General features: G+C 72.7%; 106 protein-coding genes and 1 pseudogene (1 of these 107 running past the window's edge). 44 read left to right on the forward strand and 63 right to left on the reverse strand.

The genetic code is table 11. The features are described 5' to 3' along the window. Window positions 1-239: 239 nt before the first annotated feature. Complete coding sequence (locus FHS37_RS05665) at window positions 240-1,124, forward strand: alpha/beta fold hydrolase (protein WP_184817928.1); 885 nt, start codon at window positions 240-242, stop codon at window positions 1,122-1,124. Between the two features lie 43 nt (window positions 1,125-1,167). On the opposite strand, the gene FHS37_RS05670 is transcribed toward FHS37_RS05665, so the two are convergent. Beyond that, complete coding sequence (locus tag FHS37_RS05670; protein WP_184818761.1) at window positions 1,168-2,070, reverse strand: NYN domain-containing protein; 903 nt, start codon at window positions 2,068-2,070, stop codon at window positions 1,168-1,170. 216 nt (window positions 2,071-2,286) lie between these two features. On the opposite strand from FHS37_RS05670, the gene FHS37_RS05675 reads away from it, so the two are divergent. Beyond that, on the forward strand, window positions 2,287-2,439 hold the full coding sequence (locus tag FHS37_RS05675) for a DUF8834 family protein (protein ID WP_129801357.1): 153 nt from the start codon (window positions 2,287-2,289) through the stop codon (window positions 2,437-2,439). A gap of 147 nt (window positions 2,440-2,586) precedes the next feature. Here FHS37_RS05675 and FHS37_RS05680 read toward each other — a convergent pair whose 3' ends face one another. From FHS37_RS05680 to FHS37_RS05690, 3 genes are all read right to left on the reverse strand, one after another. Beyond that, window positions 2,587-3,192: a MarC family protein gene (locus tag FHS37_RS05680; protein WP_184817929.1), complete on the reverse strand. Its 606-nt coding sequence runs from the start codon at window positions 3,190-3,192 to the stop codon at window positions 2,587-2,589. Window positions 3,193-3,306: 114 nt separating this feature from the next. After that, window positions 3,307-4,164, reverse strand: a complete 858-nt coding sequence (locus tag FHS37_RS05685) for a PHP domain-containing protein (RefSeq protein ID WP_184817930.1) — start codon at window positions 4,162-4,164, stop codon at window positions 3,307-3,309. A gap of 132 nt (window positions 4,165-4,296) precedes the next feature. Continuing rightward, entirely contained in the window at window positions 4,297-4,938 is a 642-nt protein-coding gene (locus FHS37_RS05690; protein ID WP_184817931.1) for a DUF6758 family protein, read from the reverse strand. A 185-nt stretch (window positions 4,939-5,123) separates the two neighbouring features. On the opposite strand from FHS37_RS05690, the gene FHS37_RS05695 reads away from it, so the two are divergent. Beyond that, window positions 5,124-6,383, forward strand: a complete 1,260-nt coding sequence (locus FHS37_RS05695) for an MFS transporter (protein WP_184817932.1) — start codon at window positions 5,124-5,126, stop codon at window positions 6,381-6,383. Window positions 6,384-6,413: 30 nt separating this feature from the next. Here FHS37_RS05695 and FHS37_RS05700 read toward each other — a convergent pair whose 3' ends face one another. Beyond that, window positions 6,414-6,998, reverse strand: coding sequence for a suppressor of fused domain protein (locus FHS37_RS05700; protein WP_184817933.1), 585 nt, complete (start codon window positions 6,996-6,998; stop codon window positions 6,414-6,416). A gap of 533 nt (window positions 6,999-7,531) precedes the next feature. Between FHS37_RS05700 and FHS37_RS05705 the strand changes: the two genes are divergently transcribed. Together FHS37_RS05705 and FHS37_RS05710 are read left to right on the forward strand one after the other, a co-directional pair. Further along, window positions 7,532-8,650: a magnesium and cobalt transport protein CorA gene (locus FHS37_RS05705; protein ID WP_184817934.1), complete on the forward strand. Its 1,119-nt coding sequence runs from the start codon at window positions 7,532-7,534 to the stop codon at window positions 8,648-8,650. Window positions 8,651-8,682: 32 nt separating this feature from the next. Further along, complete coding sequence (locus FHS37_RS05710; RefSeq protein WP_184817935.1) at window positions 8,683-9,195, forward strand: hypothetical protein; 513 nt, start codon at window positions 8,683-8,685, stop codon at window positions 9,193-9,195. Window positions 9,196-9,203: 8 nt separating this feature from the next. Here FHS37_RS05710 and FHS37_RS05715 read toward each other — a convergent pair whose 3' ends face one another. After that, window positions 9,204-9,956, reverse strand: coding sequence for a hypothetical protein (locus FHS37_RS05715; RefSeq protein WP_184817936.1), 753 nt, complete (start codon window positions 9,954-9,956; stop codon window positions 9,204-9,206). A 225-nt stretch (window positions 9,957-10,181) separates the two neighbouring features. Between FHS37_RS05715 and FHS37_RS05720 the strand changes: the two genes are divergently transcribed. The 3 genes from FHS37_RS05720 to FHS37_RS05730 are packed head-to-tail and all read left to right on the forward strand — an operon-like array spanning window position 10,182 to window position 13,243. Continuing rightward, window positions 10,182-11,465, forward strand: coding sequence for a magnesium transporter MgtE N-terminal domain-containing protein (locus tag FHS37_RS05720; protein WP_184817937.1), 1,284 nt, complete (start codon window positions 10,182-10,184; stop codon window positions 11,463-11,465). After that, complete coding sequence (locus FHS37_RS05725; RefSeq protein WP_184817938.1) at window positions 11,455-12,066, forward strand: DUF1003 domain-containing protein; 612 nt, start codon at window positions 11,455-11,457, stop codon at window positions 12,064-12,066. The genes FHS37_RS05720 and FHS37_RS05725 overlap by 11 nt, the downstream gene beginning before the upstream one ends. Window positions 12,067-12,109: 43 nt before the next feature. Next, a complete protein-coding gene (locus tag FHS37_RS05730; RefSeq protein ID WP_184817939.1) occupies window positions 12,110-13,243 on the forward strand; it encodes an Mrp/NBP35 family ATP-binding protein in 1,134 nt (377 codons plus the stop codon). Window positions 13,244-13,341: 98 nt separating this feature from the next. On the opposite strand, the gene FHS37_RS05735 is transcribed toward FHS37_RS05730, so the two are convergent. From FHS37_RS05735 to sigE, 5 genes are all read right to left on the reverse strand, one after another. Continuing rightward, window positions 13,342-14,016 (reverse strand): hypothetical protein, encoded by a 675-nt coding sequence (locus tag FHS37_RS05735; RefSeq protein ID WP_184817940.1) that lies wholly within the window; start codon window positions 14,014-14,016, stop codon window positions 13,342-13,344. Window positions 14,017-14,287: 271 nt separating this feature from the next. Continuing rightward, complete coding sequence (locus tag FHS37_RS05740; RefSeq protein WP_184817941.1) at window positions 14,288-14,740, reverse strand: sec-independent translocase; 453 nt, start codon at window positions 14,738-14,740, stop codon at window positions 14,288-14,290. Between the two features lie 183 nt (window positions 14,741-14,923). Next, window positions 14,924-16,924: a trypsin-like peptidase domain-containing protein gene (locus FHS37_RS05745; protein WP_221499398.1), complete on the reverse strand. Its 2,001-nt coding sequence runs from the start codon at window positions 16,922-16,924 to the stop codon at window positions 14,924-14,926. Between the two features lie 169 nt (window positions 16,925-17,093). Further along, window positions 17,094-18,086, reverse strand: a complete 993-nt coding sequence (locus FHS37_RS05750; RefSeq protein WP_184817942.1) for an anti-sigma factor family protein — start codon at window positions 18,084-18,086, stop codon at window positions 17,094-17,096. After that, entirely contained in the window at window positions 18,083-18,781 is a 699-nt protein-coding gene (gene sigE / locus FHS37_RS05755) for an RNA polymerase sigma factor SigE (RefSeq protein WP_159538966.1), read from the reverse strand. The genes FHS37_RS05750 and sigE overlap by 4 nt, the downstream gene beginning before the upstream one ends. A gap of 259 nt (window positions 18,782-19,040) precedes the next feature. On the opposite strand from sigE, the gene FHS37_RS05760 reads away from it, so the two are divergent. Then, the gene (locus FHS37_RS05760; protein ID WP_184818765.1) at window positions 19,041-19,715 is read left to right on the forward strand and encodes an O-methyltransferase; all 675 of its coding nucleotides are present in this window, start codon (window positions 19,041-19,043) and stop codon (window positions 19,713-19,715) included. A 127-nt stretch (window positions 19,716-19,842) separates the two neighbouring features. On the opposite strand, the gene FHS37_RS05765 is transcribed toward FHS37_RS05760, so the two are convergent. Next, window positions 19,843-20,010 (reverse strand): DUF3117 domain-containing protein, encoded by a 168-nt coding sequence (locus FHS37_RS05765; RefSeq protein WP_003966491.1) that lies wholly within the window; start codon window positions 20,008-20,010, stop codon window positions 19,843-19,845. 151 nt (window positions 20,011-20,161) lie between these two features. Further along, window positions 20,162-20,326 (reverse strand): hypothetical protein, encoded by a 165-nt coding sequence (locus FHS37_RS05770; protein ID WP_184817943.1) that lies wholly within the window; start codon window positions 20,324-20,326, stop codon window positions 20,162-20,164. Between the two features lie 67 nt (window positions 20,327-20,393). Here FHS37_RS05770 and chcB point away from each other — a divergent pair, with 67 nt between their 5' ends. Next, entirely contained in the window at window positions 20,394-21,197 is an 804-nt protein-coding gene (chcB, locus tag FHS37_RS05775; protein ID WP_184817944.1) for a 2-cyclohexenylcarbonyl CoA isomerase, read from the forward strand. A gap of 33 nt (window positions 21,198-21,230) precedes the next feature. Here the strand turns inward: chcB and FHS37_RS05780 are convergent, their stop codons facing one another. Beyond that, entirely contained in the window at window positions 21,231-21,815 is a 585-nt protein-coding gene (locus FHS37_RS05780; RefSeq protein WP_184817945.1) for a DNA-3-methyladenine glycosylase I, read from the reverse strand. Next, window positions 21,812-22,174 carry a DivIVA domain-containing protein gene (locus tag FHS37_RS05785; protein ID WP_184817946.1) on the reverse strand — a complete coding sequence of 121 codons (363 nt, stop codon included), beginning with the start codon at window positions 22,172-22,174 and terminating at the stop codon, window positions 21,812-21,814. The genes FHS37_RS05780 and FHS37_RS05785 overlap by 4 nt, the downstream gene beginning before the upstream one ends. 133 nt (window positions 22,175-22,307) lie before the next feature. Between FHS37_RS05785 and folP the strand changes: the two genes are divergently transcribed. After that, window positions 22,308-23,168: a dihydropteroate synthase gene (gene folP / locus FHS37_RS05790; protein WP_184817947.1), complete on the forward strand. Its 861-nt coding sequence runs from the start codon at window positions 22,308-22,310 to the stop codon at window positions 23,166-23,168. 107 nt (window positions 23,169-23,275) lie between these two features. Here folP and FHS37_RS05795 read toward each other — a convergent pair whose 3' ends face one another. Both FHS37_RS05795 and dapE read right to left on the reverse strand, forming a co-directional pair. Next, a complete protein-coding gene (locus FHS37_RS05795) occupies window positions 23,276-24,034 on the reverse strand; it encodes an LOG family protein (RefSeq protein WP_184817948.1) in 759 nt (252 codons plus the stop codon). Between the two features lie 119 nt (window positions 24,035-24,153). After that, on the reverse strand, window positions 24,154-25,233 hold the full coding sequence (gene dapE, locus FHS37_RS05800) for a succinyl-diaminopimelate desuccinylase (protein WP_184817949.1): 1,080 nt from the start codon (window positions 25,231-25,233) through the stop codon (window positions 24,154-24,156). Between the two features lie 85 nt (window positions 25,234-25,318). On the opposite strand from dapE, the gene FHS37_RS05805 reads away from it, so the two are divergent. Together FHS37_RS05805 and FHS37_RS05810 are read left to right on the forward strand one after the other, a co-directional pair. Further along, complete coding sequence (locus FHS37_RS05805) at window positions 25,319-26,311, forward strand: VldE C-terminal domain-containing protein (RefSeq protein ID WP_184817950.1); 993 nt, start codon at window positions 25,319-25,321, stop codon at window positions 26,309-26,311. 346 nt (window positions 26,312-26,657) lie between these two features. Next, on the forward strand, window positions 26,658-27,005 hold the full coding sequence (locus tag FHS37_RS05810; protein ID WP_184817951.1) for an ATP-binding protein: 348 nt from the start codon (window positions 26,658-26,660) through the stop codon (window positions 27,003-27,005). A 132-nt stretch (window positions 27,006-27,137) separates the two neighbouring features. On the opposite strand, the gene FHS37_RS05815 is transcribed toward FHS37_RS05810, so the two are convergent. Continuing rightward, window positions 27,138-28,235 (reverse strand): bifunctional succinyldiaminopimelate transaminase/glutamate-prephenate aminotransferase, encoded by a 1,098-nt coding sequence (locus tag FHS37_RS05815; RefSeq protein ID WP_184817952.1) that lies wholly within the window; start codon window positions 28,233-28,235, stop codon window positions 27,138-27,140. Window positions 28,236-28,359: 124 nt separating this feature from the next. Then, window positions 28,360-28,677 carry a ferredoxin gene (gene fdxA, locus FHS37_RS05820; RefSeq protein ID WP_004926152.1) on the reverse strand — a complete coding sequence of 106 codons (318 nt, stop codon included), beginning with the start codon at window positions 28,675-28,677 and terminating at the stop codon, window positions 28,360-28,362. Window positions 28,678-28,817: 140 nt separating this feature from the next. Here fdxA and FHS37_RS05825 point away from each other — a divergent pair, with 140 nt between their 5' ends. From FHS37_RS05825 to FHS37_RS05840, 4 genes are all read left to right on the forward strand, one after another. Next, window positions 28,818-29,906 carry a GNAT family N-acetyltransferase gene (locus tag FHS37_RS05825; RefSeq protein WP_184817953.1) on the forward strand — a complete coding sequence of 363 codons (1,089 nt, stop codon included), beginning with the start codon at window positions 28,818-28,820 and terminating at the stop codon, window positions 29,904-29,906. Between the two features lie 17 nt (window positions 29,907-29,923). Next, a complete protein-coding gene (locus FHS37_RS05830) occupies window positions 29,924-30,775 on the forward strand; it encodes a transglutaminase family protein (RefSeq protein ID WP_184817954.1) in 852 nt (283 codons plus the stop codon). A 75-nt stretch (window positions 30,776-30,850) separates the two neighbouring features. Continuing rightward, entirely contained in the window at window positions 30,851-31,324 is a 474-nt protein-coding gene (locus FHS37_RS05835) for a MarR family winged helix-turn-helix transcriptional regulator (protein ID WP_184817955.1), read from the forward strand. A 160-nt stretch (window positions 31,325-31,484) separates the two neighbouring features. After that, window positions 31,485-33,071 carry an MFS transporter gene (locus FHS37_RS05840; RefSeq protein ID WP_184817956.1) on the forward strand — a complete coding sequence of 529 codons (1,587 nt, stop codon included), beginning with the start codon at window positions 31,485-31,487 and terminating at the stop codon, window positions 33,069-33,071. Window positions 33,072-33,134: 63 nt separating this feature from the next. On the opposite strand, the gene FHS37_RS05845 is transcribed toward FHS37_RS05840, so the two are convergent. The 6 genes from FHS37_RS05845 to FHS37_RS05870 all read right to left on the reverse strand — a co-directional run bounded on the left by FHS37_RS05845 (window position 33,135) and on the right by FHS37_RS05870 (window position 38,897). Continuing rightward, window positions 33,135-35,405 (reverse strand): hypothetical protein, encoded by a 2,271-nt coding sequence (locus FHS37_RS05845; RefSeq protein ID WP_184817957.1) that lies wholly within the window; start codon window positions 35,403-35,405, stop codon window positions 33,135-33,137. Between the two features lie 193 nt (window positions 35,406-35,598). Then, window positions 35,599-35,988 (reverse strand): DUF6113 family protein, encoded by a 390-nt coding sequence (locus FHS37_RS05850; protein ID WP_184818767.1) that lies wholly within the window; start codon window positions 35,986-35,988, stop codon window positions 35,599-35,601. Window positions 35,989-36,008: 20 nt separating this feature from the next. Continuing rightward, window positions 36,009-36,872, reverse strand: a complete 864-nt coding sequence (gene mshB, locus FHS37_RS05855) for an N-acetyl-1-D-myo-inositol-2-amino-2-deoxy-alpha-D-glucopyranoside deacetylase (RefSeq protein ID WP_184817958.1) — start codon at window positions 36,870-36,872, stop codon at window positions 36,009-36,011. Then, window positions 36,869-37,177 (reverse strand): hypothetical protein, encoded by a 309-nt coding sequence (locus tag FHS37_RS05860; RefSeq protein WP_184817959.1) that lies wholly within the window; start codon window positions 37,175-37,177, stop codon window positions 36,869-36,871. Before FHS37_RS05860 ends, mshB begins: the two co-directional genes overlap by 4 nt. Window positions 37,178-37,227: 50 nt before the next feature. Continuing rightward, a complete protein-coding gene (locus FHS37_RS05865; protein ID WP_229890001.1) occupies window positions 37,228-38,184 on the reverse strand; it encodes a helix-turn-helix domain-containing protein in 957 nt (318 codons plus the stop codon). 230 nt (window positions 38,185-38,414) lie between these two features. Beyond that, the gene (locus FHS37_RS05870; protein ID WP_229890000.1) at window positions 38,415-38,897 is read right to left on the reverse strand and encodes an ATP-binding protein; all 483 of its coding nucleotides are present in this window, start codon (window positions 38,895-38,897) and stop codon (window positions 38,415-38,417) included. 154 nt (window positions 38,898-39,051) lie between these two features. Between FHS37_RS05870 and FHS37_RS05875 the strand changes: the two genes are divergently transcribed. Further along, window positions 39,052-39,936: a helix-turn-helix domain-containing protein gene (locus tag FHS37_RS05875; protein WP_184817960.1), complete on the forward strand. Its 885-nt coding sequence runs from the start codon at window positions 39,052-39,054 to the stop codon at window positions 39,934-39,936. Next, on the forward strand, window positions 39,933-40,142 hold the full coding sequence (locus FHS37_RS05880) for a DUF397 domain-containing protein (RefSeq protein WP_184817961.1): 210 nt from the start codon (window positions 39,933-39,935) through the stop codon (window positions 40,140-40,142). Before FHS37_RS05875 ends, FHS37_RS05880 begins: the two co-directional genes overlap by 4 nt. Window positions 40,143-40,155: 13 nt before the next feature. On the opposite strand, the gene FHS37_RS05885 is transcribed toward FHS37_RS05880, so the two are convergent. From FHS37_RS05885 to FHS37_RS05895, 3 genes are all read right to left on the reverse strand, one after another. Continuing rightward, a complete protein-coding gene (locus FHS37_RS05885; protein WP_184817962.1) occupies window positions 40,156-41,571 on the reverse strand; it encodes an amidase in 1,416 nt (471 codons plus the stop codon). Window positions 41,572-41,612: 41 nt separating this feature from the next. Then, complete coding sequence (locus FHS37_RS05890) at window positions 41,613-42,080, reverse strand: hypothetical protein (RefSeq protein WP_184817963.1); 468 nt, start codon at window positions 42,078-42,080, stop codon at window positions 41,613-41,615. A gap of 171 nt (window positions 42,081-42,251) precedes the next feature. Beyond that, window positions 42,252-42,446, reverse strand: coding sequence for a hypothetical protein (locus FHS37_RS05895; RefSeq protein WP_019755516.1), 195 nt, complete (start codon window positions 42,444-42,446; stop codon window positions 42,252-42,254). 176 nt (window positions 42,447-42,622) lie between these two features. Here FHS37_RS05895 and FHS37_RS05900 point away from each other — a divergent pair, with 176 nt between their 5' ends. After that, window positions 42,623-44,761: a S9 family peptidase gene (locus tag FHS37_RS05900; protein ID WP_184817964.1), complete on the forward strand. Its 2,139-nt coding sequence runs from the start codon at window positions 42,623-42,625 to the stop codon at window positions 44,759-44,761. Between the two features lie 101 nt (window positions 44,762-44,862). Here FHS37_RS05900 and FHS37_RS05905 read toward each other — a convergent pair whose 3' ends face one another. From FHS37_RS05905 to FHS37_RS05950, 10 genes are all read right to left on the reverse strand, one after another. Continuing rightward, complete coding sequence (locus FHS37_RS05905) at window positions 44,863-45,948, reverse strand: ABC transporter ATP-binding protein (protein ID WP_184817965.1); 1,086 nt, start codon at window positions 45,946-45,948, stop codon at window positions 44,863-44,865. After that, a complete protein-coding gene (locus FHS37_RS05910) occupies window positions 45,941-46,924 on the reverse strand; it encodes an ABC transporter ATP-binding protein (RefSeq protein ID WP_184817966.1) in 984 nt (327 codons plus the stop codon). The genes FHS37_RS05905 and FHS37_RS05910 overlap by 8 nt, the downstream gene beginning before the upstream one ends. Window positions 46,925-46,933: 9 nt before the next feature. Further along, window positions 46,934-47,923, reverse strand: coding sequence for an ABC transporter permease (locus tag FHS37_RS05915; RefSeq protein ID WP_184817967.1), 990 nt, complete (start codon window positions 47,921-47,923; stop codon window positions 46,934-46,936). Then, on the reverse strand, window positions 47,916-48,839 hold the full coding sequence (locus FHS37_RS05920) for an ABC transporter permease (RefSeq protein ID WP_184817968.1): 924 nt from the start codon (window positions 48,837-48,839) through the stop codon (window positions 47,916-47,918). Before FHS37_RS05920 ends, FHS37_RS05915 begins: the two co-directional genes overlap by 8 nt. Before the next feature lie 6 nt (window positions 48,840-48,845). Continuing rightward, window positions 48,846-50,471: a peptide ABC transporter substrate-binding protein gene (locus FHS37_RS05925; protein ID WP_184817969.1), complete on the reverse strand. Its 1,626-nt coding sequence runs from the start codon at window positions 50,469-50,471 to the stop codon at window positions 48,846-48,848. 193 nt (window positions 50,472-50,664) lie between these two features. Next, complete coding sequence (locus FHS37_RS05930) at window positions 50,665-51,789, reverse strand: ABC transporter ATP-binding protein (protein ID WP_184817970.1); 1,125 nt, start codon at window positions 51,787-51,789, stop codon at window positions 50,665-50,667. 14 nt (window positions 51,790-51,803) lie between these two features. Further along, entirely contained in the window at window positions 51,804-52,865 is a 1,062-nt protein-coding gene (locus FHS37_RS05935; protein WP_184817971.1) for an ABC transporter ATP-binding protein, read from the reverse strand. Between the two features lie 15 nt (window positions 52,866-52,880). Continuing rightward, window positions 52,881-53,858, reverse strand: coding sequence for an ABC transporter permease (locus tag FHS37_RS05940; RefSeq protein ID WP_184817972.1), 978 nt, complete (start codon window positions 53,856-53,858; stop codon window positions 52,881-52,883). A gap of 99 nt (window positions 53,859-53,957) precedes the next feature. Beyond that, entirely contained in the window at window positions 53,958-55,751 is a 1,794-nt protein-coding gene (locus FHS37_RS05945) for an ABC transporter substrate-binding protein (protein WP_184817973.1), read from the reverse strand. Between the two features lie 99 nt (window positions 55,752-55,850). Continuing rightward, window positions 55,851-56,897, reverse strand: coding sequence for an ABC transporter permease (locus tag FHS37_RS05950; RefSeq protein ID WP_184817974.1), 1,047 nt, complete (start codon window positions 56,895-56,897; stop codon window positions 55,851-55,853). A gap of 525 nt (window positions 56,898-57,422) precedes the next feature. Here FHS37_RS05950 and typA point away from each other — a divergent pair. Further along, entirely contained in the window at window positions 57,423-59,339 is a 1,917-nt protein-coding gene (gene typA, locus FHS37_RS05955) for a translational GTPase TypA (RefSeq protein WP_184817975.1), read from the forward strand. 67 nt (window positions 59,340-59,406) lie between these two features. Here typA and FHS37_RS05960 read toward each other — a convergent pair whose 3' ends face one another. Further along, window positions 59,407-61,647, reverse strand: a complete 2,241-nt coding sequence (locus FHS37_RS05960; RefSeq protein ID WP_184817976.1) for an ABC transporter family substrate-binding protein — start codon at window positions 61,645-61,647, stop codon at window positions 59,407-59,409. Between the two features lie 289 nt (window positions 61,648-61,936). Between FHS37_RS05960 and FHS37_RS05965 the strand changes: the two genes are divergently transcribed. From FHS37_RS05965 to FHS37_RS05980, 4 genes are read left to right on the forward strand one after another with little or no spacing between them, the layout of a single operon-like run. Continuing rightward, window positions 61,937-62,230: an Rv0250c family protein gene (locus FHS37_RS05965; protein ID WP_184817977.1), complete on the forward strand. Its 294-nt coding sequence runs from the start codon at window positions 61,937-61,939 to the stop codon at window positions 62,228-62,230. A gap of 36 nt (window positions 62,231-62,266) precedes the next feature. Then, complete coding sequence (gene sdhC / locus FHS37_RS05970) at window positions 62,267-63,103, forward strand: succinate dehydrogenase subunit SdhC (protein ID WP_184817978.1); 837 nt, start codon at window positions 62,267-62,269, stop codon at window positions 63,101-63,103. An 18-nt stretch (window positions 63,104-63,121) separates the two neighbouring features. Next, entirely contained in the window at window positions 63,122-65,086 is a 1,965-nt protein-coding gene (locus FHS37_RS05975) for a fumarate reductase/succinate dehydrogenase flavoprotein subunit (RefSeq protein WP_184817979.1), read from the forward strand. Then, window positions 65,083-65,847, forward strand: a complete 765-nt coding sequence (locus FHS37_RS05980) for a succinate dehydrogenase/fumarate reductase iron-sulfur subunit (protein ID WP_184817980.1) — start codon at window positions 65,083-65,085, stop codon at window positions 65,845-65,847. Before FHS37_RS05975 ends, FHS37_RS05980 begins: the two co-directional genes overlap by 4 nt. On the opposite strand, the gene FHS37_RS05985 is transcribed toward FHS37_RS05980, so the two are convergent. The 8 genes from FHS37_RS05985 to FHS37_RS06020 all read right to left on the reverse strand — a co-directional run bounded on the left by FHS37_RS05985 (window position 65,834) and on the right by FHS37_RS06020 (window position 74,606). Further along, window positions 65,834-67,198 (reverse strand): glycoside hydrolase family 18 protein, encoded by a 1,365-nt coding sequence (locus tag FHS37_RS05985; RefSeq protein WP_184817981.1) that lies wholly within the window; start codon window positions 67,196-67,198, stop codon window positions 65,834-65,836. The two genes, FHS37_RS05980 and FHS37_RS05985, sit on opposite strands and share 14 nt — an antisense overlap. 88 nt (window positions 67,199-67,286) lie before the next feature. Next, entirely contained in the window at window positions 67,287-67,847 is a 561-nt protein-coding gene (locus tag FHS37_RS05990; RefSeq protein WP_229889999.1) for a GNAT family N-acetyltransferase, read from the reverse strand. A 32-nt stretch (window positions 67,848-67,879) separates the two neighbouring features. Further along, entirely contained in the window at window positions 67,880-70,549 is a 2,670-nt protein-coding gene (locus FHS37_RS05995; RefSeq protein ID WP_184817982.1) for a SpoIIE family protein phosphatase, read from the reverse strand. Window positions 70,550-70,816: 267 nt separating this feature from the next. Further along, window positions 70,817-71,278 (reverse strand): ATP-binding protein, encoded by a 462-nt coding sequence (locus FHS37_RS06000; protein ID WP_221499402.1) that lies wholly within the window; start codon window positions 71,276-71,278, stop codon window positions 70,817-70,819. 129 nt (window positions 71,279-71,407) lie between these two features. Further along, window positions 71,408-71,824, reverse strand: coding sequence for a (deoxy)nucleoside triphosphate pyrophosphohydrolase (locus FHS37_RS06005; RefSeq protein ID WP_184817984.1), 417 nt, complete (start codon window positions 71,822-71,824; stop codon window positions 71,408-71,410). 49 nt (window positions 71,825-71,873) lie between these two features. Next, on the reverse strand, window positions 71,874-72,062 hold the full coding sequence (locus FHS37_RS06010; RefSeq protein ID WP_184817985.1) for an SPOR domain-containing protein: 189 nt from the start codon (window positions 72,060-72,062) through the stop codon (window positions 71,874-71,876). Window positions 72,063-72,499: 437 nt separating this feature from the next. Further along, a complete protein-coding gene (locus FHS37_RS06015) occupies window positions 72,500-73,252 on the reverse strand; it encodes a GntR family transcriptional regulator (protein ID WP_184817986.1) in 753 nt (250 codons plus the stop codon). A gap of 145 nt (window positions 73,253-73,397) precedes the next feature. After that, entirely contained in the window at window positions 73,398-74,606 is a 1,209-nt protein-coding gene (locus tag FHS37_RS06020; RefSeq protein WP_229889998.1) for a DUF4190 domain-containing protein, read from the reverse strand. A gap of 42 nt (window positions 74,607-74,648) precedes the next feature. Here FHS37_RS06020 and FHS37_RS06025 point away from each other — a divergent pair, with 42 nt between their 5' ends. Then, window positions 74,649-75,851 carry a serpin family protein gene (locus tag FHS37_RS06025; protein ID WP_308439489.1) on the forward strand — a complete coding sequence of 401 codons (1,203 nt, stop codon included), beginning with the start codon at window positions 74,649-74,651 and terminating at the stop codon, window positions 75,849-75,851. Window positions 75,852-75,880: 29 nt separating this feature from the next. Here the strand turns inward: FHS37_RS06025 and FHS37_RS06030 are convergent, their stop codons facing one another. Both FHS37_RS06030 and FHS37_RS06035 read right to left on the reverse strand, forming a co-directional pair. Next, window positions 75,881-77,473 (reverse strand): S8 family peptidase, encoded by a 1,593-nt coding sequence (locus FHS37_RS06030; RefSeq protein WP_184817989.1) that lies wholly within the window; start codon window positions 77,471-77,473, stop codon window positions 75,881-75,883. Window positions 77,474-77,795: 322 nt separating this feature from the next. Continuing rightward, complete coding sequence (locus tag FHS37_RS06035) at window positions 77,796-78,626, reverse strand: oxidoreductase (RefSeq protein ID WP_184817990.1); 831 nt, start codon at window positions 78,624-78,626, stop codon at window positions 77,796-77,798. 96 nt (window positions 78,627-78,722) lie between these two features. Between FHS37_RS06035 and FHS37_RS06040 the strand changes: the two genes are divergently transcribed. After that, window positions 78,723-79,664, forward strand: coding sequence for a LysR family transcriptional regulator (locus FHS37_RS06040; RefSeq protein WP_184817991.1), 942 nt, complete (start codon window positions 78,723-78,725; stop codon window positions 79,662-79,664). A gap of 45 nt (window positions 79,665-79,709) precedes the next feature. On the opposite strand, the gene FHS37_RS06045 is transcribed toward FHS37_RS06040, so the two are convergent. The 5 genes from FHS37_RS06045 to FHS37_RS06065 all read right to left on the reverse strand — a co-directional run bounded on the left by FHS37_RS06045 (window position 79,710) and on the right by FHS37_RS06065 (window position 83,929). Continuing rightward, window positions 79,710-80,333 (reverse strand): VOC family protein, encoded by a 624-nt coding sequence (locus tag FHS37_RS06045; RefSeq protein ID WP_184817992.1) that lies wholly within the window; start codon window positions 80,331-80,333, stop codon window positions 79,710-79,712. 5 nt (window positions 80,334-80,338) lie between these two features. Continuing rightward, a complete protein-coding gene (locus tag FHS37_RS06050; protein WP_184817993.1) occupies window positions 80,339-80,767 on the reverse strand; it encodes a helix-turn-helix transcriptional regulator in 429 nt (142 codons plus the stop codon). Window positions 80,768-80,859: 92 nt separating this feature from the next. Continuing rightward, entirely contained in the window at window positions 80,860-81,270 is a 411-nt protein-coding gene (locus tag FHS37_RS06055; RefSeq protein ID WP_184817994.1) for a VOC family protein, read from the reverse strand. 194 nt (window positions 81,271-81,464) lie between these two features. Then, window positions 81,465-82,709, reverse strand: a complete 1,245-nt coding sequence (locus tag FHS37_RS06060) for a hypothetical protein (RefSeq protein WP_184817995.1) — start codon at window positions 82,707-82,709, stop codon at window positions 81,465-81,467. Beyond that, a complete protein-coding gene (locus tag FHS37_RS06065) occupies window positions 82,706-83,929 on the reverse strand; it encodes a ThiF family adenylyltransferase (protein ID WP_184817996.1) in 1,224 nt (407 codons plus the stop codon). The genes FHS37_RS06060 and FHS37_RS06065 overlap by 4 nt, the downstream gene beginning before the upstream one ends. 221 nt (window positions 83,930-84,150) lie before the next feature. Between FHS37_RS06065 and FHS37_RS06070 the strand changes: the two genes are divergently transcribed. Continuing rightward, complete coding sequence (locus tag FHS37_RS06070) at window positions 84,151-85,461, forward strand: M14 family zinc carboxypeptidase (protein WP_184817997.1); 1,311 nt, start codon at window positions 84,151-84,153, stop codon at window positions 85,459-85,461. Between the two features lie 105 nt (window positions 85,462-85,566). Here FHS37_RS06070 and FHS37_RS06075 read toward each other — a convergent pair whose 3' ends face one another. Beyond that, the gene (locus tag FHS37_RS06075) at window positions 85,567-87,834 is read right to left on the reverse strand and encodes a DEAD/DEAH box helicase (protein ID WP_184817998.1); all 2,268 of its coding nucleotides are present in this window, start codon (window positions 87,832-87,834) and stop codon (window positions 85,567-85,569) included. A 112-nt stretch (window positions 87,835-87,946) separates the two neighbouring features. Between FHS37_RS06075 and FHS37_RS06080 the strand changes: the two genes are divergently transcribed. Beyond that, entirely contained in the window at window positions 87,947-88,219 is a 273-nt protein-coding gene (locus tag FHS37_RS06080) for a hypothetical protein (RefSeq protein WP_184817999.1), read from the forward strand. A gap of 222 nt (window positions 88,220-88,441) precedes the next feature. Here FHS37_RS06080 and ychF read toward each other — a convergent pair whose 3' ends face one another. Continuing rightward, window positions 88,442-89,530: a redox-regulated ATPase YchF gene (gene ychF / locus FHS37_RS06085; RefSeq protein WP_184818000.1), complete on the reverse strand. Its 1,089-nt coding sequence runs from the start codon at window positions 89,528-89,530 to the stop codon at window positions 88,442-88,444. A gap of 182 nt (window positions 89,531-89,712) precedes the next feature. On the opposite strand from ychF, the gene FHS37_RS06090 reads away from it, so the two are divergent. Then, a complete protein-coding gene (locus tag FHS37_RS06090) occupies window positions 89,713-90,372 on the forward strand; it encodes a DUF6542 domain-containing protein (RefSeq protein ID WP_184818001.1) in 660 nt (219 codons plus the stop codon). A 55-nt stretch (window positions 90,373-90,427) separates the two neighbouring features. Here FHS37_RS06090 and ppgK read toward each other — a convergent pair whose 3' ends face one another. Continuing rightward, a complete protein-coding gene (gene ppgK, locus FHS37_RS06095) occupies window positions 90,428-91,174 on the reverse strand; it encodes a polyphosphate--glucose phosphotransferase (RefSeq protein WP_184818002.1) in 747 nt (248 codons plus the stop codon). 59 nt (window positions 91,175-91,233) lie between these two features. Beyond that, window positions 91,234-92,259 carry a 4-hydroxy-3-methylbut-2-enyl diphosphate reductase gene (locus tag FHS37_RS06100; RefSeq protein WP_184818003.1) on the reverse strand — a complete coding sequence of 342 codons (1,026 nt, stop codon included), beginning with the start codon at window positions 92,257-92,259 and terminating at the stop codon, window positions 91,234-91,236. Between the two features lie 66 nt (window positions 92,260-92,325). Here FHS37_RS06100 and xseA point away from each other — a divergent pair, with 66 nt between their 5' ends. The 3 genes from xseA (at window position 92,326) to FHS37_RS06115 (ending at window position 94,563) form a co-directional block, all read left to right on the forward strand. Beyond that, window positions 92,326-93,540: an exodeoxyribonuclease VII large subunit gene (xseA, locus tag FHS37_RS06105; protein ID WP_184818004.1), complete on the forward strand. Its 1,215-nt coding sequence runs from the start codon at window positions 92,326-92,328 to the stop codon at window positions 93,538-93,540. A 49-nt stretch (window positions 93,541-93,589) separates the two neighbouring features. Then, window positions 93,590-93,838, forward strand: coding sequence for an exodeoxyribonuclease VII small subunit (locus FHS37_RS06110; RefSeq protein ID WP_184818005.1), 249 nt, complete (start codon window positions 93,590-93,592; stop codon window positions 93,836-93,838). A gap of 134 nt (window positions 93,839-93,972) precedes the next feature. Next, window positions 93,973-94,563 (forward strand): malonic semialdehyde reductase, encoded by a 591-nt coding sequence (locus tag FHS37_RS06115; protein ID WP_184818006.1) that lies wholly within the window; start codon window positions 93,973-93,975, stop codon window positions 94,561-94,563. A gap of 84 nt (window positions 94,564-94,647) precedes the next feature. Here FHS37_RS06115 and FHS37_RS06120 read toward each other — a convergent pair whose 3' ends face one another. Next, on the reverse strand, window positions 94,648-95,154 hold the full coding sequence (locus FHS37_RS06120) for a DUF4245 domain-containing protein (RefSeq protein WP_184818007.1): 507 nt from the start codon (window positions 95,152-95,154) through the stop codon (window positions 94,648-94,650). Window positions 95,155-95,298: 144 nt separating this feature from the next. Between FHS37_RS06120 and glpX the strand changes: the two genes are divergently transcribed. After that, a complete protein-coding gene (glpX, locus tag FHS37_RS06125) occupies window positions 95,299-96,333 on the forward strand; it encodes a class II fructose-bisphosphatase (protein ID WP_184818008.1) in 1,035 nt (344 codons plus the stop codon). Between the two features lie 170 nt (window positions 96,334-96,503). On the opposite strand, the gene FHS37_RS06130 is transcribed toward glpX, so the two are convergent. Both FHS37_RS06130 and FHS37_RS06135 read right to left on the reverse strand, forming a co-directional pair. Further along, window positions 96,504-96,881 carry a WhiB family transcriptional regulator gene (locus FHS37_RS06130; RefSeq protein WP_184818009.1) on the reverse strand — a complete coding sequence of 126 codons (378 nt, stop codon included), beginning with the start codon at window positions 96,879-96,881 and terminating at the stop codon, window positions 96,504-96,506. 173 nt (window positions 96,882-97,054) lie between these two features. After that, a complete protein-coding gene (locus FHS37_RS06135; RefSeq protein WP_184818010.1) occupies window positions 97,055-97,750 on the reverse strand; it encodes a DUF1707 SHOCT-like domain-containing protein in 696 nt (231 codons plus the stop codon). 187 nt (window positions 97,751-97,937) lie between these two features. On the opposite strand from FHS37_RS06135, the gene FHS37_RS06140 reads away from it, so the two are divergent. Next, window positions 97,938-99,614, forward strand: a complete 1,677-nt coding sequence (locus tag FHS37_RS06140; protein ID WP_184818011.1) for a fumarate hydratase — start codon at window positions 97,938-97,940, stop codon at window positions 99,612-99,614. A gap of 109 nt (window positions 99,615-99,723) precedes the next feature. On the opposite strand, the pseudogene FHS37_RS39125 reads toward FHS37_RS06140, so the two are convergent. Continuing rightward, window positions 99,724-100,179, reverse strand: a pseudogene (locus FHS37_RS39125) (NUDIX hydrolase); the annotation flags it as partial. Between the two features lie 211 nt (window positions 100,180-100,390). On the opposite strand from FHS37_RS39125, the gene FHS37_RS06150 reads away from it, so the two are divergent. The 4 genes from FHS37_RS06150 to FHS37_RS06165 all read left to right on the forward strand — a co-directional run bounded on the left by FHS37_RS06150 (window position 100,391) and on the right by FHS37_RS06165 (window position 106,605). After that, window positions 100,391-101,830, forward strand: coding sequence for a M20/M25/M40 family metallo-hydrolase (locus tag FHS37_RS06150; RefSeq protein WP_184818012.1), 1,440 nt, complete (start codon window positions 100,391-100,393; stop codon window positions 101,828-101,830). Window positions 101,831-101,982: 152 nt separating this feature from the next. After that, window positions 101,983-103,386, forward strand: a complete 1,404-nt coding sequence (locus tag FHS37_RS06155; RefSeq protein ID WP_184818013.1) for a class II fumarate hydratase — start codon at window positions 101,983-101,985, stop codon at window positions 103,384-103,386. 70 nt (window positions 103,387-103,456) lie between these two features. After that, entirely contained in the window at window positions 103,457-104,158 is a 702-nt protein-coding gene (fomD, locus tag FHS37_RS06160) for a cytidylyl-2-hydroxypropylphosphonate hydrolase (RefSeq protein ID WP_184818014.1), read from the forward strand. A 278-nt stretch (window positions 104,159-104,436) separates the two neighbouring features. After that, a complete protein-coding gene (locus FHS37_RS06165; protein WP_184818015.1) occupies window positions 104,437-106,605 on the forward strand; it encodes a SpoIIE family protein phosphatase in 2,169 nt (722 codons plus the stop codon). Between the two features lie 109 nt (window positions 106,606-106,714). Here FHS37_RS06165 and FHS37_RS06170 read toward each other — a convergent pair whose 3' ends face one another. Further along, window positions 106,715-109,009, reverse strand: a complete 2,295-nt coding sequence (locus FHS37_RS06170; RefSeq protein ID WP_184818016.1) for a transglycosylase domain-containing protein — start codon at window positions 109,007-109,009, stop codon at window positions 106,715-106,717. Between the two features lie 271 nt (window positions 109,010-109,280). Between FHS37_RS06170 and FHS37_RS06175 the strand changes: the two genes are divergently transcribed. The 5 genes from FHS37_RS06175 to FHS37_RS06195 all read left to right on the forward strand — a co-directional run. Further along, the gene (locus FHS37_RS06175; RefSeq protein WP_184818017.1) at window positions 109,281-110,216 is read left to right on the forward strand and encodes an SPFH domain-containing protein; all 936 of its coding nucleotides are present in this window, start codon (window positions 109,281-109,283) and stop codon (window positions 110,214-110,216) included. Continuing rightward, a complete protein-coding gene (locus FHS37_RS06180) occupies window positions 110,213-110,497 on the forward strand; it encodes a type II toxin-antitoxin system antitoxin (protein ID WP_184818018.1) in 285 nt (94 codons plus the stop codon). Before FHS37_RS06175 ends, FHS37_RS06180 begins: the two co-directional genes overlap by 4 nt. A 449-nt stretch (window positions 110,498-110,946) precedes the next feature. After that, window positions 110,947-111,471, forward strand: coding sequence for a PadR family transcriptional regulator (locus FHS37_RS06185; protein ID WP_004926339.1), 525 nt, complete (start codon window positions 110,947-110,949; stop codon window positions 111,469-111,471). After that, complete coding sequence (locus FHS37_RS06190) at window positions 111,468-112,187, forward strand: ABC transporter ATP-binding protein (RefSeq protein WP_184818019.1); 720 nt, start codon at window positions 111,468-111,470, stop codon at window positions 112,185-112,187. The genes FHS37_RS06185 and FHS37_RS06190 overlap by 4 nt, the downstream gene beginning before the upstream one ends. Continuing rightward, window positions 112,184-112,619: the 5' portion of an ABC transporter permease gene (locus FHS37_RS06195; RefSeq protein WP_184818020.1), read on the forward strand. Its footprint extends 1,898 nt past the window's final position; only the first 436 of its 2,334 coding nucleotides appear in the window; its start codon is at window positions 112,184-112,186; its stop codon lies off the right edge, out of view. Before FHS37_RS06190 ends, FHS37_RS06195 begins: the two co-directional genes overlap by 4 nt.

Consider the following 112,619-nt stretch of genomic DNA (forward strand, 5'->3'; position numbering starts at 1 on the left):
CCGCAAGACCGCCGAGGCCGCCGAGACCGCCGCGACCGTCGCCGAGATCCCGGCGCAGACCGCACAGGAACCGGAGACCACGGCCGAGGCCAAGCCCCGGGTCCGCCGCACCCGCAAGACCGCGGCCGCCGCGGAGTCCGCGGAGGGCTGACGCACCGCCCGACGGCCCGGCCCCCACACCTCCGTGGGAGCCGGGCCGTCGGCGTGTCCGCACCCGCCCCACCCGCTACCCTCACCCCGTGACCAGCCGTCCCACGCCCGCCCCCCTCCTGCCCCACGACGCCCGGGCCCACCGGCTCCGCACCTCGCGCGGGGAGTTCGCCGTCGTGGACGTGCCGTCGGCCGCCGGAACCGAGGAGAAGGGGACCGCGTTGCTGCTGCCCGGGTTCACCGGGAGCAAGGAGGACTTCACGCTGGTGCACGGACCGCTCGCCGCGCGCGGGTACCGCAGCGTCGCCGTGGACGGGCGGGGGCAGTACGAGTCGGACGGGCCCTCCGACGACGAAACCCCCTACGCGCAGGCCGAACTGGCGCGGGACGTGCTCGCGCAGGCGGAGGCGCTCGGCGGACCCGTGCACCTCGTCGGGCACTCGCTCGGCGGCCAGATCGCCCGTGCCGCCGTCCTCCTGGACCACTCCCCCTTCCGCTCGCTCACCCTCGTCTCCTCCGGCCCCGGACGGATCTCCGTCTCCCAGGAGCAGCGCGTGAAGCTGCTGCGGGACGCGCTCGCGGTGATGTCGATGGCGGAGTGCTGGGAGGCGATCCTGGCCATGGGGCCGCCCGAGGAGGTCGGCGGTCCGGCGCGCGGGATCGGCGGTCCGGAGCAGTTGCGCCGCCGCTGGCTGGGCACCAGGCCCGCACAGCTGCTCGCCACGGGGCGGCAGTTGTGCGCCGAGCCGGACCGGGTGGCCGAACTCGCCGCCGTGCCGCTGCCGTTCCACGTCCTGTCCGGCGAGCGCGACGACACCTGGCCGGTCGCGGACCTCGACGAGATGGCCGTGCGGCTGAAGGCGCACCGCACCGTCGTCGACGGGGCCGAGCACTCGCCCAACGTCGACGCGCCGGCACCGACCGCCCGCGCCCTCGCCGACTTCTGGGACGGGCTCCGCCCGGGCGGCCGTTAGGACGACGGCGGTACGACAGCGGTGCGGCCGCCGTACGGCGGCGTCAGTACTGCGCCTGCAGGTGGTCCCAGAAGCCGTCGCGCAGGGCGCGCCGCAGGTCCGCCTGGCCCCGCAGGGAGTACTGGAGCAGGCTCTCCGCCTCCACCAGCAGGTCCTGGTCGACCGAGCCGGGCAGGTAGGGGTGGCCGGGGAGCAGTTCCACCAGGGCGTCCCGACCGCGCGCGGCGAGCCACTTCGCGGCGATCTGCGCGCCGACGAAGCGGACGTCCTCGCGGACGGGCCGGCCCGTCATGGGCTCGTAGGCCGGGGTCGTGCGCCGGGAGACGTAGGGCTTGAAGAAGTCGAGGCCGAGGGTGCGCTGGCTGTCGACCTCCCAGAGCAGCGGCTCGGCCTGGTTGCGGCCCTCGGGCGCCTCGATGCCCCAGAGGTGGACCCGGGCGCCGTACCCCTGCGCCGCCTCGACCGCCGAGACGAGGTCCTCGTCGCCGCCGAGCAGGGCGGCGTCGCTGATGGCGCGGTGCCGGGCCAGTGACTCCAGGTCGGTGCGGATCAGGGAGTCGACGCCCTTCTGCTGGTTGTTGGCGTTGAGGTTGCCGAGGCGGACCTTGACGTCGGGGAGCTCGGCGATGGACTGCTGCTCGGCGGTGTGGATCCGGCGCCGGGCACCGTCGTACCAGTAGACCCGCAGCAGCCTGCTGTCCGCGAAGACGGTGCGGGCGCGGTCGATGAGCGCGTCGATGAGTCCCTCGGCGTCGACCTCGAAGGCCCGGCGGTCCTCGGTCCCGGCCACGAGGCGGCCCGCGGCGGCGTACAGGTAGCCGGCGTCGACGAAGATCGCGTGCGTCGAGGGCGTCTTCGCCACCTCGGCGAGCATGCGCTGGAGCAACTCGTTCGTGCGGTCGATGCGGGCGCTCAGGGCCGCGAGGTCTTCGTTCATCTCCTCCATTGTCCCGGCGGTCACGCTACGAACACAACTGGTACCGGTCGGTCTCCCTCGAAACTCTTACCAGTCAGTATTTAGTCGATCGAAAAATTTCTTTAGCGTAGGGAATGTTTGTACCGCACAGTGCGTTGTCACCCGTGGAGCCAGGGTCCGACCGGCCCGGGACCGTTCACCGAGTAGTTCTCCTTCAGGAGGATGACCAGACGAAGGGAGAAGCCCTTGCGCTTCGAAATCATGCGACTCGACGACGTCGACGGCACGCCCGTGGACACGACCGTCGTGGACGCCGCCTCCGTCAACCGCATCGTTCAGCAGGCCGCCGCCATCGGGCAGCGCCTGTGGATCCGCCCGGCCGACACGTCGGCCTCGTAACGCGCGACGCCGCCCCTCCCGGGGGGACCCGTCGATCCCTCCCCAGGGCCCGCCGCCCCCTTCCCAGGACCCGTCGGCACCTCCGTACGTTTCGAAAGCCCCCGTACCGCGATCGGTACGGGGGCTGCGCGCGTCCTGCGGGCGGGGTCAGCCGCCCTTGATCACCTGGGTGACGCCGTTGATGATCTGCTGCACGGCGATCGCGGAGAGCATCATGCCCGCGAGACGCGTCACCAGGACCACGCCGCCGTCCTTGATGACCCGGATGATCAGCAGCGAATACCGCATCGCCAGCCACAGCACGACGTGGATGGCGAGGATCGCCGACCACACCGAGACCTGCCCGGCGACGCCGTCGGCCTTCTGCACCGCGAGGATGACCGAGACGATCGCACCGGGCCCGGCCAGCAGCGGCATGCCCAGCGGGACCAGCGCGACGTTGACGTCCTTGGTCTGCTGGGGCTCGTCGGTCTTGCCGGTGAGCAGGTCGAGCGCGATCAGCAGGAGCAGCAGCCCGCCCGCGATCATCAACGCGGGCACCGACACGTGCAGGTAGTCGAGGATCTGGTGGCCGAGCAGCCCGAAGACGGTGATCACGCCACCGGCCACGCACACGGCCTGGAAGGCCATCCGCTTCTGCACCTTGGCGGGCCGGCCGGCGGTCAGGGCGAGGAAGATCGGAGTGATCCCGGGGGGATCCATGATGACAAAAAGGGTCAGGAAGAGAGAGCCGAAGACGGCGACGTCGAACATGACTGCCTTGCTGAGGAACGAACGCAGGGCATGACTGCCTCGCGCTGAAGGGCGAACGGAAGGACGAACGAGAAACGAGAGAGGGGGCGGGAAGGTGGGCGGGGAGGACGGGCCTCAGGCTCCGCCGGTCCCCGGCACCGGGAACGCCCCGGTCGCGCGCCGCGTGATCTCGCCGTACACCTCGGGGTCCGTCGTGAACTCGCCGAGGACGCAGGTCTTCCGGCTGCCGTGGTAGTCGCTGGACCCGGTCACCAGGAGCCCCAGCTCCCGCGCGAGGCCTCGCAGCCGCGCCCGCGTCTCGGGGTCGTGGTCCATGTGGTCGACCTCGATGCCGTCGAGGCCGGCCTCGGCCAGTTCGGCGATCGCGGACTCCGGCACGGTCCGGCCCCGCTTGCTCGCGGCCGGGTGCGCGAACACCGCGACCCCGCCCGCGCCCTTGATCAGCCGCAGCGCCTCGAAGGGGTCGGTCTCGTGCTTCCCCACGTGGGCCCGGCCGCCGTCGGCCAGCCACTCCTGGGTGAACGCGTCATTCACGGTCGGCACGACGCCCAGCTCGACGAGCGCGGTGGCGACGTGCGGACGCCCCACCGACCCGTCGCCGGCGATCCGCGCGACCTGCTCCCAGGTGACGGGCACGCCCAGCGCGTTCAGCTTGGCGATCATGCTCCGGGCCCGCGGCACCCGGTCGTCCCGGACCAGCTCGCGCTCGGCGAGCAGCGCGGGCTCCTCGGGGTCGAAGAGGTAGGCCAGCATGTGCATGCTGACCCCGTCGAGCCGGCAGGAGAGCTCCGCGCCGGTGACCAGCGTGAGCCCCGCGGGCAGCGCGGCGAGGGCCTCGGCGTGCCCGCGGGTGGTGTCGTGATCGGTCAGCGCGATGACGTCGAGACCGGTGGCGGCTGCCCGGCGGACCAGATCGGCCGGCGTGTCCGTGCCGTCGGACGCGGTGGAGTGGGTGTGCAGGTCGATACGCACGACGCGTTACTCCAAAGCGGTGACGGAACGGGGAGGGCGCTCCAGGATAACCGGATTTTCACCGTCCCCTGTCACACCCGAAACCGCTCCGCACCCCCTACCCTCCCGCACTCCCCCGCGTCCCCGCGTCCCCTACGTCCCCAGCAGGCGCGGCGACAGCGCCCCGCAGGGCACCAGTTCCACCTCGGCCCCGGCGTCCCGCAGGTCGGCGAGCACCAGTTCGTCGTACATCAGCAGCCCGGACTGCTCCGGCCACACCACCGCCCACAGCCACATCCCGAGCGCCTCGCCCGCGAACACGGCGCGGTCGTCCGGGGTCTTGGAGACGTGCCAGAGCGGGGTCGGGCGGCCGGCGGCCAGGACCTTGGCCTCGGCCGGCTTCTCGACGTCCAGGTACGGCCCCGGGTCCGGGCCGTCGACGCCCGCGTACCGCGCGCCGAGGCCGACGCCCAGCTCCTCGGCCACCAGGATGAGCTCGCCCATGCCGCCGAGCGGCCCGGGCCCGGTGCACGCGACGGCGGTCGCACGGCCCCCGCTGCGGTCGTCGCCCGCGCAGGCCACGCCCGTGAACAGCCAGCCCACCGGCAGCGGCCACGGCATCCACACCGGCACCTTCGTGCGGTGCACGACCACCTCGAGGGCCTCGACGCTGGGCGGTATCACGGGCTGCACCGGGTGTACGGCGCCGTGCACGGCGCACTGCCAGGCATCGGAGAAGAGGCCGGGAGCCCTGACCCGGCCACCGCACTTCGGGCAACTGGGTTCGCCCCTCATAGGGTCCCACGGTCCTACCCCTGCCGCGCCACGTCAAGGACGATCACCCGTCCGGACGGAACCGGCCGCGGCGGCACAACTAGATGTAACTTGCATTAATTAGCCTGGCTAACCTACCGTGTGCATATACCAACCATCTGCCGGGCGTCCGGCACCCCGCCGCGTCCCGGATTGGAGCACCATCCATGGATCCCTTCGACGCGGGAACGGGCGGCATCCTCAGGCAGCCGAAGGCCGTGTGGGCGACGGCCGGCGCGTCCGTCGTCGCCTTCATGGGGATCGGGCTCGTCGACCCGATCCTGCCCTCCATCGCGGAGGGCCTCGACGCCACCGCCGGCCAGGTCTCCCTGCTGTTCACCTCCTACTTCCTCATCACCGCGCTCGCGATGCTGGTGACCGGCTTCGTCTCCAGCCGCATCGGCGGCCGGAGGACCCTGCTGCTCGGCCTCGCGCTCGTCGTGGTCTTCGCCGGGCTCTCCGGCACCTCCGGATCGGTCGGCGATCTGGTCGGCTTCCGTGCCGGCTGGGGACTCGGCAACGCCCTCTTCGTCTCCACGGCCCTCGCGGTCATCGTCGGCGCGGCGGCCGGGGGCAGCGCCGCGGCGATCCTGCTCTACGAGTCCGCCCTCGGCCTCGGCATGGCCTGCGGACCGCTGCTGGGCGCGCTGCTCGGCGACGCGAGCTGGCGCTACCCCTTCTTCGGCACGGCCTTCCTCATGGCGGTCGGCTTCCTGTGCATCGCGGTGTTCCTGGAGGAACGGCCGAAGCCGGCCCGCAGGACCTCGCCGCTCGACCCGCTCAGGGCGCTGGGCCACGGCGGGCTGGCCTCGGTCGCGGTCTCGGCGTTCTTCTACAACTACACGTTCTTCACCGTGCTGGCCTTCACCCCCTTCGTGCTGGACATGACCCCGTACCGGTCCGGTGCGGTGTTCTTCGCCTGGGGCGTGCTGCTGGCCGTCTTCTCGGTGATCGTGGCGCCGCGGCTGCAGGGGCGCTTCGGCCCGTTGCGGGTGCTGGGCGGCTCGCTGGCGCTGCTCGCGGCCGACGTGCTCGTCCTGGGGTGCGGCGGCCACACCGTCGCCGTCGTCTGCACCGTCCTGTCCGGCGCCTTCATCGGCGTGAACAACACCGTGTACACCGAGCTGGCGCTCGGGGTGTCGGACGCGCCGCGCCCGGTGGCGAGCGCCGGCTACAACTTCGTGCGCTGGTTCGCGGCGGCGGCCGCGCCCTGGCTCGCACCGAAGATCGAGGAGTGGACCGACGTCCGCGTCCCGTTCGTGGTCGCGGCGGTCACGGCGGTGCTGGGCGCGCTGGTGGTCGCCGTGCGGCGCAGGGCGCTCGCACTCCCCCACTCCCGGCTCCGCCCGAGCGGGGGGACCCCCGTGGCGGAGGAGCGGGAGACCCGGCACGTGACCGGGGACGGGGTCGACGCCTTCACCAACTGACCGGCACCGCGGCGGCGTTGGTGAGGTCGCTCACTCCAGCGGCACGGACTTCCGGGCCGGGTCCCTGAGGTCCGTGCCCTGCGTCAGCCAGCGCTCCCGGAGGGCCTGGGCGCCGTGCACCCGCTTCCAGGCGGCCTCGTTCGGGGTCATGGGCAGCAGCGGCAGGAACCGCACGGGGTCCAGGGGCGCGTCGAGCTCCAGGTCCTCCACCAGCCCGCCCGGCTCGGCGACCAGGACCGAGGTGAACGGGGCGCCGGGCCACAGCGGCCCACCGACGTCCAGGGAGGCGCCGGGGGCCACGATCAGGCCCTCGACCTGCGGGGACGCGGCCAGCACGGCGAGCGGGCGGAGCACCTTGTCGGTGTCGGCGAGCCCGCCCCGGACGGACAGCACCAGCTCGGCGCGCGGCCCCTTGACCGGGTCCGCGACCACGGCGGTGGGATCGGTCATGGGCTGCGCGGACATGCCGAGGGTGGCGTAGCGCACGATGTCGCCCTCGTGGAAGCGCAGCACCTCGATGCGGTCCGTGCCCAGGAAGGTGACCGCCGCCCGCGCGTCCGGTTCGCCCAGTGCCGTACGCAACCGGGCCTCGACCAGAGGAAGAACATCAGCCATGCGGCGAGCATAGAACTCGTCAGCACCGGGCAAAGCAGCACCTTGACACACCGGTCGGCTGATACGCTTGGCCGGTGGCTCGGGGCAGCACGCAGACGGGGGCACCACCCAGGCCCTTGGGGCTCTGGAGGAGTCCGGTCAAGTCCCGAACGCCGATGTGACGCTCCCCGTCCAAGGGGGAATCCCCTCGGGGGATTGTGGATCGTCCCTCACGAGGGACCGGCCGGAGGAGGTGGGGCTGGCATGGACCGAAGTCGACCGTGCAGTATCACCCGCTCTTCCGCCCGCTGATGTAGCCGTTCCTCTCCTGGCTGCCGCCTCTCGCACTCGCGTCCGTAACGGAAGAGCACTTCGTTTCGTTCTGCCTGATCTGCCCCAGCAGCTGTATCAGCGACGAAGCTCGCCACCGCGACGGTGCGGTGCTCCCCGCTTTGTGGACGTGCCAAACATCCGCAGTTCAGGACGTCCTCATTCCGGGCTGCTCCACCCGTCGTACCGGCGCCTTTCGTTGCCCACCCGCGAAGGAGCCCGTCATGTCGATGATCCGCGACCTGCGTGCCGTGGTCCGCCCCTCCTCCCGTGTCTCGCTGAGCAAGGAGAGCGGCCCGTACGACACCACCCGCGATCACGCGACGACCACCGCCGTCGTCGACTGCGCCGTCTACCGCGACGGCCGGCGCCTGGTGGCCGAGGAGCCGCTCACCCCGCAGGAGGCGATGCGTCTGGTGCGCCGCGACGGGGGCTTCGCGTGGATCGGCCTGCACGAGCCGACCGAGGCCGAATTCGCCGGGATCGCCCGCGAGTTCGGGCTGCACCCGCTGGCCGTGGAGGACGCCGTCCAGGCCCACCAGCGGCCCAAGCTGGAGCGCTACGACGACTCGCTGTTCACCGTCTTCAAGACCATCCACTACGTCGACCACGACCGGATCACCTCCAGCAGCGAGGTCGTGGAGACCGGCGAGGTGATGTGCTTCACCGGCCGGGACTTCTTCATCACCGTCCGGCACGGCGGGCAGGGCTCCCTGCGAGCCCTCAGGCACCGCCTGCAGGACGACCCCGAGCTGCTGGCCAAGGGCCCCTCGGCGGTGCTGCACGCCATCGCCGACCACGTCGTGGACGGCTACATCGCGGTCGCCGACGCGGTGCAGGACGACATCGACGAGGTCGAGACGGAGGTGTTCTCGCCGGGCCGCAAGGGCACCCCGCGCGGTACGGACGCCGGCCGGATCTACCAACTCAAGCGTGAGGTGCTGGAGTTCAAGCGGGCCGTGTCGCCGCTGCTGCGGCCGATGCAGCTGCTGAGCGAGCGGCCGATGCGGCTGATCGACCCGGAGATCCAGAAGTACTTCCGGGACGTCGCCGACCACGTGGCGCGCGTGCAGGAGCAGGTCATCGGCTTCGACGAACTGCTGAACTCCATCCTCCAGGCCAACCTCGCCCAGGCCTCCGTGGCGCAGAACGAGGACATGCGCAAGATCACCTCCTGGGCCGCCATCATCGCCGTGCCGACGATGGTGTGCGGGGTGTACGGCATGAACTTCGACTACATGCCGGAGACCCACTGGAAGTACGGCTACCCGCTGGTCCTGGGCATCACGGTGGCCATCTGTCTGGGCATCCACCGCACGCTCAAGCGCAACGGCTGGCTCTGAGCACCCCGGAGGGACCCGGATAGGCTGGGCCCATGACAAGCCAGCTGCTCGAGCGGGCCCTCGTCGAGGAGGCCACGAAGAAGTCCGGCCTCATCTGGGTCGAGGGACCCGGCGCCGCGGCCCGTGCACTGTGGCACGTGTGGCACGAGGGCGGCGCGTGCGTGGTCGGCGACGGGCCCGGGGAGCAGCCGCTGCCGGGGCTGGCCGACGGGGTGCGGGCCCAGGTGACGGTCCGCAGCAAGGACAAGGGCGGCCGACTGGTCTCCTGGACCGCGCGGGTCGTGGAGCTGCCGTCCGGCTCGGAGGAGTGGGCGGCCGCCGTCGCCGAGCTCAAGGGCAAGCGCCTCAACGCGCCCGACGGCGAGGCGATGACGGAGCGCTGGTCGCGCGAGTGCCGGGTGCTGCGCCTGGAGCCGACCGGGGAGACGGCACCGCTGCCCGACGGCTCGCTGGCCGAGCCGCCGCTGCCGACGCCGGTGACGACCCGGAGGCCCGTCCCGGCGGGCCTGCCCCGGCTGCTGAGGAGGAAGCGCCGGCGGGGCTAGCCGCTCCGTCACGAGGTGGGCAGCTGCTTGCCGTAGTCCAGCGTCTCGCCCTTGGCCGGCTTCTCCAGGGGGAAGTCGGTGCCCCAGGCCGAGAACGTGAGGGTGCCCGCCTCGCCGGCCCGCGCCAGGCGCAGCGGATACGGCTCGCCCTCGAGCGAGACGTCCAGGGTTCCGCCGGAGCCCTTGTCGCCGGTGATGCGGATGGTGCGGACGCCCGCCTGCTCGTGGTGGCCGTCCGTGGCCAGCTCGCCGTGCAGGGTCAGCAGACCGCCGAGGAGGACGTCCTTGTCCGTGAAGCCGCTGAACTTCTTGTACGAGGGGTCGCCCTGCGGCACCTTCACGTACTTCTCGGCGAGCTTGCCGGCCGCCGCCGCGTCCGCCTCGCCACCGCCCTCGCCGTCCCCGTGGCCCCAGAACTCCGCACCGGCCTTCAGGAAGAGCTCGTCGCCGACCCGCAGCAGGCGGAACGTCTCCCCCTTGGTGGTGACCGATCCGATGCCGCCCTCGGACTTCAGCCGCATGTCGAGCGTGTAGCTGCGCCCGCTGGTGACCACGGTCCCGTGCAGCCGGACCGCGTCGACCGACTGCGCGGCCTTCTGGGTCCGGCTCTGGATCTCGTCGGCGGAGAGCCTGCCGACGCCGTTGGTGCCCTCGTTCGGATCCTCGGAGCATCCCGTGAGCGCCGTCCCCGTCACGAGCAGCGCGCACACGGCGCCCGCCAGCGCGGCCCTGCGGGAACGGTCCTGGGAGATCGGAGTCACAGGTGGGGCTGCCTCTCTGACGGGGGAGACGGGGACCTGAACGGCGTATCGCAGGGTACCGGGGTCGGGTGACCCCGACGGAGCCAGTCCGTCCGGACCGGCCGCGAGCGCACGGCCGATCGGGACGGGCTAGCCTGAAGCCCACCCGAGCGGGCAATTCGGAAAACAAACGCAGCAGGCAGTACCCCCGCAACGAAACACCCCGCACGCAAAGGAGCCTCGGCCATGGCAGCGGGCGCCCCCCGGTTCTTCGTCTCGCACCTCTCCGGTGTCGCCGTCTTCGATCCGGCCGGCGACCAGGTGGGGCGCGTGCGCGACCTGGTCGTCATCCTGCGGGTCGGCCGGCGTCCGCCGAGACTGCTCGGGCTGGTGGTCGAACTTCCCACCCGCCGCCGCATCTTCCTGCCCATGAACCGGGTGACGGCCGTGCAGTCCGGGCAGGTCATCACCACCGGCGTGCTCAACGTCCGGCGCTTCGAGCAGCGGCCCACCGAACGACTGGTCTTCGGCGAGCTCCTCGACCGGCGGGTGACGCTCGTGGAGGGCGGCGAGGAGGTCACCGTCCTGGACCTGTCGGTGCATCAGCTGCCGACCCGCCGCGAGTGGGAGATCGACCGCGTCTTCGTGCGCAAGGGGAGGAAGGGCGGCGCCTTCCGGCGCGCCAAGGGCGAGACGCTGACCGTCGAGTGGTCCGCGGTCACCGGTTTCTCCCTGGAGGAGCAGGGGCAGGGCGCCGAGAACCTGCTCGCCACCTTCGAACAGCTGCGCCCCGCCGACCTGGCCAACGTCCTGCACCACCTCTCCCCCAAGCGGCGGGCCGAGGTCGCCGCCGCCCTCGACGACGACCGGCTGGCCGACGTGCTGGAGGAGCTGCCGGAGGACGACCAGATCGAGATCCTCGGCAAGCTGAAGGAGGAGCGCGCCGCCGACGTCCTGGAGGCCATGGACCCCGACGACGCGGCCGACCTGCTCGGCGAACTGCCCGAGGCGGACAAGGAGCGACTGCTGAGCCTGATGCAGCCCGGCGACGCGGCCGACATGCGGCGCCTGATGTCGTACGAGGAGCACACGGCGGGCGGTCTGATGACGACCGAGCCGATCGTGCTGCGGCCCGACGCGACCGTCGCGGACGCGCTCGCCCGGATCCGCAACCCCGACCTCTCCCCGGCGCACGCCGCGCAGGTCTACGTCTGCCGCCCGCCCGAGGAGACCCCCACCGGCAAGTACCTGGGCACGGTCCACTTCCAGCGCCTGCTGCGCGACCCCCCGTACACCCTGGTCGGCTCCATCCTGGACGACGACCTGCAGCCCCTGGAACCGGACGCGGCGCTGCCCGTGGTCGCCGGGTTCTTCGCCACGTACGACATGGTGGCGGCGCCCGTGGTCGACGAGACGGGCTCGCTGCTGGGCGCGGTGACGGTGGACGACGTGCTGGACCACATGCTGCCCGAGGACTGGCGGGAGACCGAGTTCCACCTCGACGAGGGGGCGGTGTCCGATGGCTCCTGAGCGAGAGGGACCGCGCGAGCGGCTGCCGGCGGGCGCCACGGCCTCCGGCGGCCGGCCGCGTGCGCCCCGGCTGGACCAGCCGCGCCCGCCCCGGCGCCGGTTCCTGCCCGAGTGGGACCCGGACGCCTTCGGGCGGCTGTCGGAGCGGATCGCGCGCTTCATCGGCACCGGGCGGTTCCTCGTCTGGATGACGGTCGTCATCATCGTGTGGGTGCTGTGGAACGTGTCCGCGCCGCGCGAGCTGAGGTTCGACGAGTACCCGTTCATCTTCCTGACGCTGGCGCTGTCCCTCCAGGCCTCCTACGCGGCCCCGCTGATCCTGCTCGCGCAGAACCGGCAGGACGACCGCGACCGGGTCAACCTGGAGCAGGACCGCAAGCAGAACGAGCGGTCGATCGCGGACACCGAGTACCTGACCCGGGAGATCGCCGCCCTGCGGATCGGGCTCGGGGAGGTGGCGACGCGGGACTGGATCCGCTCGGAGCTGCAGGACCTGATGAAGGAGCTGGAGGAGCGGCAGAACGGGCACCGGGACCACCACGGGGCGTTCCCGGTGATGCGGACACAACACCCGCCGGGACGTGACGCAGACGACCACTGAGGAACTTACCGGCGGGTGTACCCGGAGCCGTACCATCGTCTCTATGGCTACGGAAGACGCGGTGCGCGAGGCACTGGCGACGGTGAACGACCCCGAGATCAACCGGCCCATCACCGAGCTCGGGATGGTCAAATCGGTGGAGATCGGCGCGGACGGGGCGGTCGCGGTCACCGTGTACCTGACGGTCTCCGGCTGCCCCATGCGGGACACCATCACGCAGCGCGTGACGGACGCGGTCTCCCGGGTCGAGGGCGTCACCCGTGTCGACGTCACGCTGGACGTCATGAGCGACGAGCAGCGCAAGGAGCTGGCCAGCGCCCTGCGCGGCGGCCAGACCGAGCGCGAGGTGCCGTTCGCCAAGCCGGGCAGCCTGACCCGGGTGTACGCGGTCGCCTCCGGCAAGGGCGGCGTCGGCAAGTCGTCGGTGACGGTGAACCTGGCGGCGGCGATGGCGGCCGACGGTCTGAAGGTCGGTGTCGTGGACGCCGACATCTACGGCCACTCGGTGCCGCGCATGCTGGGCGCCGACGGCCGCCCCACCCAGGTCGAGAACATGATCATGCCGCCGTCGGCGAACGGCGTGAAGGTCATCTCCATCGGCATGTTCACCCCGGGCAACGCGCCGGTGGTGTGGCGCGGCCCGATGCTGCACCGCGCGCTCCAGCAGTTCCTGGCGGACGTGTACTGGGGCGACCTGGACGTGCTGCTGCTGGACCTGCCGCCCGGCACCGGCGACATCGCGATCTCCGTCGCCCAGCTGGTCCCCAACGCCGAGATCCTGGTGGTCACCACGCCCCAGCAGGCGGCGGCCGAGGTGGCCGAGCGGGCGGGCTCCATCGCCGTGCAGACCCACCAGAAGATCGTCGGCGTGGTCGAGAACATGTCCGGCCTGCCCTGCCCGCACTGCGGCGAGATGGTCGACGTCTTCGGCACGGGCGGCGGCCAGCTGGTCGCCGACGGCCTGACCCGGACCACGGGCGCCACCGTCCCGGTCCTGGGCAGCATCCCGATCGACGTCCGCCTGCGCGAGGGCGGCGACGAGGGCAAGCCGGTCGTCCTGACCGATCCGGACTCCCCGGCCGGCTCGGCGCTCCGCTCGATCGCCGGGAAGCTGGGCGGCCGGCAGCGGGGCCTCGCGGGGCTGTCCCTGGGGATCACCCCGAAGAACAAGTTCTAGGCGGTCCGCGCGGTCCACGGGGCCGCCACGACGACGGAGGGCGCCACCCCCGCGGGGGTGGCGCCCTCCGTCGTACCGCCGTGCCCGGACGGCCGTGCTCAGGCCGCGTACGCGCCGATGTCCCGGACCACGGCGAAGCCGAGGCCGTACGCGCTCATGCCCCTGCCGTACGCGCCCACGTGCACGCCCGCCTGCGTGGTCCCGGCGAGCACCCAGCCGAACTCCGACTCCCGGTAGTGGAACGGCGTCGGCACCCCGTCCACGGGCAGCGACAGCGTCGACCAGTCGGATCCGTCGAGGTCGTCCGCGAGGACCCACGCGGTCTCCGTCTGCTGCTCCAGCCAGTCGTCGCGCAGGGAGTGGTCCATCTGGCCGGGCCAGGTGAAGGACAGCAGCCCCACACCGGCGAGCCAGGCGGCGGAGGAGACCGAGGTGGCCTCCAGCAGACCGGTGCCGTCGGGGCTGCGGCGGACCGGGTTGGCGGCCACGGTCACGACGACCGCGAACCTCTCCTTGGCGTCCTGGTCGGCCCCGGCCAGGTACTCGCTGCGCACCGAGGGCTCGTCACCGTGCCCGATCGACCCGTGCTCGACGGCCCCGTCGGCCGCCGTACCGACCTGCATCAGCCAGCGGGGTCCCGTGAAGGCCTCGTCGAGGCCGTACCAGGGGAAGGGCGCACGCAGGTAGCCGTCGACCGCGCGCCGGACGGAGGGGACCTGTGGTCCGTCCTCCGCGGCCGGCGCCTGCGCGACTGCCCGACTCGTCGTCTCCATGTGCCCGGACGCCTCCTCGCTCTCGTCGGACCGAGTGGCCCGCCCCCCTTCGGGCGTACTCGTCCGGTCCGCACAACAACTCGGCAGCATAGCCACCTTGTCGGCACGGTCCGGGAAAGTGTCCGGCGCGCGGGGCGCGCAGGCGTCCGGATCGGGCCGCGCACAGCCCGGGTGGAGTATGAAACGCGTCACGTGCGCGGGGCGCGCGCTCCCGCGCGCCGGCTCGGACGGCACCCGCGGACACGCGTCGGACGGTGTCCGCGGGCTCGGGTCAGGTGGCGTCCGCGTCGAAGGGCGGACGGTCGTCGGCCACCGGGCTCTCGGGCTTCTTCGTCATCTCCACACGGCCGCCGGAGGAGCCAGGGGACGAGGAGGGGGAAGAGGACGACGAGGAGTCGGAGTCGCGGCCGTGGACGGCGTCCGCGACCTCGGCCATCTCCTTCTTCAGGTCGAACGTGTTGCGGATCTCCTTGAGCCCCAGGTCGTCGTTGTCCAGTTGCTTGCGGATGAACGTCTTGGGATTGAGGTCCTCGAACTCGAAGTCCTTGAACTCCGGCCCCAGCTCCTGCCGGATGTCCTGCTTGGCGCTCTCCGAGAAGTCCCGGATCTTCCGGATCGTGCGCGACACGTCCTGGATGACCTTGGGGAGCTTGTCCGGACCGAAGACGAGCACGGCGAGGACGATGAGTGTCACCAACTCGAGTGCGCCTATGTCATTGAACACCTGAAGCTCCTCGCGATGCCTTCGGCTCTCGGCCCTCGGTGGTGGTCTGCGGTCTTCCGTGGTCCGGGCCGGGTCCACGGTACCCGGCCCTCCCGTACGTCCGGTACCGTCCCGAGGGTCACCGGTGTGCGGACGCGTGCGGTTTTCTCGGGTTGTTCGCCTTCTCGTGCCGTGCCGTACGCCTCAGTCGCCCTCCGAGGAACCGAGCACCAGGGAGACCTTCCGCTCCTCGCCGTCCCGCTCCAGGGTGAGCTCCAGGCGGTCGCCGGGGCGGTGGGCGCGGGTCTTGACGATGAGTTCCTCGCCGGAATGGACGCGCTGGCCGTCGACCTCCGTGATGACGTCGCCCGCCTCGATCCCGGCCTTGTCGCCGGGACCGCCGGTGGTGACCGGGGGCCCGCCGTCACTGCCCTCGGTGCCGACGCGGGCGCCGTCGCCGCTGTAGCCCATGTCGAGGGTGATGCCGATCACCGGATGGGTCGCCCGGCCGGTGTTGATCAGCTCCTCGGCGACGCGCTTGCCCTGGTTGATGGGGATGGCGAAGCCGAGTCCTATGGAGCCGGCCTGACCGCCGTCCGGGTCGGCCCCGCCGTCGGCGGAGCGGATGGCGGAGTTGATGCCGATCACGCGGGCCTCGGAGTCGAGCAGGGGGCCGCCGGAGTTGCCGGGGTTGATCGGCGCGTCGGTCTGCAGGGCGTCGACGTACGACACGTCGCTGCCGTCGCCCTTCTCGCCGCCCGCGGTGATGGGCCGCTCCTTGGCGCTGATGATGCCGGAGGTCACGGTGCCGGCCAGGTCGAAGGGGGCGCCGATGGCCACGACGGGGTCGCCGACCTGCACGTTGTCGGAGTTGCCGAGGGGCAGGGGGGTGAGCCCGCTGACCCCCTTCACCTTCACCACGGCGAGGTCGTAGCCGCTGTCCCGGCCGACGACGGTCGCCTCGGCGGTGTCGCCGCTGTGGAAGGTCACCGTGATCTCGCCGTCGTCTCCCGCGGGCTCCACGACGTGGTCGTTGGTGAGGATGTGCCCGCGCCCGTCGAGCACGAAGCCGGTGCCGGTGCCGCCCTCGCCGGAGCCGCTGACGTGCAGGGTGACGACGCCGGCCAGCGCCCGGGCGGCGATGCCGGCGACGCTGCCCGGGTCCCGCTCGGAGGACTCCTCGCCGGCCTGCGGCAACTCGACGGTGCCGATCCCGCCGTTGCGCTCCAGGTACGCGCCGACGATCCCGCCGGTGACCCCGCACACGAGCGCGAGCACCAGCGCGGCACCGAGGAGCGCCCTCCTGCCCCGCCTGCGCCGCTGCTTCTCGTGGGCCACCGGGGGCCCGGCCTGCTGCAGCGGCGCGGCGGCCGCGGCCGCCCAGGGGTCGTAGCGGCGCCACGGGTCGGGGGCCGGGCCGTCCGCGTAGGCGGAGGACGCCGGGGGCGCGTGGGGCGCCTGGGGCTCCGGGTGCGCCTGGGCGGAGACGAGCGGCGCCACGGGGGCCGGCGCGGGCGGTGCGCCGTGCGGCGCACCGCCCTGGGCGGGCGGCGGTGCCGTGATCGCCATGCCGTGCGCGGGAGTGGTCGCCGGGTGCTGCACCGGCGGTGCGGGCGCCCAGGGGCCCGGTTCGCCGTACGGCGGGGTGCTGTAGGGATCGGGGTCGTGCAGGGGCGTGAGCTGCTGTTCGCCCCCGGCGGCGGACGCCACCGGGGTGGCGGGAGCGGCCCGGGCGGTGGGACCGGCCGCGGGAGCGGGGGCGCCCGGTGCGACGGGGTCCGCCGGAACGGCCGGGCCGCCCGGGGCGTCCACCGGGGCGGTGGGACCGGCGGAGTCCTCGGGCTCGCCCGGGACGACGGCGTCGTCCGGGGCCGCCGGGGCCACGGAACGAGCCGGAGCGACGGGAGCGGCCGGAGCGACGGAAGCAGCCGCGGAGGCGGAAGCGTCCGAGATGGCGGAAGCGTCCGTCACTCGGGACACGTCCGGCGCGGGGGACACCTCCGGTGCGGGAGACGAGCCCGGCGCGGGAGGGGCGTCGTCGGTGGTCCCGGTGTGCAGAGGTCGGTCCAGCTCGTAGTCACCCTCGTGCTCGGCCTCGGCGTCGGTCCGTCCCCGGTCGGGCCGTGCCAGCTCGAAGTCCCCGTCGGGTCCCTCCTGACGCGCGGTCGGCCCTTCCCCCGGTGGGCCCGGCTTCCCCTCGTTCATGCTCTCCCCACAGCTGGACGCGGCACGGCTCGTCGGCGGTGGCCGCGGATCGTCGGCTCCGTGGCTCCGTCCGCCTCCGCGCCGGAACCTGGCTCGGCGCCCGGCTGCGTGGGCCTGGGCGCGCCACCTGGATTCAACCAGGTTCGCGCGCCCGTGCGCAGGGCACGGGTCAGCGGGCCGTGCCGGAGGAGGCCGTGGGCGAGGGAACCGACGGCGTGCCGGAAGCGGGGGCGGCGGTGAGGAGACCGGGGTTCTTGATCCCGGAGGAACCGGCCCACGCGGTCAGGGCGAGCGGCGGGGTCGAGCCGAGCGGTCGTATCAGCGGGGACACCGCGGCGGCACCGGCCGTCATCGGTGTGTCCAGGGCGTCCCGGTGGCCGGCGGGGGACGGGACGCCGGGCAGCAGCGGTGCGGAGACCGCGGTCGGGGCGATCGGGGTGTCCCCGAGGGCGCTCTGGCCCTGCAGCTGGCCGAGCAGCGGTCCGACGCCACGGCGCCGCTGCTCGGGCGCCGTCGCCGGGCCCGTGCCCTGGGTGCGCATCGGCGTCACGTTGCTGCCCTTGCCCGAGCCGCGCACCTCCGTGTCGGTGGGCGTGCTCGTGGTGACCCCGCCGAGCGCGATCGCGGCCAGGGACACCGCCCCGGCGGCGACGAACGCGAACCGCAGCCCGCGCGAGGACGCCCGGTCGGTCGTCTCGTGGCGGCCGACGTCGTGGACGCGGAAGCCCCGGTCCGCCCGGTCCGCCGGGGACGGCGCCAGTGCGGGGGCGTGCCGCCGCGCCGGCGCGTACGCGAACTCGAAGCGCTCGCCCCGCCCGGTCCCGAAGACCCCGGAGGCCGCGTCGGGCCGCCCGGACGTGCCGCCCGGCAGTCCCTCCCCGGCCGGCGGCGGGCCGCCGCCGAGGTCGCCGCCCGCCGGGAGCCCCTGGAGACGGGCCAGGAAGCTCTCGGAGGGGGGCGGGGGGGCCGCCTGTGCGAAGACGTCCTTCAGGCGGCGCTGTGCGTCCACCTCCGCCTTGCACTTCGCGCAGGTGGCCACGTGCGCCAGTACGCGCTCGCGCGCGTCATGACCGAGCTCCCCGTCCACCAGGGCGGAGAGTCGGTCTCCCAGGTGCTGCTCTGCGAGGTGTCCCTCGGAAGACTTCGGCCGTGAACCGCTCACGCGCTCGCGCCCCCTCCTCCCAGTGCGGGAACACGCGGCACGAAGGAGCGGCGCTCCGCGCGCGCCTGGGGCGAGCGGTGCGCGAGGGCCTTGCGCAGCTGGGAGCGGCCGCGGTGGATCCGGGACCGGACCGTGCCGAGCTTGACGCCGAGGGTCGCGGCGATCTCCTCGTACGACAGGCCCTCGATGTCGCACAGGACGACCGCGGCGCGGAACTCGGGGGCGAGGGTGTCGAGGGCCTGCTGGACGTCCGCGTCGAAGTGGGCGTCGTTGAACACCTGTTGGGGTGTGGGCTCCTTGCTGGCCAGCCGCTCGGCGGCGTCCTCGCCGAGCGCGTCGAAGCGGATGCGCTGCTTGCGGCGGACCATGTCCAGGAAGAGGTTGGTGGTGATGCGGTGCAGCCAGCCCTCGAAGGTGCCCGGCGTGTAGGTCGACAGGGAGCGGAAGACGCGCACGAAGACCTCCTGGGTGAGGTCCTCGGCGTCGTGCTGGTTGCCGGTGAGACGGTAGGCGAGCCGGTAGACACGGCCGCTGTGCATGCTGACGATCTCCTCCCACGTGGGCGGAGTCCACGCCTGCCCGTCCGCGTCGGTGGAGAAGGTCGCGGTCTGGGTCCGGTCGGCGGCGTGGGTGTGGTCAGCGGTGTCGTTCACGGATTTCGGCCTGCCCGCCGATCCGAGGAAGCGCCGCAGCACTCCTCCGCGATCCACAGGCGCAGCCGCACCTCCCCTATCGGCTCTGGTGGTGTCCAGTGGAGCCCCTACCATAGCCACCTCGCCCGTTAGCTCCGGATAAGCGGTTTTACGAGAATTTGATCTGGGCTGCCACGGGTCGTACGACTGCGTCAGCACTTGCTCGGCGTCCTCGTCCACCGCCCACCCCCCGTCACGGCACACATCACTTGGTCACCCCTTCAAACGACCGGTCCCATCTGCGGGTTCCCGACGCCAACGGATACAGTCACGCAGCAGGCAACCATGGGGACAGGAGAGGGTCATTACCGCCAACCGGCAGACGAGCTGGGCGTTCGCCGACGCCTATGTCGCCGAGGACGAAGCGCTGCACTGGGCCCGGGACCGGGCCCGTGAGGCGGGGCTGCGCTCGGTGTCGCCCGGCACGGGCGCGGCCCTGCGGTTGCTCGCCGCCAGCGTGGACGCCAAGGCGGTCGCGGAGATCGGGACCGGCTGCGGCGTCTCCGGGATCCACCTGCTGCACGGGATGCGGCCGGACGGGGTGCTGACCACGGTCGACCAGGAGCCGGAGCACCAGCAGTCCGCCCGTCAGGCCTTCCGCGACGCCGGTTTCGCCGGCAACCGGGCCCGCTTCATCCCGGGCCGCGCCCTGGACGTCCTGCCCCGTCTCGCGGACGCCGGCTACGACCTGGTCTTCTGCGACGGCGACCGGCTGGAGTACCAGGACTACCTCGCTGAATCGTTGCGCCTGCTGCGCCCCGGAGGCCTGGTCGCCTTCGAGGGCGTCTTCGCGAACGGACGCACGGTGGACTCCGGCCCGCAGCCGACGGAGGTGCTGCGGCTGCGGGAGCTGGTGCGGGCCGTGCGCGAGAGCCAGGATCTGGTGTCGTCGCTGCTGCCCGTGGGGGACGGACTCCTCTGCGCGGTGAAGCGGTAGCGGGACGGAGAGCGCGGTGACGGCGGAGCGGCGGCGGCGGGAAGGGGCCGACCCCCGTCCGCGCAAACAGCCGCCCCGGCACCGCGTGCGGCACCGGGGCGGCTGGAAGGATATGGTCGCTTGCGCGTCAGCCGACGACCTTCTTGAGGGCGTCGCCGAGCGCGTCGGCCTCGTCCGGGGTCAGCTCGACGACGAGTCGACCGCCGCCTTCGAGCGGAACGCGCATGACGATGCCCCGCCCCTCCTTGGTCACCTCGAGCGGGCCATCACCCGTCCGCGGCTTCATGGCCGCCATGCTCGTTCCCCTTCCTGAAACCCAGCTCAACCGTCTCAGCCGACGGCCCACGAAGGGCACCCTGCGGTCCTTGAAGCAGGACACACGCCACCGGCATCGAACACATTGCTTCCAGGCCATTATCCCGCATTGCAGGACCCGATGACCAACATCAGTCGGCATCGCTTGGGCAACGCACGCGAGCAAAACCACCCAATTCGGCGATGCGGCTGCGATACTTCGTCGCCGCACGGAGTTCCGTCGAACGAAAACGGACGGGAATTCTTTGACGCAGGTCACACGTCGCCCGCGCTCCGCCGCCGGTGATCTCCGTCATGCTGTCCTGCAGACAGGAACGTACTCGCCGGTACGTCCCGATTTCCGCCACACGGAGGGGAAACGCCATGGCCGACACCGTGCTCTACGAGGTGAGCGACGGACTCGCGACGATCACGCTGAACCGCCCGGAGGCGATGAACGCGCTGAACGTCGCGGCGAAGGTCGCCCTCCGCGACGCGGTCCGTTCCGCCGCGGACGACGACGCCGTGCGGGCCGTGCTGCTGACCGCGGCCGGTGACCGGGCGTTCTGCGTCGGACAGGACCTCAAGGAGCACATCGGGCTGCTGGCCGCCGACCGGGAGAACGGTTCGGAGCAGACCATGAGCACGGTGCGCGAGCACTACAACCCGATCGTGAAGGCGATCGCCGGGGCCCCGAAGCCGGTGGTCGCGGCGGTGAACGGGGTCGCGGCGGGCGCGGGCTTCGGCTTCGCGCTGGCGGCGGACTACCGGATCGTCGCGGACACGGCGGCCTTCAACACCTCGTTCGCCGGGGTCGCGCTGACCGCCGACTCCGGGGTCTCCTGGACGCTGCCGCGGGTGATCGGCCCCGGGCGCGCCACCGACCTGCTGCTCTTCCCGCGCAGCATCCCGGCCCAGGAGGCGTACGAGCTGGGGATCGCGAACCGGCTGGTCCCGGCGGCGGAGCTGCGTGCGGAGGCGGAGAAGGTGGCGCGGGCCCTGGCCGAGGGGCCGACGGTGGCGTACGCGGCGCTGAAGGAGTCCGTGGCGTACGGGCTGAGCCACTCGCTGGAGGAGGCGCTGGAGAAGGAGGACGAGCTGCAGACCCGGGCGGGCTCCTCGGAGGACCACGCGATCGCGGTGCGGGCGTTCGTGAACAAGGAGAAGCCGAAGTACCTGGGCCGCTGAGCGCCCGTCGGCGGCCGGGGCGGGCCGTGCGGCTCAGCCCCGTCTCGCCGCGCAGTTCTCCAGGTGGTCGTCGACCAGTCCGCAGGCCTGCATCAGGGCGTACGCCGTGATCGGGCCGACGAAGCGCAGGCCCCGCTTCTTCAGGGCCTTGGACAGGGCCGTCGACTCCGGGGTCACCGCGGGCACGTCGGCCAGGGTCTTCGGCGCCGGGCGGGCGGCCGGGTCGGGGGCGTGGGACCAGATCAGGGCGTCGAGGTCGCCGGGCGCCCACCCGGCCAGCACGCGCGCGTTGGCGAGGGTCGCGTCGATCTTGGCGCGATTGCGGATGATGCCGGTGTCGGCCAGCAGGCGCTCCCGGTCCGTGCCGGTGAACTCCGCGACCGCGGCGATCTCGAAGCCGGCGAAGGCGGTGCGGAAGCCGGGGCGGCGGCGCAGGATGGTGATCCAGGACAGGCCGGACTGGAACGCCTCCAGGCTGAGGCGTTCGAAGAGGGCGTCGTCGCCGTGGACCGGGCGGCCCCACTCCTCGTCGTGGTACGCGACGTAGTCCGGCGTGGACAGGGCCCAGGGGCAGCGCGGGACGCCGTCCGGGCCGGCGAGCGCGGCGCCGTCGCTCACAGCTGCTCGTCCTCCTCGCGCGGGGCGGGCTTGCTCATGGAGACGTGGGCCGCGGCGGCGCGGGCGCCGGCCAGCGCGGACTCCAGGTCGGCGATGCGGGCGTCGCGCTCGGCGAGCTCGGCGCCGAGGCGGCCGAGGGCGTCGTCCACGTCCGCCATCCGGTAGCCGCGCGCGGCGAGCGGGAAGCGCAGGCCCTCCACGTCCGCGCGGTTGACCGGGCGGTCCGGCGGCAGGGAGTCCAGGAGCCGTTCGGGTGCCGCCTCGGGCAGCGGGCCGCTCTCGCCGCCGCCCACCACGGCGAGGGTCACCGCGGCGACCACCACGGCGAGCGCGACGACCAGGAACAGGAACATAACCATCGCCGGGGCCCCCACGGTCGGATGAGTCGGAGTCGGATGTGTGGCTCCGATCGTGCCATGCGAGTCTGGCAGTCAGGGTCGCAGGCGGTCACGGGCCGCCGCAGACGGGACGCACGAGGAGAGGTCACAGGGGATGCTCAGGCTGGGCAGGCGGGAATTCGAGCCGCACGAGCCGGTGATCATGGCGATCGTGAACCGGACCCCGGACTCCTTCTACGACCAGGGCGCGACGTTCCGCGACGAACCCGCCCTCGCGCGCGTGGAGCAGGCCGTGGCGGAGGGTGCCGCGATCATCGACGTCGGCGGGGTGAAGGCCGGGCCGGGCGAGGAGGTCACGGCCGAGGAGGAGGCGCGGCGGACCGTCGGCTTCGTCGCCGAGGTGCGGCGGCGGTTCCCGGACGTCGTGATCAGCGTGGACACCTGGCGGCACGAGGTCGGCGAGGCCGTGTGCGAGGCGGGCGCGGACCTGCTGAACGACGCCTGGGGCGGGGTCGATCCGCGGCTCGCGGAGGTCGCCGCGCGGTACGGCGCCGGGCTGGTGTGCACCCACGCGGGCGGCGCCGAGCCGCGGACCCGGCCGCACCGGGTGGCGTACGAGGACGTCATGGCCGACATCCTCGACGTGACCGTGGGGCTGGCGGAGCGTGCGGTGGCCCTGGGGGTGCCGAGGGAGTCGGTGCTGATCGACCCCGGGCACGACTTCGGGAAGAACACGCGGCACAGCCTGGAGGCGACGCGGCGGCTGGGCGAGATGGTCGCCACCGGGTGGCCGGTGCTGGTGTCGCTGTCCAACAAGGACTTCGTCGGGGAGACGCTGGACAAGCCGGTGAAGGAGCGGGTGCTGGGCACCTTGGCGACGACGGCCGTGTCGGCGTGGCTGGGGGCGCAGGTGTACCGGGTGCACGAGGTGGCGGAGACGCGGCAGGTGCTGGACATGGTGGCGTCCATCGCGGGGCACCGTCCGCCGGCGGTCGCGCGGAGGGGGCTGGCGTAGCGTTCCCCGCCCCGCCGCCCCTTCCCCGGCCCGTCCCCGGGGGCTCCGTCCCCGGCCCCCCGGCCTCCGCCCGCCCACCGCCCGGTCCGGCGGGGAGGGGTCCCGCGCTAGCGGCCCGCCTCCTTCGACACCAGGGCGACCGCCTCGTCCACGTCGTCCGTGACGTGGAACAGCAGCAGGTCCTTCTCCGCCGCCTTGCCCTGGGCGATGACCGTGTGGCGGAGCCAGTCGACCAGCCCGCCCCAGTAGTCCGTGCCGAACAGGACGATGGGGAAGCGGGTGACCTTCTGGGTCTGGACGAGGGTCAGCGCCTCGAAGAGCTCGTCGAGGGTGCCGAGGCCGCCGGGCAGGACCACGAACCCCTGCGCGTACTTCACGAACATCATCTTCCTGACGAAGAAGTAGCGGAAGTTCAGGCCGATGTCGACGTAGGGGTTGAGCCCCTGCTCGAAGGGCAGTTCGATGCCCAGGCCGACCGACGTGCCCCTCGCCTCGCACGCGCCCTTGTTGGCCGCCTCCATGGCCCCGGGCCCGCCACCGGTGATGACCGCGAAGCCCGCCTCGACCAGGCCCCGGCCCAGGCGGACGCCGGCCTCGTACTCCGGTGAGTCCACGGGTGTGCGGGCCGAGCCGAAGACGCTGATGGCGGCCGGGAGTTCGGCGAGCGTGCCGAAGCCCTCGATGAACTCCGACTGGATGCGCAGCACCCGCCAGGGATCGGTGTGGACCCAGTCGCTGGGGGCACGCTCGTCCAGCAGCCGCTGGTCGGTGGTGCTCGCCTGCACCTGGTCCCGCCTGCGGAGGACCGGACCCAGGCGCTTCTCCTCCGGCGGCTGCTGCTTCCCCTCGGGGTTGCCGGTAGCCATGTGCGCTCCCTCCGTCGTACCAGTCGTTCCACCTCAGCGTAGATCTACGCGGGTTACGTCCGAGGGACGTGAGCATGTCCGCGGGGCAGCGCCCTAAACGCCCCGGAACCCCGACGGCCTCACGCCGTCAGCCAGGAGCGCAGACGCTCCTCCCCCGCGAGGATCTTCGCGGTGTCCACGCGTTCGTCCCGCTTGTGCGCCAAGTGGGGGTTGCCGGGTCCGTAGTTGACCGCCGGGACGCCCAGCGCCGAGAAGCGGGAGACGTCCGTCCAGCCGAACTTGGGCTGGGGCGTGCCGCCCACCGCCTCGATGAAGGCCGCCGCGGCCGGGTGGGACAGGCCGGGCAGCGCCGCGCCGCTGTGGTCGTCGACGACGAACTCCGCCACCCCGCAGTCGGCGAAGACCTCGCGGACGTGCGCCAGCGCCTCCTCCTCGCTGCGGTCGGGCGCGTAGCGGAAGTTGACGGTGACGACGCACTCGTCGGGGATGACGTTGCCGGCCACTCCCCCGGAGATGCCGACCGCGTTCAGGCCCTCGCGGTACTCCAGCCCGTCGATGACCGGGCGGCGGGGCTCGTAGGCGGCCAGGCGGGCGAGGATCGGGGCGGCCGCGTGGACGGCGTTGGAGCCCATCCAGGAGCGCGCCGAGTGGGCCCGCTCGCCCGTGGTCTTCAGCAGCACCCGCAGCGTGCCCTGGCAGCCGCCCTCCACCTGGCCGTCGGAGGGCTCCAGCAGCACCGCGAAGTCGCCCTCCAGCCACTCGGGGCGGACCTCGGCCACGTGCTTCAGGCCGTTGAGGTCCGCGGCGACCTCCTCGTTGTCGTAGAAGACGAAGGTCAGGTCGCGGTTGGGGGCGGGGACGGTGGCGGCGATGCGCAGCTGGACGGCCACGCCGGACTTCATGTCGCAGGTGCCGCAGCCCCACAGCGTGCCGTCCGCGTCGAGCCGGGAGGGGACGTTGTCCGCGATCGGGACCGTGTCGATGTGGCCGGCGAGGATCACCCGCTCCGGCCGCCCCAGGTGCGTACGGGCCACGACGTTGTTGCCGTACCGGTCGACCGTGAGGTGCGGCAGTGCGCGCAGCGCGCTCTCGATCGCGTCCGCGAGCGGCTTCTCGGTGCCGCTCTCGGAGGGGAAGTCGACGAGCTGCGCGGTCAGGCGCGCGGCGTCCAGCGTGAGGTCAAGCGGGGTGTCGGCCATGCCGTCGACCTTAACCCCCGGGGGGGCCGGGCCCACTGTCCACACCCGGCTCACGGACCCCCGTACTCTCCAGTACCTTGTACGCGTGCCAGAGCCGTCCCTTCCTTCCAAGCGTCGCGGCCGCCTCTTCCGCTTCGGGGCCGCCTTCGTGGTGCTGCTCGCGGTCGCCGGGTACCTCGTGGTGCAGTACGTCACCGGGGGAACGGGCGCACCGGGCTGCCGGGTGGTGTCCGGCAAGGACGACGGGGCGACGTACGAGTTCACGCCCGAGCAGGCGGCGAACGCGGCGACGATCACCGCCGTGGGCACCGCGCGCGACCTGCCCGAACGAGCCGTGACGATCGCGCTGGCGACCGCGCTGCAGGAGTCCGCGCTGCGCAACATCGACTACGGCGACCGCGACTCGCTGGGCCTGTTCCAGCAGCGGCCCTCGCAGGGCTGGGGCACGCCGAAGGAGATCATGGACCCGGCGTACGCGGCGGAGAAGTTCTACGAGCACCTGGAGAAGGTGCCGGGCTACACCCGGCTGCCGCTCACCGTCGCCGCGCAGAAGGTGCAGCGCAGCGGTTTCCCGCAGGCGTACGCCAAGCACGAGCCGGACGCCGCGCTGCTGGCCGCCGCCCTCACCGGGCGCTCGGCGGCCACGCTGACCTGCGACGGCCGCCCGGACGCGACGCGGGCGGCGGCGGGCGCGGACGCGGTGCGCGCCGCGCTGGTCCGGGACTTCGGGCGGGACGTGCTGGAGCCGGCCGGCGCGGAGGTGGGCGGGGCGGCCACGCCCCCGCCCGCCCCGGACGGCGGGTCCGCCGGCGGGGACACCGTGACGCTGCCGGTCACCGCCGGGCCCGACGGCGCCTCGCGGGACGCCGAGGCCCGCGGCTGGCAGCTGGCGCACTGGGCCGTGGCCAACGCCTCCGAACTGCGCATAAAGCGGGTGTCGTACGGCGGGCGCGAATGGACCGCCGGGAACACCGAGAGCCGGTGGCGGCCGGTCGGCACGGCCGACACGGCCGACGGCAAGGGCTCCGCGGGCGCGGGGGACGGCGTGGGCGCGGTCCGGATCACGACCGCGCAGTAGTACGGGACCTCACCCGCAGGCGTCATGCGCGGGGCGGGCCGACGGCGCCGTGCGAAGGGTTCTCCCCCGGTTCCCTCGCACCGGCGAAGCCCCTTGGCACCAAAGGGCTACGGCCGTGCCGTGCGCCTGCTGCGGGCCGTCCGGACCGGTCCCGTCTGCCGCCTTTTGTCCGCAGCCCGCCCCCGGCCGACCGTACGGCGCATTACCAACTCTTTACGTCGTCCCGCCGCAACCTTCCCGGCCGTCGGACGGTAGTCACTGCGTCCGGGCCCGGAGACCGCCGGCCGGTCGACCGGCTCCGGGCCCCGCCGAACACGTCACCGTTCCCTCCCGTCGAAGGAGCACCATGTCCCTCCCCCTGACCCGCCGGATCGCCCGTGCCGCGCTGCTCGTCGCTGCGGGAGCGGCCGCCGGGGTCGGTGCGGCCGGTTCCGCCAGCGCGGCCCCCGAGCTGCCGACCGCCTTGGACCTCGGCGGGCTGACCGCCCTGGACGGGGTGACCGGCAACACCGTGAGCAGCACGGCGCAGAGCGCCACCGAGACCGTGCGGGACGCCGACCAGGTGGTGCCGGCCGTCGACACGACCGTCGAGAAGACCGCGCCGGTGGTGAAGAAGCTGCCGACCAAGTCCCTCACCGGGGGCGGCGTGCCGTCGGCGAGGACCCTGCCGGTCCAGGGCCTGCCGCTCGGCTGACCGGTCCGGCTCGACACGCCGACGGGGCCCGGGGATCGTTCCCCGGGCCCCGTCGGCCGTCGTGTGCCGGGCGCGTCCCCCCGGGGCGCGTCCCCCGGGGCGCGCCATCCGGGCTGTGCCACCCGGGCCGCGTCACACGGACAGGCGCTCCACCGCCGCCCGCACCCGCTCGTCCGTGGCGGTCAGGGCGACGCGCACGAAGCGCTGGCCGGCCGGGCCGTAGAAGTCGCCCGGTGCGACCAGGATGCCGCGTTCGGCGAGGTGGGCGACCGTGTCCCAGCAGGACTCGTCGCGGGTCGCCCACAGGTAGAGGCTGGCCTCGCTGTGCTCGATGCGGAAGCCGTGGCCGAGCAGCGCCTCGCGCAGGGCCGTGCGCCGGGCCGCGTAACGCTCGCGCTGGACGCGGACGTGCTCGTCGTCGCCCAGGGCCGCCACCACGGCCGCCTGCGTCGGCGCGGAGGTCATCATGCCGCCGTGCTTGCGGATCTGGAGCAGCGGACCGAGCACCGCCGGGTCGCCGGCCAGGAAGGCGGCGCGGTAGCCGGCCAGGTTGGAGCGCTTGGACAGGGAGTGCACGGAGACGATGCCGTCGTACGAGCCGCCGTTGACGTCCGGGTGCAGCACCGAGACCGGGTCGGCCTCCCAGCCCAGCTCGATGTAGCACTCGTCGGAGAGGACGAGGACGCCGTGCTCGCGGGCCCAGGCGACGGTCCGGGTCAGCTCCTCCCGGGACAGCACCCGGCCCGTGGGGTTGGACGGGGAGTTCAGCCAGAGCAGCTTCAGGCCCGCCGGGTCCAGTTCGGTCGGATCGTCGTAGGCCACGTGCTCCGCGCGGGCCAGGCGGGCGCCGACCTCGTACGTCGGGTAGGCCAGCCGCGGAAAGGCGACCTTGTCGCCGGGGCCGAGGCCCAGCTGGGTGGGGAGCCAGGCGACCAGCTCCTTGGAGCCGACGACCGGCAGGACGTGGTGGTGGGTGATCCCGCGGGCGCCCAGGCGGCGCTCCGCCCAGCGGGTGATCGCGTCCCGCAGCTCCGGGGTGCCCCAGACCGTGGGGTAGCCCGGGGAGTCCGCCGCGGCGATCAGGGCCTTCTGGATCGGCTCGGGGACCGGGTCGACGGGGGTGCCGACCGAGAGGTCGACGATGCCGTCGGGGTGCGCGGCGGCCGTCTTCTTGTAGGGCTCCAGCTTGTCCCAGGGGAAGGTGGGCAGCCGGTCGGAGACTGCGGACACGGGTACGGGCTCACTTTCTGGTGCGGCCTGGCGCGGCAAACGCCTCGGTCCCGTGCGGCGATCGGGCTGATCGGGCCGTACGGGACCGAGGCGGCACGGAGTGTGCGGGCCGCTCGCGGGGTGACTAGGCCTGCGGCGGAAGCGCGGCGATGAAGGGGTGGTCGCGCTCGATCAGCCCCAGCTTGCTGGCGCCGCCGGGTGAGCCGAGCTCGTCGAAGAACTCGACGTTCGCCTTGTAGTAGTCCTTCCACTCCTCCGGAGTGTCGTCCTCGTAGAAGATGGCCTCGACCGGGCAGACCGGCTCACAGGCCCCGCAGTCGACGCATTCGTCCGGGTGGATGTACAAGGACCGCTGGCCCTCGTAGATGCAGTCGACCGGGCACTCCTCGATGCACGCCTTGTCCTTGACGTCGACACAAGGCTGCGCGATGACGTAGGTCACGCTGTCGTTCCTCCTCGATAGGGCGCTGGCGGGCCTCCTCAGGCTCCGCCGCCTGGCGCGCGGGAGCGCGGCGTCGTCGATGCCCGCCCCTAGTATCTCCGTTCTTGGGCATGATCCGAACAGGAGGGGTGAACTGACCTGTGGAAATCTCTGCCGCCGGGCGCCTCGAGGTCCGTGTCACCACTGCTGACGTGGGAAAACGGGTCTCGGTACGGAGCCTGATCGAAGACGGTCCCTCGGGTGAGAGGTTCACCGACACGGTCGGTGTTCTCACATCATGGGACAACGGTGTGCTGCGTATCACACGCAGGAACGGGGAGGGCGTGCTGATCCCGGAGTCCGCGCTGGTCGCGGGCAAGGTCGTGCCGTCCGCCCCGGCGCGTCGGCGCGGTCCGGCGGCCTCGTACGAGGAGCTGGCGCGGGTCGCCGCGCGGGCCTGGCAGCCCCTGGAGAGCGAGCGGCTGGGCGGGTGGGAGCTGCGGGCCGCGGCCGGGGAGGTGGCCGGGCGACGGGTGGGCTTCACCCGGCGGGCCAACTCGGTGCTGCCGCTCGGCGACCCGGGCGTGTCGCTCGACGAGGCGCTGACGGCCGTGCGCCGCTGGTACGCCGCGCGGGGGCTGCCCGCCTACGTCCAGACCGCGACCGGCGCCGAGGGCACGCAGGAGCTGCTGTGCGCGGAGCTGGAGCGGCGGGGCTGGGTGCGGGAGGTGACCGCCGAACTGTGGGTCGGCGGGCTGGCGCCGGTCGCCGACCTGGGCGCGGAGCCGTCCGGGGTCGTGCTGTCGCGGGAGGCCGACGAGGCGTGGCTGGCGCGGTACCGGCGCAGGGGGATGAGCGAGGTCGCCCTGGAGGTGCTGGGGAGCGGCCCCTCGGTGTGGTTCGCGACGGTGCCCGGTGCGGACGCCTCGGACGCCCCCGCCGCCATCGGGCGGTGCGTCGTGGACGGGCGGTGGGCCGGGTTCGCGGCGGTCGAGGTGGATCCGGCGCGGCGGCGACGGGGCCTCGCGACCGCCGTGATGGCCGCGCTGGCCCGGCGGGCGCTGGACGAGGGCGCGTCGGCGGCCTGGCTCCAGGTCGAGGACGACAACGCGGGGGCCCGCGCGCTGTACGACCGGATGGGCTTCGCCGCGCACCACGCCTACCACCACTACCGCGACCGGGACGACCGCGGCGGCCACGACGACCGCGCGCCGGAATCGTCGGCTCCTGCCGGTGACGGATCGCCGTGAGCGGGCACGAACCGGTTATGCGTTCCCCTCATCCCCCGCCGCCCGAGCGCTCCGCCGAGCTGCGGCGGCGGTTCGCCGAGGAGGCCCGCTGCGAGCGGCCGGACCTGTCCACGCTGTGCCTGCTGATCGGCGCGGAGGCGGACGGCGCCCTGGACGAGGCGGGCCTGGACAGCGCGCAGGTCGAGCTGGACCGGCTGACCGGGGAACTCCCCTACCGGCCCGGCTCCCCCCGGGCCTGGGCGCTCGCGCTGCGCGAGCTGCTGGGCGAGCGGTACGGCTTCCACGGCACCCCGGCCGACTACCGGCGGCTGGAGTCCTCGCTGCTGCACGAGGTGCTGCGGCGGCGGCGCGGGCTGCCGATCCTGCTGTCGGTGGTGTGGCTGGAGGTGGCCCGGCGGGCGGGGGCGCCGGTGTACGGGGTGGCGCTGCCCGGTCACTTCGTCATCGGCTTCGGGGAGGCGGAGCAGCAGGTGCTCGCCGACCCCTTCGACGGGGGCCGGGTGCTGACCGGCGCCGACGCGGAACTGCTGGTCGCCGGAGCCACGGGGGCGCCGCTGGAGGCGTCGATGCTGACGCCCGCCGCCCCCCTGGACGTCGTGCTGCGCGTCCTGAACAACATCCGGGCGTGGGCGGACGCCCGTCCGGAGCGCTCCGACGTGGCCCTGTGGGCGGTGGACCTGTCCCTGCTGCTCCCCTCGCATCCGGCCCGGCTGCGGTACGAGCGGGCCCAGGTGCTGATCCGGCGCGGGGACTTCCTCGACGGCGCGGACGAGCTGGAGGCGTACGCCGAGGTGGTGGCCGCGGTGGACGGGCCGACGGCGGAACGCGTCCGCGACCAGGCCCGGGCGACGCGGGCCCTGCTCAACTAGGGGCCCTTCCCCGGCTCCTCCGCCTCGGGCCTTCCCCTTTGACACAGGTATGACGAGATACCTATGCTGCTGTACATGTCCGACGGCAGTGCCTCCGAGCAGCGCATCGCGCACGTGGCCTCCGAGCTCGCGGCGTGCCTGCCCGCGCTGCACCGGGCACTGGAGCGGCGGGTCGGGAGCGAGTACCCCCACCCGAAGCCGCCCGAGGGACAGCTGGCGCTGCTGCGGTTCGTCGCGCGGCACGAAGGCGCCACGGTGGGCGAGGCGGCCACGGCGCTGCTGATGAAGCCCAACAACGTCAGCGCGCTCGTCTCCCAGCTCACGGAGCGGGGCGAGCTGGAACGCCGCCAGGACGCCGCCGACAAGCGCATCGCCCACCTCCACCTCACCGCGACCTCGCGCCGGCGGATCGCCGAGGTGCGCGCCCTCGAGGAGCGCCTCCTCGGCCAGGCGCTGCGATCCGTCACCGACGGCGAGATGGACGCCCTCGGCTCGGCCCTCGGCGCGCTGAAAGCGCTGACCGGGCACCTCCACGCCGCGACCCGCTGACCGACCCCGTCGTCGGGCGGCCCACCGCTCACGCGTGTTCCCGGTGCGGTGACCCCACGGGCACTCCCCTGCCCGCGGTCCCCCGTGCCCGCCGCGGCCCCTCTCCCCGGCACTCCGGTGCCGTCCCGTTCATCCCCCTCGAGAAAGAAACGGCTTCCCCATGTCGTCGTCCACTTCCGTGGATCACTCCGCCGCGCGCCGGGGCAACCCCTGGCTCGCCCTGATCGCCGTGTCGTTCGGCCTGCTCATGGTGCAGCTCGACGGTTCCGTCGTCGCCATCGCCAACCCGGCGATCGGCAAGGACCTCCGGGCCGGCACCGCGGAACTGCAGTGGGTCACCAACTCCTACCTGCTCGCGCTCGCCGCCTCGATGATCCTCGGCGGCAAGCTCGGCGACCGGTTCGGCCGGCGCCGCTACTACCTCGTCGGCGTCGGCGGTTTCGCCGTCACCTCGGTCGCCATCGGCCTGGCCGGCAGCATCGAGGGCGTCATCGCCTTCCGCGCCCTGCAGGGCCTGTGCGGCGGCATCCTGATGCCCAACACCCTGGGCATCCTGCGCGCCGTGTTCCCCCCGGGGAAGTTCGGGCTCGCGGTGGGCATCTGGGGCATGGTCTCGGCCGTCTCGACCTCGCTGGGCCCGATCATCGGCGGCCTGCTCGTCGAGCACGTCGACTGGACCTGGGTCTTCTACCTGAACGCGCCGATCGGCATCGTCGCCCTGCTGTTCAGCGCGGCGGTCCTCGCCGAGTCCAGGAACTCCGGCGACGAGCAGCGCTTCGACGTCGTCGGCGTCGTCGTGCTCGCCGCGGGTCTGCTCGCGCTCGTCTTCGGCATCGTCAAGGGCGAGACCTGGGGCTGGACCTCCGCCGGCACCCTCGGCTCCATCGCCGCCGGCCTGGTGCTGCTGGTCCTCTTCGGCCGGTACGAGACCCGGCAGGCGCACCCTCTGCTGCCGATGCGCCTGTTCCGCGACCGGTCGCTGACCACCGGTGCCGTCATGACCGGGCTGAACTTCTTCGTCATGCTCGGCGGCATCTTCTTCGTCATGCTGTACCTGCAGAACGTACGCGGCTACACGCCCGTCGAGGCCGGTGTCAGCACGCTGCCGATGTCGCTCGCCTCGCTGTTCGCCTCTCCGATCGGCTCCTGGCTGACCGCCCGGTTCGGCCCGCGCGTCACGATCCCGCTGGGCCTGGTCCTCTCGGCCGCCGCCATGTTCGGCATGCTCACCTGGACCACCGACTCGTCGTACGCCACCATGTGGCCGCCGTACGTCGCGCTCGGCCTCGGCGTCGGCGTCGTGCTGCCCGCCACGGCCGCCGCGATCATCGGCAACGCGCCGGTCAGGGACGGCGGCGTGGCGTCCGGTCTGCAGTCCACGATGCTGCAGATAGGCGGCGCGCTGGGCACCTCCGTGCTGGTCACCGTGATCGCCGGCAAGGTCGGCTCCTCGCTGTTCGGCGAGCTCACCGGGGCGGGTGTCCCGGCGTCCCTGGCCCATGACCTGGAGAAGGCCGGGGACGCCGTCGCGATGGGGATCGCGCCGGTCTCCGCCGACATGCCGGCGCAGCTCAGGGCGGCGGTCGTCGAGGGCAGCGGCCAGGCGTTCGTGGGCGGTCTGCACTCCGCCGTCGTCGTCACCGGGATCCTGTGCCTGATCGGTGCCGTGGCCGCCGTCGCCGGCATCAGGAGCCGCGCCCAGGAGGCGCGGGACGGCGAGGAGGCGCGGGTGGTCGCCGCCCACTGAGCGCACGCCGCACGCGAGGAGGGCGCCCGGTGGGTCACCGGGCGCCCTCCTCGCGTCGGTCGGTCAGCTGGGGTCGGTCTCGATCACGGCGACGCGGTCGGTGGTGCTCTTGAGCGCCGGGCGCAGAGCGCCGATCACGTCCTCGACGGTGACCGGGGTCTTCTTCCCGGTGCCGCGGGTGATCAGCACCCCGTCGAAGACGTCGCCGTAGAGCTCCTGCAGCGCGGCCCGGTCGTAGTACTCGACCAGCTTGCCGTTCTGCGCCTTGACGCCGAGGAACTTCCACAGCGACTTCTCGGGGCTGAAGGAGATGCTGTGCGCGGCGTCGGTCTGGACCGTGACCAGGCCGGACATGGCCGGCTCGGCGAACTCCTTCATCATCCGGTCGACCTCGGCCTTGGAGACCGAGGGCTGCCGGGGGGCCGTCGGGACGTTCACCGGGGTGGAGGCGCCGCTCTCCACCTGGGTGCGGTACGCCTCCTTCACCACGTCGACCGCCTCGGCGACGTCGATTCCCTCGCCGCCCCCCTTGGGGTAGACGGGGACGGCCTTGCCGGACACGAACTTGATCGTGCCGTCACCGCCCGAACCGGAGGCGCCCGCCGCGTCCTCGAGGGCGGCCTGCAGTTTCTCCTCGTCCACGGGCATGACCGGTTCGACGACGCGGTGGTTGCCGAAGAGAGAGCCGATCACGGAGACGGGGTTGTAGTCGCTCCGGGCGGCCTCGCCGACGGTGGCGTCGGCGTCGAGCTGAAGCCCCGCGTTGTCCGGCTGCAGTTCGACGGTCCTGCCGCCGACCGACAGCTTCAGCGGCTTGTTCAGCCGGTCGTCGAGGGCCTGGTCGAGCTTCTTCACGGCCTCGTCGCGGGTGCCGCCGCCGATGTCGACGCCGAGCACGGTGGTGCCCTTGGGCACGTCCGAGTGGTTCATCAGCAGACCGGCGCCGTAGGCGACACCGGCGAGGACGACCACGACGCCGCCGAGCAGGACGAGCTTGCTGCGCCCCTTCTTCTTCGGCGGCTTCGAGGAACTCGCCGGGGGCGGGGAGACCGGCTCGGGCAGCTTCGGGGGCGTGGGCCGCCCCGGGCCGCCGGCACCGGGGCCGGTACCGAAGGACACGCCCGGCGGCACGATCGGGATGCCGCTGGTGACGGTGTGCCCGGAGACGTTGTCGTGGCGCGCGCCGTAGCCCGGGGTGCCCGGTTCGGGGGCCGGCTGCTGCGGGGTGAGGATCGCGGTGTCGTCGCTCAGGCCGCCACCGGGGGCACCGGGCCGGCCCTGCTCGCCGAAGGCCGCACCCGGGTGGGGCCGCCCACCGCCGGCACCGGGACCGCCCGCGGCACCGGGGCCCGCCGGGCCACCGGGACCGGCCGGGCCACCGCCGGCCGGCGGGGCCATCGGGCCGTCGCCGGTCACCGGACCGGCCGTGGGGCCCGCCGGGCCCTGCTGCGGGCCGCCCGGGCGCCGCTGGCCGCCGCGGTCGAGCCGGCCGGGCCGTTCCGGCTGCCCGGCCTGCCCCGGACCGCTCGCGCCGGGCCGGCCGTCGTGGCCGGCGGGGCCGTCCTCCGGGAAGTACGCCAGGTCGTCCGGGCGCGGTCCGTCGGTGCCGCTCGCGCCCGGACGCGCACCGCTGCCCGCGGACCCGCCGGTCAGCGCCTCGGTCACGTCGAACGAGCCGGTGCCGCCACCGTGTCCGGGGGCCACGGGCCCGCCGGTCGCGCCGGGGAGTCCGGCGCCGTTGGTGCCGCCGGGGCGGGTGCCGCCCGGCGCGTTCATGGAGCCGACCACGCCACCGGGACGTCCGCCGCCCGGCCGCGCACCGGTGCCGGGGGCACCCGCGGGGGCGGAACCGGCCGCCGGGCCGCCTGCCGCGGCGGGGCCCGAACCGCTCGGCGCGGCCGACCCGTTGGCGGAGCCGCCGCCCGGACCGCCCTTGCCCGCCGTCGACTTGCGCGGCGCGAACCAGTCGCTGGCCTGCTTCTCCTCGGCCGGCTGCCGGTCGGTGCCGGCGGACCGAGCGGGCTCGGCGGACGTCTCGGCCGAGGACGCGGACGACGCCGGTGCCTCGGCGTCGTCGGTGCCCTTGCCCTCCGTGTCCGCGACGGGCTTGCGCACGACGACCGGCGGAATGGGCCGCGATCCGGGGATGTTGATCCGGATCCGGGTCGTCAGCGTGGTCTCGGTCTTGCGTTCCTCCGGTCGCGCGGCCGGACGGCCCGCGCCCGTGCCCTCGTCCGGAATCGCCGGAATCCCGTAGGGCGGGGTGCCCGACGGGTAGGCGGCTCCGCCGCGCCCGTCGGGCCCGGAGGACGGAGTGTCAGTTTCACGACTCAAGGCAGGTTCTCCCGGTTGGCTCCGCCGCCCGTCACGACCTCACGGTGGGGGTCCCCCGGCTCGGGCGAAGCCGAGAGTGCGGGGGAGGCTCGGCGGCGCGCACCACCTTACTGGCCGCATCCGGCCGGTATTCCAGGACCGCTGAGGAAACCCACACCGGACCCGCACGCCCGTGACCCCGCGAAGTGGTATGTCACTTGGCAAGTCGGACGGGGTCGCCGTCAGGTTGCCGCCCGGGAGCAAGCGTGGTGCAGATCACAGCCACGGCGATGCCGCCGAGCAGGAAGAGGTAGGAACCGGCGCCCGCGGCGAACAGGAAGTCGCCTTCCGGACGGCTGGTGGTGAGCAGGACGACGGCGAGCACCCATCCGACGGCCGCGGCGGCGGCTCCGGCCCGGCTGCGCAGCGCGCGGGCCGCCCCCAGGCACAGCCCGGCCTCGCCCGCGAGGGCCAGCAGGAGCCCGCCCGGGAACCACGCGGGCTGCACCAGCGCCCCGGCCGCACCGACCACGGCACCGAGCAGGCACAGCCCCAGGAGGGCGGCGAACCGCGCGGCGGAGGGCGGGCGCAGCGGCTGGGCCATCAGGGGGCTCCGGTCGCCGCTCACGACGCCTCCTCCGCACCGACTCCGGCGAACAGGTCGCTCTCGCGCTCCGCGGGGCGCCCGCCCCGCACCAACTCGTAGTACTCGGTCGTGAACAGGGGCTGCGCCAGTTCGTTGGAGAGCACGAAGTACGGCTCGGCCACCGTGATCTGGGTCGCGTGGGCGCGCATCGCGGCGGCCTTGGCGGCGGCGTGGGCGCCCCCGTCGACCGCGGTGGTGACGCGCCCGTCGTCGACGACGCCCGGCAGGTCGTCCACGGTGGCCGCCTTGTCGAAGGGCAGGCCGGGCAGGTCGTCGTGGAGGCGCGCGAAGGACTGCTCGGCGACGGAGCGGGGCACGCGGTTCCAGTAGACCTTGGGGACGCTCCAGCCCGCGTCGGCGGCGAGCTCGACGGCCCGCATGGCGACGCGGTGCGCCTGGATGTGGTCGGGATGGCCGTAGCCGCCGTTCTCGTCGTACGTGACGAGCACCTGGGGCCGGACCTCGAGGACCACCTCGGCGAGCAGCCCGGCGGCCTGGTCGACGTCGGCCTGCCAGAAGCAGCCGGGGTCGTCGTTGTCGGGCAGGCCCATCATCCCGGAGTCGCTGTACCGCCCGGCCCCGCCGAGCAGCCGGACGTCCTCGACCCCGAGCGCGCGCGTCGCCTCCTTCAGCTCACCGAGCCGGTGCTGGCCGAGGGCGGCCCCGCTCAGGTGCCGCAGCTCGGGCGGGATGACCTCGCCGCGCTCGCCGAGGGTGCAGGTGACCAGCGTCACGCGGGCGCCCTCGGCGGCGTACCGGGCCATGGTCGCGCCGTTGTTGATCGACTCGTCGTCCGGATGGGCGTGCACCAGCATCAGGCGCCGCTCGGGCAGTTCCGTCATGGAGTCCACCCTATGAGGGCGATGAGCGTACGGGCGTCGAAGGGTCCCTCGACGTCCATGTCCTCTTCGGTGATCACCATGATGTCGGGGCGGCGCGTGACGCCCTCGGATTCGTCCTCCACGTCGGACGCACCCGCATGGGCCACGAGCCCTTCCGGCGTCACCTCCTCCAGGCGTTTCCGGAGCCGCGACGTGGTCAGCTCGTGCGGGCCGTCGGGTGCCAGCAGGTCGTGGACGATCCCTTCCCTGGTGATCTCGAACTTGCCCGGCAGCGTGTCGTCCGCGGACCGGAGAAAGGCGCGCATGACCCGGTACCGGCGGGAGGCGCCCCGGTGTGTCCCGTCGGGTCCGGTGATCACGGCGTTCGCTCCGCGTCGTCCGTGAGGAGGGGAAGAACCGTCACTCTCACGTCAGGGCCCTCCCCGGGGGTGGTGCGGCAGTCACGGCAGCGGGTTCCCGGATCAGGTGAGCGGAAGGCGCGGTCGCAGCCGTCGCAGTTCCGCAGCGGGTACCGGGGCGGCTGCGGGTCGGCCGACGCCCGGAACGGGGGCGGGGGCGGGAGCCGGGCGGTGAGGCGGTGGGCCAGGAGGGCGGCGGGGCGGCGTACGCCCTCGGGCGGCAGGTCGGCGGTCAGCGCGCCGCGTACGGCGGCGGGGCTGACGTCCCGCTCCAGCCAGGCGGCGACGCCGGGGGCCAGGCGGGCCGTGTCGCAGGCGGAGAGGAGCAGCCGGGGATCGTGGCGGCGGAGGTCCGCGAGGAGGCCGGTGGCGGCCTCCAGGAGCGCGGGGGCCGCGTACGCGGGGCTCGGCACGGCGGGGAGCGGCCCGCGGGGGGCTCGTTCCCCGCGCGGCGGCCTGCTCGTCGTGTTCTCCCCGCAGGCCGCCGGTCGCCGAGGTTCCGCCCCGGCCGCGGAGGCGCGGTGACGGGCCACCGCCGGCTGGTTGCAGGAGATCGTGCGGGTGACGATGCGGCCGGAGGGGGTGCGGACGCGTTCGCGGCGCAGGTAGCCGTGGGCCTCCAGTTCGCGCAGGGCGGCGGCGATCCGGGTGGCCCCCTCGGGGAACCGTGCGGCGAGGGTCTTGATGTCGGCGGGGGCGCCCTTCGGCAGCGACTGGAGGTGCGTGCCGAGCCCGATGGCGAGGAGCGAGAGTTCCCCGTGCTGGGCCAGGTGGTTGCCGATCACCGTGAAGCGGGTGGTGTGGCGGGTGTTGTCGTGCTGGAGCCCGCCGGTGCGGTGGCCCCGGTTCGGGTGCTTGTCGCCCGCAACGCGGGCCTGGGCGCGCGGGGGCGCGCTAGGGTTCTGGGTACCCATCGGGAAGGCCTCTTCTTCCTCGGTGGTCAGGCCCTCGCACTGGGATTGCCGTCCCGGCGGGGGCCGTTTCCTGTCTGCGGTTGTGGTGGTGCGTTCGTTGCGCTGAGCGTCGGGCCTGGAGGGCTGCGAAATCCAGCCGGTTCGGGGATGTTCACCCGCCCGAGTGAGCGTGGCCACGGGCGGGAGGGGTGGGGCTTGGTCGGGTGCTTTCCCCCGGAGTTCTTCGTCCTTCAGCCGCCGAGGTCACCGGAGCGCGAGGAGTCGCGTTCCGGTGGCGAGAGGTCGATCTCCGCCCAGACGGTCTTGCGCGGGAAGCGTCCCTCGCCGACCCCCCAGCGGTCGGCGAGCGCGTCCACGAGGAGCAGCCCCCGGCCCGACTCGGCGCCGGCGCCGGGCTCCCGCAGCACGGGACTCCGGTCACCGCGCGTGTCGGTGACCTCGACGCGGAGCGTGCTGCCGACCACGTAGAGCGTCAGCCGGAAGCCGCGCCCGGGGACGCGGCCGTGCGTGGCGGCATTGGCGGCCAGCTCGGCGACGACGTGGCCCGCCCGCTCCTCCGGGAGTCCCCAGCTCCGGAGCGTGTCCACCGCGAGCAGGCGGGCGAGGCGCGCACCGCGCGGGGTGGACGACAGCAGCATCGTGAAGGTGCGGACCTCGCCGCTGGGTTCGGGGCGGGTCCCGGGCTCGGCGATCTCCTGAGTTTCCTGATTCACATCACCCAGCGTGTCCGTCCGGACGTACCGTGAATCGTGATTGCCCCACTACGTAGAGCTACCGTCCGAGGTTCGTCCGGCGCTGTCCGGACTGTCGGCACGGCTCCCGCGGGCGGGGCGTGACGGTACGGCACGGCACTACGGAGGGGCGCGCATGTCGGTGAACGGTGAGGCGGTGCGGGTCAGGACCGAGGCGGACCAGACGGACGAGCCGGGGTGGGAGGTGGACCCGGACGACGACTGGGCGCTCGCCGTGGTCGCCACGGTGGGACGGCAGTTGAGGCTCCGCCGGGAGGCGTCGGGGATGCGGGTCGGCGAGTTCGCGGCGGCGGTCGGGTACGGGGAGGACCTCGTCTACAAGATCGAGTCCGGCAAGCGGATCCCCCGGCCCGAGTACCTGGACACGGCGGACGAGGTGCTGGGCGCCGAGGGCCTCGTCGCCGCGATGAAGGAGGACGTGAAGAAGGTCCGGTACCCGAAGAAGGTGCGGGACCTGGCGCAGATGGAGGCGCGGGCGGTCGAGCTCCAGCTCTACGATCCCGTGAACATCCACGGTCTCCTGCAGACACCGGAGTACGCACAAGCCCTGTTCCGGATGCGACGGCCCCGGTACACCACAGAAGAGATCGAACGGGGCGTGGCCGCTCGCACGGCCCGCAAGACGGTGTTCGATCGCGATTCGGCACCCGAGCTCAGCTTCGTTCAGGACGAGTGGACGCTTCGTCGGCGCCTCGGAGGGACGGAGGTGGTGCGTCGGCAACTCGAACACCTGCTGGTGATCGGGCAGTTGCCGAACGTCGAGATCCAGGTGATGCCGATGGACCGCGAGGAGCACGCCGGCGTGGACGGAGGGATCGAAGTGCTGAAGTTCGAGGACGGAACGGCGGTGGGCCGCTCACCGGGAGTCGCCAACGGTCGGCCGGTCACCGACCCGAGGCAGCTCCGTATCCTTGAGCTGCGGTATGGAATCATCCGGGCGCAGGCCCTCACGCCACGCGAGTCGGCCGCGTTCATCGAGCAACTGCTGGGGGAGACATGAGCCGCACCACCTCGTCCGGGAACGCCTCCGACCTGGCGTGGTTCAAGAGCAGCTACAGCAGCGGCGCGGAGACCGACTCCTGCGTCGAGGTCGCCACCGAACCCGGCACCGTCCACGTCCGCGACTCGAAGGTCGCCGAAGGCCCCCGGCTGGCCTTCGCCCCCGCCGCGTGGGCCGACTTCGTGCCGTACGCGGTCGGGGGCTGACCCCCGGCGCCCGTCAGGCGTCCCGGAGGCTCGGGAAGGGCCGGTCGGCCTCCAGCTCGAACGCGAGCTCCAGCAGGGTCCGTTCGGCGCCCGGGCGGCCGGAGAACATGACGCCGACGGGGAGTCCGTCCGGTGTCGTGCGCGCGGCCGGCACCGAGATCGACGGCGTCCCGACGACGTTGTTGACCGGGGTGAACGCGACGTAGGCGAGGATCCGTCCGATCAGCGTGGCGTACGGGACGGCCGGGCTGAGGTGGCCGATCGGCGGCGTGGTGTGGGCGAGCACCGGGGAGAGGACCAGGTCGAGTCCGCGGAACGCCGCCGCGTACGGCTCCCGCGTGCGCTTCAGCCTCCGGATCACGCCCGGTGTGCGCCGCCAGTCCCGCACGTACTCCTCGCGCAGTCCGCGGCTGAGGCCGTCCATGCGGCGCCGGTCGAAGTCCGTGCCGAGCCTCCTGCCGGTGACCCCGACCAGGAACGACAGCAGGCCCCAGTACGTGAGGAAGTCCTGGGTGAAGCTCGGGTCGATCGACAGCTCCACCGGTTCCACGGTGTGGCCGAGTCCCTCCAGCCGCCGCGCCGTCTCCGCGACGGCCTCCCGGGTGACGTCGTCGGAGCGGACGCCGTTCGGCGAGTCCAGCACGAGCCCGATGCGCAGCCGTCGCTCGGAGGGGCCCTCGACCAGACCGACGGGCGGCAGCTTCGGGTTCCGCCAGTGCCGCTCCGCGGCGGCGAGGAACGCGGCGCTGTCCCGGACCGAGCGGCTCACGACGCCGTCGGTGACGATGTCGAGCGGGAGTTGGCGGCTCTGCGCGTTCGCCACGACCCGTCCGCGGGTCGGCTTCAGTCCGACGAGTCCGCACGCGGCGGCGGGGATCCGGATCGAGCCGCCGCCGTCGTTGGCGTGCGCGATCGGCACCGCCCCGGCGGCGACGAGCGCCGCGCTGCCGCCGGACGAGCCGCCCGCCGAGTGGCCCGTGTGCCACGGGTTGCGGACGGGCTCGGCGTCCTCGTACTCGGTGGTCGGGCTGAACCCGAACTCGGGCAGCCGGGTCTTGCCGAGCACCGTGACGCCGGTGCTCAGGAACTGGCGGGCGAACGGGGCGTGCCGCCGTGCGGCCCTGGGCGCGAACGCGACGCTGCCGTGCCCGGTGGGCAGCCCCTGGTAGTCGGTGTTGTCCTTGACGAAGGTCGGCACCCCGGCGAAGGCGCCGGCGGCCCCGGAGCCGTGCGCCGGGACGTCGATGTGCACCTGGACGGCGTTGAGCCGGGACTCGACGGCCCTGACCCTGGCCGCCGCGTCGCGGGCGGCCTCGGCGGCGCTCACCTCGCCCCGGCGGATCGCCCGGGCGAGGCCCACGGCGTCGTGGTCGCCGAGGGCGTCGTCCCGGAAGGCGTGCACCCTGGTCTGTTCCCCGGAAGTCGTCACCGGCTGCTCCGCCCCCTGAACGCGTGGATGGTTGCCCGCCATCATTCCTTACCGGCGGGTAACGGGCGAGGGGTCGACCGGCGCGAGCCGGTGAGGCGCGCGACGCCGAACCGCACCAGGACGGCGGCGGCGACCAGGAAGACGGCGGCGCAGACCACGACGGCGGGGTTGACCCATGCCGGGACCAGGTCGTAGTCCGCGTTGCACTTGTTGCTCAGGGGGAAGAGCCGGTCCAGCTCCTCGGCGTGGGAGCTCCGGTAGTCCTGGTCGTAGTGCTGGTGGTGGAGGTACGCGCAGCTCTCGCCGACGTCCAGGCCCCCGCTGAGCGCTCCGCGGACCCAGGACGCGCAGCCGACGAAGAGCGAGACGGAGCAGACGCGCGTCCACCACATCGGGCGTCGCCACGCCCCGTCCCGCAGGCCGAGGACGATGCGGAGGAGGTTCCACGCGTTCCACAGCAGCCACACGACGAGGGTCGCCCCGACGGCGAGCGCTCCGGCGTCCTTCATCCCGCTGCTCCTGCCGCCCCTCGCTCGTCGCCCGCCGCTCCGGCCCCGTTCGTTCCGGGATCCCGGGCATACGGCGCCCGGTGCGGGGAAGCCGGAGAGCGGGACGGTGGAAGTGGACTCCGGCCGGGACCCGGTACTGGTCACCGGGTCCCGGCCGGAGGGCATGGGGGCTCAGAACTTGATGCTGCCGATCATCCCCGCGATGTTCGTCGTGAGCTCGCTGATCGTGGGCGCCACCGTCGACGAGGCGAGGTAGAAGCCGAGGAGCATGCAGACGACCGCGTGGCCGGCCTTCAGCCCCGACTTCTTGATCAGCAGGAAGACGATGATCGCCAGCAGCACCACCGCCGAAATCGAGAGTGCCACGGCGGTTCACCTCCAAAGATCCCAGGACGCGGGGGGTAGGAATATGGGGGCAGACAAGTCCACGCACGAGCCAGCAGGTTCTTACCCACTATGCGCTAACGATCATAACTATCCGTACGTGCGCATCGGTCGGCGCACGGCCGCACAAGGGGGCGCATGGCCAATATGGTCAGGGCATGACGACCGAGGTTGATTCCTTCCCCCGACGGCACGCCCGCACCCAGCGCTTCACGCTCGGCGCGCCGCGTTCGTTCACCGTGGCGCCCGACGGTTCACGTGTCGTGTTCCTGCGCTCCGGTTCCGGTACGGACCGGACGAACGCGCTCTGGGTCCTCGACACGGAGGGGGGCGGGGAGCGCGTGGCGGCCGACCCGCGCGCCCTCCTGGGCGGGGCGTCCGAGCATCTCTCCGCGGAAGAACGGGCACGGCGCGAACGGAGCCGCGAGGGGGGCACCGGCATCGTCGGCTACGCCACCGACGCGGCCGTGGAACTGGCGGCTTTCGCCTTGTCGGGGCGGCTTTTCACGGCCGAGCTGCGGGCCGGGACGGCACGCGAACTGCCCGTGCCGGGACCGGCGATCGACCCGCGGCCGTCGCCCGACGGACGCCACGTCGCCTACGTCGCCCGGGGCGCGCTGCGGGTCGTGACGGCCGAGGGGGCGGACGACCGCGCGCTCGCGACCCCCGAGGCGGAGGGCGTCGCCTACGGCACGGCCGAGTTCATCGCGGCCGAGGAGATGGGACGTTCGCGGGGCTTCTGGTGGGCTCCGGAGTCCGACCGGCTGCTGGTGGCACGCGTGGACGACACGCCGGTCGAGCGGTGGTGGATCGCCGATCCCGCCCACCCGGAGCGTGAACCGAGCCGCGTCCCCTACCCGGCGGCGGGCACCGCGAACGCGGACGTACGGCTGTTCGCGATCGGGCTGGACGGGGTGCGCACGGAGGTCTCCTGGGACCGGGCGCGCTACCCCTATCTGGCACGAGTGCACTGGTCAGCGGCGGGGGCCCCGCTGCTGCTGGTCCAGTCGCGCGACCAGCGCGCCTCGCTGATCCTGGCCGTGGACCCGGACTCCGGGGCGACCCGGATGGTGCACGCCGACGAAGATCCAACTTGGCTGGAACTTTTCCCCGGGGTGCCGTGCTGGAGCCCCTCCGGGCAGCTGGTGCGGATCGCCGACGAGGGGGGCGCACGACGGCTGGCGGTCGGTGAACGACCGCTCACCGGGCCGCAGTTGCACGTCCGTGCGGTACTGGACGTATCCGACGACGACGTGCTGGTCTCCGCGTCCGCCGGCGAGGAGGCGGCCGAGCCGGAGATCGGCGAGGTGCACGTCTACCGGGTGAACGAGCTGGGCGTGGAACGCCTCTCGCAGGAGCCCGGCGTCCACTCGGCGGTACGCGCCGGCGGGGTGACCGTGCTGGTCTCCGCGACACCGGATCGGCCAGGTTCGCGGGTGCGGGTCCTGCGTGACGGAAAACCGACGGCGACTGTCCCCTCGTACGCCGAAGATCCCGGTATGTCCCCCCGCGTGACCCTGACCCAGGGGGGCGCACGCCGCATTCCGTGCGCCGTGCTTATGCCTCGGGACTACGCCGGTGACACCCCCCTGCCGGTCCTCATGGACCCCTACGGCGGCCCGCACGGACAGCGGGTGCTCGCCGCCCACAACCCGCACCTGACCTCTCAGTGGTTCGCCGACCAGGGCTTCGCGGTGGTCGTCGCCGACGGCCGCGGCACCCCCGGCCGCTCCCCGGCCTGGGAGAAGGCCGTCAAGGACGACCTGGCCGCGACCGTGCTCCAGGACCAGGTCGACGCGCTCCACGCGCTCGCCGGGGACTTCCCGCTCGACCTGGGCCGGGTCGCCATCCGGGGCTGGTCCTTCGGCGGCTACCTGGCGGCCCTCGCGGCGCTGCGCCGCCCGGACGTCTTCCACGCGGCGGTGGTGGGCGCCCCGGTCACCGACCTGCGCCTGTACGACACCCACTACCAGGAGCGCTACCTCGGCCACCCGGGCGAGCAGCCGGAGGTCTACCGCCGCAACTCGCTGATCGACGACGCGGGCCTGGTCGACGCCGCCGAACCGCACCGCCCCATGATGATCATCCACGGGCTGGCGGACGACAACGTGGTGGTCGCCCACTCGCTGCGCCTGTCCTCGGCACTGCTGGCGGCCGGCCGGCCCCACGAGGTGCTGCCCCTGTCCGGCGTCACGCACATGACCCCGCAGGAGGCGGTCGCCGAGAACCTGCTCCGCCTCCAGCTCGACTTCCTCAGGCGGGCCCTCGCCCCCGCGAACGGGGGCGAACCGCGTTAACACGCGGGCAACTCCGCGGAAGCGGTACCGATATACGCACGCGCGAGGCTGAGCAGCGTACGGCCGTGCGGGTGCCGTCGGGCGGGCCGGGGTGCGCCATGTCACCCCGGCCCGCCGCCGTGCCCCTCCAGCGGTACCGCCCGCCCCGGCGCGGAGCGCCCGGTCGGTGCGGTCGCCGCGAAATGACAGGCCGATGCGTGGGCCGCCGGGCCGCCCGCCGCCCGGAACTCCTCGGGGACCGCGAGGGCCGGGTCCTCCACGGCGCAGCGCTCCCGCGCCTTCCAGCAGCGGGTGCGGAAGCGGCAGCCGGAGGGGACGTCCGTCGGGGACGGGACGTCGCCGCTGAGGATGATCCGCTCCCGGTGTTCCCGTGCCCGGGGGTCCGGTACGGGCACGGCGGAGAGCAGTGCCTGGGTGTAGGGGTGCGTGGGGTGGTCGTAGATCTCGGTGTCCGTGCCGGTCTCCACGATCCGGCCCAGGTACATCACGCCGACCCGGTCCGAGATGTGCCGCACGACCGACAGGTCGTGCGCGATGAAGACGTACGCCAGGTCGAACTCGCTCTGCAGCCGGTCCATCAGGTTGACGACCTGGGCCTGGACCGAGACGTCGAGGGCGGAGACCGGTTCGTCGGCGACGATCACCTCCGGGCGCAGGGCCAGCCCCCGGGCGATGCCGATGCGCTGGCGCTGGCCGCCGGAGAACTGGTGCGGATAGCGGTTGACGTGCTCGGGGTTGAGGCCGACGACCTCCAGCAGCTCCTGGACCCTCCTGCGCCGGTCGCCCCTGGGCGCCGCCTCGGGGTGGATGTCGTACGGCTCCCCGACGATGTCGCCCACCGTCATCCGGGGGTTGAGCGAGGTGTAGGGGTCCTGGAAGACCATCTGGATGTTGCGGCGGACGGCTTTCAGCGCCCTGCCGGACAGCCTGGTGATGTCCTCGCCCCTGTAGCGGATCGAACCGGCCGTCGGCCGCTCGAGGTTGACCAGCATCCTCGCGACCGTGGACTTGCCGCAGCCGGACTCGCCGACGATGCCGAGGGTCTCGCCCCGGCCGAGCGCGAAGTCGACGCCGTCGACCGCCCGTACGGCGCCGACCTGCTTCCGGAAGAGGACGCCCCGGGTCAGCGGGTAGTGCTTGACCAGGCCGTCGACCTCCAGGACCGGCTCGGTGATCGGCTCAGCCATCCAGGCACTCCCTCCAGAAGTGGCAGGCGCTCCCCCGCGCGGCGTCCGGCTCGGCGACCCCGTACAGCGGCGGCACGTCGGTGCGGCACACGTCCCGGGCCATCGGGCAGCGGGGGTGGAAGGCGCAGCCGGGCGGGATGTGCGTGAGACCGGGCGGCAGGCCCTTGATGGCGTGGAGCTCCCGGCCCTTGAGGTCCAGGCGCGGGACGGAGTCCAGCAGGCCGCGGGTGTAGGGGTGGGCGGGCGCCCCGTAGAGGTCGTGCACGGGCGCCGACTCGACGATCCGGCCCGCGTACATCACGGCGATGCGGTCGGCGACGTCGGCGACCACGCCCAGGTCGTGGGTGATCAGGATCAGGCCCATGCGGTACTCGCGCCTCAGCTCCGCGAGCAGGTCCATGACCTGCGCCTGGACGGTGACGTCGAGGGCGGTGGTCGGCTCGTCGGCGATGATCAGGGCCGGTTCCAGGGCCAGCGCCATCGCGATCATGATGCGCTGGCGCATGCCGCCGGAGAACTGGTGCGGGTACTGCTTCGCCCGTTCCCGGGCGGCGGGGATGCGCACCCGGTCCATCAGCTCGACCGCCCTGGCCCGCGCGTCCTTCCTCGACATGCCCCGGTGCACGACGAACATCTCGCCGAGCTGGTCGCCGACGGGGAGCACGGGGTTGAGCGACGACAGCGCGTCCTGGAAGATCATCGCCATCTCGGCGCCCCGGACCCTGCGGCGCTCGTCCTCCTTGAGCTTCAGCAGGTCCCTGCCCCGGAAGAGGACCTCACCGCCGGTGATCCGGCCGGGCGGCGTGTCGAGGATGCCCATGACCGCCTGTGCGGTCACCGACTTGCCGGAGCCGGACTCGCCGAGCACGGCCAGCGTCTCGCCCGCGTCCACGCGGTAGCTGACGCCGTTGACGGCCCTGGCGACCCCGTCCCGGGTGCGGAACTCCACGTGGAGGTCGCGTACGTCGAGCAGCATGGCGGCGGCTCACCTCAGCTTCGGGTCGAGGGCGTCGCGCACCGCGTCGCCGAGCATGATGAACGCGAGGACGGTGACCGCGAGGGCTCCGGAGGGCCACAGCAGCGCGTGCGGGGCGTTGCGGACGTAGGGGGAGGCGGCGGAGATGTCGATCCCCCAGGAGACGCTGGGTGGTTTGAGTCCGACGCCGAGGTAGGACAGGGTCGCCTCCAGCGCGATGTACGTGCCGAGCGCGATGGTGGCGACGACGATGACCGGGGCGACGGCGTTGGGCGCGATGTGCCGCAGCAGCAGCCGGGTGCGGGAGGCGCCCAGCGCCCGCGCGGCCTGGACGTAGTCGTTCTGCTGGACGGTGATGACGGAGCCGCGGGCGATGCGGGAGATCTGCGGCCAGCCGAGCAGCACGATGAAGCCGATGACCGGCCAGACGGTGTTGCTGGTGATCACGGACAGCAGGACCAGGCCGCCGAGCACGACCGGGATGGCGAAGAAGACGTCGGTGATCCGGGACAGGACCGCGTCCCAGACGCCCCCGAGGAAGCCGGCCAGCGCGCCCAGCACGCTGCCGAGGACCGCGACGCCGAGCGTGGCCAGGACGCCGACCGTGACGGACGTGCGGGCGCCGTGGACGGTGCGGGTGTAGACGTCGCAGCCCTGGCCGTCGAAGCCGAAGGGGTGGCCGGGCCGGGGGCCCTCCTGGGCCTTGGCCAGGTCGCACGCGAGGGGGCTGCCGGAGGCGATCGCCGAGGGCCACAGGGAGATGAGGACCAGGAAGCAGATCACCAGGCCGGAGACGATGAAGACCGGGTTGCGGCGCAGGTCGCGCCAGGCGTCGGACCACAGGGAGCGGGGCCTGTCCCGCGGTCCGGGGCCGCCGGGCCCTCCGGGACCGCCGGGGGCCTTCCCGGGCCTCTCCGTCCCGTCCGCGCCCAGGTCCACGGTGCCGCCCACGCCGGTCACCGCGACGACGCGCTCGGACTCGTAGTGCTGCTCAGACATAGCGGATCCTCGGGTCGAGTACGGCGTAGAGGAGGTCGACGACGAGGTTGGCGACCAGGAACACCAGCACCAGCACGGTCACGAAGCCCACGACGGTCTGGGTGTTCTGGCGCAGGATGCCCTGGTAGAGCTGGTAGCCGACGCCGTGGATGTTGAAGATCCGCTCGGTGACGATCGCGCCGCCCATGAGGAAGCCGACGTCCGCGCCGATGAAGGTGACCACGGGGATGAGGGAGTTGCGCAGCAGGTGCCGGGTGACGACCCGGTGCCGGGGCAGGCCCTTGGCGATGGCGGTGCGGACGTAGTCGGAGCGCCGGTTCTCGGCGATGGAGGTGCGGGTCAGCCGGGTGACGTAGGCGAGGGAGACGGAGGCCAGCACCAGGCCGGGCAGGATCAGCTCGGCGAACGGCGCCTCGGTGGAGACCGAGGGCCGGATCCAGCCCCACTTCACCCCGAGCAGCAGCTGGAGCAGCAGACCGGTGACGAAGGTGGGCACCGAGATGACGACGAGGGTGAGCAGCAGGACGCCGGTGTCGACGGGGCGGCCCCGGCGCAGGCCGGTGACCACGCCGAGGGTGACGCCGACGACGATCTCGAAGAGGATCGCGATCAGGGTGAGCCGGAGGGTGACGGGGAACGCCGTCGCCATCAGCTCGGTGACCTCCTGGCCGTTGAACGCCGTGCCGAAGTCGCCGGTGAAGACGTTCCCCATGTAGGTGAGGTACTGCTGCCAGACCGGCCGGTCGAGGCCGAACTCCGCCCGCAGCCGGGCGGCGGTCGCCGGGTCGCAGCGGCGTTCGCCGCACAAGCCCGCGATGGGGTCGCCCATCACGTTGACCATGAGGAAGATCAGCAGCGTGGCCCCGACGAACACCGGGACCATCTGGACCAGGCGCCGGACGACGTAGCGCCCCATGGCGGCTCAGCCCACCTTGATCTGGTCGTACACGGGGACGCTGAAGGGGTTGAGCTTCACGTCGGACAGCCGTTCGGACCAGCCGGCGCTGCCGTTCTGGTACCACAGCGGGATGGCGGCCATCCGGTCGCGGACGACCTCCTCGGCCCGCTGGAACAGCCGGACGGCCCGGGCGGCGTCGGTCTCCCGGTTGGCCCGGTCGACGAGGGCGTCGAACTCCTCGTCGGACCACTTGCCGTCGTTGGAGGAGGCGTCCGTGTAGTAGAGCGGCTGGAGGAAGTTCTGGACGAGCGGGTAGTCCATCTGCCAGCCGGCGCGGAACGGGCCGGACATCTTCCGCTGGGTGATCCGGTTGCGGAAGTCGGCGAAGGTGCCGACCGGGTTGCCGGTGCAGGCGCGTTCGTCGTCCAGCGCGTTGTTGATGGAGTTGCAGACGGCGTCGACCCACTCGCGGTGCGAGCCGGTGTCCGCGTTGTAGGTGAGGGTGACCCGGCCTCCGGGCAGGCCGCCGCCCTCCGCGACGAGCCTCCTGGCCTCGTCGGGCCGGTGTTCGCAGGCCTCGCCGCACAGGCCCGCCTTGAAGCCGCCGTCCTCGCCGAGGACCGGGGAGGTCCAGTCGGTGGCGGGGGTGCGGGTCCCGCGGAAGATGGTGTCGGTGATCTGCTCGCGGTCGATGGCCATGGACAGGCCCTTGCGGACCTTCTCCATGCCGGGTCTGTTCCAGTCCTCGTCGTAGTAGGGGAAGGCGAGGGTCTGGATGATGCCGGCGGGGGTGTTGAGGTAGCGGCCGTCGAGGTCGCTCCGGACGTTCTTCAGCTGGGAGGCGGGGATGTCGTCGGCCAGGTCGAGGTTGCCGGCCAGGAGGTCGGTGTAGGCGGTGTTGCTGTCGGTGTAGACCTTGAGGTCGACGCCGCCGTTCCGTGCCCTGTCGGGACCGGGGTAGTCGTTCCAGGCGCGCAGCGACATCTGCGCGCCGCGCGTGTACGAGTCGACCAGGTACGGGCCGTTGCCGACCGGCTTCTCCAGCCAGGCGTCGTGGTCGTCGAAGAAGGCCCGGGGCAGCGGGGCGAAGGCGTTGTAGCCGAGGGTGTCGGGGAAGCCGGAGAACTTCTGGGAGAGCGTGACGGTGAAGGTCCTGTCGTCGACGACCTCCAGCCCGGAGAGGGTGTCGGCGGTCTGTTCGCCGCCGTCCTCGGGGTGGACCTCGTCGTAGCCCGCGATGTAGCCGAAGAAGTAGGCGTTGCGCTGGTTGTTCCTCAGGCTCGCGCCGTAGTTCCAGGCGTCCACGAAGGACCGGGCGGTGACCTTCTCGCCGTTGCTGAAGGTCCAGCCGTCCTTGACGGTGACGGTGTAGTGCTGCGAGTCGGAGGTCTCGATCCTCTCGGCGAGCATGTTCTCGGCCTCGCCGGTCTCCGGGTCGTAGCGCTTCAGGCCCCGGAAGATCATGTCGAGGACCTTGCCGCCCTGGACCTCGTTGGTGTTGGCCGGCTCCAGCGGGTTCTGCGGGTCGCCCCAGGAGGCGCTCAGCACGGCGCCGGCGTCGCCGCTGCCGCTCCCGCCTCCGCAGGCCGTCGCGGCGAGGGCGGCCGCCACCGCGCAGACGGCCCATCGGGCGTGCGTGGCTCCGCGCATGCGTGCCTCCTCGTACCTGTGCCGTGGTGCGCCGGTCCTTACGCCACTATCGGCACGAAGGGTGCATCACGCACACGCACGGGGTCTGTACGGGGGCGACTCCAGTCGTCTGTACGTACGGGCCCCCGGAACGGACAGCGGCTGCCGTCCGCCCCTCGGGGGCGGACGGCAGCCGCGGGTGCCGCTCTCGGGGTCACTCCTTCCCGGCGGAGTCCTCCAGGGCCTTCAGCGCCGGGTCGAGGACGACGTCCTCGTCGCGGGCCTCGGTGGTCGGGTCCTCCGGGAAGTGGCAGGCCGTCAGGTGGCCCTCACGGTTGCCGGAGATCTGGACCAGCGGCGGCTCCTCGGTGGCGCACTTGTCCTGCGCCTTCCAGCAGCGGGTGCGGAAGCGGCAGCCGGACGGCGGGGAGATCGGCGAGGGCACGTCGCCGGAGAGCCGGATGCGCTCCCGCTGCTCCTCCTCGTCCACCCTCACCTCGGGCACGGCCGACAGCAGCGCGTGGGTGTAGGGGTGGCGGGGGCGGTTGTAGATCGACTCCCGGTCACCGACCTCCACGACCTTGCCGAGGTACATCACGGCCACGCGCTGGGAGAAGTGCCGGACCACCGCCAGGTCGTGCGCGATGAAGAGGAAGGCGATGCCCAGTTCGTCCTGGACCTTCTGCAGCAGGTTGATGACCTGCGCCTGGATCGACACGTCCAGGGCGGAGACCGGCTCGTCCGCCACGATCAGCTTCGGGTTCAGGGCCAGGGCGCGAGCGACGCCGATGCGCTGGCGCTGACCGCCGGAGAACTCGTGCGGGAAGCGGTTGTAGTGCTCCGGGTTGAGGCCGACGAGCTCGAGCAGCTCGCGCACCTTCTTCTCCCGGCCGCCCGCGGGGTTGATCCCGTTGACCTCCATCGGCGACTTGATGATGGAGCCGACGGTCTGCCGCGGGTTCAGGGAGGAGTACGGGTCCTGGAAGATCATCTGGATCTCGGACCGCACCGGCGCCAGCTGCTTGCGCTTGGCGTGCGTGATGTCCTGGCCCCGGTACGTGATCCGGCCGCCGGTCGGCTCCAGCAGGCGGGTGATGAGCCGGCCCGTGGTCGACTTGCCGCAGCCGGACTCCCCGACCAGGCCGAGGCTCTCGCCGACGCCCACGGTCAGGTCGACCCCGTCGACCGCCTGGACCGCCCCGACCTTCCGCTTGATCGGGAACCCGCCGTAGATCGGGAAGTGCTTGGTCAGGCCCTCGACCTCGAGGAGCGTCTCGGTCGTGGAGGGGGCGCCGTCCGTGGAGCCCTGCTGTGCGGGGAGGGTGAGGTTCTCACTCATGATCTCGGTTCTCCCTAGCGCAGCCGGGGCTGGATCTTGTCGATGAAGATGGTCTGCTTCTGCTCCGCCGTCAGGTGGCACGCGGCGGCACGGCCCGGGGCGAGCGGCGGCCGGCTGTCGGTGCAGAGGGTACCCGCCACCTGGTCCTTGTAGGCGCAGCGCGGGTGGAAGGGGCAGCCCGTGGGCGGGTTGAGCAGCGACGGCGGGGAGCCGGGGATCGGCGTCAGCTCCTCGTTGATGTCGCCGTCCAGGCGCGGCATCGAGCTGAGCAGGCCCCAGGTGTACGGGTGGCTGGGCCTGCCCAGCACCTCCTTGGTGGATCCCCGCTCCACCGCCCGGCCCGCGTACATCACCAGCAGGTCGTCCGCCATGTTGGCGATGACGCCGAGGTCGTGGGTGATGAAGATGATCGCGGAGCCGAACTCCTGCTGGAGGTCCTTGAGCAGGTCGAGGATCTGCGCCTGCACGGTCACGTCGAGCGCGGTGGTCGGCTCGTCGGCGATCAGCAGGTCCGGGTCGCACATCAGGGCCATGGCGATCATCGCGCGCTGGCGCATGCCGCCGGAGAACTGGTGCGGGTAGTCGTCGAAGCGCGTCTTGGGCTGCGGGATGCCGACCTTCTCCAGCATCTGGACCGCCCGGTCCCGGGCCTCCTTCTTGGAGGCGCCGGTGTGCTTCATGAACGGCTCGGAGAGCTGGCGGCCCACCGTGTAGTACGGCGAGAGGGCCGTCAGCGGGTCCTGGAAGATCATCGCCATCTTGTTGCCGCGGAGCCGCTCCAGGTCCTTCTCGGCGGCGGTGACGAGCTCCTGGCCGTCGAGGACGATCTCGCCCTCGATCGTGGTGGTCCGCGGGTTGTGCAGGCCGAGGATCGTCAGGTTGGTGACGGACTTGCCGGACCCGGACTCACCCACGATGCCCAGGGTCTTGCCGCGCTCGACGTCGAAGGAGAGGCCGTCGACGGCCTTGACGATGCCGTCCTCGGTGGAGAACCGCACCTTCAGGTCACGGACCGAGAGAAAGCTCTCGGGCCCGGTCGGGGCCGGGGAGTCCTCAGTTTTGGTCAGTGTGGTCACGGTGGTTCGTTCTTCCTAGGAGAGCCGGACGCGCGGGTCGATCCAGGCGTACGCGATGTCGACGAGGATGTTCATCAGCAGGATGAAGAAGGCTCCCACGAGCATGACGCCCATCGTCAGCGGGAGGTCCTTGTTCACCGCCCCGTCGACCGCGAGACGGCCGATTCCCTGGAGCGAGAAGGTGAGCTCGGTGACGACACCGCCGCCGAGCAGGGCGCTGATGTCGATGCCGAGGATGGTCACGATCGGGATCATCGAGCCGCGCCAGGCGTAGCGGAAGAAGACGTACTTGCCCGGCATGCCCTTGGCCCGGGCGGTGCGCACGTGCTCCTCCGCGAGCTGCTCGATGATCGAGGAGCGCGCCATACGGGTGTACTGCGCGGTGAAGATGGTGGACATCACGATCATGGGGATGGACAGCCCCACGAGCCAGCCGACCGGGTCCTCGGTGAACGGGACGTACTCGGGGTTCTCCATCCAGCCGGTGCTGTAGACGAGGAGCAGCAGAACGATCGGGCCGAGGAAGTAGATCTGGAACGAGCTGAGCACCATGGACGCGCCGGTGGCGACCTTGTCCACGAGGGTGCCGCGCCGGTAGGCGGCGAGCATGCCGGTGCCGAGGCCGACGGTCAGGAAGAAGACGATGCCGCCGACGGTGAGGGAGAGCGTCAGCGGGAACCTGTCCATGATCAGGTCCCAGACGTTCTCGTTGTAGTAGAAGGACTGTCCGAGGCACGGGGCGGGGCAGTCGCCCTCGGGGAAGTCGCGGCCGGCCACGATGCCGGACATGAACTCCCAGAACTGCTGCACGATCGGCTGGTCGAGTCCCAGGGCGTGGCGGATGTCCTCGAGTCTCTCGGGCGAGCAGTCCTTGCCACAGGCCAGGGAAGCGTAGTCGGACGGTGCGGCGACGAAGAGGAAGAAGGTTGCGGCACCGATCAGAAACAGGGTGACGACAGCACCGACTGAGCGCCGGAGGATGTACTGAAGCATGGCGGTGGGGGCTGCTCTCTACGGAGACGGTGGACGGTTTCACGGAACCGCGGGGGCACGCTCCGCCTGGTGCGCGCCCCCGCGATCAGCCGTAACGGGTTACGACTTCAGGAACAGTCGGGTGAGGTCGATGTAGCTCGACTCGGTGCTGTAGCGGGCACCGCCGATGTTCGAACCGTAGAGCTGGAACTGCTTGGTGTACCACAGCGGAGCGGCCGGGTTGACCTCTTCCAGGATGTACTTGTGGGCCTCCTGCCAGGTCTTGGCGGCCTCCTCCGGCTGCTGGGTCAGCGCCTTCGCGATCAGCTGCTGGACCTTCGGGTCGTCGATGTGCGAGTAGTTCGACTTACCGTCGCCGACCTGGTCGCCGTCGTAGATCGGCGTGACGACCGTGGCCGGGGACGGCCAGTCCTGGCCCCAGCCGGTGATGTAGATGTCGTACGGGTTCTTGACCTTGCCGATCTGCTCGTAGTAGCTCGCCGCGTCGATCTCCTTGGAGACGACGTCGATGCCGACCTTGCCCAGGGCGTCCTCGATGGCGACCTTGCGCTTCTGGCCCTGCTCGGAGTTGCCGTAGGCGAAGACGAGCTTCTTCTCGGCGGCCGGAACGTCCTTCAGGAGCTCCTTGGCCTTCTCGATGTTGCCGCTCGGCGTCTTCAGACGGCCGTACGGGTCGTAGGCCGCGTCGTAGCCCGGCAGGGTCGGGGCGAACAGGTTCGGGGCCACGTCGCCGCCGTAGGCACCGCCCTCACCGGCGATGAGCGACTTGGAGTTCACCGCGTAGGCGACGGCGTCACGGACCGCCTTGTTCTTGACCCGGTCCAGGTTGAAGGTGAGCTGCATGACGTAGGGCTGGTAGCCCTTGATCGTGCGCTTGTTGACGGCCGGGTCGCTGATGACGTCCTGGATCTGGGTGGAGTCGACGCTGCCGGTGAACTGGATGGCGTTCTTGTCGCCGCCCTGGTCGGCGATCAGACGCTTGGTCTGGGTCGACTCGGTGACACCGAACTGGAAGTTCCAGCCGTCCACGTACTGGTGGCGCACGGCGTCGCTCTTCGGGTCCCAGTTCTCGTTCTTGACGAGCTTGAGGGACTTGCCCGCCTTGACTTCCGCGATCTTGTAGGGACCGAGGGAGACGGGCTTCTTGTCGTACTTCTCCTTCGTGTCGGTCTCCTCCGGCACGATGGAGTAGCCCGGCATGGCGAGCGTCATCGGCAGGTCGGGACGCGGCTTGTCGAAGTGGAAGACGATGGTCTTGTCGTCCGGGGTCTCCAGGACGCTGTCCGGGAGGTGCTTCTTGCCGTAGCCGCCGTCCGGCAGGGCCTTGCGGTAGTCGGGGCCGCTCAGCCAGGTCTGCAGGTAGGTCGGGCCGTCGAAGATGAACTCCGCGTACTGGCGCTCGATGGTGTGGCGGACGTCGGCGGACGTGATCGGGTTGCCGTTCTCGTCCTTGAGGCCGTCCTTGAGGGTGTACGTCCAGGTCTTGTTGTCGTTGGACGCCTTGCCCGAGTCGGTCGCGAGGTCACCCACGACCGCGACACCGCCCTTGCCGTCCTCCTGGAAGTTCGTCAGGCCGCGGAAGAGCAGGTTGGAGAGCTGGCCGGCGTCGGAGACGTAGATCTGACCCGGGTCCATGTGCGAGATGCCGGACTCCTGGTAGACCGTGACCGTGCCGCCCGGCTTGGCGCCCGGGACCTCTTCGGCCGGGCCGGCCGAAGCCGCGGCGTCCAGGTAGGTGACGCTCTGGGACTGCTCCTTGGCCTCCTCCTGGTCCTTCTTGGAGTCCTTGCCGGAGTTACCGCCCGTGTTCTCCGAGCAGCCGGTGAGCGCGAGGGAGCCGGCCGCTATCGCGACCAGAATGGCGCGCGCTCTGCGCGAGTTGAGCGACTTCATGAGGCGTATGCACCTACCTGTCGTTGTTATCCATGAGTACTGCCTGACGCGGCTGGTAGGCCGACGCGGGGGCGGCAGCCACCCCCCACCAATGGACGACTAGCGCCCGGACTTGGGGTCGAAGGCATCCCGTACGGAGTCTCCGAGGAGGTTGAAGCACAGGATGAAGATCACCAGCGCCACACCCGGGAAGAAGATGAAGGCCGGGTCCTGCTGGGTGTACTGCGCGCCGGCGGCGAACAGTCGTCCCCAGTCCGGCGTGGGCTCGACGAAGCCGACGCCCGCGAAGGAGAGGAAGGCGATGGTCAGGATGGTGCTGGGCAGCTGGTACGTGAACTGCACCAGCACCGGGGTGACGATGTTCGGCAGGATCTCCTTGCGGATGATGCGTGCCGGCGAGGCACCGGACACCTTGGCGGCCTCGATGAACTCGCGCTCGCGCACCGCCAGCACGACGGAGCGGACCAGTCGGGCCATGCCCATCCATCCGAGGACCCACAGCACGATCAGGATCGCCAGCGCCCTGAAGTACGTGGGCGTCTCCTCCCGCGGGTCCACGAAGAAGGCGGTCACCACGGGCATGAAGGCGATGAAGAACAGCTGCGAGGGGAAGGACAGGAAGAAGTCCGTGACCCGGCCGAGCCAGTAGTCGGTGCGGCCGCCGAAGTAACCGCCGACCAGACCGATGATCACACCCGTGACCGTCAGCAGGGTCGCCACGCCCAGCGCCATGTACAGCGAGGTCCGCATGCCGTACACCAGCATGGCGAAGAGGTCACGGCCGTACTGCGGCTCGACGCCGAACCAGTGCTCCGCGGAGACGCCGCCGAAGTAACCCAGCGGAAGACCGAACTCGTCCAGCACCGGCTTGTCCGCATATGTGGGGTCCTGCCCGTACAGGGTGTACGGGTCCGTCCCGCTGATCGCGGTGAGCACGGGCGCCAGCAGGGCAATGACGAAGAAGAAAATCACTACCCCGGCACAGACCATGCCGGTACGGTCACGCCTGAAGCGCTGCCACATGAGCCGGCCGGGCGAACGGCCCTCGAGGCCCGTCTTGTTCTTGGCGGTCTCGCTGGTCGACGCCAGTTCGGGTTCCAAGGCGACCGCGGACCCCGAGTCCTCGGCCTTGGTTGGACTGGTCATGTGTGTTCTTCCCCCGGGGGGTTGGAGAGTTGAGCGCAGCACAGATACCGGCAGGTTCTGCGGTTTGGGGGAACTTTCGCCAAGACCATCAACGCGCGTCAAGGGCGGAAGACATAGGGATCTCCCTACCGTCCATATTTTGAGCGAAAATTGCAAAGATTGACACCTACGCGCGCTTGACACCCCTGTGCACAAACCGACAAAACGGTCATACGGAAATAATTTTCTGTTTACATGTCCGAAACCCGTTGGTGTGATCACCGGTATCCGAACAGCGCTTCGCGCTCCCCAGGGGCCCCACGGGCAGCACGGGGCCCGGCCGGAACCTCCCGGGCCCCGAAACGCCCGGGGCTCCTGAGGTCCGGGTCTCCGGGACGCCGCCGGGGGCTCCCGGGCTCGGGAAGACGGTCCCGCCGACGGCCCCGTACCATGGGGTGAGGCCGTGGCGTGTCCAGCCCGGCAGGGCCCGCGCACCGCAGACGTCTGCGCAGGGCATCCTTCACCACCTCCGGGAGTACGCCTTTTATGGCACCGTCTGTTACGCGTCACGACATCCGCAACGTCGCCATCGTCGCCCACGTCGACCACGGCAAGACCACCATCGTCGACGGCATGCTCAAGCAGGCCGGCGCCTTCGCCGCCCACCAGCTCGACCAGGTCGACGACCGCATGATGGACTCGAACGACCTGGAGCGTGAGAAGGGCATCACGATCCTCGCCAAGAACACGGCGGTGAAGTACCACCCCAAGGACGGCGGGGACCCGATCACCATCAACATCATCGACACCCCCGGCCACGCCGACTTCGGCGGCGAGGTCGAGCGCGGCCTGTCGATGGTCGACGGCGTGGTGCTGCTGGTGGACGCCTCCGAGGGCCCGCTGCCGCAGACCCGCTTCGTGCTGCGCAAGGCGCTCCAGCAGCGGCTGCCGATCATCCTGTGCATCAACAAGACGGACCGCCCGGACGCCCGCATCGACGAGGTGGTCAACGAGACCTACGACCTCTTCCTCGACCTGGACGCCGACGAGGAGCAGATCGAGTTCCCGATCGTCTACGCCTGCGGCCGGGACGGCGTCGCCTCCCTGACCAAGCCGGAGGACGGCACGGTCCCGGGCGACTCCGACTCGCTGGAGCCGTTCTTCTCCACGATCCTGGAGCACATCCCGGCCCCCACCTACGACGAGGGCGCCCCGCTCCAGGCCCACGTCACCAACCTCGACGCCGACAACTTCCTCGGCCGCATCGCCCTGCTGCGCGTCCACCAGGGCGAGCTGAAGAAGGGGCAGACCGTCGCCTGGATGAAGCGCGACGGCTCGGTCTCCAACGTCCGCATCTCCGAGCTGATGATGACCGAGGCGCTCACCCGCAAGCCCGCCGAGAAGGCCGGCCCCGGTGACATCTGCGCCGTCGCCGGCATCCCGGACATCATGATCGGCGAGACGCTGGCCGACCCGGAGAACCCCGTCGCCCTGCCGCTGATCACGGTGGACGAGCCGGCGATCTCCATGACCATCGGCACCAACACCTCCCCGCTGGTCGGCCGCGGCGGCACCGGCAAGGGCGCCGACAACAAGGCGGCCGTCAAGGACCGCAAGGTCACCGCCCGCCAGGTCAAGGACCGCCTGGACCGCGAGCTGATCGGCAACGTCTCGCTCCGCGTCCTGGAGACCGACCGCCCCGACGCCTGGGAGGTGCAGGGCCGCGGCGAGCTGGCGCTGGCCATCCTGGTCGAGCAGATGCGCCGGGAGGGCTACGAGCTCACCGTCGGCAAGCCGCAGGTGGTCACCAAGGACGTCGACGGCAAGGTCTACGAGCCGGTCGAGCGCATGACCATCGACGTCCCCGAGGAGCACATGGGCGCGGTCACCCAGCTCATGGGCGTCCGCAAGGGCCGGATGGACAACATGTCCAACCACGGCTCGGGCTGGGTGCGCATGGAGTTCGTGGTGCCCTCCCGGGGTCTGATCGGCTTCCGCACGGAGTTCCTGACCCAGACCCGCGGCACGGGCATCGCCCACTCCATCCACGAGGGGCACGAGCCCTGGTTCGGGACGCTGCAGACCCGCAACAACGGCTCCCTGGTCGCCGACCGTGCCGGTGCCGTCACCGCGTTCGCGATGACCAACCTGCAGGAGCGCGGCGTGCTCTTCGTCGAGCCCGGCACCGAGGTGTACGAGGGCATGATCGTCGGCGAGAACTCCCGCTCCGACGACATGGACGTCAACATCACCAAGGAGAAGAAGCTCACCAACATGCGGTCGTCCACGGCCGACGTGGCCGAGTCGATCGTGCCGCCGCGCAAGCTGTCGCTGGAGCAGTCCCTGGAGTTCTGCCGCGACGACGAGTGCGTCGAGGTGACCCCGGAGGCGGTCCGCATCCGCAAGGTGAACCTGGACGCCCGCGAGCGCGCCCGCGCCGCGAGCCGCGCCAAGCACGGCTGACCCGGCCGGCACGGACGGAGGCGGTGCACCCCGGTGGGGTGCACCGCCTCCGTCCGTTCTCCGGGTGTCAGTCCCCGGCCGAGGAGTCGGCGCTCTTCGCGCCCGGTGTCCCCGCCGGCCCCTGCGCGCCCTTCTTCAGGAAGCCCATGTCCTCGTACACCGGCGTGCGGAAGCCGAAGGCGCCGGCGTTGGCCAGGTCCTTGCGGGCCGCGACGAGCTGGGGGCGCTGGTAGAGGGGGATGGAGCCGGCCGCCGCCCAGATGCGGGAGTCCGCCTTGCGGATCAGTGCGCGGCGCTCGGCGTCGTCGAGCGTGGTGATGGCCTGGTCGAAGAGCTGGTCGACCTGGTCGGTGCCGACGCGGGTGTAGTTCTGCTCGACGTTCAGCGAGCCGTCGGCGGCCGGGACCGGCTTGGCGTAGACGGGGCGGGCGTCGGTGGCGGGGAAGGCGGTCGCGGGCCAGGAGTACAGGGCGAGGTCGTACTCGCCGGAGGCGATGTGGTCCTTGAAGTAGCTCGCGTCGTCGACCCTGGAGACGTCCGTGCGGATGCCGATCCTCTCCAGCATCCGGGAGATCCGGTCGGCCACGGTGCGCAGGGTGTCCGAGCCGGGTCCCGAGGGCAGCACGAAGCGGAGGGTGAGCGCCTTGCCGTTCTTGGCGACGGGGACGGTCCCGGCCCGGGCCGGGGCGGCGGTGCCCTTGGGGGCGTAGGCGCCGGGGGCGCCGCCCTGCTTCAGGTGCTGGGTGCCGGTGCCGGAGTCCTGCGGCGCCTTGTCGTCGCCGCCGTTCTCCCGGCCGTCCTTCCCGTCACCCCCTTTGCGCTTCTTCTCCTTTTCGTCGTTCTTGTTCTCTTCGCTCTCGCCGACGACGTACGTGCCGTCGTCCTCCCCGGAGCCCTCGCCCTTCTTCCCCTCCGCGCCGGCCGCCTTCTCCCCCTTCTCCTTCTCCTCCTCGACCGGCCCGCCCGGCACCCACCCGGCGTCCGACAGCAGCGCCCGCGCCTCCTTGACGTCCGGGCGGCCGAGGGCGCCGCTGTTGTCGGCGTAGGCGGCCTGGCCGGACAGCGCCAGGTGGCTGCCGACCGGCTCGGCGGGCAGACCGAGCGGCTTCAGCACCGCCTCGGCCAGCTCCTTCCGGTCCAGGGCGCGGGCCACGGCACGGCGGACCCGCTCGTCGGAGAGGGGGCCGTCGGCGCCGTTGAGGGCGAGCTGGGTGTAGGCCGGCTCCAGTGACTTGCGCACCTCGAAGCCGCTGAGGGCCTTCTGCCGGCGGGCGTACTTCGCGGCCTTCCTGCGCCGCTTCTCGCGGGCGGAGACCTCCTCGTCGGCGGCCTCCTCGTCGGAGCCGTTCGCGATCGCCCAGGAGCGCAGCTCGTCGGCGGCGGACCGGTCGGCGGCGGGGCCCATGAGGGGCGTGCTCGCGCTCTGCGGGCCGGCCGCGGCGGTGACGCGGCCTGCGGCGGCCGGGTCGATCTCGGCCAGGTCGACGGTGCCGGCGGCGAGCGCGGAGACCCGCTTGTCGCGGGGCACGGCGCGCAGCACGATCTCCGAGAGCCTGGCGGGGTCGCCCCACCAGCGCGCGTTGCGGGTGAGGGTGACCTCGTCCTCCTTGCCGTCGACCTTCTTCACCGTGAAGGGGCCGGCGGTGACCTTCAGCTTCTTGCGGGCCCCGTCGTTGAAGGAGTCCGGGGTGCCCATGACCTCCTTCGGGTACAGCGGCGTGAACAACGACTTCCAGTCGGCGTAGGGACGGCTGAAGGTGACCTTGACCTCCAGGTCCCCCTTGCCGCGCTCGACCTTCTCGATGCGGTCGTAGCCGGCGTTGCGGGCGGTCCAGTAGGCGGTGTCCTTCCCGGACAGGGCGCGCCACTGGGCGGCGAAGTCGGCGGCGCCGATCTCGCGGCCGTCGCTCCAGACGGCCTGCTGGCTGAGCCGGTAGAGGACGACCTGCTTGGGCTCGGTCTCGACGACCTCGGCGGACTCCAGGTAGTCGGGGTCGCGCACCGGCCGCCCCCGGCCGTCCGTCCGGAACATCGAGGGCAGGACGGCCTGCGCGATCCGGACGGTGGTGGCGTCGGCGTCCGACTGGAAGACGTTCAGGGTGTCCGGGACGGTGTCCACGGCCCAGCGCAGGGTGCCCCCGTCGGCGATCTCCGCGCGGTCGGCGGGCTCGACGTCCGGCCCGGCGAGGGGCTTGCCCGCCGGGTCCTCGGAGCCGCATCCGGCCAGCGCGGGCACCGCGAGCACGCCCGCCGTGAGGAGGGCGACCGAGCGCAGAGCCGCGCGCGGACCGACGCCGTCGTGGGACATCTCTGGGTACCTCCGGGAAGCCGCGGGCGTTACGATCACTTTTGGTGGTATTTGGAGCTCATCAGATGTATGCGGCCACTGAAAAGGAAAGGGGTCGGCAACCGGGGGCGACACGGCGGCCACGGGCGGGAAGCCCACCCGTGCGGCGCAAAGCACCGAACGGTGCACCCGTACGCCTCGGCCAATCGATGCACATCCCTTCACAGCGCAAGGTGTGACGCGCAACACTCGCAGGCGCATGAACGTCGCCGCCTTGGGCCTGAAGGTCCCGTGGAAGTGAGGTCACGTCATGTCCGTGCACGATGAACTGACGACCGTCCAGCGCTGCCTCGACGACCTGATCCGGTCGGTGGGGCGCCTGGAGAAGCAGCTCGGCAGCGGCGGCCTGGAGATGCGCCGCGTCCGAGCCGACACCAACCACCTGCGCGAGAGCGTCGCGCTGCTGCGGGAGACGGCCGCCGCGTCGGCCGCCGCGTCGAAGCGGCCCGACCTCGTCACCATCTCCGACACGCCGTACGACCCCTCGCTGTGGGTGGACACGGACGACGAAGGGCTCGGCGCCCGCGACCGTCGCGCTCCCTGACCCCCCGATCCCCCCGACCTCGACCGGAGTGGACACGTGGCCACAGGTACCGAACCTCCTGCCACCGAACCCCGCCCCCGAAGCGGCGGCGTCACGGCGGGCACGCGCGCCGCGATCGACGCCCCGCACCTGCGGACCGACCGCTGGTGGCTGGCCCCGGCCGCCACCGCGGTCGGCCTGCTCGCCTTCGTCGTCTACTCGACCTGGCGGGCCTTCGCGAACGCCGACTACTACGCGGCACCGTACGTCTCGCCGTTCTACTCCCCGTGCCTCGCGGAGAACTGCGAACCCATGAAGGCCGGGCCGAACTGGGAGATCTTCGGCAGCTGGTGGGGCGTCTCACCGGCGATCATCATCCTGATCTTCCCGCTCGGCTTCCGCCTGACCTGCTACTACTACCGCAAGGCCTACTACCGGGGCTTCTGGGCGTCCCCGCCGGCCTGCGCGGTGGCCGAGCCGCACAGGAAGTACACCGGCGAGACCCGCTTCCCGCTGATCCTGCAGAACGTCCACCGGTACTTCTTCTACGCGGCGATCCCGGTCGCCGCCATCCTGACCTACGACACCGTGCTCGCCTTCCGCGACGAGCACTACGAGTGGGGCCACATGGGGCTCGGCACGCTCGTCTTCCTGGTCAACATCGTGTTGATCTGGGCGTACACGATCTCCTGCCACTCCTGCCGGCACATCGTCGGCGGGAAGCTCAAACACTTCTCGAAGCATCCGGTGCGCTACCGGATGTGGCAGTGGGTGGGCCGGCTGAACGCCCGGCACATGCAGCTCGCCTGGGCGTCGCTGCTGAGCGTGGCGCTCGCCGACCTCTACGTGTACCTCGTCGCGTCCGGCGCCTTCGACGATCCGCGCTTCTTCTAACCGAGTGGGGACTGACAGATGTCCGTGGTCGACCGGCAGGAATGGGACGTCGTCGTGGTCGGTGCGGGCGGCGCCGGACTGCGCGCCGCCGTCGAGGCGCGCGAGCGGGGCGCCCGTACGGCCGTGATCTGCAAGTCCTTGTTCGGCAAGGCGCACACGGTGATGGCCGAGGGCGGCATCGCGGCGGCGATGGGCAACGTCAACGCCGGGGACAACTGGCAGGTCCACTTCCGCGACACCATGCGCGGCGGGAAGTTCCTCAACCAGTGGCGGATGGCCGAACTGCACGCCCGGGAGGCGCCGCAGCGGGTGTGGGAGCTGGAGACCTGGGGTGCGCTGTTCGACCGGACGAAGGACGGCCGGATCTCGCAACGCAACTTCGGCGGCCACGAGTACCCGCGCCTCGCGCACGTCGGCGACCGCACGGGGCTCGAGCTGATCCGCACGCTCCAGCAGAAGATCGTCGCCCTGCAGCAGGAGGACTTCCGGGAGACCGGGGACCACGAGTCCCGGCTGAAGGTCTTCCAGGAGTGCACGGTCACGCGCGTGCTCAAGGACGGCGAGCAGGTGGGCGGCGTCTTCGGGTACGAGCGGGAGTCCGGGCGCTTCTTCGTGCTGGAGGCGCCCGCCGTGGTGATCGCGACCGGCGGCATCGGCAAGTCGTTCAAGGTGACGTCGAACTCGTGGGAGTACACCGGCGACGGTCACGCGCTGGCGCTGCTGGCCGGGGCCCCGCTGCTGAACATGGAGTTCGTGCAGTTCCACCCGACGGGCATGGTCTGGCCGCCGTCGGTGAAGGGGATCCTGGTCACCGAGTCGGTGCGCGGGGACGGCGGGGTGCTGCGCAACTCCGAGGGCAAGCGCTTCATGTTCGACTACGTCCCGGACGTCTTCAAGGACAAGTACGCGGAGTCCGAGGAGGAGGCCGACCGCTGGTACGACGACCCGGACCACAACCGGCGCCCGCCCGAGCTGCTCCCCCGCGACGAGGTGGCCCGCGCGATCAACGCCGAGGTGAAGGCGGGCCGCGGCTCCCCGCACGGCGGGGTCTTCCTGGACGTGTCCACGCGGATGCCGGCCGAGGTGATCAAGCGGCGGCTGCCGTCGATGTACCACCAGTTCAAGGAACTGGCGGACGTCGACATCACGGCGGAGGCGATGGAGGTCGGGCCGACCTGCCACTACGTGATGGGCGGCGTCGCCGTCGACTCCGACTCGGCGGCGGCGCGCGGCGTGCCGGGGCTGTTCGCGGCCGGTGAGGTGGCCGGCGGGATGCACGGCTCCAACCGGCTCGGCGGGAACTCCCTGTCCGACCTGCTGGTGTTCGGGCGCCGGGCGGGCTGGCACGCGGCCGAGTACGCGGCCGGGCGGGCGGCCGCGCGCCCCCGGGTGGACGACGCCCAGGTCGACGCCGCCGCCGCGGAGGCGCTGCGGCCGTTCTCGGCGGAGAGCGGGGAGGGCGGGGAGCCGGCCGGGGGGCCGCCGGAGAACCCGTACACCCTGCACCAGGAACTCCAGCAGACGATGAACGACCTGGTCGGCATCATCCGCCGCGACGCGGAGATGAAGCAGGCGCTGGAGAAGCTGGGCGAGCTGCGGGCGCGGGCGCGCCGGGCCGGGGTGGAGGGGCACCGGCAGTTCAACCCGGGCTGGCACCTCGCCCTCGACCTCAGGAACATGCTGCTGGTCAGCGAGTGCGTGGCGCGGGCCGCGCTGGAGCGCACCGAGTCGCGCGGCGGGCACACCCGCGAGGACCACGCGGCGATGGACCGCGCGTGGCGCAACGTGAACCTGCTGTGCACCCTCACCGACCCCGCGGGCGCCCTCACCGACCCCGCGGGCGGTCTCGCGGCCACCGATCCGGTGCGCGGCCAGATCACCCTCACCCGTGAGACCACCGAACCCATCCGCCCCGACCTGCTCGCCCTCTTCGAGAAGGAGGAGCTGGTCAAGTACCTCGCCGAAGAGGAGCTGTACGAGTGAGCAGCTACGAGGCCCGCTTCAAGGTGTGGCGCGGGGACGCCGAGGGTGGCGGCCTGGAGGACTTCGAGGTCGAGGTGAACGACGGCGAGGTGGTCCTCGACATCATCCACCGCCTCCAGGCCACCCAGGTCCCCGACCTCGCCGTGCGCTGGAACTGCAAGGCCGGAAAGTGCGGTTCGTGCTCGGCGGAGATCAACGGGCGTCCCCGGCTGATGTGCATGACCCGCATGTCGGTGTTCGAGCGGGACGAGACGGTCACCGTGACGCCGCTGCGGGCGTTCCCGGTGATCCGCGACCTGGTGACGGACGTCGGCTTCAACTACGCCAAGGCCCGGCAGGTCCCGGCCTTCGTGCCGCCGGAAGGGCTCGGTCCGGGCGAGTACCGGATGATGCAGGAGGACGTGGACCGCTCGCAGGAGTTCCGCAAGTGCATCGAGTGCTTCCTGTGCCAGGACACCTGCCACGTGGTCCGCGACCACGAGGAGAACAAGCAGGCGTTCGCGGGACCGCGGTTCCTGATGCGGATCGCCGAACTGGACATGCACCCGCTGGACGCGGCCGAGGAGGCCGGCCTGGACCGCAAGCGCACGGCCCAGGACGACCACGGCCTCGGCTACTGCAACATCACCAAGTGCTGCACGGAGGTCTGTCCCGAGGGGATCAGGATCACGGACAACGCGCTGATCCCGCTGAAGGAACGGGCGGTCGACCGCAAGTACGACCCGCTGGTGTGGCTGGGGTCGAAGATCAGGAGGCGTTAGGGCGCAGCCAGCCGTTCCGGTACTCGTTCCAGTTCGTCTCCGTCGCCGCGAAGTCGATGTACGGGGCGACACCGAAGAGTTCCCGGCCGGGGTCGGTCCGGGAGAGGCCGAGGCGGGCGCCGCGGACGGCGGCGGCGACGGTCTCGGCGTGGCCCCAGTGGTCGAAGTTGCTCTCGTGGTAGAAGGGCAGCCCGATCAGCAGGTGGGTGGTGGGCGGGGTGACCTCCAGGGCGAGGGAGGTCTGCTGGGCGACGTAGCCGCCGTAGGTGCCCTCCAGCGGCTGCGCGGTGTCGTACGTCATCACGGCGATCTGGTCGACGCGGCGGGCGACCTGGCCGAAGAACTCCTGCGACCACCACTTGGGGTGTTCGGTGAAGAGGCCGAACACGGAGTGGAGGGCGGGGAGCGGGTCGATCTGGTGGGCGGCCACGGACAGCTGCGCGTCCCGGGCGCGGGTGACGGCGCGCAGGTCGTCCAGGAGGGAGAGGTAGTCCCGGTCGCCGGAGTGCAGCGGCTCCAGGTCGAGGTGGACGCCGTCGTAGCCCGCGTCCAGGACCTGACCGGCGCTGCGGACGACGGCGGCGCGGGTCGCGGCGCGGTCCAGGTGCAGGCCGTCGGGGCCCCCGTTGGCGAGGACGTCCCCGAGGAAGGCCTGGACCCGGACGCCCGGCAGCTCCCGGTGCACGGCGTCGATCAGCCAACGGGCTCGCGGGTAGGCAGACTTCGGCAGGGTTCCGTCGTGCTCCAGCGGCCCGGAGTGGACGTACAGGTCACGGATCCCGGTGTCCTCGAGGCGGCGGGCGAGCGCGGTGACGTCGGCGTCCTTCTTGCGCCCGTCGACCCAGGCGTGCCCGAGCCACATGGCGTCCCGGTCACGGGTGTACGTCCCGTCCGCCGGGTCGCCCATGTAGTTGACGCGCAGGGCGGTCCCGGCGGCGAGGAGGGGGACGAGGAGCGCGAGGACGAGCACGAGGGCGGCGCGTCCGACCCGGCGGGCCCAGGGCCTGCGGCGTTCCCCGCGGGACGCGTCGGGCACGCCGGACGGGTCCGGAGCTTCCGAAGCCTCGACCGGGCCGGGCGGACCCGGGGAGGCCGGGCCACCGGAACCCTCGACCGCCTCACGCACGCCGGACGACTCCGGGACCTCCGGAGCCTCCGCCGGGCCGGGCGGACCCGGGGAGGCCGGGGCTCTCGGAGTCTCCGCCGGGTCGGACCGGGCCGGTGGGTCCGGGGCGTCGGAGGGCTCGGCCGGGCCCGCGCCGGTGGCCCCCGGAGGGGTCGCGCCGGACGGTTTCGGCGGGCTGTCCCCGTCTCCTTCGGCCATCGGCTGCTGCGGCTCCGTGCGGTCCATCCCGGCCCCCTCATCCGTCGACTTCCGTCGGCGGCCTCGTGGTTGGTGTTGCCGGGGAGGACGAGGGGAACAGATGTTCCGGTTGCGGTCAGCAGGGGGAGGGCGCCCGCCGGACGTGCCGGTGGCCGTCCAGGGGGAAGGCCGGCGGGGCGGCGGGGAGAAGGCCGGACAGCACGAAGCCGCTCTTCTCGGCGACGCGGCAGGAGGCCGCGTTGTCGACCTGGTGCAGCAGCTCCAGACGGGACAGACCCTCGTGGGCGAAGGTGGCGAAGGCCCAGTCGGACAGGGCCGTCAGGGCGCGGGGGGCCACTCCCCTGCCCCGCGCGTGGGCCGCCGTCCAGTAACCGACCTCGGCCGAGGGGGAGCCCGTGGCCGGGCGTTTGAGGACGACGTTGCCCACCGGCCGGGCGTCGGACGCCCGCGTCTCCTCCACGGCGAACGCCAGGCGTTCGCCGGTCTCCCAGCCGCGCCGCTGCTCGGCCACCCACCGCGCCGCGCTCGGCTCGTCGTGCACGGGCGCGGTCGCCCAGCGGCGCATGGCCTCGTCCTCGTACAGCTCGGCGAGGGCGGCCGCGTCCTTCGGGGCCCAGGGGCGCAGGGTGAGGGTGCCGGTCGTCAGGCGTACCGGGGTGGCCGGGGTGATGTGCACGGTGCGAGCGTACGCGCCCCGCCGACACCCCGTCAGAACAGGCCCAGCAGTGCCTCCGCCGGGTCGGTGAGGGGGGTGTCGGCGCCGGGGAGGGGGAGTTCGAACCAGACCGTCTTGCCCCGGGGGGTGCGGCGGGAGCCCCAGGCCGCGCTGAGCAGGCCGACGAGCTGGAGGCCGCGACCGCCCTCGTCGGTGTCGCGGGCGCGGCGGCGGCGCGGCTGGACCAGGCCGGCGTCCCAGACCTCGCAGACCAGGGTGCGGTCGAGGAGGAGGCGGAGCCTGATCTCCCCCTCGCCGTAGCGCAGGGCGTTGGTGACCAGTTCGCTGACCAGCAGCTCCGTGGTGTCGACCAGGGACTCCATGTCCCAGCCGATCAGCTGGGCGCGGGCGTACTCGCGGGCGCGGCCCACGCTGCGGGGCTCACGCGGCAGGGTCCAGTCGCCGACGGACTCGGCGGGCAGCCCCTGGATCCGGGCCATCAGCAGGGCGATGTCGTCCTCGCCGTGGTGGGTGTCGAGGGTGTTGAGGACGTGGTCGCAGACGTCCTCCAGGTTCGGCTGGGTGTCGGCGCGCGGCGCCGTCGTCGAGGAGTGGTGGCCGGGCGACGGGCGGGAAGGGTCCGTGAGCGCGCCCACGAAGGCCTGGAGGCCCTCGTCGAGGGGGTGGTCGCGGCTTTCGACCAGTCCATCCGTGTAGAGCGCGAGCAGGGAGCCTTCGGGCAGTTCGACCTCGACCTCCTCGAAGGGTTCGCCCCCGACGCCGAGCGGCATGCCGGGCGGCACGTCCAGCATCAGCGCGGGCTCGCCGGGTTCGACCAGGACGGGCGGCAGGTGGCCCGCGTTGGCGAAGGTGCAGCGTCTGGTCACCGAGTCGTAGACGGCGTAGACGCAGGTCGCCAGGTAGACCTCGGAGAGGTCGGCCTCGCGGGGGCGGCGGGCCGCCCGGGTGGCCTGCTGCACGCCTCCGGGGGCTCCGAGGCCCCGGGCGATCTCGTCCAGCTGGGAGAGGACCTCGGCGGGTTCCAGGTCGAGCTGGGCCAGGGTGCGTACGGCGGTGCGCAGTTCGCCCATGGCCACCGCGGCGCGCAGGCCCCGGCCCATGACGTCGCCGACGACCAGCGCGGTGCGGTGGCCGGGCAGTTCGATGACGTCGAACCAGTCGCCGCCGACCTCGCCGGTCCGGCCGGTGGCCGCGTTGCCGGGCAGGTAGCGGCAGGCGATGTCGAGGCCGGAGGCCTCCGGGTCGCCGGGCGGGAGCAGGGACCGCTGCAGGATCAGCGCGCGTTCGTGCTCGCGCCGGTACAGGCGGGCGTTGTCGATGCAGACGGCGGCGCGTGCGGCCAGTTCCACCGCGAGGTCGCGGTCGCGGTCGCCGAACGGCTCGCTGCCCTTGGTCCGGGCGAACTGCGCGAGCCCCACCACCGTGTCGTGGGCGACCATCGGCACGGCGAGCGTGGACTGCACCAGGCCGCCGTCCTCGCCGGGGACGGTCTGCGGGCGGGCGGTGCGCAGGGCGTCCGCCCAGGGCGAGTTGAACGCGTAGTGGTGGACGGCGCCCAGCTTCACCCGTTCGACGGCACCGTCGAACGGCGCGTCGGAGACGGCGCTGGCGAAGGCGACGCGGCGCACCTCCGCGCTGCCGTCGGCCAGCCCCGGCGGGGTCTCGTCGCCGGCCAGCAGACCCTGGTACAGGTCGACGGTGGCCAGGTCGCAGAAGCCGGGGACGACGACGTCGAGGAGCTCGCGGGCGGTGGTCTCCAGGTCGAGGGAGTTGCCGATGCGGGCGCCGGCCTCGTTGAGGAGGGCGAGATTGCGCCGTGCGGCGGCGGCCTCGCGGGCGGCCGCGCGGCGGGCGGTGATGTCGGTTCCGAGCCAGGCGATGCCGATGGGCCGGCCGCTGCCGCTGTGCACGCGGTAGAGGTTGACGGACCAGTGGCGGCGCTCGTCGGAGCCCGGGACGAAGCCGGTGACGTGCATGTCCGTGATGGAGTCGCCGGTCTCCAGCACCCGGCGCAGGGTCGCGGCGACCCGCTCGGCCTCACCGCGCGGCAGGTAGTCGTGGACGCCCTTGCCGCGGTGGTCGTCCGGGGTGCCGCCGAAGATGGACGCGAACCGCTGGTTGGCCCGGCGTACCCGCAGATCGGGGTCGATCAGCAGGAAGCCGAACGGAGACTGGCCGAATATGGCCTGTGAGGCGGCGAGGTCGGTCTCGATGCGGCGCAGGGTGCGGACGTCGACGACGATGCAGACGGCGGCCTTCTCCCCCTCCTCGGTCCGGGTCGGCATGACGTAGACCTCGGCCAGGCCCTCCCGGTCGCGCTCGTCCCGCGCCACCGTGTCCGGCAGCCGGAAGGGCACCACCCCGGTCCACTCCCGGCCGTCGAGGATCTCGGCCATCTTGCGCTGGCCCTGCTCACGCCGGTCGGAGGCGACGAAGGCGGCGATGGGATCCATGCCGACGGCGCGGTCGGCGGGGATGCCGAAGAGCTGTTCGGCGCGCAGGCTCCACTGGTCGACCAGCCCGTCCGGGCCGATGGAGAAGGAGGCGACCTTGATGTAGTCGTACATGGAGCCGGGCGGACTGCTCTGCCACATCGCGTCGCCGGACGGGGCGTCGCCGGAGGAGAGGCCGTCCGCGGCCTCCGTCCTCGGGCCGCCCGACGAGTCCTCGGACTCCGTGGCCTTCGCTGGTATCTCGCTCACGCGAACCGTCCCCTCCAGCTCACCGCGTCCGGCACCGGTCACCGGAGGCGGCTGCCCGCAGTATCCAGCACTACGGCGCCGCACGACACGGTGTTCACGATCACAGCACGGTCCCGATGCTTTTCGGTCCGTGCTGTGAGAACACTTCCAGTCTTCTAACCAGCGGACACACCGTCGAACCCCCTCTTCGGCAACCGTCCACCGGACCGTACCGGCCGGTGGACGGGAGGAGCGGGGGCGTACACCCGCGGGCGGTGGCGCCGTGCCTCATCGCGGCACCGCGAGTTCGAACCACACGGTCTTGCCCGCGCCGCCGGGCCGGGTGCCCCAGCGGCGGGAGGTGGATTCCAGGAGCTGCAGCCCGCGACCGCCCTCGTCGTCGGGCCGGGCGACGCGCTCGTGGGGGAACTCGGGAAGCGGGTCGGAGACCTCCACCAGGAGGACACCGCCGAGGTCGGCGGGGCGCACCAGGCGGACACCGATGGGGCCGGTGGCGTGCCGCAGGGCGTTGGTGACCAGTTCGCTGACCAGCAGGGCCGTGAGGTCGCCGACGCTGTCGAGGTCCCAGCCGCGCAGCCGGGCACGGACGGCGGAACGGGCGGCGCGCACGGCCCCCGGGTCCGCGGGGAACGTCCACTCGGCGTAGTCGCCTTCGGTGTCGATCAAGCGGATCACTTCCCCGCCCAGCGAGTCCACCCATGTCCGGTTCCAGGGGGTTAATGGGCACATACCCGATACGTCGGGCCACGTACCGCGCACGGCGGCGCATTGTGGCACGAGCGGCGCGGGGAGGCACACCGCGTGTCGGCGGGGGCACGGCCCGGGCGGCGCGCGAGGCGTGCACGACGCGTGCGCCCCCTACGACTGCCGGGCGGCGAGACCGAGGTGGGTGAGGGTGTCCCGGACGGCGGGCACGTCGTGATCGAGCCAGTCGACGTCCCAGATCCGGGCGGGGGCGAGCCAGCGCAGCGCGTCGTGGTCCTCGAGGGGCCGGGGGGCGAGCGACCCGGGGCGCAGGCGGGCGGTCCACACCTGCAGCACGTAGGGCGGCCTCAACGGCCACTCCCCCGGGACGCGTTCACCGGCCTCGGCGTCGACGCCGAGTTCCTCGCGCAGCTCGCGCACGACGGCCGCGTCCGGGGCCTCCCCCGGCTCGACCTTGCCCCCGGGCAGCTCCCAGCGCCCGGCCAGCTCGGCGGGTGCGCTCCGGCGGGCGGCGAGCAGCCGCCCCTCGTGCCACAGGGCCGCCCCGACCACCACGATCCGCTCGCTCATGCGCCGGAGCCTACGGGAGACCGGCCGGGCACCCCGGCGGCGGCCGGCGTCAGCCGACGGACGTTCCGTTCTGGCCGATCCGCTCGACCCAGTACAGCTGCTTGTGTCCGCGGCTGTCGAGGCTGTCCGCGATCTTCTGCGCCTCGGCGCGGGTCGCGTACCGGCCCACGCGGTACCGGTTGCCGTTGTCGTCCTGCCGCACGACGAGCCAGGGGAGAGTGACCGTGCCGTCGTTCATCGAGCCCCTCCACTTCCCGCCCGCGACCTGTGCCGCGCCCCGCCCGGTAAGGAAACCGCAGTCCGCATATGCCTGAGCCTACGCCTTACCTTCACTCAGCGAATACGCCTTTTCACAAAGAGGCACGCAACCAGCCAGTACGCGAGGGGGCGCACGGTGGTGGATGCGCCGTGCGCGGTGACCGACGCGTCCGGTCAGCGACATGCCGCCCCGTACGCGCCACCCCCGGGCGGCCTGCGAGAACGACCAGATCGCTGCGGCGGCGGGGCGGCCGCGCCCCGGGCCGCGCGCCGGAGCGGAAGCGGTGCCGGGGCGGGGAAGGGGCGGGGAAGGGGCGGGACGGGCGTGCGACGGCTCGACGGACGGAGCGCACGGCGCGTCGCGCGCCACCGGGAGAGCACTCCGTCCGGCAGGACGGCGCTACGGCACCGGCGGCGCTACTTCACCGGGAGGTGGTAGGCGGCCCGGTAGCGGTCGGCCGGGATGACCACGTCGGCCGTCTCCACCGGGCGCCCCGAGGCGAAGTACGTGCGCTGGATGACGAGGACGACGTGCCCGGGGACGCCGCCCAGCAGGACCAGTTCCTCGGCGAGGCCGGGACGGGCGCCGACCTCCTCGGTGACGTTGTCCACGATCACGTCGATGGCGCGCATGCGCTCGACGACGCCCATGCCGCCCAGCGGACCCTCCTCGGGCAGCATCACGGGCGTCCGGCCGGTCAGGGCCAGCGGCTCCCAGGAGGTGGAGAGCATCACCGCCTCGCCGGCCTCCCGGAAGAGGTACTTGGTGCACATCACGCGGTCACCGGGTTCGATGCCGAGCCGCTCGGCGACGGCGGCGCAGGCCTCGGTCCGCTCGCTGCTGGACTCCCAGGTGCCGTGGACGCTCGCGTCGGCCTGCTCCTGGCGGAAGGGCGTGGCCCCGCGCTCCGGGCGGAACCCGGAGCGGGCGACCCGCCGGGGCACCGGCCGCTCGCGCACGTACGTCCCCGAGCCGGAGCGGCCCTCGACCAGGCCTTCCGCCATGAGCACCTTGCGCGCCTCCAGCGCGACCGTGTCCGAGACGCCGTACTCCTCGCGGATCCTCGCCTGCGAGGGGAGGCGGGTGTGCGGTGGCAGCCGGCCGTCGACGATCTTCTTGCGGAGATCGCTCGCGACGCGCAGGTACGCCGGCTGCTCACCGAAAGTCACTGGCCGCTCCCATCAGGTTGTACAGACAGCAACAGCGTGGCAACCGTAGGTTGGCCCGGGCAAGCGAAGGCCAGAGAATCACTCGATGTGATGCATGCGCCGCGCAAGGGCTTTACCAGGCACTTTCTCCCCGCTATAGCGGCCGTCACACCTCCATCTCGCCGCCCCCGGCGTCGCGCTCGGCCTCCTCGTCGTACACGGGTGGCGAGGTGTCCAGGCCCAGGGCCTTGCGCGCGGTGACCGACTTGCGGGCGTCGATGAGCTCCCAGCCCCTGTCGTGGTGCTCGTGGTACGTGTCCGCGTCGTCGGCCCCCGCGGCCCTCGCCCACTCCTCCTCGGCCTCCTCCAGCTCGCCGGCCAGGTCCGTCACCGGCCGCTCGGCGCCGGCGGGCCACGCGTGCCCGCGCAGCATCCCGGCCTGCTCGGCGAGCGCCTTCGAGACCCGGTCCGCCCATTCCTTGTGGCCGGGCAGGTCGTCCTCGACGAACTCGGCCTCGGGGGCCTCGCCCAGCGCCGTGTCGAGGACACGGGCCGCCTCGAGGTAGGCCACCTGGTGCGCGTCGAGCGTGGTCTCGTCCCTGCGCAGCGAGCCGGTGAGGGTGGCCTGCGCGTCCCGGTTGCCGAAGACGCAGGTGATCTCGCGGTCGCCGTAGCGCCAGCTCTCCCGGGACGGGACGAGGTGGTACACGTCCACGTCGTCGGGCACCGCCCAGCTGTCCATGGCGTAGGCGTCCTGGAGCGCGTAGCACCGCTCGTCGGCGGTGTCGGCGAGGCGGGCGTCCCCCGGGTAGACGCCGTCGGGCAGGGTGACCAGCGCGAAGACCTCGCCGTCGTGCTCGTCCGCGCAGGGCACCCGGTCGGCCTCGTAGGCCAGGCCCTCCAGACCGCCGGGCGAGTCGAAGCAGTCCCCCTTCCGCAGCGCGAGGACCCCGTTGCCGCGCGCCCCGTCCTTGAAGCCCTCCCAGACGTCGGCCGCGACGCCCGTGGCGAGCGACGCCACCCACAGCGCGAGCCCGAGGGACGACAGCACGGACCCGGCGATCGCCATGCCCCGGCCGCGTTCCCCCCGCCGCCGGATCTGCCGCAGCGCGATCAGCCCCAGCACGAGCCCGACGGCCGGCAGGAGGCACATCACTCCGAACACGAGGGCGGCGATGGCCACCCCGTTGACGGCGGCCGGGGGCCGGGGACCGTGGGGTCCGTACAGTCCGTAGGGCGCGAGGCCCGGACCGCCGCCGTGGGGGAACTGCGGCGCCGGGTACGGGCCTCGGGGCTGCGGAGGAGCGGAGTACGGGCCCTGGGGGCCCTGCGCGTCCTGGGGGTGCTGGGGCCCGGAGGGCGGAGGTATGGACACGAGGCGCATCGTATGCGCGGGGCGAGCGGGGGAAGAACACGGGTGACGAACGCGACGATCCGGGCCGTCGACCTCCTGACGGCGCGCCGGGCGGCGGAGGTGTCCGGGGGCACGGTGTTCTCGGCCGCCGGGGTCTGGCCCCTGCTGGCCTTCCTGGCGGACGGGGCGGCGGACGAGGCGCGTGCGGAGCTGGAGGCGGCGCTCGGGGTGCCGGCGGACGAGGCCGCGCGGGCGGGGCGGGAGCTGCTGGCGGCGCTGCGGGGGGTGCCCGGCCTGGAGGCCGCCCTCGGTCTGTGGACCGCACGGGCGCTGGAGCTGCGGGAGGAGTGGCGCCGGGGGTTGCCGGAGGGGACGCACGGGGTGCTCACGGGGGATCCGGAGGCGGACCGGAAGGCGCTCGACGCCTGGGCGGTCGAGCGGTCGGACGGAGCCGTCCCGAGGATGCCGGTGGAGCCGGACCCCCGGACGGAGCTGGTCCTGGCGAGCGCGCTGGTGCTGCGCACCACCTGGGAGGAGCCGTTCGAGGGCGGCCCCGGCCTGTGGCGGGGCGGGCGCGGCCGCGGGAAGCTCGTGGCCGGGCTCACCCGCACCGGCACCGGCCTGGACGCGGTCGCCGTGATCCGGGCGGCCGCGGGCAGGGTCACGCGGGTGGCGGTGCGCGGGGAGACGGGCGTGGACGTCCACCTGCTCCTGGGCGACGAGCGTGCGGGTGCGCCCGAGGTGCTCGCCGCCGGGGTGGACGAGCTCGGCGGCGCCGTGCCGTCGGTGCCGGGGAGCCTGCTGGAGGAGGGGCCGGCGGGTCCGGGGCTGAGCGTGGCCGAGGTGCCGGTGCCGCACCCCGGACCGCCGGAACTGGTGGTGGACACCGTCGCGTTCGCCCTCACCGCCGACCACGACCTGCTGCGCGATCCGGTGCGCTTCGGGCTCCTGGCCGCCTGCGACACCTCGGCCGGCCGTTTCCCCGGCATCAGCGCCGATCCGCTCGCCCTGGGCTCCGCCCGGCAGTCGGTCACGGCCGCGTTCGGTGCGGACGGTTTCCGGGCGACCGCGGTGAGCGCGATGGGCATGATGTTCCTGGGCAAGGACGCCGGCGAGCTGCCGCACCGGAAGAGGAAGGTGACGGCCCGCTTCGCCCGCCCCTTCGGTTTCCTCGCCGTGCACCGCGCGACGCGCCTCGTCCTCGCGGCGGGCTGGGTCACCGACCCGAAGCCCTTCCCCGAGGACGAGGGCGACTCCGTGGGCTGACGCGGCCTCGGGGCCGCTTCAGCACGGTGTCAGAACTGCAGGGCCCAGCCGTTGAGCCGCCCGGAGTCCCACCAGGCGTTGTCGCTGACCCTCAGCTTCCACGTGCCGTTCGCCGTCTCCGCGGAGGCGTCGACGGTGTACGTGGTGTCGATGTCGTTCGCGCTGCCGCCGGTGCCGTACGACTTCAGCGTGTACGCCGTGCCGTCGGGGGCGACCAGCTGGACCTGGAGGTCACCGATGTAGGTGTGGGTGATGTCGACCTCGACGGCCAGGTCCGAGGGCGCGTTGCCGGAGACGCCGGAGACGGTCACCGGGGACTCGACGGTGGAGTTGTCGGCGACGGTGTAGTCGGCGGTGTTCTCGAAGCGGTCGCCGGTCGGGGGCGGGGTGGTGCCCCCGTCACCCACGTACAGCAGGCGGTTGGGCGAGCCGCTGCCCGGGTTGCCGACGACGCCGGTGGTGGCGGCGGAGGTCAGCGCGGAGGAGACCTGGGCGGGGGTGGCCGAGGGGTTGTCGGCCAGGTGGAGCGCGGCGGCGCCGGCGACGTGCGGGCTCGCCATGGACGTGCCGGAGATGGTGTTGGTGGCCGTGTCGCTGGTGCGCCAGGCGGAGGTGATGGAGGAGCCCGGGGCGAAGAGGTCCAGGACGGAGCCGTAGTTGGAGTAGCTGGCGCGGGCGTCGCCGGACGTGGTGGCGCCGACGGTGATCGCCTCGGTGACGCGGGCCGGGGACTTGGTGGAGGCGTCGGTGGACTCGTTGCCGGCCGCGACGACGAAGGTGACGCCGGAGGCGACGGCGTTGCGCACGGCCGTGTCGAGGGCGCTGTCGGCGCCGCCGCCGAGGGACATGTTGGCGACGGCCGGCTTGACCGCGTTCCGCGCGACCCAGTCGATGCCGGCGACGACCTGGGCGGTGGTGCCGGAGCCGGAGTTGTTCAGCACCCGGACGCCGACGACCTTCGCCTTCTTCGCGACGCCGTGGGCGCTGCCCGCGACCGTGCCGGCGACGTGGGTGCCGTGGCCGTGGCCGTCCTGGGCGGTGTTGTCGTTGTCGATCGCGTCGTAGCCGTAGGAGGCACGGCCGCCGAAGTCGCTGTGCGTGATGCGGACGCCGGTGTCGATGACGTACGCCGTCACGCCCTGACCGGCCGAGTCCGGGTAGGTGTAGGAGCTGTTCAGCGGGAGGTTCCGCTGGTCGATCCGGTCCAGGCCCCAGGAGGGCGGGCTGGGCTGGGTGCCGGTGGCGTGGAAGGTGCGGTTCTGGACCACCGAGGCGACGGCCGGGTCGGCGGCGAGGCGTTTCGCCTCGGTCTCGGACGCCTCGACCTCGTAGCCGTTGAGGGCCTTGGTGTAGGTGCGCTCGATGTCGGCGCCGTACTTCTCGGCCAGGGCGCGGCCCTCGGCGGAGCCCGAGCGGGCCTCGTCCGCATCGAGGGTCACGATGTAGCTGCCGGCGACGGCGTTCGCGGCGCCCTCGTACTGGACGCGGCCTTCGGGCGCGGCCGGGGCCGCGCCCGCGGGGAGGGCGGAGACGAGGCTCGCGACGAGGGCCGCGGCGGTCGCCGCGCCGAGCGTGGTGAGTCTTCGGGTGGTGCTCCGCCGGGGGTGACGCATCACTGCCATCTGAGGGGTCCTCCTCGATCGGTGGTGCGTTGCTGTGGGGGGCGGTGCGGTGGATCGGTGACGCACGGGGCCGCGGGCGTGACGGAACGACCCAATCATTGGCAGGATCATGTCAATGAGCGGGCGGCCGTGTCCGTGCACCAGCCGAAAGATTGAGGGTTCCACAGGAATTGCACAAGGGCCCTGCGCGAACGTAATGCTCTTATCATGTATCTGTCACATACTCCCGGCCACGCGCCGGCCGGGCGACCGGCGGCGCGCGCACGGGCCGGGCGGCCCGCGCGTCCTCCGCGCGGCCGCCCGGCCCGGTGCCGGGTGGACGTCAGTCGTCGAAGCCGGTCGCCCGGGTGCGCTTCTCCCAGGCCAGGACCTCCTCGCGGACCTGGTCGAGGTGGCCGAGCACCGCGCTCACGCCGTCGTCGCCGAGCGGCAGGCGCAGCGGGGTGCGCTCCGCCTCCAGGGCGGCCAGGACGAGGGCCGCCGCCTTGGCCGGATCGCCGGGCTGGGTGCCGTCGCCGCCGGCGACGAGGGAGCGGGTCTCGCCGACCTTCGGGTACAGGCCGCTGTCCCGGCTGACGCCCGCCCGGCCGGCGCCGAACAGCCCGGTGCGGAAGGATCCCGGCTCGACGATCAGCACCCTGACGCCGAACTCCCGCACCTCGTCCGCGAGCGCCTCCGACATGCCCTCCAGCGCGAACTTGGTGCCGCTGTACGCCCCGAAACCGGCGAAGGACATCTGGCCGCCCATGCTGCTCATCTGCACGATCGCCCCCGATCGCCGCTCGCGCATGCCCGGCAGGACGGCGCGCACCAGCGCGGCCGGGCCGAAGACGTGCACGTCGAACAGCTCGCGCAGCTCCTCGTCGGAGGTCTCCTCGAAGGCCCCGACATGCGTCCGCCCCGCGTTGTTGACCAGGACGTCGATCCGCCCGTGCCGCGCCACCACGTCCCGCACCGCCGCCTCGGCGCCCGCCGTGTCGGCGACGTCCAGGCGCAGCGCCTCCACCTGGTCGGGGTGGGCGGCCACCAGGTCGTCCAGCGCCTCGGGCCGGCGGACCGCGCCGACCACCACGTCGCCGTCGGCGAGGGCCGCCTCGGCGATCGCCCGCCCGAACCCGCTGCTCGCGCCCGTGATCAGCCACACCTTGTTCATCTCGGTTCCCCGTCCGTCGTCGTCTGTCCGTACCGGTGACGTGAACCACCCTTCCACCGCGTCGAGTTGCCCGTCCAAGACCCCCGGTGATAACCGATGGGCATGACGACGGACGTGCACGTGAGGGACCTGCGCTCCTTCCTGACCGTGGCCGAGGAACTGCACTTCACGCGCGCCGCCGAGCGCCTGTACGTGTCGCAGCCCGCGCTGAGCAAGCAGGTGCGGGCGCTGGAACGGCAGTTGGGCGTGGAGCTGTTCCACCGGGACCGGCAGGGCGTGGCCCTCACCGGGGCCGGTGCGGCGCTGCTGCCGCACGCGCGGCGGGTACTGGCCGCGTGGGAGGAGGGGGCGGCCGCGGTGGAGCGGACCCGGGCGGCGCAGCGCAGCACGCTGGTGGTGGGCATGAGCACCAGCCCGGGCCGCGGTGGCCTGCTCCCGGCGGTCCGCTCCCGCTTCACCGCCGCGCACCCCGAGGCGGTGGTCCGGCTGCGGCAGGTGAGCTGGGAGGACCCGACGGCGGGTCTGGCGGACGGCGAGGCGGACGTGGCGTTCGTCTGGCTGCCGCTGCCGGACCCCGAGCGCTACGCCTGGACGGTGGTCGCCGAGGAGCCGCGCCTGGTCGCCCTCCCCGACACCCACCCCCTGGCCGCCCGCGCGGAACTCACCCTCGCCGACCTGGCCGACGAACCGTTCCTGGCCCTGCCCCCGAGCGCGGGCGTCCTGCGCGACCACTGGCTCGCCCTCGACGAACGCCCCGGCGGCCCGCCCCGCGTCGGCGCGGAGATCGCCGGCACGGAGGAGACGTACGAGGCCCTGGTGGCGGGCCTGGGCATCTGCTTCGTCGCCACCGGCAACGCCCCGCTCGTCACCCTCGGCGGCGTCACCACCCGCCCGGTCCGCGACCTCTCCCCCAGCCGGTACGCCCTGGCCTGGCGGAAGCGGGACGCCGGCCGGCCGCTGGTCCGGGGGTACGCGGAGGCGTGCCGGAGGGCGACGCGGCGGGAACGGCGCGGCGGGGGCGACGAGCGGCGGCCGTGAGCCGCTCGGACCTCCCTGCGGGGGAAGGGCTCCGTCGGTCGTCGGTCAGTTCGTGAGCGCCGGGGACGCGGCCTCCCACGCGAACCCGTCCGGGTCGGTGAACGGTCCGGCACCGCCGCCGATCACGATCCGGTGCGATCCGGTGCCGTCGGGGGACACGCCGGCGACCTTGGCCAGGCCACGGCGCTTGTACAGCGCCAGCTTGACGGGACCCGATCCGGTGGCGAACTCGACGTACTTGCCGCCGAAGCCCTTCGCCACGGCGAGGCCCCGGCCCACGTAGAACCGCTTGCTCGCCTTCACGTCCTCGACCCCCAGCAGGAGCACGATCTCGTCGATCCGCCCGGTGGCCGGGCCGGTGTCCCTCTTCGACGACGCGACCTGCCAGATCGTCCCGTCCGGGGCCTGCACGACGCCCCCGTAGCCCCAGAGCGACCTGGCGGCGGGCTTCAGCGTCGTGGCGCCGGCGTCCACGGCGGCGCCGACGAGGGCGTCGACGTCGGCCGGCCGGGGCACCACGAGCGACAGCGTGAAGCCGCGGAAGCCGGTCGTCGGCGCCTGCGAGGCCCGCAGGCGTACCTGACCGCCCAGGCCGAAGGCGGTGGTGTGGAAGCGGTCGGCGGCCGTGGGGTCGGCCACCTCGAGGGTCACGGATTCGATGAATGCCATGGCCGTCACGCTAGGTGCGGCGCGACGGCCGGTGCTTCTTCGTTCCTGCTCGGTTCCGCCGCCGTCCGGTGCGCGGCCCGGTAGGCGCCGGGCTCCGTGCCGGCCAGCTCGGTGAAGCGGGCGGCGAAGACGGCCGGCGACGGGCAGCCGACCGCGCGGCGGACCTCGTCGACGGCGAGGTCGCCGTGGAGCAGCAGCACCGTCGCGCGCTCGACGCGACGCGCCGTCAGGTACGCGTACGGCGACATGCCGTAGGCCAGCCGGAACAGGCGGCCGAGGTGCCCGGCGGGCATGTCCGCGCCGCGGGCGAGCGCCTCGACGTCGAGCGGCCGCGCGTGCTCCCGGTCGATCCGGTCGCGGACGCGGCGCAGTCGCGCGAAGTCGCTCAGGCGCTGCGCCGCGGCGCGTGCGCGCCCCCACGAGGGGTGACACATGAGGGAACTCCTTCTCATCGAGGTCCGCGGGCACCCCGCCGGGTGCGTGCCGGGGCGGGCGGCGGGGTGCCCGGCGGCGACGGCCGGACGGTTCAGCGGAGTTCCTGGATGCGGACCAGGTTGCCCGCGGGGTCGCGGAAGGCGCAGTCGCGGACGCCGTACGGCTGCTCGGTCGGCTCCTGGACCACCTCGGCGTCGCGGGCCTGCACCTTCTCGAACGTGCCGTCGAGGTCCGGGGTGGCCAGCAGGATCCAGCCGTAGGTGCCCTTGGCCATCATCTCGGCGATGGTGCGGCGCTCGTCCTCGGTGATCCCGGGGTCGGCGGCCGGCGGCGCCAGGAGGATGGACGTACCGGCCCGCCCGGCCGGGCCGACCGTGATCCAGCGCATCTTTCCCTGCCCGACGTCGCTGCGGACCTCGAAGCCGAGGACGTCGCGGTAGAAGGCCAGGGAGGCGTCCGGGTCGTCGTGCGGGAGAACGGTGGTGTGAATGGTGAGGTCCATGCCGATCAGGCTAGGTACGGCTCCCCGGCCCGCGCTTCTCCGTTCCTGACCGGTCCGGCGGCTCCCCGCCTCCCCGCGGGGCGCCGGGCGGCGCACGGCCGGCGGAACGGCGCTGCCCGGCGGTGGTCCCGCCCCGGACGCCGGCGTCCTCCCCCTGTTCGAGTGCCCGGGAGCGGCAGGCGGTCGCACCGCTCTCAGGGCCTCCCCGACGACCCGCGTGAACGGCGGTTGCGCCACCAGGTGACCAGCCACAGGACGTTGACCCCGCCCAGGACGACCAGCACGGTCACCGAGTCGGCGTTGCCCGCGAGGCCGTGCTCCGGCCCCAGTCCCCGTGCCGCGCGGACCAGCAGGGCGATGTCCACGGGGAGGGTGACGGCGGCCATGAACGCCAGGCAGGCCGCCGTGCCGACCACGAGGACGACGCTGTAGAGCCGGACGGCCCGGCGCTCGTGCGGGGGCAGCCGGGTGCTCGGGTCGCCGGTCCCGGTGGTCCCGCCGGGGCTCGGCAACCGCACCGCCCGCCGGAACGCGTACCGGGCGTAGGCGAGACCGTCGCCGTACAGGTTCCGGCAGCCGGTGAGGTCCTGGAGGACGAAGTACAGGTCCGTACGGGTGAAGACCAGGCACTGGAAGGGCAGCGGCATCAGGGCCAGCAGCAGGGCCGCGGCCAGCAGCCGGTGGGCCGTCGTACCGGTGTCCGTCAGGGCGAGGACCAGGACCAGGGACGAGGCGACGGACAGGTTGAGGGCGATACCGGCCAGGTAGGCCGTCAGCCGGTGGCGGCGGGCCGCGAGCTCGATGCCGCTGATGTCGGTCTGCATGACGAGGAACTGCAGCCGGGTGCCCAGCCGCATCCTCCCCGGCACGCCCACGGCTCGGGCGGTGACCAGGTGCGCCAGCTCGTGGGCCAGCAGCAGCGCCCACCCGGCCGCCGCCCCGGTGAGCAGGACCAGGCTGCCGTGCGGGCTCCACAGCAGGTCGTGATAGTCCGGCAGCAGGTCGGGACGGCGGACCAGGACGGCGACGGCGGCCGTCAGCAGCGCTCCGACGAGCACGGGGAGCACCGGGTGCAGGGCGAACCGGACGTGGTGGGGGCGCAGCCACGGCAGTGACGCGCGCGCCGGTTCGGCGTCCGGCACCGGCCGGTCCCCGATCCGCGCCACGAACCCCAGAGCGGCCAGGTCCCGGACGAAGTCCGTGACCGCGAACTCCTCACCGGTCTCGTCGCGCAGTGTCTCCGCCGTGCGGGCCACGCTCAGCCCCTCGCCCAGGAGTTCCAGCGCGCGCGCCCCGGCCTCCGGCACGGCGACGAAGGTCCGGGTGGCCATGCGGCCCACGATCCACTCGTCCCGGTCCCGCCGCACCGCCAGGTCGTGCAGCAGGACGCGGGTCGACGGTTCGATCCGGGGGCGGTCCTGCGCCGCGGTGTCCGTCACGGGAGGTCCTCCGGTCCCGGGTCCGCCGCCGGTTCAGGGTTCCCCTCCGGACCCGCCACCGGCCCCGGGGCCGCCGCCGGTCCCGGTCCGCAGGCGGGGCAGTCGGGACGCCGCCCCGAACGCTGCATGACCGGGTCGCCGGGCACCATGAGGTTGAGGCCGAACCGGCACCCGGGATCGACCGGCGGGACGCCGCACAGCAGCACGAGGGCGGCATGGGCCAGCAGACTGCCGGACAGGCCCGCGGTCACGGCGTTGACCGGGTTCCACGGCATGCGGGGCGAGGCGGCCTCCTCGTCCTGGCCGGGCGCGAGCCGCAGATCGCGCCGCTCGATCTCGGTGCTGCGCAGGCACTCCCAGCACGCGCCCCGGCCGGGCGAGAAGACGCCGACGCTCACCAGGGGGCCGCGGTAGCCGGCTTCGGCCCACGGCGTGCCGGAGGCCAGACAGACCTGGTTGGCCCACCTGCGGATCACGGCGGGGCGGTCGGCGGCCAGCAGCAGCACGTCGTACGCCGGCCCGTCACCGGACCCGCCGGTCAGCAGGTCCTCGAGGTCCGCCGGGCCGCGCACCTCGCGGCGTTCGCCGGTGACCGTCGTGTGCGGGTTCAGGGCGCGCAACGCCGTCAGCGCCGCGTCGATCTTGGGCGTACCGAGGTCCTGCTCGCGGAAGAGGGTCTGCCGGTTGAGGTTGGACAGCTCGACGACATCCGGTTCGACGCAGTGCAGCCACCCCACTCCGGAGGCCACCAGGTCCCGCGCGGCGGCCCCGCCGGTGCCGCCGACGCCGACCAGCAGGACCCGGGCGCGACGCAGCAGCAGCTGCGGCTCCCAGGAGCTCTCCCTCGGCCGGAGGTCCATCCAGCGCAGCAGGGCCACGCCCCTGCTGTACCGCTCGCGTTCCCGCTCGGACAGCTCCGCCGGCGGCGCGGCACCGGCGTCCTCCACGTACCCGGCCGCGGTCAGGTCGGCCATCGCCCGGACGATGTCCGGGGCCGGCAGCCGCAGCCCCGGGTGGCGGCGGGACACCTCGGCGACGACGGCAGCGGGGTCCCGCGTACCGTCCATGGCCTCGACCAGCGTCCACACCCAGCCGTCGGGGTCCCTGACCTCGGCACCGACGCCGTGGACGACGCTCCCGATCCTCACGTGCCCGTCCACCGTCCTGTAGGCCCGGTGCTCCGGCTTGACGCGGGGCCGTCGCATCGCGTGCACCGTCATCTTCGCGCCAATCCCTTCAGTCCCAACTCCCCCGAGGACAACGGACATTGACAACAGTGATCCGGAAGGCGAACTCTGGCAAGAGCACCACGACCCACTGCACGCCACAACCGCCACGGGAGGACACGGCATGCCGAACAAGATCGAGATCCGTCCGCTGGACAAGAAGGAGACCACCGGCGACAGCGGTGGCAACGGCGGCGCCTGACCGGACGCGCACGATGGACCGCTACCTCACGGTCGCGGAGGTCACCGAGGCGGCGCGGCGGCTGGTCTCCCGGTACCCCGGGGCCGGCCGCCTGCGCCGGATCGGGACGTCCCGCGCGGGCCGTCCGATCCTGATGCTGTCCGTGGGGCACGGTCCGCGTCACGTCCTGGTGGTCGCCCGACCGCACCCCGACGAGCCGGTCGGCGGCGCGACCGCGATCGCGCTGGCGGAGCGGGTGGCACGCGGCGACCGGTGGTCCGCGGCGACCGACCCCGAGCTCGTCACCTGGGACATCGTCCTGTGCCTGGATCCGGACGGCGCCGCGCTGAGCCGGGGGATCGAGGAGGCGACGGCCGGACCCGACCACACCCTGGAGAGCTACTACCGCACCGCCTTCCGTCCGGTCGCGGCGGAGCAGCCGGAGTGGGCGCCGATCGAGTCGCGGCACCTGCCGGAGAGCCAGGCGCTGTTCGACGTGATCGACGAACTGCGCCCGTTCCTCCAGTGCTCCCTGCACAACGTCGAAGCGGGCGGCAGCTGGGTCCAGCTGACCCGCGACCTCCCCGGACTCGCCGTGCCCTTCCGGACGTCCGCCGGGGAGCTCGGCATCCCGGTCCAGCACGGCACGTACGACGCCCTGTACTGGGAGAACCCGAGCCCCGCGGTCTACGTCCTGCCTCCGCCGGACAGCACCGGCCGCCTGGCGGCCGGGTCCGAGAACATCGGGTCGTCCACCTGGTGCGCACCCGCGCGGTACGGCGGCGTCACCGCGATCGTCGAAGTGCCCATGTGGGCGACCGACGCGGCCGAGGACCCGTCCCCGCACCCGGAGGCGGCCCACGTGCTGCGCGACCTGTCCGGGCTGGTGCGGGACGACGGACGGCGGGTGACCGCCCTCCTCGGCAAGGCGCGCGGATTCCTGCCGCCGCCGGGGGAGAGTCCGCTCAGGCGCGTGCTGGAGTGGATGGCCGACGGCCTCTACGACCTGGTCGCCGACTCCTGGGAACCGCTCGCCCGGCAGGCGGCCGAGGTGTCCCACGCCGATGACCCGCGGCGGCCCACCACGGCGCAGGTCTGCTCGCTGGACGTCGTGGCCCGCCGGCAACCGCTCCGTGCGGCGGGCCTTCTGCTGCGGCTGCTGGAGGCGGCGGACGACGACGCCGCACCGGGGCTGCACCGCGAGCTGGACGCCCTCTTCACCGCGTGGTGCACGGACTTCGAGAAGGCCCTGCGCCTGCGCTGGGTGCCCGTGCGGCACCAGGTGGAGCACCAGGCACGCACGGTCGTGGCAGCCGCCGAGAGTGCGCTGAAGACCCTCCGGTGAACCCGTTCCGGCGGTTCCGGAACCGCCGGCCGACCCCTCCTGGGCACCGGCGCCGGTCCGTCGGAACCCGCAGAACGCGACGGCCGCGCCCGGCGACGTGCGGCATCACGTGCGGGAACGGTCCACGTGCGGACCGGCCCCCACGCCGTCATCGGCTTCCCGGAGGCGACCCGACCGTGGTCCCCCGCCGGTCACGCCCAGGCGTGCCTGCTCTTCCTCGACGATCCGTCGGGCCAGTTCGGTGTCCGACACGTCGACCGCGTCCGGGGTGGCCTCGGCCACGGCGCTGCGCCGGGCGTAGGCGTCGAACAGGCGGGTCTTGTCCTCCAGCATCCTCACCATGCGTTCGTCCACTCCCCCGGTGGCGAGGAGGCGGTGCACGCGGACCGGCCTGACCTGGCCCATGCGGTGGGCCCGGGCCACCGCCTGGTGCTCCAGGGTCGGCTTGACCTGGGGTTCGCAGAGGACGACGACGGAGGCGGCCTGCATGTTGAGGCCGACGCCCGCCGCCTGGATCTGCGCCAGGAGCACCGCGGGACCCGGAACAGCGGCGAAGTCGTCGACGATCCGCTGCCGCCGTCCGGCCGGGACGCTTCCGGTGAGCGGACCGAACACCGGGGCGCCGTCGGCGGGTCCGGCCGCGAGTGCTTCCCCCACCACGCCCAGTACGTCTCTGAAGAGAGAGAAGACCACCGTCTTCTGCCCGTTCTCGCCGGCCTCCCGGACGATCTCCCGCAGCCGGTCCAACTTGGCCGACTTCCCGGGGCGCAGGTAGGCGGCCCTGCGCATCGCCATGAAGTTGCCGGCGCGCACGGCTTCGCGGTACGCCTCCTCGTCCGACGCGCTCAGCTCCTCCCACTCGTCGGTCTGCTGCAGACTCGGCAGTTCCGTGAGCACGTCCTCCTGGTTGCGTCGCAGGTAGACGGGGGCGACGGCCTTGCGGAAGGCGACCGATCCGGTCAGCGCGTCCCGCTCGCCCAAGGAATCCGCGACACCGCTGTCGAGCATCCGGACCAGGCTGCGGAACTCCGCGACCCTGTTCTCCATCGGGGTTCCGGTCATGAACAGGGCGCGCTCGCAGTGCTCCGCCCACAGGGCGACCGTCTGCGACCGCTTGGCCTGCGGGTTCTTCACGGAGTGCGCCTCGTCGACCACGAGCAGTCCGACCTCCCCGCCGCCCGGCACCGGGAATCCGCGCAGTGCGTCGAACGTGGTCACCCCGACCCCGCCCCGCTCCTTCCAGTCGGCGAACGCGTCGTGCCGGTCAGGACCGTGGAGCACGATGACGCGCAGGGCGCTGCGGGCCTCGATCTCCCGGGTCCAGTTCACGAGGACGCTCGCCGGGCAGACGACCACGAAGTGGCCCTGTCCCTCGGCGGCCAGGTGCGCCAGCACGGCGATCGCCTGGATCGTCTTCCCGAGGCCCATCTCGTCGCCGAGTATCACCTTGCGTTGCGCAAGGACGAACCGTGCGCCGAACGCCTGGTAGCCGCGCAGGGAGACCCGCCGGTGCGAGTCGTCGAGGTGCTGGGTCCGCACCCGCTCGGCGATCTCGTCCGGCAGGAAGCCCTCGGCGGCGGCCGTGCCGGGCGGCCGTCCGGAGATCTCGGCGAGCAGGCCGTAGTACTCGGCGGACCGGAGCTCGAAGTCCGTCCAGGCCGCGACGTCGGTCGATGGCCCTCGCAGCAGGTCCACCGAAGCCTGGGCCAGCAGCCCGGGCAGGCCCGCCTGCTCCGCCTCGTCCACCAGCAACCGGATCCCGGTGACCGCGGCCAGCGCGCGATCCCTCTTCTCCCGGCCCGCCAGGAGCATCCGGAGACGCCCGGCGGCGGGCCTGGCCTCGGCCAGCAGCGGACCGAGCCGTTCCGACAGGACGGCAGCCCGGTCGACGGCGCGCCGGGCGTCCGGGCCGGCCTCCACCAGGACGTGCAGGGCCGTGACGAGCGCGGTGGTGTCCGGTTCCGGCCGGTCCACGTCGATGTGGACGGCGACGGTCTCGTGCACGGCCTCGGAGAGCCGGCGGGCGGCGGCGATCATCTGGTCGACGGTGCGCTGCCCGACACCGGGGACCTGCCGCAGCCGATAGGGGCCTGCCTCGAGGACACGGCCCACCGTGCGCAGTCCGCTCTTCTCCACGTTGCCCAGCCGCAGCCGTCCTTCGGTGATGTCCTGCAGCCGGGCGACGGGGATGGCGTCGAGCTCCCGCTGCACCGCCGCGTCGTGGATCGGCCCGAGCGCCGCCCGCACCGCCTCGACCGCCCTGCCGTGGTCGCCGGCCAGCGCCTGCGCCGCCTCGTACAGTCGCGCTCCCCTCACGACCGTGTCCCGCTCGCCCCGCCCCACGCGCCCGCCTCCCTCTCGCCGTCCCCGCATCCTCCCACCGCTGAGCTGCCGCGACCCGGCGGAGTCCGGCCCGGAAGCGGGAGGTCACACCCTGCCCTCCGCCCTCTTCCGGCACGCCGCCGTCGCCTCTACGATCCGACGCATGATCGAGCTGTCCTGGGCCCTGGTGGCCGATCGCGTGGACAAGTGGACCGGCGAGGACGTCACGCAGGGCGCGGCGGTCCTCGAAGCACGGGTGGGCGCGGTCGTCGACGCGAGCGGGATGCGGGAGGAAGCCGTACGGCACTGGCGTACGGACTTCCTCTCGCCCGTCGTCGGGTCACTGCGCACGGAGGGAGCGGCCGCACTCGCACGGGGCGAGTCCTGGAGCAAGGCGGCCGGGCCGTTCCTGGTGTGCGCGTCGCCGGTCGCCTGATCCACGGCCCCTCCCCGCCGTCCGTCCTGTCGGCCCTTCCCCGGCGTCTCCGGTTTCCGGGGCGGGACCCGGGTGCGCGCCGCGGTGCACAGCTGCGCGCAGCGCCCGGAAAGCCTCGGACCGGCTGGAGAAACCGGGGCAGGGGCCGGATCCCGGGATCCGGCCCCTGCCCCGGTGTTTCCTCCCTCGACCAGCCACTTCGGCCGATCGAGGAATCAGGCACTACACGTTGAAGCGGAACTCCACGACGTCGCCGTCCTGCATCACGTAGTCCTTGCCCTCCATGCGCGCCTTGCCCTTGGCGCGGGCCTCGGCGACCGAGCCCGCGTCGACCAGGTCGGCGAAGGAGATGACCTCGGCCTTGATGAAGCCCTTCTGGAAGTCGGTGTGGATGACGCCGGCGGCCTCGGGGGCGGTGGCGCCCTTCTTGATGGTCCAGGCGCGGGATTCCTTCGGGCCGGCCGTGAGGTACGTCTGCAGGCCGAGGGTGTCGAAGCCGACGCGGGCGAGGGTGGCCAGGCCGGGCTCCTCGGCGCCGACGGACTCCAGCAGCTCCATCGCGTCCTCCTCGTCCAGCTCGGCGAGGTCCGCCTCCAGCTTGGCGTTGAGGAAGATCGCCTCGGCGGGGGCGACCAGGGCGCGCTGCTCGTTCTTGAAGTCCTCGTCGACCAGCTCGTCCTCGTCGACGTTGAAGACGTAGAGGAAGGGCTTGGTGGTGAGGAGGTGCAGGTCGTGCAGGAGCTCGTTGCGCTCGGTGCCCTGGACGATGCCGTGCGCGAAGAGCGTGTCGCCCTTCTCCAGGATCTCCTTGGCCTCCTCGACCGCCTTGACCTTGGGCGCGACGTCCTTCTTGATCCGCGACTCCTTCTGCAGCCGCGGCAGGACCTTCTCGATGGTCTGGAGGTCGGCGAGGATCAGCTCGGTGTTGATCGTCTCGATGTCGTCCTTCGGCGAGACCTTGCCGTCGACGTGCACGACGTTCTCGTCCTTGAAGGCGCGGATGACCTGGCAGATCGCGTCGGACTCGCGGATGTTCGCCAGGAACTTGTTGCCGAGCCCCTCGCCCTCGCTGGCGCCGCGCACGATGCCGGCGATGTCGACGAAGTCGACCGTGGCCGGGAGGATGCGCTGGGAGCCGAAGATCTCGGCCAGCTTGGCCAGGCGGGCGTCGGGGACGCCGACGACGCCGACGTTCGGCTCGATCGTGGCGAACGGGTAGTTGGCCGCCAGCACGTCGTTCTTGGTCAGGGCGTTGAACAGGGTCGACTTGCCGACATTCGGCAGGCCGACGATTCCGATCGTGAGCGACACGTTGCGACTTCCCGTACGTGAGGATGGGGGACGACGACCCGGCGACTGGGCTGCGTGGGCCGATCCACCAGTCTACGGCGTGCCCGCCCGCGGCCCGGCGACGTATCGAACGTCTGGCCAGACCTCGCCCCACGGCGTGTCTGAGGAACCATTCGGCACATAAAACGACCTAAGTTGGTCCAATGGAGCACCCCAGGACGCGCCCCGCGCAGCACGGACCGCGACGCGACACGCCGCCCAGGCCGCCCACGCCGTCCAGGTCGCCCAGGCCACCCGGGTCCTCCGGGTCGCCGCTGCCCCCGCAGGCGGGGCGGGCGGCGGGAGGCGGGGTGGCGCGGTCCCCCCGGCCGGCCCGGCCCGCCGGTGTGCCGCAGCGCCGGCCGGCGCCCGCGCGGCGCCCCGTTCCCGAGCCGGCCGCCCGGCGGCTGCCCAACCCGCGGCTCACCGGGCTGGGCGGGGGGCTGTTCTGCGCACTGGTGATGCTCGTGCTCGGGCTTCTGGTCGCCGTGGCGTTCGGGGCGTCCCAGACGGTGTACGGCGTGCTGTTCCTGCCGGTGTGCGTGCTGACCGCGCTCTGGGTGCGCGAAGGGGACCTGCTCACCGCGCCCGTCATCGCGCCGATCGCCTTCGCCGTGGGGCTGCTCCCGCTGGCCGACGGCGACGGGACCGGCGGCCGGCTGATGGGACTGGTGACGGGTCTCGCGACGCAGGCCGGCTGGCTGTACGGGGGGACGTTCGTCACCGGGCTGATCGTGCTCGGCCGCAGGGTCCTCGCGGTCCGCACCGTCCGCACGGTCCGCGTCGCCCACCAGCGGGCCGCGAACAACCGGCCGCGCGCGTGAGGCGCTCCGGGCCCCACGGGCAGACCCTCCACCCCCCTGTGTGCCCGGGCCGCCCCTACACGCCCGTGGCCGCCCGCATCGCCGCCCCCACGATGCCCGCGTTGTTCTGCAGCTGCGCCGGGACGATCTCGGCCTTGATGCCCTCGATGTGGTGCAGGAACTTGTGGGCCTTGCGGCTGACGCCGCCGCCGATGACGAACAGCTCCGGGGAGAACAGCATCTCCACGTGGGCCAGGTACTTCTGCACCCGGTGCGCCCACTCCTCCCACGACAGGTCGTGGTCCTCCCTGGCCCTGCTGGAGGCGCGCTTCTCCGCGTCGTGGCCCTGCAGCTCCAGGTGGCCCAGCTCGGTGTTGGGGACGAGGACGCCGTCCACGAACAGGGCGCTGCCGATGCCGGTGCCGAAGGTCAGCAGGATGACGGTGCCCCTGCGGTGGCGGCCGGCGCCGAAGTGCATCTCGGCGACGCCGGCCGCGTCCGCGTCGTTCACCACCGTCACCGGCAGGCCGCCCAGGCGGTCGCCGAGCAGCACGCGCGCGTCGGTGTCGATCCAGCTCTTGTCGACGTTGGCCGCCGTGCGGATCGTGGTGCCGTCGGTGACCACCCCGGGGAAGGTGACGCCGACCGGGCCGGTCCAGCCGAAGTGGTCGACGACCTCCTTGACGCCGTCGGCCACCGCGTCCGGCGTGGCGGGGTGCGGGGTGAGGACCTTGTGGCGCTCCTGCGCCAGGTCCCCCTCGTCCAGGTCGACCGGGGCACCCTTGATGCCGGATCCGCCGATGTCCACGCCGAAGATCTGCATGGCCCTACGTTACGACGGACGACGGACGGTCATGGAATCGATCTCCGTGACCGTCACGGTCACTGCCCCGAACCCTCACCGGTCCCGGCGCCGCCCCGCTCGGCCACCAGGGCCGCCGCCTCCTCGCGCAGGTCGCGGCGCAGTTCCTTGGGGAGCGAGAAGGTGATGGACTCCTCCGCGGCCTTGACGATCTCGACGTCCTCGAAGCCGCGCCGCGACAGCCACTCGAGCACCTGCTCGACCAGCACCTCCGGCACCGAGGCGCCCGAGGTGACGCCGACCGTGGTCACGCCCTCCAGCCAGGCCTCGTCGATCTCGTCGGCGAAGTCCACCAGGTACGCCGCGCGGGCGCCCGCGAGCTTGGCGACCTCCACCAGGCGCTTGGAGTTGGAGGAGTTGCGCGAGCCGACCACGATCACCAGGTCGGCCTCGGCGCCCATCTGCTTGACCGCGAGCTGGCGGTTCTGGGTGGCGTAGCAGATGTCGTCGCTGGGCGGGGAGATCAGCTGGGGGAACTTCTCCTTGAGGGCGTCGACGGTCTCCATGGTCTCGTCGACGCTCAGCGTGGTCTGGGAGAGCCAGACGACCTTCGACGGGTCGCGGACCTCGACCTTCTCCACGTCGCCCGGCCCGTCGACGAGCTGGATGTGGTCGGGGGCCTCGCCGGAGGTGCCGATGACCTCCTCGTGGCCCTCGTGGCCGATCAGGAGGATGTCGTAGTCGTCGTTGGCGAAGCGGACCGCTTCCTTGTGGACCTTGGTGACCAGCGGGCAGGTGGCGTCGATGGTGGCGAGCCTGCCGCGCGCGGCCTCCTCGTGGACGACGGGCGCCACGCCGTGCGCGGAGAACATGACGATGTTGCCCGGGGGCACCTCCTCCGTCCGCTCGACGAAGATCGCGCCCTTCTTCTCCAGGGTCTGCACGACGTACTTGTTGTGCACGATCTCGTGCCGGACGTAGACGGGGGCCCCGTACTGCTCCAGGGCCTTCTCGACGGCGATCACGGCGCGGTCCACTCCCGCGCAGTAGCCCCGGGGGGCGGCGAGCAGGACACGGCGGCCAGGCGAAGCGGTCATGCGTCCCATCGTAAGGGCCGTGTCCCGGGGGTCCGGTCACGGTGCGTTGTCGGTGGGGCGCACTACCCTCGCGGCATGGCTGTCAACACGTCTGCGGAAGCGCCCCTGCCGGTCGGCGAGGTGTCGCGGCTCATCGGGGGGTGGATCGACCGGCTCGGCGCGGTGTGGGTCGAGGGGCAGATCACCCAGCTGTCGCGGCGGCCGGGCGCCGGGGTGGTGTTCCTGACGCTGCGGGACCCGTCGCACGACATCTCCGTGGGCGTGACCTGCTACCGGCAGGTGTTCGACGCCGTGGCCGACGTCGTGAGCGAGGGCGCGCGCGTCGTGGTGCACTGCAAGCCCGAGTGGTACGCCCCGCGCGGGCAGCTGTCGCTGCGGGCCGCGGAGATCCGGCCGGTGGGGGTGGGGGAGCTGCTCGCGCGGCTGGAGCAGCTGAGGAAGTCGCTCGCGCGGGAGGGGCTGTTCGCACCGGAGCGGAAGAAGCCGCTGCCGTTCCTGCCGCGGCTGGTCGGGCTGGTGTGCGGGCGGGCCTCGGCCGCCGAGCGGGACGTGCTGGAGAACGCCCGGCACCGCTGGCCGGCGGTCCGCTTCGAGGTGCGCAACGTCGCCGTGCAGGGGGTGCACGCGGTGCCGCAGGTGGTCCAGGCGGTGAAGGAGCTGGACGCGCTCGACGACGTGGACGTGATCATCGTGGCGCGGGGCGGCGGCAGCGTGGAGGACCTGCTGCCGTTCTCCGACGAGCAGCTGGTGCGGGCGGTGGCGGCCTGCCGCACGCCGGTGGTCTCCGCGATCGGGCACGAGCCGGACAGCCCGCTGCTCGACCACGTCGCCGACCTGCGCGCCTCCACGCCGACCGACGCCGCCAAGAAGGTCGTCCCGGACGTGGGCGAGGAGTACGAGCGGGTGCGGATGCTGCGCGACCGCGCGCGGCGCTGCGTCCGGGCGCTGGTGGACCGGGAGGAGCGCGGGCTGTCCCAGGCGCTGGCCCGGCCCTCGCTGCAGGATCCGCACCGGATGGTCGACGCCCGGGCCGAGGAGGTCACGGCGCTGCTCGAGCGGGGGCGGCGCTCGCTGCGGCACCAGCTGGACCGGGCCGACTCCGAGCTGACCCACACGCACGCGCGCGTGGTGGCGCTGTCCCCCGCCGCGACCCTGAAGCGCGGGTACGCCGTGCTCCAGCGGGCCGACGGGCAGGCGGTGCGCGCCCCGGGCGAGGTGGAGGCCGGTGAGGCGTTGCGGGCGCGGGTGTCCGAGGGCGAGTTCACCGTCCGGGTCGACGCACAGGCGTGAGAGCGGACGCGCGGGAGCAGGAACGAAGGACGAGACGAAGGGTGAGCGCATGACCGGCAAGGCGAAGCAGAAGGCGGCGTCCGAGGAGCTCGGGTACGAGCAGGCGCGGGACGAGCTGATCGAGGTCGTACGGCGGCTGGAGGCGGGCGGTACGTCACTGGAGGAGTCCCTCGCGCTCTGGGAGCGGGGCGAGGAGCTGGCCAAGGTGTGCCGGCGCCGGCTGGACGGCGCGCGGGCGCGGCTGGACGCGGCGCTGGCGGAGGAGGCCGGGGCGGAGGAGGCCGGGGGGACCGAGTAGTCCCCTGTGAACTGGATCACCGCATTCCAGATTTAGTTGAGCATTGAACTTCATGCGCGTACGGTCGTCCCGTCAGCCGATCCGTGCCCCCGCACGGACGCTCGGACCCGACGTACACGCAAGAAGGTTCACGCATGACTCTCGTACTCGACCCGGCCGCCCAGGACCTGCTGTTCCGCGAGGCGCGCACCGCGAACACGTTCACCGACGAACCGGTGACCGACGAGCAGGTGCAGGCCGTCTACGACCTCGTCAAGTACGGCCCGACCTCCATGAACCAGTCCCCGCTGCGCGTGACGCTGGTCCGCTCCGCGGAGGCCCGTGAGCGCCTGGTCGCGCACATGGCCGAGGGCAACCGGTCCAAGACCGCCTCCGCCCCGCTGGTCGCGATCCTCTCCGCGGACAACGAGTTCCACGCGGAACTGCCGCACCTCTTCCCGCACTTCCCGGAGGCCAAGGACGCCGTCTTCGGCGACCGCGTGGTACGGGAGAACAGCGCCGCCCTGAACGCCGCCCTCCAGGCCGCCTACTTCATCATCGGCGTGCGCGCCGCCGGCCTGGCGGCCGGCCCGATGACCGGCTGCGACTTCGAGGGCATCCGCAAGGAGTTCCTGGACGACGACCACACCCCGCTGATGGTCGTCAACATCGGCCGCCCCGGCCCGGACGCCTGGTTCCCGCGCAGCCCGCGCCTGGCGTACGAGCAGGTCGTCACGACCGTCTGAGCCGAGCACGGCGCACACGCGACGGGGCCCGGTGGATCGGCCGATCCACCGGGCCCCGTCGCGTGCCGGGCGTGCCGGGCGCGGTCACTCGGTCCGCAGCGCCTCGGCCATCTTCGTCAGCTGCCCGATCGACGCCGTGCCCGTCACCACCGTGGTCGAGCCGTCGGCACTCTCGAGCACCAGGGCGTCGTAGTGGCCGCCCTCGTACCGGGTCCAGGTCCTGCCGTCGATCTGCTGGGTGATCCCGGTCTTCTCCGCGCCCTGCGTCGCGTCCTCGATGAAGACCGGCGGCTTCTGGGTGGACTGCTCGACCGCCACGTACTGCCCGTCGGGGGTCTGGTAGCCGAGGTGCCAGGCGTCGCCCTCGTCGCCGCGGAAGCGGACGGAGGTGGGCTTCCACGCCTCGGGCAGCCCCTCGGGGGCGGCCACCGGGTAGGAGGCGGCGCGACGGGCGGTGAGCAGGTCGACCCGGTAGTCCACCCGCTTGAGGTCGGGCGGGCTGTCGTCGTGCGGGATGAACAGCCAGACGACGCCCGAGACCAGCCCTATGAGGCCCAGGGACAGGATCATGTCCCGGGCCGTTTTCTGCATGCTGTTCTTTCCTGCCACGCCCCCTATCGTCGCAGGTACCCGGCCCGCTCATCCGTGGGGGCCCCTGCTCATTTTGTCGGACTGGCGATAGAGTCGTGCCTCACACCCTCATCCGGCCGTCGTCGTACAGAAAGGTGCGCTCCGATGACCGAACACCATCACCTGCCGTCCGAGCTCGATGTCCCCTCCGAGGCCCCCGACCGCAACCTCGCCCTGGAGCTCGTACGGGTCACCGAGGCCGCGGCGATGGCCGCCGGCCGCTGGGTCGGGCGCGGGGACAAGAACGGCGCCGACGGCGCCGCGGTGCGCGCCATGCGGACCCTCGTCTCCACCGTCTCGATGAACGGCGTCGTCGTCATCGGCGAGGGCGAGAAGGACGAGGCCCCGATGCTCTTCAACGGGGAGCGCGTGGGCGACGGGACCGGGCCGGAGTGCGACATCGCCGTCGACCCGATCGACGGCACCACGCTGACCGCCAAGGGCATGACGAACGCGATCGCGGTGCTGGCCGCGGCCGAGCGCGGCTCGATGTTCGACCCGTCGGCCGTGTTCTACATGGACAAGCTGGTCACCGGCCCCGAGGCCGCCGACTTCGTCGACATCAACGCGCCGGTGAACGTGAACATCCGCCGGGTCGCCAAGGCCAAGCGGGTCACCCCCGAGGACGTCACCGTGGTGATCCTGGACCGGCCGCGCCACGAGGGCATCATCAAGGAGATCCGGGAGACCGGCGCGCGCATCAAGCTGATCTCCGACGGCGACGTGGCCGGTTCGATCCTCGCCCTGCGCGAGGGCACCGGCATCGACCTGCTGCTCGGCGTCGGCGGCACTCCCGAGGGCATCATCTCGGCCTGCGCCGTGAAGTGCCTGGGCGGCACCATCCAGGGCAAGCTGTGGCCCAAGGACGACGAGGAGCGGCAGCGGGCCGTCGACGCCGGGCACGACCTGGACCGGGTGCTGACGACCGACGACCTGGTCTCCGGCGAGAACGTCTTCTTCGTGGCCACCGGCATCACCGACGGCGAGCTGCTGCGCGGGGTGCGCTACCGCTCCGAGACCGCCACGACCGACTCGATCGTGATGCGCTCCAAGTCGGGCACGGTCCGCCGGATCGACTCCGAGCACCGGCTGAGCAAGCTGCGTGCCTACAGCGCGATCGACTTCGACCGGGCGAAGTGAACCCCGCCGGTGGCGCGGTGGTGCCGTCGCACCACGAGGGTGCGGATCACGGGCGGGTGCGGGCCGGTGGTGACCGGTCGCGCAGTTCCCCGGGCCCCTGAGGCAGAACCGCTCCCCGGCGCCGGGAAGGGCGCCCCCTGTGCGGAGGGGGCGCCCTTCTCCCGTCCGTCTCAGCCGGCCGCGGCTATGCGGCCCGTCGCGCGGGCCGCCTTCTTCAGCTCCATCTCGCGCCGCCTGCGCCGGGCCAGCACCACGCGGCGCTCGGCGGCGGTCAGGCCGCCCCAGACGCCGTAGGGCTCGGGCTGCAGCAGGGCGTGCTCGCGGCACTCCACCATCACCGGGCAGCGGGCGCAGACCCGCTTGGCCGCCTCCTCGCGGGAGAGCCGGGCGGCGGTGGGCTCCTTCGAGGGTGCGAAGAACAGTCCGGCCTCGTCGCGCCGGCACACCGCCTCGGTGTGCCAGGGGGCGTCCTGGTCCCTGTCTCGCCCGGCCGCCCGCTGGGCCGGAACGGCAGCTACCTGCAGGGACGAATGCGGCGGTTGCAGCACGGTCTACTCCTGACGACGGCTTCGCGAGCGAGACACGATGCAGCAAGGCTTACCCGTTGTGCGCGTGCCTATGCACTGAGTCCCGAACCGCCGCGCCCGGCACCGGACTCCGGCACCGGCCCGCCCCGCCGCCGGCGGACGGAGCGACTCCGCCACCAGCCGGTTCACGGGCGTCAGCGGTCCAGGTGCTTGCGCACACTCCGGTCGACCGAGCGCTGCACCTTGTCGAGGATGTCCGCCACGAGCTTGCCGCGCCTGGGCCGCGCCTCGATGCTGCCCAGCACCGCCCAGCCGTCCACGTAGACCACGGGGGCCTCGGGGTCGGTCGCGTCCAGCGTGTCCACCTCGAAGCTGCCGAGGACGCCGCCGCCCGTGCCGCGCAGCGACACGTTCTCCGGGACGCGGACCTCGACGCTGCCGAAGACCGAGAAGGCCTTGATCATGACCTGCTGGTGGTCGAAGAGCGCCTCGCAGAGGTCGATCTCGACGCTGCCGAAGACCGCGTACGCGTGGATGCGGCGGCCGGTCCGCCAGCGGCCCCTGCGGACGGCGGCGCTGAAGACCGCGACCACGCTGCCGTCGGGCTCCGCCGGTATCGCGCCCGCGGTGGGGCGGTGGGGCGCGGACACGGGGGCCGCGCGCCGCTGGTGGGCGGCCGGGAGGTCCCGGATGAACTCCTCCAGCTCCCCGACCGTCTTGGCGGCCAGCACACCCTCGACGCGCTCGGCGTGCTCGTCGGCGGTCAGGCGGCCCTCCGCGAGGGCGTCGCGCAGGAGGTCGGCGACGCGGTCGCGGTCGGCGTCCGAGGCGCGCAGGTCGGCGGGGCGCGGGGCCGTGTCCGGCTGCTGGGCGTGCTTCTGAAGGTCCACGGCACCAGCGTACCCAAACGCGATAGATCGCGACTACCCCCTGTCGGGGACGAGTGCGGGACGGGCGGGCAGGGGACGGACGGGTGCGGGACGACTGAGGACAACCTCACAAGCCCGCCGCCGACGGCACGTCCTAGGCTGGTGGCCGCCCGCCAGTGTCGGCGGGCGGCCGTCTGTCGAGTGAGGAATGGGCGAGATGCCTGAGTTCGAGTACGCCGATCTGCTCCCCATGGGAGAGGACACCACCCCCTACCGGCTGGTGACCTCCGAAGGTGTCTCCACCTTCGAGGCCGACGGGCGGACCTTCCTCAGGGTGGAGCCGGAGGCGCTGCGCAGGCTCGCCGAGGAGGCCATCCACGACATCCAGCACTACCTGCGCCCCGCGCACCTCGCCCAGCTGCGCCGCATCGTCGACGACCCCGAGGCGTCGTCCAACGACAAGTTCGTCGCCCTGGACCTGCTGAAGAACGCGAACATCGCGGCGGCCGGCGTGCTCCCCATGTGCCAGGACACCGGCACCGCGATCGTCATGGGCAAGCGCGGCCAGAACGTGCTGACCGGGGGCCGCGACGAGGAGGCCCTGTCCCGGGGCATCTACGACGCGTACACCAGGCTCAACCTGCGCTACTCGCAGATGGCCCCGCTCACCATGTGGGAGGAGAAGAACACCGGCTCCAACCTCCCCGCCCAGATCGAGCTGTACGCGACCGACGGCGACGCCTACAAGTTCCTGTTCATGGCCAAGGGCGGCGGCTCGGCCAACAAGAGCTTCCTGTACCAGGAGACCAAGGCCGTCCTGAACGAGGCCTCCATGATGAAGTTCCTGGAGGAGAAGATCCGTTCGCTCGGTACGGCCGCCTGCCCGCCGTACCACCTGGCGATCGTCGTCGGCGGCACCTCGGCCGAGTACGCGCTGAAGACCGCCAAGTACGCCTCCGCGCACTACCTGGACAACATGCCGACCGAGGGCTCGCCGCTCGGGCACGGCTTCCGGGACAAGGAACTGGAGGAGAAGGTCTTCGAGCTGACGCAGAAGATCGGCATCGGCGCGCAGTTCGGCGGCAAGTACTTCTGCCACGACGTGCGCGTGGTCCGGCTGCCGCGGCACGGCGCGTCCTGCCCGGTCGCCATCGCCGTCTCCTGCTCCGCCGACCGGCAGGCCGTCGCGAAGATCACCGCCGAGGGCGTCTTCCTGGAGCAGCTGGAGAAGGACCCGGCGCGCTTCCTGCCCGAGACGACGGACGAGCAGCTGGAGTCGGACGGGGACGTGGTCCGCATCGACCTCAACCAGCCGATGGACGACATCCTCGCGGAGCTCACCAAGTACCCGGTGAAGACCCGGCTGTCGCTCACCGGCCCGCTGGTCGTGGCCCGCGACATCGCGCACGCCAAGATCAAGGAGCGGCTGGACGCGGGCGAGGAGATGCCCCAGTACCTCAAGGACCACCCGGTGTACTACGCCGGTCCGGCCAAGACCCCCGAGGGCTACGCCTCCGGTTCCTTCGGTCCGACCACGGCCGGCCGGATGGACTCCTACGTCGAGCAGTTCCAGGCGGCGGGCGGCTCCAAGGTCATGCTCGCCAAGGGCAACCGCAGCAAGCAGGTCACCGACGCGTGCGCCGCGCACGGCGGCTTCTACCTCGGGTCCATCGGTGGCCCGGCGGCGCGCCTGGCCCAGGACTGCATCAAGAAGGTCGAGGTCCTCGAGTACGAGGAGCTGGGCATGGAGGCCGTCTGGAAGATCGAGGTCGAGGACTTCCCGGCGTTCGTCGTCGTCGACGACAAGGGCAACGACTTCTTCCAGGACCCGGCGCCGCAGCCGACGTTCACGAGCATTCCGGTGCGGGGGCCGGGGCTGGCGTAGCACCGCGGGGGCGCCGGGCGGGGGTTCCGCCCCCGCCGCCCCTCCCCGTCCCGTCCCCGGGGGCCGAGCCCCCGGACGGGCCTGCCGTACCGGCCGGCGCCGGGACGTCCCGCAGCGCCGCCGCGATCAGGTCGTGGACGAGGAACTCCCCCGGGGCGCGGTTCTCCTTGAGCCGGTCGAGGTCGCCGGGCCCGAACCAGCCGTGGGCGGTGTGCTCGGACCGCTCCAGGGCGGGGCGGCGCAGGTCGCCGTCGACCTCGACGAGGAAGTCGGCCTCGTGCCGCGTCCCGAGACCGTCGTCCCCGGTCCAGGCGGTGACGCCGAGCAGCCGCCGCACCCGGCGCACCCGCCAGCCCGTCTCCTCGGCGACCTCGCGGACGAGCGCGCCGAGCAGGGACTCGCCGGGCTCCACGTGTCCGCCCACGACGTCCCAGCAGTCGGGGAAGAGGCGGCGGTCGGGCGCGCGCCTCTGGGCGAACGCCCTGCCGTTCCCGTCGAGGATCACCGCGCCCACCGCCCACACCTCGCCCTCGGCAGGCCTCGGCAGTTCGACACCGTCGTCCACGGTCACCCCGTGCTGGTCCTCTGACACCCCCTCACCGTAGCCGTCCGGATAACGGACATCATGTTCCGTTTTTGGACAACCTGCCCTCGCGGGCGCCGATTCCGTTGACTCCCTCAACCTCCCACGCGACTCTTCTCGCCATCCCGACATGCCCATGCCATGTCACGCCTTGCACGGCTCACCCCACAGCCACCTCCCGAAGGAGAACAAGGTGAAACGAAGACTCGCCCTGGCGAGCCTCTCCCTCGCCGTCGCGCTCGGCTGCGGCACACTCCCCGCCGCAGCGGCCGACACGGACCGGTCCACCACCACGTCCACCACCACCGCGTCCGCGAACGCCGCGCCCGACGTCGACGTGACCAAGGTGAAGGCGCACCTGACGGAACTGAGCGCCATCGCCGGCCGCAACGGCGGCAACCGCCGCTCCACCGGCCAGGGTTACGACGACTCGGTCGCCTATGTGAAGGGCAGGCTGCAGGCGGCCGGCTACACCGTCACCGAGCAGCCCTGCACCTCCGGCTGCACCAGCGGGGCCGGCCCCAACCTGATCGCCGAGTGGCCGCACGGCGACGCGAACGACGTCCACATGTTCGGCGCCCACCTCGACGGCGTCTCGGCGGGCCCCGGCATGAACGACAACGGCTCCGGCTCGGCCGCGCTCCTCGAGACCGCCCTCACGCTGGCGCAGCAGAACCCCACGATGCGCGACCGGGTCCGCTTCGCCTGGTGGACCGACGAGGAGCAGGGCCTCAACGGATCCGACTTCTACGTCCGTTCGCTCTCCTCGGCCGAACGCTCCAGGATCAAGGCGTACTACAACTTCGACATGGTCGCCTCCGTCAACGGCGGCTACTTCATCAACCACATCACCTCGGCCGCCGCCGCGCCGATGAAGGCGTACTGGGACTCGCTGGGCCTGCAGCCCGAGGAGAACACCGAGGGCGCCGGACGCAGCGACGACTACTCCTTCGAGCAGTACGGCATCCCGACCTCCGGCTACGCGATGGGCGCCGGCGCCCGCAAGACGTCCGCGCAGGCCGCCAAGTGGGGCGGCACGGCCGGTGCCTCCTACGACCCCTGCTACCACCGGTCCTGCGACACCCTCTCCAACATCAACACCACCGGCCTGGACCGCGCGGCCGACGGCATCGCCCACACCCTGTGGCAGCGGGCCGTGGACACCGGCGCCGGCGGCGGCTGCGACACCGCCGGCGCCGTCGCCAACGGCGGCTTCGAGAGCGGCACCGCGCCGTGGACCGGGAACACCGGGGCGATCGGCGCCCACTCGGGCCAGTCGGCCCACGGCGGGACCCGTTTCGCCTGGCTGGCCGGTTACGGCTCCACCCGCACCGAGGCGATCGGCCAGACGGTGACCGTCCCCTCCGGCTGCGCCCGGGTGACGCTGGGCTACTGGCTGCACATCGACACCGACGAGTCCGGGTCGACGCCGTACGACCGGTTCACGGTGAAGGCCGACGGCAGCACGCTCGCCACGCTGTCCAACGCCGACGCCCGCAGCGGCTACGTGCAGCGCTCGGTCGACCTGACCGCGTACGCGGGCCGCCAGGTGACCGTGACGTTCACGGGCAGCGAGGACGCGTCCCTGCAGACGAGCTTCGTGCTCGACGACGTGACCCTCCAGGGCGCCTGACCGCCGCCGGTCCCCGCCGGACGCCCCGCCCCGCCGCCCCTCGCGGCGGGGCGGGACCCGTTCCGCGGGCCCGCGCGGGATGCTGACGGCAGGGCACCGGCGGGGAATACGCCCCGCCGGGACCGCTGCTGTGAACCTTCGGAGGTACCACGATGACGACCACGGACGACGACCGGCGCTACCGCATCGAGCACGACTCCATGGGGGAGGTGAGAGTCCCGGCCGACGCCAAGTGGCGCGCCCAGACCCAGCGCGCCGTGGAGAACTTCCCGATCTCCGGGCAGCGTCTCGAACGCGCCCACATCGAGGCCCTCGCCCGCATCAAGGGCGCCGCGGCGAAGGTGAACGCCCGGCTCGGGGTGCTCGACGAGGACATCGCCGCGGCGATCCAGGAGGCGGCCGCCGAGGTCGCCGAGGGCCGGTGGGACGAGCACTTCCCGGTCGACGTGTTCCAGACCGGCTCCGGGACCTCGTCCAACATGAACGCCAACGAGGTCGTCGCCACCCTCGCGAGCGAACGGCTCGGGCGGGACGTGCACCCCAACGACCACGTCAACGCCTCGCAGTCGTCCAACGACGTCTTCCCGTCGTCGATCCACATCGCGGCCACCGCCGCCGTCACCCGCGACCTGGTCCCGGCCCTCGAGCACCTCGCGGCCGCCCTGGAGCGCAAGGCCGAGGAGTTCGCCGACGTGGTGAAGTCCGGGCGGACGCACCTGATGGACGCCACGCCCGTGACGCTCGGCCAGGAGTTCGGCGGTTACGCGGCCCAGGTGCGGTACGGGATCGAGCGGCTGAACGCCTCCCTGCCGCGCCTCGCGGAACTGCCGCTGGGCGGGACCGCCGTCGGCACCGGCATCAACACCCCGCCGGGTTTCTCCGCCGCCGTCATCGAGGAGGTCGCCCGGGTCACCGGGCTGCCGCTGACCGAGGCGCGCGACCACTTCGAGGCGCAGGGCGCCCGGGACGGCATCGTGGAGACCAGCGGCCAGCTGCGGACCGTCGCGGTCGGACTGACGAAGATCGCCAACGATCTGCGGTGGATGTCCTCCGGTCCGCGCACGGGCCTCGCGGAGATCAGCCTCCCCGACCTCCAGCCCGGCTCCTCGATCATGCCCGGCAAGGTCAACCCGGTCGTCCCGGAGGCCGTGCTCATGGTCTGCGCGCAGGTCGTCGGCAACGACGTGACCGTGACCACCGCCGGCGCCTCGGGCAACTTCGAGCTCAACGTGATGCTGCCGGTCATCGCCAAGAACGTGCTGGAGTCGGTCCGGCTGCTCGCGAACGCCTCCCGGCTGCTCGCCGACCGCACGGTCGACGGGATCGTCGCGCACCGCGACCGCGCCCGGGAGTACGCCGAGTCCTCGCCGTCCGTCGTCACCCCGCTCAACAAGTACATCGGCTACGAGGAGGCCGCCAAGGTCGCCAAGAGGGCGCTGGCCGAACGGAAGACCATCCGGCAGGCGGTGCTGGAGGGCGGCTACGTCGAGCGCGGCGACCTCACCGTCGAGCAGCTCGACGAGGCGCTGGACGTGCTGCGGATGACCCGGCCGTAGGACGCCGTGCCCCGGGCGGACCGTGACGGGGGCCGCAGCGTCGCGTGCCCGGGGCACCTAATATCTGCGCATGACAGAGGGCGGAGCGGTGAGGGGCGCCGGACGCGGGGACGCGGGCGGTGCGGCGGGCTTCTGGGCGCCGGGGACGCAGATCCTGTGGCGGTACCGGGAGAACGGCGGCGCGCGCTTCCACATCGCGCGCCCCGTCACGGTCGTGCGCGACGACCCGGAACTGCTCGCCGTGTGGATGGCGCCCGGCACCGAGTGCGTGAGGCCGGTGCTCGCCGACGGCACGCCCGTGCACCGGGAACCGCTGGCCACCCGGTACACCAAGCCGCGCACCGTGCAGCGCGACCGCTGGTTCGGCACCGGTGTGCTGAAGCTGGCCCGGCCCGGTGAGCCCTGGTCGGTGTGGCTGTTCTGGGACCAGGGCTGGCAGTTCAAGAACTGGTACGTGAACCTGGAGGAGCCGCTGGCCCGCTGGGCGGGCGGGGTGGACTCCGAGGACCACTTCCTGGACATATCCGTGCACCCGGACCGCAGCTGGCACTGGCGGGACGAGGACGAGTTCGCGCAGGCGCAGCGCGACGGACTGGTGGACGAGGCGCTGGCCGGGAGGGTGCGGGAGGCCGGACGGGCCGCGGTGGAGGTGATCGCCGCCTGGGGGCCGCCGTTCTCGGACGGCTGGCCGGACTGGCGCCCGGACCCGTCCTGGACGGTACCGTCACTCCCACAGGACTGGGACCGTACGCCCGCGCACGTGTCCCCGTGAGACCCTTGATACGCCCCCGGGCAAGAAACGTAGGATCGTCCTCCGCAAGGACACGAGGGCAGCAACCAACAGGACAGTCGCTGGGCTTGACCGATCGTCACCGAGGGGCGGCAGGACGTGAGCGAGGGGTACGGCAACACCCGTACGGGCCGGGGACGGTCGTCCGGCGGCACAGCAACAACCTCTGACCACACGGGAATTCCGTTCCTGAGGCACGTATTGCGGGTATCGGAGTTTCGGCGGGACGCACTGCGCGCACGGCGCGCAGTCCCGGACGGATGGACTTCACACGCGTGACGGAGCAGCCGACCTCCTTCGACCGCCCGCAGCCGGGTGCGGACCCGGCGGATCCCCGCGGGGCGCTCGTGCCTGCCCAGGGACCGGTCCGCGCGCCGGGCACGGGGGCCGCCTTACCGGTACAGGCCCGCTCCGGCGGCGAGCCGGGCGCGCCCGGGGCCGCGTCCCCCGCACCCTCCACGCCCCCCGCCTCGTCCGTGTCGTCCGGGGCGGTGCCGGACACGGCCGCCTCCGGCCAGGACACGGCCACCGGCCCCGTCTCCGAGCACTCCCAGCCGGGCGCCGAGCAGGGCGCCGCGCCGGACACGCACCGGCCGCGGCCCGTGTCCGAGGGCATCCCGGCCCAGCCGGCCGCGGACCAGGGCGGCCGCCCGGCGCAGGGCCGGGACGGCCGGGAGCGCCGCACCGGACAGGTCACCGCACCCGGACGGCCCACGCCGATGCGGCGGGACGGCGACCGGCTGAGGTTCGTCGGCGCGGCGACCCGGCGGATCGCCCGCGGCCTCGACCTGGACGAGATCGTGATGGGGCTGTGCCGGGCCACCGTGCCCACCTTCTCCGACACGATCCTGGTCTACCTGCGCGAGCCGCTGCCGGTCGGCGACGAGCGGCCCACCGGCCCGCTGGTGCTGCGACTGCGCCGTACCGACCGGATCCCCACCGACCGCGACACCGAGAGCGGGTTCGCCCCGATCGCCCCGCCGGAGCCGGACGAACTGGACTCGGTCGGCGAGGAGCTGTGCACGGTGCGGCCCGGCAGCGCGCTCGCCGAGGTGCTGCGCGGCGTCCGGCCGGTGTTCACGGACGCGCCGGCCGCCCGCGCCGCGCTGCCCGAGCTCCTCGGTGCGGACGGCGCCGCGGCCGTGCCGGACGGGCAGCGGGCGATCCTCGCGCCGCTGCGCGGCCGGCGCCGGGTGATCGGCGCGGCGCTGTTCCTGCGCCGCCCGGAGCGCATCCCGTTCGAGGCCGACGACCTGCTGGTGGCCGCGCAGCTCGCCACGCACAGCGCGCTGGGCATCGACAAGGCGGTGCTGTACGGGCGTGAGGCGTACATCGCGGACGAGCTGCAGCGCACCATGCTGCCGGAGCACCTGCCCCGCTGCACCGGCGTGCGGCTGGCGTCCCGCTACCTGCCGGCCGCGGAGACCGCGCGGGTCGGCGGCGACTGGTACGACGCCATCCCGCTGCCGGGCAGCCGGGTCGCGCTGGTCGTCGGGGACGTCATGGGGCACTCCATGACCTCCGCCGCGATCATGGGCCAGCTGCGCACCACCGCGCAGACCCTGGCCGGGCTGGACCTGCCGCCGCAGGAGGTGCTGCACCACCTCGACGAGCAGGCGCAACGGCTCGGCGTGGACCGCATGGCGACCTGCCTGTACGCGGTCTACGACCCGGTCTCGCACCGCATCACCGTCGCCAACGCCGGCCACCCGCCGCCCGTGCTGCTGCACCTGGGCGGCCGGGCGGAGGTGCTGCGGGTGCCCGCGGGCGCCCCGATCGGCGTCGGCGGGGTGGACTTCGAGGCCGTGGAGCTGGACGCGCCCGCCGGGGCGACCCTGCTGCTGTACACCGACGGCCTGGTGGAGTCCCGGCTGCGGGACGTGTGGACCGGCATCGAGCAACTGCGCGAGAAGCTCGCCGCGACCGCGCAGCTGACCGGCCCGGACCATCCGCCGCCGCCGCTGGAGGCGCTGTGCGACGAGGTGCTGGACATGCTCGGCCCGGGCGACCGGGACGACGACATCGCGCTGCTCGCCGCCCGCTTCGACGGGATCGCGCCGAGCGACGTGGCGTACTGGTTCCTGGAGCCGGAGGACGCCGCCCCCGGCCGGGCCCGGCGCCTGGTCCGGCGGGCGCTGTCCCGCTGGGGCCTGGAGGAGCTGAGCGACTCGGTGGAGCTGCTGGTCAGCGAGGTGGTGACCAACGCCGTGCGGTACGCGACCCGGCCGGTCACGCTGCGGCTGCTGCGCACCGACGTGCTGCGCTGCGAGGTCGGCGACGACGTGCCGCAGCTGCCGCGGCTGCGGCAGGCGCGCGCCACGGACGAGGGCGGGCGCGGGCTGTACCTGGTGAACCGGCTGGCCCGGCGGTGGGGCGCGACCCGGCTGAGCACGGGCAAGGTGGTGTGGTTCGAGCTGAACCACAGCTGACCCGCGACCGGGCCGCGGCCGGACCGCGACCGAAGCGTACGACGGCGTCAGGGGCGCCCGGTGGGATCACCGGGCGCCCCTGACGTCTCTCGTCCCGTGCGCTCCCCGCCTACTCCTGCTGGTTCCGGTCCTGGTCCGGATCGCCCGGGTTCTCCGGGATCTCGAAGGTCGGCGAGCCCGACGGCAGGTTCGTCGGCGGCTGCGACGTCGGGGTCTGGCTCGGCGGCTGGGTCGTCGGCTGCTGGGACGGGGTCTGCGACGGCGCCTCGCTGGTCGGTGCCTCGGTGGTCGGCTCCTGGCTCGGCGACTGCGACGGCGACTGCGAGGGCGGCGGCGTCGAGGGCGGCCTCACGGCCGCGCCCTGGGTCGTCTCCAGGTCGAACTCGCTGGTCTCCTCCATCACGCCGAAGGTGTACGCCGCCCAGATCTGCGCCGGGAAGCCACCGCCGTTGACGCGGGGCTCGCCGCCCGCGCCGTACATCTCGACCTGCTTGTGCGGCGGCTCGTCGTCCTCGCCGAACAGGCCGACCGAGGTCACCAGGTCGGGCGTGAAGCCGGTGAACCAGGCCGACAGGTTGTCGTCGGAGGTACCGGTCTTGCCGGCGACCTGCTGGCCGTCGCGCAGCGGGTTGTCGAGGACGGCCGCGCGCGCCGTGCCGTCGTCGACCACGCCGGTCAGCACCGAGGTGACCGTGTCGGCGGTCTCGCGGCTGATGACCTGCTCGCCGATCGCGTCGGGCACGGTGACGGTCCGGCTGCGGTGCTCCACGGACTTGATGATCGTCGGAGTGGTCTTCTTGCCGTGGTTGTCGAGCGTGGCGTAGACGCCGGCCATCTCCAGGGGGCTGGCGCCCATGGAGCCCAGGGTCTGCGCGGGCACCGCCTGGAGGTCCTCGGCGTCCATGCCGAGCCTGCCCGCGGTCTCCATCACCTTCTCCATGCCGACGTCGACGCCCATCTGCGCGAAGACGGAGTTGACCGACTTGTTCATCGCCGTCTGGACGGTGATGTCGCCGTAGTTCCGGTCGTCCTCGTTCTCGGGGGCGAAGCCGACCTTCCGGCCGTCGTCCACGACCGGGCGCTCACTGGTGCCGTCGTAGAGGGTGTTGGCCGTGATCGGCCGGCCGTCCTGCGTCTCGGCCCCCTCCTCCACGGCTGCGGCCAGGATGACCGGCTTGAAGGTGGAGGCGGGCTGGTAGTCGTCGCGGGTGGCGTTGTTCGTGTAGTGCTTCACGTAGTCCACGCCGCCATACATCGCCACGACCGCGCCCGTCTTCGGGTCCACGGAGACGGCGCCGGCCTGGACGTCGGCGTCGACCTCGCGCTCCTCCGGGTCGAGCTTGTCGGTGAGCTGGGTCTTGACGGCCTTCTCCAGCGCGGCCTGCTTCTTCTTGTCGATGTTGAGCGTGACGGTGTAGCCGCCGAGGTCCAGCATGGCGTCGGCCTGCTTCATGTCCTCGGCCGCGCCCTGGGCGACGAGCTGCTGCTTGAGCGCGGTGTTGGCCGCCTCGACCAGGTAGCCGGTCTGGCCCTCCATCCCGGTGGCGGGCCTGGGCTCCTCGGGGACCGGGAACTCCATGCCCTGGCGCTCGGCCCGGTCCAGCCACTTCTGCTCGACCATGTTGTCCAGGACGTAGTTCCAGCGCTCCTGGACCAGATCCTTGCCGGCCTCGCTGGCGATCGCCCAGTCGTACTGGTTCGGCGCCTGGAGCAGCGCGGCGAGGTACGCGCCCTGTTCGACCGTGAGGTCCTCGGCGTCGACGCGGTAGTAGGCCTGGGCGGCGGCCTGGATGCCGTAGGCGCCGCGGCCGTAGAAGCTGGTGTTGATGTAGCCGGCGAGGATGTAGTCCTTGGACTTCTCCCGGTCCAGCTTCAGGGAGATGACCAGTTCCTTCAGCTTGCGGGTGACGGTCTGGTCCTGCGTCAGGTAGTAGTTCTTGACGTACTGCTGGGTGATCGTGGAGCCACCCTGCTTGCCCTTGCCGGTGAGGGTGTTGAGCACACCGCGCGCGGTGCCCTTGATGTCGACGCCGGAGTCCTTGTAGAAGGTCTTGTTCTCGGCGGCGACGAAGGTGCGCTGGACGTCCTTGGGGATTTCGGCCAGGTCGACGATCTCGCGGTTGCGCTCGCCGTCACGGGCCATGATGCTGCCGTCGCTGTACTTGTAGACGTTGCTCTGCAGCTCGGCCTCGGCGTTCCCCTCCGGGATGTCGATCATCATGTACAGCACGATGAAGGCGCCCATGCCGAGCAGGCAGAGCCCGAAGAACGTGCCGACGATCTTCTTCCAGGTGAACAGGCGGCGTATGCCGGTGCGGTCGGCCGCACCGGACGGACGGCGGCCCTGGGGTGCCGTTCGGCGCCCACCGCGCTGTCGTGCGCGTCTTTCTTCCGCTCGTCCCATGCGTCCGTTCCGCTCCGCTTCGTTCATGTGTGCTCGGCAGCCACACAGGTTCGCCGCTCAGGTCAGCTCAGAAAGCTAACACCGGGAGCTGTGACAAAGGGCTGCCGATCCGGTCTTTACGGGCGTGACAATCAGCACCCGCCCCGATGGAACCGACGTGCGGGAGAGGTGCAAGGTTGCCGGGATGCGATAAAGTGATATCACTTAGATAGACACACGCTAGCCGCGCACACCGCGCGCGGAGGGCGCCCGAGGGAACGGGGGACCACCCATGTCCACACACGACACGCAGGTCACGGCCGACGTGCCCGAGATGCCGGCTCCGCGCGTGCGGGAGTTCGCGGCGCACAGCATCGGGGGCGGGCTGGCGCTGCTGCTCGGCCTGGCCGGGCTGCTGGTCGGCGGCGGACTGATCGCGACCGCCACGGCGGTCACCGGGACCGGCGTCAAGGCCGTGCTGATCATCGGCGGCATCCTCGTCGCGCTCGCCGCGTTCCTCGCGATGTGCGGGCTGAACATGGTGGCGCCGGGCGAGGCGCGGGTGGTCCAGCTGTTCGGCCGCTACCGGGGCACGATCCGGCAGGACGGCCTGCGCTGGGTGAACCCCCTGACCTCGCGCACCAGGATCTCGACGCGGGTGCGCAACCACGAGACGGCCGTCCTGAAGGTGAACGACGCCTACGGCAACCCGATCGAACTGGCCGCCGTCGTGGTGTGGCGGGTGGAGGACACCGCCCAGGCCACCTTCGAGGTGGACGACTACGTCGAGTTCGTCTCCACCCAGACCGAGGCGGCCGTCCGGCACATCGCCATCGAGTACCCCTACGACGCCCACGAGGAGGACGGCCTCTCGCTGCGCGGCAACGCCGAGGAGATCACCGAGAAGCTCGCCGTCGAACTGCACGCGCGCGTGGAGGCGGCCGGCGTGCAGATCATCGAGTCCCGCTTCACGCACCTCGCCTACGCCCCCGAGATCGCCTCGGCGATGCTCCAGCGGCAGCAGGCGGGCGCGGTCGTGGCGGCGCGGCAGAAGATCGTGGAGGGAGCCGTCGGCATGGTCGAGGCCGCACTGACCCGGATCGCCGAGCAGGACATCGTGGAGCTGGACCCCGAGCGCAAGGCGGCGATGGTGTCCAACCTGATGGTGGTGCTGTGCGGGGACCGCTCCGCGCAGCCGGTCCTCAACACCGGGACGCTCTACCAGTGACCGGCCCCTCGGACTCCCCCGAGGGCACGGCCCCTCGGCGCAGGCCGCAGCAGCGCAAACAGGTGCTGCTGCGGCTGGACCCCCTGGTGTACGAGGCGCTGGCCCGCTGGGCCAACGACGAGCTGCGCTCGGCCAACGCCCAGATCGAGTTCCTGCTGCGCCGGGCGCTCGCGGAGACGGGCCGCCTCCCCGGCGAGGCGGGCCCCCTCCCCCGCCGGGGCCGCCCACCCGCCCACCCGCCGAACGACACCCGCCGCCCTCCCGGCGACTCCCCCGGATGACCACCCGTCCCCGGCCCGGGCGACCGCCCGGCACCACACGCCCGCGCCCCGACCGGCCACCGGGGCGACACCCCATCCGGGCGACCCGATGCCCCCGCCCACGCCCCCCGTCCCCCGGCCGACACCCCACCCGGGCGACCGCCCGGCACCGCACGCCTGCGCCCCCCGACGCCCCGGTCGGGCAACCGGTCGGCGGGGCGGAGAGGCGGCGTTCGGAGCGGGCCGCCCGGCGGGCGCGAGCACCCCGTCCCGCGGCCCCGCGCGGCCCGTCCCGGGCAGCCGCCCGGCAGGGCACCGATCCCCCGCCCCGCAGCGGCGGTCGCACGCCGTCGCCCCCTCGGTGACAGAACCGTGACAATCGCCCCTCACCTGGGGTCCCGTACACCCCGCCACGACCTGCACACATGGTGTATACACGGTGCGTATACACCATGTGTAGAGTGCTCGGCATGTCCATCGGTCACACCCTTCTGGGGCTCCTGGAGTCCGGCCCTCGCCACGGCTACGACCTGAAGCGGGCCTTCGACGAGAAGTTCGGTCACGACCGGCCGCTGCACTACGGCCAGGTCTACTCGACGATGTCCCGCCTGCTGAAGAACGGGCTCGTCGAGGTCGACGGCATCGAGGCCGGCGGCGGCCCCGAGCGCAAGCGGTACGCGATCACCGAGGCCGGCATCACCGATGTCGAGCGCTGGCTCGCCACACCGGAGAAGCCGGAGCCGTACCTGCAGTCGACGCTCTACACCAAGGTCGTCCTCGCGCTGCTCACCAGCCGCGACGCCGCCGACATCCTCGACACCCAGCGCTCGGAGCACCTGCGCGGCATGCGGATCCTCACCGACCGCAAGCGCAAGGGCGACCTGGCCGACCAGCTCATCTGCGACCACGCCCTGTTCCACCTGGAGGCGGACCTGCGCTGGCTGGAGCTGACCGCGGCGCGCCTCGACAAGCTCCGTGAGGCGGTGGCCCGATGACCTCCGTGACCTCCGTGTCCGCCACGCCCTCCGTCCCCGCCGGCACCCTGCTCGCCGCCCGGGACCTGCGCAAGGCGTACGGCCCGACGACCGCGCTCGACGGCGCCGCGTTCTCCATCCACCCCGGCGAGGTCGTCGCCGTGATGGGACCCTCCGGGTCGGGCAAGTCGACGCTGCTGCACTGCCTCGCCGGGATCGTCACGCCCGACTCCGGGTCGATCACGTACAACGGGCGTGAGCTGACCGCGATGAACGACGCCGGGCGCAGCGCGCTGCGGCGCTCGGAGTTCGGCTTCGTCTTCCAGTTCGGCCAGCTCGTGCCGGAGCTGACCTGCGTGGAGAACGTCGCCCTGCCGCTGCGGCTGAACGGCACCCCCCGCAAGGAGGCCGAGCGGGCGGCGCTGACCTGGCTGGAGCGCCTGGAGGTCGACGACGTCCGCAAGAAGCGGCCCGGCGAGGTCTCCGGCGGCCAGGGGCAGCGGGTGGCCGTGGCCAGGTCACTGGTCACGGGCCCGCGGGTGGTGTTCGCCGACGAGCCGACCGGCGCGCTGGACTCGCTCAACGGCGAGCGCGTGATGGAACTGCTCACCGACGCCGCCCGGTCCACCAACGCCGCCGTCGTCCTCGTCACCCACGAGGCGCGGGTGGCCGCGTACTCCGACCGCGAGATCGTCGTGCGCGACGGGAAGTCCCGGGACATGGAGCGCGTCGTATGAGTGCCCGGCAGTGGACTCGCGATCTGGCCATGGGGGCCCGGTTCGCCTTCGCCGGCGGGCGCGAGGGATGGGTCAGGGCGCTGCTCACCGCCGTCGGCGTCGGGCTGGGGGTGGCGCTGCTGCTGCTCACCACCGCCCTGCCGAACGCGCTGGCGGAACGCGACCGGCGCGAGGAGGCACGCTTCGACCACACCTTCGTCCACAAGGTCGTGCCCGAGGCGGACGACACCCTGGTCATCGTGGACGTCGACACCACCTACCTGGACGAGGACGTCCGCGGCCGGCTGGTGGAGCCGGACGGCCCCGAGGCCCCCCTGCCGCCCGGCCTGGGGGAGTTCCCGGCGGCCGGCACGATGGTCGTCTCCCCCGCGCTGGAGGAACTGCTGGACTCCGACCGCGGCGAGCTGCTGCGCGAGCGGCTGCCGTACGACG

The organism is Streptomyces griseomycini (assembly GCF_014203535.1).
GTDB lineage: Bacteria > Actinomycetota > Actinomycetes > Streptomycetales > Streptomycetaceae > Streptomyces > Streptomyces griseomycini.

Excerpts from the sequence above, each read along its gene's own strand:
- glpX (WP_184818008.1), top strand. The coding sequence starts at position 95,299 with ATGACCGAACACCATCACCTGCCGTCCGAGCTCGATGTCCCCTCCGAG.
- FHS37_RS06175 (WP_184818017.1), top strand. The coding sequence starts at position 109,281 with ATGTCCACACACGACACGCAGGTCACGGCCGACGTGCCCGAGATGCCG.
- FHS37_RS05975 (WP_184817979.1), top strand. The coding sequence starts at position 63,122 with ATGTCCGTGGTCGACCGGCAGGAATGGGACGTCGTCGTGGTCGGTGCG.
- FHS37_RS06065 (WP_184817996.1), bottom strand. The coding sequence starts at position 83,929 with ATGACGGTGCACGCGATGCGACGGCCCCGCGTCAAGCCGGAGCACCGG.
- FHS37_RS05730 (WP_184817939.1), top strand. The coding sequence starts at position 12,110 with ATGGCTACGGAAGACGCGGTGCGCGAGGCACTGGCGACGGTGAACGAC.
- FHS37_RS05795 (WP_184817948.1), bottom strand. The coding sequence starts at position 24,034 with ATGGCTACCGGCAACCCCGAGGGGAAGCAGCAGCCGCCGGAGGAGAAG.
- FHS37_RS05850 (WP_184818767.1), bottom strand. The coding sequence starts at position 35,988 with ATGGCCCAGCCGCTGCGCCCGCCCTCCGCCGCGCGGTTCGCCGCCCTC.
- FHS37_RS05720 (WP_184817937.1), top strand. The coding sequence starts at position 10,182 with ATGGCAGCGGGCGCCCCCCGGTTCTTCGTCTCGCACCTCTCCGGTGTC.
- FHS37_RS05920 (WP_184817968.1), bottom strand. The coding sequence starts at position 48,839 with ATGGGGCGCTACGTCGTCCGGCGCCTGGTCCAGATGGTCCCGGTGTTC.
- FHS37_RS06185 (WP_004926339.1), top strand. The coding sequence starts at position 110,947 with ATGTCCATCGGTCACACCCTTCTGGGGCTCCTGGAGTCCGGCCCTCGC.
- fomD (WP_184818014.1), top strand. The coding sequence starts at position 103,457 with ATGACAGAGGGCGGAGCGGTGAGGGGCGCCGGACGCGGGGACGCGGGC.
- FHS37_RS05705 (WP_184817934.1), top strand. The coding sequence starts at position 7,532 with ATGTCGATGATCCGCGACCTGCGTGCCGTGGTCCGCCCCTCCTCCCGT.
- FHS37_RS05985 (WP_184817981.1), bottom strand. The coding sequence starts at position 67,198 with ATGGACCGCACGGAGCCGCAGCAGCCGATGGCCGAAGGAGACGGGGAC.
- FHS37_RS05770 (WP_184817943.1), bottom strand. The coding sequence starts at position 20,326 with ATGACGGAGATCACCGGCGGCGGAGCGCGGGCGACGTGTGACCTGCGT.
- FHS37_RS05940 (WP_184817972.1), bottom strand. The coding sequence starts at position 53,858 with ATGCTTCAGTACATCCTCCGGCGCTCAGTCGGTGCTGTCGTCACCCTG.
- FHS37_RS05695 (WP_184817932.1), top strand. The coding sequence starts at position 5,124 with ATGGATCCCTTCGACGCGGGAACGGGCGGCATCCTCAGGCAGCCGAAG.
- FHS37_RS06165 (WP_184818015.1), top strand. The coding sequence starts at position 104,437 with ATGGACTTCACACGCGTGACGGAGCAGCCGACCTCCTTCGACCGCCCG.
- FHS37_RS05860 (WP_184817959.1), bottom strand. The coding sequence starts at position 37,177 with ATGCGCGCCTTTCTCCGGTCCGCGGACGACACGCTGCCGGGCAAGTTC.
- FHS37_RS06190 (WP_184818019.1), top strand. The coding sequence starts at position 111,468 with ATGACCTCCGTGACCTCCGTGTCCGCCACGCCCTCCGTCCCCGCCGGC.
- FHS37_RS05835 (WP_184817955.1), top strand. The coding sequence starts at position 30,851 with ATGTCCGACGGCAGTGCCTCCGAGCAGCGCATCGCGCACGTGGCCTCC.
- FHS37_RS05965 (WP_184817977.1), top strand. The coding sequence starts at position 61,937 with ATGTCCGTGCACGATGAACTGACGACCGTCCAGCGCTGCCTCGACGAC.
- FHS37_RS05745 (WP_221499398.1), bottom strand. The coding sequence starts at position 16,924 with ATGAACGAGGGGAAGCCGGGCCCACCGGGGGAAGGGCCGACCGCGCGT.
- FHS37_RS05785 (WP_184817946.1), bottom strand. The coding sequence starts at position 22,174 with ATGGTTATGTTCCTGTTCCTGGTCGTCGCGCTCGCCGTGGTGGTCGCC.
- FHS37_RS06155 (WP_184818013.1), top strand. The coding sequence starts at position 101,983 with ATGACGACCACGGACGACGACCGGCGCTACCGCATCGAGCACGACTCC.
- FHS37_RS05810 (WP_184817951.1), top strand. The coding sequence starts at position 26,658 with ATGTCCCTCCCCCTGACCCGCCGGATCGCCCGTGCCGCGCTGCTCGTC.
- FHS37_RS05680 (WP_184817929.1), bottom strand. The coding sequence starts at position 3,192 with ATGTTCGACGTCGCCGTCTTCGGCTCTCTCTTCCTGACCCTTTTTGTC.
- FHS37_RS05670 (WP_184818761.1), bottom strand. The coding sequence starts at position 2,070 with ATGGAGGAGATGAACGAAGACCTCGCGGCCCTGAGCGCCCGCATCGAC.
- FHS37_RS06035 (WP_184817990.1), bottom strand. The coding sequence starts at position 78,626 with ATGAACAAGGTGTGGCTGATCACGGGCGCGAGCAGCGGGTTCGGGCGG.
- FHS37_RS05900 (WP_184817964.1), top strand. The coding sequence starts at position 42,623 with ATGACGACCGAGGTTGATTCCTTCCCCCGACGGCACGCCCGCACCCAG.
- FHS37_RS06000 (WP_221499402.1), bottom strand. The coding sequence starts at position 71,278 with ATGTGCCCATTAACCCCCTGGAACCGGACATGGGTGGACTCGCTGGGC.
- FHS37_RS05945 (WP_184817973.1), bottom strand. The coding sequence starts at position 55,751 with ATGAAGTCGCTCAACTCGCGCAGAGCGCGCGCCATTCTGGTCGCGATA.
- typA (WP_184817975.1), top strand. The coding sequence starts at position 57,423 with ATGGCACCGTCTGTTACGCGTCACGACATCCGCAACGTCGCCATCGTC.
- FHS37_RS05910 (WP_184817966.1), bottom strand. The coding sequence starts at position 46,924 with ATGCTGCTCGACGTACGCGACCTCCACGTGGAGTTCCGCACCCGGGAC.
- FHS37_RS05700 (WP_184817933.1), bottom strand. The coding sequence starts at position 6,998 with ATGGCTGATGTTCTTCCTCTGGTCGAGGCCCGGTTGCGTACGGCACTG.
- FHS37_RS06075 (WP_184817998.1), bottom strand. The coding sequence starts at position 87,834 with ATGCGGGGACGGCGAGAGGGAGGCGGGCGCGTGGGGCGGGGCGAGCGG.
- FHS37_RS05840 (WP_184817956.1), top strand. The coding sequence starts at position 31,485 with ATGTCGTCGTCCACTTCCGTGGATCACTCCGCCGCGCGCCGGGGCAAC.
- FHS37_RS05875 (WP_184817960.1), top strand. The coding sequence starts at position 39,052 with ATGTCGGTGAACGGTGAGGCGGTGCGGGTCAGGACCGAGGCGGACCAG.
- FHS37_RS06045 (WP_184817992.1), bottom strand. The coding sequence starts at position 80,333 with ATGGCATTCATCGAATCCGTGACCCTCGAGGTGGCCGACCCCACGGCC.
- FHS37_RS06010 (WP_184817985.1), bottom strand. The coding sequence starts at position 72,062 with ATGAACGACGGCACGGTCACTCTCCCCTGGCTCGTCGTGCGGCAGGAC.
- folP (WP_184817947.1), top strand. The coding sequence starts at position 22,308 with ATGCTCAGGCTGGGCAGGCGGGAATTCGAGCCGCACGAGCCGGTGATC.
- FHS37_RS05830 (WP_184817954.1), top strand. The coding sequence starts at position 29,924 with ATGCGTTCCCCTCATCCCCCGCCGCCCGAGCGCTCCGCCGAGCTGCGG.
- FHS37_RS06070 (WP_184817997.1), top strand. The coding sequence starts at position 84,151 with ATGGACCGCTACCTCACGGTCGCGGAGGTCACCGAGGCGGCGCGGCGG.
- FHS37_RS06005 (WP_184817984.1), bottom strand. The coding sequence starts at position 71,824 with ATGAGCGAGCGGATCGTGGTGGTCGGGGCGGCCCTGTGGCACGAGGGG.
- FHS37_RS06110 (WP_184818005.1), top strand. The coding sequence starts at position 93,590 with ATGACCGGCAAGGCGAAGCAGAAGGCGGCGTCCGAGGAGCTCGGGTAC.
- FHS37_RS05725 (WP_184817938.1), top strand. The coding sequence starts at position 11,455 with ATGGCTCCTGAGCGAGAGGGACCGCGCGAGCGGCTGCCGGCGGGCGCC.
- ppgK (WP_184818002.1), bottom strand. The coding sequence starts at position 91,174 with ATGCAGATCTTCGGCGTGGACATCGGCGGATCCGGCATCAAGGGTGCC.
- chcB (WP_184817944.1), top strand. The coding sequence starts at position 20,394 with ATGGCCGACACCGTGCTCTACGAGGTGAGCGACGGACTCGCGACGATC.
- FHS37_RS05930 (WP_184817970.1), bottom strand. The coding sequence starts at position 51,789 with ATGAGTGAGAACCTCACCCTCCCCGCACAGCAGGGCTCCACGGACGGC.
- FHS37_RS05915 (WP_184817967.1), bottom strand. The coding sequence starts at position 47,923 with ATGTCTGAGCAGCACTACGAGTCCGAGCGCGTCGTCGCGGTGACCGGC.
- FHS37_RS05865 (WP_229890001.1), bottom strand. The coding sequence starts at position 38,184 with ATGGGTACCCAGAACCCTAGCGCGCCCCCGCGCGCCCAGGCCCGCGTT.
- FHS37_RS06040 (WP_184817991.1), top strand. The coding sequence starts at position 78,723 with ATGGGCATGACGACGGACGTGCACGTGAGGGACCTGCGCTCCTTCCTG.
- FHS37_RS05960 (WP_184817976.1), bottom strand. The coding sequence starts at position 61,647 with ATGTCCCACGACGGCGTCGGTCCGCGCGCGGCTCTGCGCTCGGTCGCC.
- FHS37_RS06050 (WP_184817993.1), bottom strand. The coding sequence starts at position 80,767 with ATGTGTCACCCCTCGTGGGGGCGCGCACGCGCCGCGGCGCAGCGCCTG.
- xseA (WP_184818004.1), top strand. The coding sequence starts at position 92,326 with ATGGCTGTCAACACGTCTGCGGAAGCGCCCCTGCCGGTCGGCGAGGTG.
- FHS37_RS05765 (WP_003966491.1), bottom strand. The coding sequence starts at position 20,010 with ATGGCGGCCATGAAGCCGCGGACGGGTGATGGCCCGCTCGAGGTGACC.
- FHS37_RS05735 (WP_184817940.1), bottom strand. The coding sequence starts at position 14,016 with ATGGAGACGACGAGTCGGGCAGTCGCGCAGGCGCCGGCCGCGGAGGAC.
- FHS37_RS06080 (WP_184817999.1), top strand. The coding sequence starts at position 87,947 with ATGATCGAGCTGTCCTGGGCCCTGGTGGCCGATCGCGTGGACAAGTGG.
- FHS37_RS06055 (WP_184817994.1), bottom strand. The coding sequence starts at position 81,270 with ATGGACCTCACCATTCACACCACCGTTCTCCCGCACGACGACCCGGAC.
- FHS37_RS06120 (WP_184818007.1), bottom strand. The coding sequence starts at position 95,154 with ATGCAGAAAACGGCCCGGGACATGATCCTGTCCCTGGGCCTCATAGGG.
- FHS37_RS05690 (WP_184817931.1), bottom strand. The coding sequence starts at position 4,938 with ATGAGGGGCGAACCCAGTTGCCCGAAGTGCGGTGGCCGGGTCAGGGCT.
- mshB (WP_184817958.1), bottom strand. The coding sequence starts at position 36,872 with ATGACGGAACTGCCCGAGCGGCGCCTGATGCTGGTGCACGCCCATCCG.
- FHS37_RS05710 (WP_184817935.1), top strand. The coding sequence starts at position 8,683 with ATGACAAGCCAGCTGCTCGAGCGGGCCCTCGTCGAGGAGGCCACGAAG.
- FHS37_RS06140 (WP_184818011.1), top strand. The coding sequence starts at position 97,938 with ATGGGCGAGATGCCTGAGTTCGAGTACGCCGATCTGCTCCCCATGGGA.
- dapE (WP_184817949.1), bottom strand. The coding sequence starts at position 25,233 with ATGGCCGACACCCCGCTTGACCTCACGCTGGACGCCGCGCGCCTGACC.
- FHS37_RS06030 (WP_184817989.1), bottom strand. The coding sequence starts at position 77,473 with ATGGCAGTGATGCGTCACCCCCGGCGGAGCACCACCCGAAGACTCACC.
- FHS37_RS05950 (WP_184817974.1), bottom strand. The coding sequence starts at position 56,897 with ATGACCAGTCCAACCAAGGCCGAGGACTCGGGGTCCGCGGTCGCCTTG.
- FHS37_RS06100 (WP_184818003.1), bottom strand. The coding sequence starts at position 92,259 with ATGGGACGCATGACCGCTTCGCCTGGCCGCCGTGTCCTGCTCGCCGCC.
- FHS37_RS06090 (WP_184818001.1), top strand. The coding sequence starts at position 89,713 with ATGGAGCACCCCAGGACGCGCCCCGCGCAGCACGGACCGCGACGCGAC.
- FHS37_RS05925 (WP_184817969.1), bottom strand. The coding sequence starts at position 50,471 with ATGCGCGGAGCCACGCACGCCCGATGGGCCGTCTGCGCGGTGGCGGCC.
- FHS37_RS05905 (WP_184817965.1), bottom strand. The coding sequence starts at position 45,948 with ATGGCTGAGCCGATCACCGAGCCGGTCCTGGAGGTCGACGGCCTGGTC.
- FHS37_RS06170 (WP_184818016.1), bottom strand. The coding sequence starts at position 109,009 with ATGGGACGAGCGGAAGAAAGACGCGCACGACAGCGCGGTGGGCGCCGA.
- FHS37_RS05890 (WP_184817963.1), bottom strand. The coding sequence starts at position 42,080 with ATGAAGGACGCCGGAGCGCTCGCCGTCGGGGCGACCCTCGTCGTGTGG.
- FHS37_RS06115 (WP_184818006.1), top strand. The coding sequence starts at position 93,973 with ATGACTCTCGTACTCGACCCGGCCGCCCAGGACCTGCTGTTCCGCGAG.
- FHS37_RS05880 (WP_184817961.1), top strand. The coding sequence starts at position 39,933 with ATGAGCCGCACCACCTCGTCCGGGAACGCCTCCGACCTGGCGTGGTTC.